Raw genomic sequence first — 113,791 nt, forward strand, 5'->3', positions numbered from 1 at the left:
CAGGCGGAGCGTCAAGAATCGGGGCCGTGCGTCCAGTCCACCGGTTCGGCCTCGGCGGCGCCGTGGCCGCCGCGCTCGTCCTCCTCATCGGCGCGGGACACAGCCCGCCGCCCGGCTCGCCCGGGGTCTCCCGCAGCGTCCGCGCGACCACCGCGGCCGCGGAGACCCGGCGGGCCGGCGCGCTCTTCCGGGACGGGAGCCACTTCTGCAGCGCGTCCGTGGTACGCAGCCCCGGCCGGGACCTGCTGGTCACCGCGGCGCACTGCCTGGCCGGCGGTGCGGCGGGGCTGAGCTTCGTCCCCGCCTACCACGACGGCGGCGACCCGTACGGGAGCTGGCAGGTCGTCAGGACCTTCACCGACGACGACTGGAACGGCTTCGAGGACGCGGACGACGACGTCGCCTTCGCGGAGGTCGCGCCGCTGGACGGGCGGCGGCTGCAGGACGTGGTCGGCGGCGAGCGGCTGGACGCCTCCGGGGTGCGCGACGGGCGGGTCACCCTGATCGGCTACCCGGCCTCGGAGGAGGCGCCGCGGGTCTGCGCCAACCGGATCGGCACGAAGGGGTCCACCCAGCTGCGGATCGACTGCACCGGGTACGCGGGCGGGACCAGCGGGGGGCCCTGGCTGTCCGCCGACGGTGCCGTGATCGGCGTGATCGGCGGCTACCAGCAGGGCGGGGACACCGACGACACCTCGTACAGCGTCGCCTTCGGCCCCGCCGTGGCGGCGCTCTACGCGACCGCGGAGCGGGAGTCGTCCGACGGGTAGCGACCCGCCGGCTCCTCCCGCTTCGCTGCGCGTGCGGCCTTGGCCGTGGTCAGTGGGACTGGCCGGACTCGGCCAGGCGCTTGATCGAGTTCTCGATCTCCTCCTCGGCCTCGGCGCGGCCGACCCAGTGGGCGCCCTCGACGGACTTGCCGGGCTCCAGGTCCTTGTAGACCTCGAAGAAGTGCTGGATCTCCAGGCGGTCGAACTCCGAGACGTGGTGGATGTCCCGGAGGTGCTCCCAGCGGGGGTCGGAGGCCGGGACGCAGAGCAGCTTGTCGTCGCCGCCGGCCTCGTCGGTCATGTGGAACATGCCGATCGCGCGGCACTTGATCACACAGCCGGGGAAGGTCGGCTCCTCCAGAATGACCAGCGCGTCCAGCGGGTCGCCGTCCTCACCGAGGGTGCCGTCCACGTAGCCGTAGTCGGCCGGGTAGCGGGTGGAGGTGAAGAGCATGCGGTCCAGCCGGATGCGGCCGGTCTCGTGATCCACCTCGTACTTGTTCCGCGACCCCTTCGGGATCTCGATCGTTACGTCGAACTCCATGACTCCTCCATCGTCCGTTGACGATCGTCGTGATTGGTGCGTTCTCCCGGGGCCGGGAAGCTGCCGCGGCTGGAAGCCCGGTGATAAGTGTCTCGTACGCAACAGGGTGGTACGGAGAGGGGCCTGTCCCAATGCAAGATCGCGACGACCGCGAGCGCGGCTCACATCAGCCCGAGCCCTCAGCAGTAACCCACGTGAACGCCCTCTTCGCCAAAACCCCCACTCCCCCCACCGCCGAGCCGGCCCCGGCAGGGGCGCGGGGAACTGCGCGCCCGGCCGAGACGCAGCAGTCTGCCGGCGACGGCGCCGAGCCCGGGCCTGCGGCGCCGGAGCGGGAGGCGAAGCCGGCCCCGGTAGGGGCGCGGGGAACTGCGCGCCCGGCCGAGACGCAGCCGTCTGCCGGCGACGGCGCTGAGCCCGGGCCTGCGGCGCCGGAACGGGAGGCGAAGCCGGCCCCGGTAGGGGCGCGGGGAACTGCGCGCCCGGCCGAGACGCAGCCGTCTGCCGGCGACGGCGCCGAGCCCGGGCCTGCGGCGCCCGAGCCGGACGCGAAGCCGGCATCCAGCGCCCCCGCCGCCCCCGCCGCGCGCTTCGCGCGCGAGATGCGGCGGGGCGCGCTGCGCGCTTCCCGACGCGCGCTACGCGCCTCGCGGATCGCCTCGCGGGTCGCCGCGCCCGCCGCGGGGGACGCCCTCCGCGCCGCGCGCCGGGACGCGCCGCGTTACGCGCGCGCCGCCGCCGACGGCTACCTCCGCGCCCGCCCCCGTACCGTCGCCGCGACCGCCGCAGGCGCCGGGCTGCTGCTGGCGCTGGTGTCGATCCTGGCCTCCGGCCCGTACACGGCCTCCGGCCAGCGCGCGTCCGAGCGGGCCCTCGCCGCCCACCCGGAGCTGATGGACCCGCACGACCACGCCCCCATCCCGGAGGAGCCCGCCTGGCACCCCGCCGGCCAGGTCCTCGCCCCGGTCTCCGACGACACCGGCGCCCCCACCCCCACCCCCGCCGGGCTGACCGCCTCGCTCGGCCCCCTGCTCGCCGCCGCCGGCACCGGCAAGATCACGGCAGCCGTGCTGGACCCGGCCTCCGGCCGCCTGCTCTACTCCTCCGGCTCCGCCACCCCCCTCACCCCCGCGTCCACCAACAAGCTGGCGACCGCCGCCGCCGCGCTCTCCGTCCTCGGCCCCGACCACCGCTTCACCACCCGGACCGGCTACGACCCGGCCGGCGGCACGGTGACCCTGGTCGGCGGCGGGGACCCGTCCCTCCGCTCGGCGGACCTGGCGAAGCTCGTGGACTCCACGGCGGCCGCGCTGAAGGCCCGGAACGCCACCCGGGTGCGGCTCGGCTACGACATCTCGCTCTTCGCTCAGCCCGCCCTCCACCCCATCGGGCACAACGACAACATCGCCCTGGTCCAGGCGCTGACCGTGGACGAGGGCCGCACCGACCCGAACGCCACCGAGGCCTCCACCCGCTACCCGGACCCGGCCGCCCAGGCCGCCGCCTCCTTCGCGGCCCTGCTCAGGGCCCGCGGCATCACCGTCGACGGCGCCCCCGCCCAGAGCGGCGAGCCCGGGGCCTCCGTCCCCCTCGCGGAGAACCGATCCGCCCCGCTCTCCGACCTGGTCGAGCACATGCTGACCGAGAGCGACAACGACTACGCCGAGCAGCTGGGCCACCAGGTCGCCGTGGCCGAGCACCTGCCCGCCACCTTCGAGGGCGCCGCCAAGGCCGTCCGGCAGGTGCTGGCCGGCCGCCTCGGCATCGACCTCGGCACCACCCGCCTCCACGACAGCAGCGGCCTGGACAGCGCGGACGCGATCCCCGCCGGCGTACTGGCCCGGATCCTCGCCGTCGCCGAGTCCACCGCCCACCCCGAACTCCGCTCCCTGATCAGCGGTTTGCCGGTGGCCGGCTTCACCGGGACGCTGGACGACCGCTCGGACACCGCAAGCGCGGGCCTGGTGCACGCCAAGACCGGCTCGCTGACCGGCGTGGACACCCTGGCCGGAACGGTCGTGGACCGGGACGGCAGGCTGCTGGTCTTCGCCTTCATGGCCAACGGGGACTCCGCCTTCGGCTCGGGCCGCTCCTCGCTGGACGCCCTCGCCGGGCGCGTCGCGGCATGCGGCTGCCGCTAGCGCGGGTCAGCACGTACGGTTGACGGTATGACAAGCTCGAGCGGCGGTGCTGACATGATCGACTGGGATCTGGCGGTCGCGACGGCGACCCGCCTGGTACGCCCCGGCCCCGAGATCAGTCGGGAGGAGGCCCGCGAGGCCGTCGCGGAGCTGCGCCGCTTCGCGTCCGAGGCCGAGCGGCACGTGCGCGAGTACACCGGCATGGGCGAGCCCAACACCGGGACCCCGGTGCTGGTCGTGGACCGGCCGGGCTGGGTGCAGGCCAACGTCGCCGGCTTCAGGACCGTGATCCAGCCCCTGGTGGCGAAGTTGAGGTCGCGCCGGGAGGGGGTGCCGGGCGCCGCGGTGCTCGGCGCGGTGGGCGAGAAGGTGACCGGCATCGAGGTCGGCATGCTCCTCGCCTTCCTGTCCTCCCGCGTGCTGGGCCAGTACGAGACCTTCGCCCCGCTCGCGGGCGGCGGCCGGGACGGTCAGGACGGTGCGGCCGGCGCTGACGCACCGTCAGCAGGCCGTCTGCTGCTGGTCGCGCCGAACATCGTGCATGTGGAGCGCGAGCTGGAGGTGGACCCGCGGGACTTCCGCCTGTGGGTCTGCCTCCACGAGGAGACCCACCGCACCCAGTTCACCGCGGTGCCCTGGCTGCGCGACCACGTCGAGTCGGAGATCCAGGCCTTCCTGGCGGAGACCGACGTCGACCCGGCCACCCTCTTCGAGCGGCTGCGCGAGGCGGTCGGCTCGATCGGCGGCTTCGGCGGCGGCTCCGCCGCCTCCGGATCCGAGGGCGCGGACGGCGGCACCGGGATGCTGATCGACGTCGTGCAGACCCCCGCCCAGCGGGAGATCCTCGGCCGGCTGACCGCGGTGATGTCCCTGCTGGAGGGGCACGCCGACGTGGTGATGGACGGCGTCGGACCGGAGGTGGTGCCCTCCGTGGCGGAGATCCGGGAGAAGTTCCAGCAGCGCCGGGCCAAGGGCGCCGGGCGGCTGGACCAGGCGCTGCGCCGACTGCTCGGTCTGGACGCCAAGTTGAGGCAGTACCAGGACGGCGCCGCGTTCACCCGCGCGGTGGTGGACGCGGTCGGGATGGACGGCTTCAACCGGGTCTGGACCTCGCCGAACACGCTGCCGACCAAGGAGGAGATCCACGATCCGGCGGCGTGGGTGTCCCGCGTCCACGGCTCGTCGGCCTCCTCGTGAGCCCCGCCGCGGCCCGGTGAGCCCCGCACGAGCGAGCCCCGGCGATTCCGCGCATCCGCCCGACGGGTGAAGCCCGGAGCTCGGATTCCGCCGGAGGAGCGTTTCGGCATTCACCCGTCCGTGGGACCGGACGGGGAACCCCAGCGCGCGGCGCCGCGCGCCGGGAGGAGTTCTGCGACCATCTCCTCCAGATCGGGCAAACCCCCCTCATCTCTCCGTCGCTCGGTCCTGGTCCTCGAGGAGTGACAGCCATGGGTCCGCATCCCGCGGTGGCAGCGATACGCCTGGCGGTACGTAAGATCCTGCGTGAGATCCAGGAGCAGCACTACCCGGATTCCCCGGGCGGCTCGGCCGCCCCGCCGTCCCCAGCACCTTCTCCGCCTCGGGCGGCTCGCTCGCCCCGGCCGCCGCAAAGGCCCCACAGGCCCCGCCGCCGCACAGGCCCCGCCACCGCCGTCCACGCCCTGCCCCGCCCCGCTCCCGTCGGCGACGTCGACCCCGAGCACGCCAAGCGGCGCACCCCCCGTCCGCGCCCGCCCGCGGACGCCCCCCTCGTTCTGGTCGCGGTGAGCGGCGGCGCCGACTCGATGGCGCTGGCCGCCGCGACCGCCTTCGAAGCCGCGCGGCTCGGCATCCGGGCCGGCGGGGTCACCGTGGACCACGGCCTCCAGGAGGGCTCCACGGCCCGCGCCCTGGAGGTGGCCAACCGGCTGCGGGCGCTCGGCCTCGACCCGGTGGACGCCCTCGGCGTCCGGGTCGGCCGGCGCGGCGGCCCGGAGTCCGCCGCCCGGGACGCGCGCTACGCGGCCCTGGACGCCGCCGCGGAGAAGTACGGCGCCCGAGCGGTCCTCCTCGGCCACACTCGGGACGATCAGGCGGAAACCGTTCTGCTCGGCCTGGCCCGGGGCTCCGGCACCCGCTCGCTCTCCGGGATGCCCGCCGCCACCGGCCGCTACCGCCGGCCCTTCCTCGACCTGGACCGCTCGGTCACCCGCCGGGCCTGCGCCGTCCTCGACCTGCCGGTCTGGGACGACCCCCACAACACCGACCCGGCGTACACCCGCTCCCGGGTGCGCAGCGAGGTCCTCCCGGTGCTGGAGAAGCACCTCGGCGGCGGGGTGGTGGACGCCCTGGCCCGTACCGCCCGGCTGTTCCGGGACGACGCGGACGCGCTGGACCAGTGGGCGGCCCGGGCCGAGTGCGAGGCCGCCGGGGAGGGCGGCCTCTCTGTCGAGACCCTGGGCGCGCTGCCCCCCGCCGTGCGCCGTCGCGTGCTACGACGCGCCGCGATAAGCGCCGGATCTCCGGCGGGCGACCTCTTCGCCCGTCACATCGAGACGATCGACGAGCTGATCACCCGCTGGCATGGCCAGGGGCCGCTGCACCTCCCCGGGGGCGTGGAGGCCCGCCGCCGGTGTGGCAGGCTGTTCTTCGGACGCTCGGCTGGCTGAAGGGTGTCTGACGGCACAGCGGCTCCGCGTGATGCGCAACAGAAGGAAGTACAGCGGGTGGACGAGAAGGACATGGGCACCGATCTCGCGAAGGTGCTGATCAGCAAGGACGAGATCGACGCCAAGCTCGCTGAGCTGGCCGAGCGCATCGACGCCGACTACCGGGGCGAGGACGTGCTGATCGTCGGCGTACTCAAGGGCGCCGTGATGGTGATGGCCGACCTGGCCCGGACCCTCCACACGCCGGTCACCATGGACTGGATGGCGGTCTCCTCCTACGGGATGGGCACCAAGTCCTCCGGTGTGGTGCGGATCCTCAAGGACCTGGACACCGACATCAGCGGCAAGCACGTGCTGATCGTCGAGGACATCATCGACTCCGGGCTGACCCTCTCCTGGCTGCTGAGCAACCTCCGCTCGCGCGGCCCGGCCTCGCTGGAGATCTGCGCGCTGCTCCGGAAGCCGGACGCGGCCAAGGTCGACATCGACGTGAAGTACGTGGGCTTCGACATCCCCAACGAGTTCGTCGTCGGCTACGGCCTCGACTTCGCGGAGAAGTACCGCAACCTGCCGTTCGTCGGGACCCTGGCCCCGCACGTCTACGGCGGCTGACCGGCCTCTCCCGCCCGACGGCTGAACCCTCGTCAGCCGTTCGAGCGGACCCGGTGGAAAGCGTGGGAACAGGGGAGGTTCCTCCTCCGTTGGATTCGGGGAGGCCCTGGTAGGTGAGGTGAGCTACCAGCGGCCTACCAGCTAGCGCGCCCTGCGGGGGACAATGGCCGCGGTGACTGCGGTACGGTCGCCTAGTCTTGGGAAAACCTGCTGTTCGTACCAATCGTGCAGCGGAGACATCAGAGGACACCCATAGGACGCACCCGGGGCCCGAGGGCCGGGGGTGCCGCACAGTGGCAGGAGGGACGGGGCGCTTCGCCGCCCCGCATGGATGGACGTGAAGCGATACTTCCGTGCGCCGGTGATGTGGATTGTGCTGGCCGTCCTCGCCGTCATCGTGCTGATGCAGGTGGTGGACTCCTCGGCCGGTTACAAGACCGTGGACACCAGCAAGGTCGTGGCCGCGATCGACGGCGGACAGGCGCAGTCCGCCCAGGTGACCACGGGCGACAGCAGTGAGATCAAGGTGCAGCTGAAGGACGGTCAGACCGTCGACGGCAGCAACAAGATCCAGGCCCCCTACGCGGGCGACGCGTTCGTCTCGCAGCTCACGCAGAACCTGCAGAGCGCCTCGGAGTCGAACAAGCTCCCCGGCGGATACACCGTCAAGCCCACCAAGCAGAACACCTTCGTCAGCCTGATCCTCTCGCTGCTGCCGTTCGTGATCATCGTTCTGGTCTTCCTGTTCTTCATGAACCAGATGCAGGGCGGCGGCTCCCGGGTGATGAACTTCGGGAAGTCCAAGGCCAAGCTGATCACCAAGGACACCCCGAAGACCACGTTCTCGGACGTGGCCGGGTGCGACGAGGCGGTCGAGGAGCTCCAGGAGATCAAGGAGTTCCTCCAGGAGCCGGCGAAGTTCCAGCAGGTCGGCGCGAAGATCCCGAAGGGCGTGCTGCTCTACGGCCGCCCCGGTACCGGTAAGACCCTGCTGGCGCGGGCGGTGGCCGGCGAGGCCGGTGTCCCGTTCTACTCGATCTCCGGTTCGGACTTCGTGGAGATGTTCGTGGGTGTCGGCGCCAGCCGGGTCCGCGACCTCTTCGAGCAGGCCAAGGCGAACGCCCCGGCGATCGTCTTCGTCGACGAGATCGACGCCGTCGGCCGGCACCGCGGCGCGGGCCTCGGCGGCGGCCACGACGAGCGCGAGCAGACGCTCAACCAGCTGCTCGTCGAGATGGACGGGTTCGACGTCAAGGGCGGGGTCATCCTGATCGCCGCCACCAACCGCCCGGACATCCTGGACCCGGCGCTGCTCCGGCCCGGACGGTTCGACCGGCAGATCGCCGTCGACCCGCCGGACCTGGACGGCCGCCTGCAGATCCTGAAGGTCCACCAGAAGGGCAAGCCGGTCGCGCCGGACGTCGACCTCCGGGCCGTCGCCCGCCGTACCCCCGGCTTCACCGGTGCCGACCTGGCCAACGTCCTCAACGAGGCCGCGCTGCTGACGGCCCGGAGCGACAAGAAGCTGATCGACAACTCGGTGCTGGACGAGGCCATCGACCGCGTGGTGGCCGGCCCGCAGAAGCGCACCCGGATCATGTCCGAGAAGGAGAAGAAGATCACCGCGTACCACGAGGGCGGACACGCCCTGGTCGCGGCGGCCTCCCCCAACTCGGACCCGGTGCACAAGGTGACGATCCTGTCCCGCGGCCGCGCCCTGGGCTACACCATGGTGCTGCCGGACGAGGACAAGTACTCGACCACCCGCAACGAGATGCTCGACCAGCTGGCCTACGCGATGGGCGGCCGGGCGGCGGAGGAGCTGGTCTTCCACGACCCGACCACCGGCGCCTCGAACGACATCGAGAAGGCCACCGCCACCGCGCGGGCCATGGTCACCCAGTACGGCATGACCGAGCGCCTGGGCGCGATCAAGTTCGGCTCCGACAACTCCGAGCCGTTCCTCGGCCGTGAGATGTCGCACCAGCGCGACTACTCGGAGGAGGTCGCCGCGCTGGTCGACGAGGAGGTCAAGAAGCTGATCGAGAACGCCCACAACGAGGCCTGGGAGATCCTGGTGGAGAACCGGGACGTCCTGGACAACCTCGTGCTGGCGCTCCTCGAGAAGGAGACCCTCAACAAGGAGGAGCTGGCGGAGATCTTCGCGCCCATCGTGAAGCGCCCGCCGCGTCCGGCCTGGACCGGCTCCTCCCGGCGGACCCCGTCCACCCGGCCGGCCGTCCTCTCGCCCAAGGAGCTGTCGCTGACCAACGGCTCCTCGCCGGTCGCCGACCGCACCCCGACCGACAGCGTCCAGCTGCCGAAGCTGCCCGAGGAGGGCGGCGAGGGCTGAACCGGCCAGAGGCCGGAATCAGGCCGCGGTCCCCGGAGTTCTACTCTGGGGACCGCGGCCTGTTACGTGAGGTGCGCCCGCTACGGGAAAGAAGAGGAATCTGCCCATGATCGACCCGGTGACCTTCGACCGCGGCACCACTGGTGGTGCCGCCGGCGAGTTCGACCAGAAGCGGGCCGAGGAAGCGGTGCGCGAGCTCCTCATCGCCGTCGGCGAGGACCCCGAGCGGGAGGGCCTGCGGGACACCCCGGCCCGGGTGGCGCGGGCGTACAAGGAGATCCTCGGCGGCCAGTGGCAGGAGCCCGAGGACGTCCTGACCACCACCTTCGACCTGGGCCACGACGAGATGGTGCTGGTCAAGGACATCGAGGTGCAGTCGCTCTGCGAGCACCACATGGTGCCGTTCCGCGGGGTCGCCCACGTCGGGTACATCCCGGCCGCGAGCGGGAAGATCACCGGTCTCTCGAAGCTGGCCCGGCTGGTCGACGTGTACGCCCGGCGGCTGCAGGTCCAGGAGCGGCTGACCACGCAGATCGCGGACGCGCTGATGCGGATCCTGGAGGCGCGCGGGGTGATCGTGGTCATCGAGTGCGAGCACATGTGCATGACGATGCGCGGCATCCGGAAGCCGGGTGCGAAGACGACGACCTCCGCGGTCCGCGGGCAGCTGCGGGACTCCGCCACCCGGTCCGAGGCGATGAGCTTGATACTGGCGCGCTGAGCGGTCAGGCGCCGCTGCGGGCGGTGGCGATTCCACCGTCGGCGTCGGCGGCGCCGTAGCGGGCGGGCCGCGCCGTTCCCCCGCCCCCTGAGGTGCCCGCCCCTTCGGGGCGCCCCTCAGGGCCCTTACGGCGCCGCGGACGCCGACGCGGGGTGGGTGGGCTTGCCGTCCGGTTTCCCGCCGCCCGCCGCGGTGACCATCACGTCCCGCCGCCTGCGGAGGAACCGCGGCAGCGCCAGCGTGATGAACGCCTCGGCCTGCAGCGCGGCCACGCCGATCCGCGCGAGGTCCCGCGCGGAGGGGTAGACCAGGAACCGCGGCTCCCAGACCGGCTGGAACTTGGCGTTGAACTTGTACAGCGACTCGATCTGGAACCAGCGGGAGAGGAAGACCAGCAGCCCCCGCCACGCCCGCAGCACCGGCCCGGCGCCCAGCCGCTCGCCCCGCTCAAGCGCCGAGCGGAACATCGCGAAGTTCAGCGAGACCCGGGTCACCCCGAGCTCCCCGGCCGCCTCCAGCGCCTTGACGATCAGCAGCTCGTTGAGCCCCGCGTCGGCCTCGCGGTCCCGCCGCATCAGGTCGAGCGAGATCCCGTCCCGGCCCCACGGCACGAAGTGGAGGACGGCGCGGACGTCCGAGTCGCGCCCCTCCACCGGCTTGTGGGCGGTGACCACCACGCAGTCCCCGTCCGCCGGGTCGCCGAAGCGGCCGAGCGCCATCGAGAACCCCCGCTCGGTCTCCGTCCCCCGCCAGGTGTCCGCGGCGTGGGCGATCTCGGCCCGCTCCCGGTCGTCGAGGTCCCGTACCCGGCGCACCTGGACGGTGTACCCGGCCCGCTCGATGCGCTTCACCATCTGCCGGACGTTCCGCATCGGCCGGCCCTGCAGGGTGAAGTCGGCCGGCTCGACGATCGCCTCGTCGCCCAGCTCCAGGGCGTCGAGGCCGGCCTCCCGGGTCCAGACCTCGCCGCCGGTCTCCGAGCAGCCCATCACCGCGGGCACCCAGGCGTGCCGGCCGGCGGTCTCCATGAACGCCTTGATCGCCCCGGGCCAGGCCTCGACGTCCCCGATCGGGTCGCCCGAGGCCAGCATCACTCCGGAGACCACCCGGTAGGCGATCGCGGCCTTGCCGCTGGGGGAGAAGAGGACGCTCTTGTCCCGGCGCAGCGCGAAGTAGCCGAGGGAGTCCCGCTCGCCGTGCCGTTCCAGCAGGGTGCGGACCTGCCCCTCCTCGTCCGCGCTGAGCCGGGCCACCGGCCGGGACGGCCGGAGCAGCAGATAGATGGTGGAGAGGGCGGTGAGGAGGCCGAGGCCGGCCAGCGAGTAGTAGACCAGGTCGCCGGTGCGCTCGCCGAGGTAGTGGATCGGCCCGCCGATGCCGAAGAGCCCCCAGACCACCTCGCGCAGCCGGTCCATCAGCGAGGGCGAGTCGGGCGAGGTGTCCTCGTGGCCGCTGACGATGATCAGCCCGAGACCGATGCTGACGATCCCCATGCCGATCAGGTTGGCCAGCGCCCGCCAGCGGGTCCGCGGGTCGGACTGGGCGTAGAACTGGCGGCGGTTGAGCACCAGGACGACCAGGAGCACCAGGCTGACCCCGGCGTTGACCAGGTGGTGCCAGCGCAGCGCCTCCAGTGCGATCCCGGCGGTCAGCAGCGCCACCACCGCCGTCCAGGCCCGGCGCTTCCGGCGGCGCAGCGCGTGCGCCAGGAGCACCAGCAGGATGCCGACGATCAGGGAGGCGGCGGTGGCCAGGGTGGTGACCGTGCCGGGCAGTACGGCCGCGAGTTGGTGGACGCGGGTGTGCCGGAAGTGCGGGAGCACCGCGCCGACGATGTCCAGCAGCCCGACCAGGAGCGCCGCGTAGGCGGTGGCGGTGGGCACCCAGGGGCGGGAGACGTCCGGGCGCGGGCGTTCCCTCCGGCCGCGGTCGTCCCGTTCGGCGGTCGGCTCAGCACTCATGGCAGCACAGAGTAGAGGGTCGGATGGGGAGTTGATTCCACGTTGCGTATGAGGGCGGGCATGAACACCGATGTGTCGGTGAGGGTCGGATCATGACTTTCCCCGGAACAGGTAAGCAATCGGTAAGTCGCGGTGGTGGGTCCCGCATGCTGGGGGTCTGAGCATGGTGCGCGGTCCGCGGGCAGAGGCTGCGAGTACCGCCGAAAGTGGATGTGGGTTATGGGACTGACCAGCAAGAAACTCGAATTCCTGGTGGCCGCCTCGGCGCTGGCCGCCTTCGTGCTTGCGGTCTGGCTGTGGCCCAGGCTCGGCCGGCGGAACTGGCGTTCGGTGCTCGGCCGGGTGGGTGTGCTGGTGGGAACCCAGATTCTCACCCTCTCCGCGATCGGCTTGTTCGCCAATACGTACTTCGGTTTCTACGGTTCCTGGGGTGATCTGTTCGGAACCGATCAAGGTGGCGCCCAGATAACTCCGGGGGTCACGGCGGCCTCCGGGACGGGGCCCGGCGGATCGGGCGGACCGGGCTGGGTTCGGGTGCGGAGCAGCCGTGCGGTTCCGCTGATGCTCGGCGGTTCCTCGCAGGGCGGCACCGGCGGAACCCTGCAGACGGTGGAGATTCACGGCGGCACCTCCGGCATCACCAGTCCTGCCTATGTCTATCTGCCCCCGCAGTACGGGCAGCGCGGTTATCTCCACAGGCGTTTCCCGGTCGCCGTCGTCCTCACCGGCTACCCCGGCACCGCGTCGAATCTGGTCACCCGGATGAAGTACCCGACCGTGGTGGCGCAGGCGATCCAGGAGCACCAGATGCAGCCGACCGTGCTGGTGCTGCTCCGGCCCACCGTCGCGCCTCCCCGGGACACCGAGTGCCAGGACGTGGTCAACGGCCCGCAGACCGAGACCTTCTTCACGGAAGACCTCCACCGGGCCCTCGCCGGTTCCTACCGGGTGGGCACGACGGGGGCGAGTTGGGGCGCGATCGGCGACTCGACCGGCGGCTACTGCGCCCTCAAGTTCGCCATGCGGCACCCGGGGGCGTACTCCGCGGCGGTCTCGCTCTCCGGCTACTACTCCTCCGCGGTGGACATGACGACCGGAGACCTGTTCGGCGGCAGCAAGCGGCTGCGCGAGGAGAACGACCTCCTGTGGCGGCTCCGCCACCTGCCGGTCCCCAAGGTCTCCCTGCTGGTCACCAGCTCGCTGCATGGGGAGTACGACTACCCGGCCACGCTGCGGTTCATCTCCGCGGTCCGGCCGCCGATGACGATCGACAAGCTGATCCTGCCCTCCGGGGGCCACAACTTCACCACCTGGAACCGTGAACTGCCGCAGGCCATGCGGTGGTTGGGCGGGCGGCTGACGGTTCCGGCCGGCCCGCCGGGCTCGGCCTGAGGTCCGCCGGGAATCCGCCCCTCACCTGAATGATGACGCGTCAGCCGGCATGACCGGAATTCCACCGAAGGAACGACAGCACGGCGGCGGAAGCGACATCCCCGCCGCCGCTGCGCATGATGTCAGGTGTGTTGGCTCTGACCAGTCGGGTGCTGGAAGCCGTGGTGATCGGCTGTGCTGTGCTGTGCGTCGCGCTCACGGTGTGGCTGTGGCCGCGCCTGGCGCACCGCGGGCTGCGCTGGGTGGCGGCCAGGCTGACCGCCGTCCTCCTCACCCAGGGACTGCTGGTGGCCGCCCTGGGGCTGGCCGCCAACGCGTACTTCGAGTTCTACGGGACCTGGGCCGACCTCCTCGGCACCAACGAGGCCGGGCAGGTGAGCATCCGTCAGGTGTCCGGCGACGACGCGGCGCTGACCGCCGCCCTGGTGCGCAGGGACGGTTCCGCGGCGATCCGCCGCTTCCACGACCTGCCGGCGGGGCCGCCCGCCGCCGCGGGCCGGCTGGAGTCCGTCCACCTGGCCGGCCGGCGTACCGGGATCGACCAGCAGGCGTATGTCTACCTGCCGCCGCAGTACTTCCAGCCGGCCTTCAGGACCCGGCGGTTCCCCGTCGTGGTGGCCTTCACCGGGTACCCCGGCAGCACCGGCTCGGTGGTGGAGCGGCTGCGGCTGCCGCAGACCGCCGACGCCCTGGAGCGGGCCGGGCGGATGCGGCCGGCCGTGCTGGTGATCGTCTCGCAGACGGTGGCGCCGCCGCGGGACACCGAGTGCGTGGACGTACCGGACGGGCCGCAGGCGGAGACCTACCTCACCGAGGACCTCCCCGAGGCGGTGCACTCGGCGTTCCGGGTCGGCTTCGGGGCGCGCTCCTGGGGGCTGCTCGGCTACTCGGCCGGCGGCAGCTGCGCGCTGGAGCTGACGATGCGTCACCCGCGGGTGTTCTCCGCGGCGGTGTCGATGGGCGGGGACTACGCGGTGGTTCCGGACCGCTCGACCGGGCGGCTCTTCGCCGGGCCGGTCCAGCGCGAGGAGCACGACCTGGTGTGGCGGCTCGGGCACCTGCCGGCGCCGCCGGTGCGGGTGCTGGTGGCCTCCAGCCGGGAGGGGGAGCGGGACTACCGCTCGACCGAGGCCTTTCTGGCCGCCGTCCACCCGCCGATGTCCGCGTCCACCGAGATCCTGCCGTCCGGCGGGCACAACTACGGCACCTGGGGCCGGGAGCTGCCGCCGGCGCTGCGCTGGCTGGTGAACGGTCTGGCCCCGGCGTGACCGAGGCGGGACCGGCGGCGGGTGACCGGCGGCGCCGGACGGCCGGATGTCCGGAGGACGCGATAATGTCCCGGTAATGAGCCAGCAGAGCGCCTCCGCACGCCGCCGTTCCGTACCCGGACTGCCCGATCTCGGCCGCAGCCGGGTGATGGGAGTGCTGAACGTCACGCCCGACTCCTTCTCGGACGGCGGCCTGTGGCTCGATCCCGGACGGGCCGTGGAGCACGCGCTGGAGCTCACCCGGGCCGGCGCCGACCTGATCGACGTCGGCGGGGAGTCCACCCGCCCCGGCTCGCAGCGGGTCACCGAGGAGGAGGAGCTCCGCCGGGTCCTTCCGGTGGTCCGCGAACTGGCCGCCCGGGGCGTGGTGATGAGCGTGGACACGATGCGGGCCGCGGTCGCCGAGCAGGCCCTGGAGGCGGGCGCGGCGATCATCAACGACGTCAGCGGCGGCCTGGCCGATCCGCGGATGGCCGCGGTGGCCGCCGCCTCGGGGGCGCCCTTCGTGGTGATGCACTGGCGCGGGCAGTCCGCCGGGATGGACCGGCAGGCGGTCTACCAGGACGTGGTCGGCGAGGTGGTCAAGGAGATCCACGACCGGGTGGCCGCGGTGCTGGACGCCGGCGTCCGGCCGGAGCAGCTGATCACCGACCCGGGCCTGGGCTTCGCCAAGACCAGGGAGCACGACTGGGCGCTGCTCGCCCGGATCGACGCCCTGGCCGAACTCGGCTTCCCGGTGCTGGTCGCGGCCTCCCGCAAGCGGTTCCTCGGCACCCTGCTGGCCGACCCGGAGACCGGCGAACCGCGCCCGCCGCGCCAGCGGGACGCGGCCACCGCCGCGGTCTCCGCGCTGGCCGCGGCGGCCGGCGCCTGGGCGGTGCGGGTGCACGACGTCCGGGCGACCGCGGACGCGGTACGGGTCGAGGCGGCGCTGCGGGCGGCCCGGGGCGCCCGGTGAGCGCGGCCGGGGGCCCGCCCGGTCCCGAGGAGCGCGGCGAGCGGCCGCAGGACGCCGACACGGCGGCCGTGCTGGCCGCGAACGCCCGCTTCTACCAGGCGATGGAGGACGGCGACCTGGACGCCATGGAGGAGGTCTGGGTCTCCGGCGCGGACGCCGACGACCGGCGGGGCGCGGTCTGCGTCCACCCCGGCTGGACGCTGCTGCGCGGGCGCGCGGCGGTGATCCGCTCCTACGCGCTGATCATGGCGAACACCGAGTACATCCAGTTCTTCCTGACCGACGTCGAGGTGGACCGGCCCTCGCCGGACGTGGCGTTGGTCACCTGCACCGAGAACATCCTCTCCGGCGGCGAGGCGGACGAGCCCGGGGAACTGGGGCCGCTGGTCGGCGGCCGGGTGGTGGCCACCAACCTGTTCCGCAGGACCGCGGAGGGCTGGCGGCTCTGCTCGCACCACGGCTCCCCGGTGCTCCTCTCCGAGGACCCCGACGAGGACGGCGGGGACGAGGACGGGGACGCGCCGGCCGAGTGACGGGCGGGTGGGCGCGGCGGGCGTCGCGGGCGCCGCGGGCGGGCGACGGCCGCCGGGTGTGAGGGACCGCACTCCGGCTCATCCCCGTCTCACCGGAAGTTCACCCGCCGGTCCGGTGTTCGCAGGCTTGACCGCTGTTCGCGATGGGTACGACGGCGCGCAGACGCGGGGACGGCGGGACGGCCCTCGAAAACCTGTCGTACCCCGCAGGTAGGTTGGGTGATCGGCAGCCGGACCAGCTGAGGCCGGCCGGAACGCCCTGCCGCGCCGACCTACCGCAAGAAGCATGGGAGTGATTCGCTTGCTGGACCGTGTCGCGCTGCGCGGCCTCCGGGCCCGGGGGAACCACGGCGTCCTCGCCCGGGAGCGGGCGGAGGGCCAGTTCTTCGTCGTCGACCTGGTGCTGTGGCTGGACACCCGCCCGGCCGCCGAGACCGACGACCTGACCCGCACGGTCCACTACGGCGAGGTGGCCGAGGAGGTCACCGCGCTGATCGCCGGCGAACCGGTCGACCTGATCGAGACGCTGGCCCAGCGGATCGCCGACCGGTGCCTCAAGCGCGAGCCGGTGCGCGAGGTGGAGGTCACGGTGCACAAGCCGGACGCCCCCATCACCGTCCCCTTCCAGGACGTCAGCGTCACCATCCGCCGCGCGGCCGCCGGCGAACCGACCCCGCACGACCCCACCGACTGGAGCCGCGGATGAGCACCCCGAACTCCCCGATGCCGTTCGACGTGGCAGACGCCCTGGACGAGGTCGAGCGCACCCTCCACGACCCCCGCACCGCCGTCGTCGCCCTCGGCAGCAACCTCGGCAACCGCCTGGAGCTGCTGCAGGGCGCGGTGGACGCGCTCGGCGAGACCCCCGGGCTGCGGATCAAGGCCGTCTCCGGGGTCTTCGAGACCGACCCGGTCGGCGGGCCGAACGGGCAGGGCTCGTACTTCAACGCGGTGGTGCTGCTGCGCACCACCCTCCCGCCCTCCTCGCTGCTGGAGCGCGGCAACGCGGTGGAGGACGCCTTCAACCGCACCCGCGAGGTCCGCTGGGGGCCGCGCACGCTGGACGTGGACATCCTCTTCTACGAGGGCGTGGTCTCCGACGACCCGCGGCTGACGCTTCCCCATCCGCGGGCCCACGAGCGGGCGTTCGTGCTGGCGCCCTGGCTGGACGTCGACCCGTCCGCCCAGGTCCCGGGGCACGGCGCGGTCGCCGAGCTGCTGGCGGGGGTGGACGCCTCCGGGGTGCACCGCCGCCCGGATCTGGAGCTGCATCTTCCGCAGTGAGCCGCGGCGGCCGCGCGGCCGCACGGGCCTCCGGAGGCGTCGGTGCGGGCGGGTAACGTGGGGATCCGCGACGAGCCGTCGCCAGGGGTCGCCGAGGGCTGAGGGAAGGTGCACGTGAAGCCGCTACGTCCGGCTGTGCTCGGCGGGATCGCCGTGATCGTGGGGGTTCTCTGCTGGGCGGGCGCGCGTCTGTGGGACTCGACGGGCTCGCTGCCCGGGGTGCCCTCGGCGGCGCCGGTGGTGCTGGCGGTGATCGCGGTGATCCTGGCCGCGACGGCTATCTCGTTCCGGTCCCGGCTGCGCGCCCAGCGGGACAGGGTGCCGGGGGCCCGCGGGGTCGATCCGCTGGTGGCGGCGCGGGCGGTGGTCTTCGCGCAGGCGAGCGTGGTGGTCGCGGCGGTGGTGGCCGGGATCTACGGCGGCCTGGCCGTCTTCCTCTTCACCGCCTCCGACCAGGCGGCCCGCCGCGGCCAGGCGGTGACCGCGGCGGCCGCGGTGGTCGCCGCGGCCGGGGTGGTCGCGGCCGGCCTCTTCCTCCAGCACGTCTGCCGGCTGCCGGAGGACGGCGACGACGACCCGCAGACCTGACGGCCCGTCAGGGAAGTCGGCCGCCCGGGGTCAGAGGGAGACCGGCGCCGCCCGCAGGGCGCTGTGGAGGTGGGCCGGCGTCAGCACGCCGGCCAGCCGGCCCGAGGAGTCCAGCACCGCGACCCAGCCGGCGTCATGGCGGAGCAGCACGCTCAGCGCCTCCTTGAGGTCCGCGTCCGCGTCGACCCTGGCGTCCACCGGCCGGCTGTACTCCCGCACGGTCACTCCCGAGCCCGCCTGGGCCAGCGTCCCGGCCTCGACCCAGCCCTCGGGCAGCCCGTCGCCGTCCACCACCACGGCCCAGTCCCAGCCGCCCTCCTGGCCGTTCGGGCCGCCGCCGTCGGCCGCTCCGGCTCCGCCGCCCACCCCGGTCCCGCCGGCCGCGCCGGCCACGCCGGCCGCGCGGATCGCGGTCAGCGCCTGCCAGGCCAGGTCCTCCGCGCCCACCACCGGCGGCTGCGCCAGATCGCCGGCCCGGATGGGGGTCACGGCCAGCCGCTTGAGGTCCCGGTCCGAGCCGACGAAGTCGGCCACGTACTCGGTCGCCGGGGAGCCCAGTACGGCCGCCGGGGTGTCGTACTGCTCGACCCGGCCGTTGCCGAAGACCGCCACTCGGTCGCCCAGCCGGACCGCCTCCTCCAGGTCGTGGGTGACGAAGAGGACGGTCTTCCGCACGGCGGCCTGGAGGCGGAGGAACTCGGTCTGCAGCCGCTCCCGGACGACCGGGTCCACCGCCCCGAACGGCTCGTCCATCAGCAGCACCGGCGGGTCCGCGGCCAGCGCCCGGGCCACCCCCACCCGCTGCCGCTGCCCGCCGGACAGCTGGTGCGGATAGCGGCGGCCGTACACCGAGGGGTCGAGGCCGACCAGCTCCAGCAGCTCGGCCGCGCGCTCCCGGGCCGCCCGGCGCGCCTTCCGGCCGCTGCCGCCGGGCAGCAGGGACGGGACGGTGGCGGTGTTCTCCAGCACGGTCCGGTGCGGGAAGAGGCCGACCTGCTGGATGACATAGCCGATGCGGCGGCGCAGTCGCACCGGATCGACCGCCGAGATGTCCTCGCCGTTCAGCAGAATGCGTCCCGAGGTGGGCTCCACCAGGCGGTTGACGAGCTTGAGGGTGGTGGTCTTCCCGCATCCCGAGGGGCCGACGAGCGTCACCAACTCGCCTTCGCCGACCGAGAGTTCCAGGTCGCGCACGGCCTCTGTGCCGTCCGGGTAGCGCTTGCTGACGTGCTCGAAGCGGATCATTCGGGGCGGGTCCTCTCACCAGGGCCGCGGTACACCGTCCTGTGCGGAGACGTTACGGCCCGGAGTGTTTCCGGTCGTGAATGTTGCTCAAACTTCCCAAACTCATGTGCGATACGCGTCATCCTTGGGCATGGTCGAGGCCGAGTGACAGATCAACGAGCACCGAGCGAGGTCCGGAAGGGGGCGGGGTGTCCGACAACTGCCTGGTCGCCAACGACTGGATCTGCGGGGAGTACCTCCGCACCCGGCAGCACGACCTCCTCTCGGCGGTGGGCCAGCACCTGGTGCTCACCGCGGAGTCCATGCTCGCCGGGCTGGTGATCGCGATCCCGCTGACCCTGATCGCCCGCCAGTGGCGGCTGAGCACGGGCCCGATCCTGGCGGTCACCACCATCCTCTACACGGTGCCCTCGCTGGCCATGTTCTCGCTGCTGCTGCCCTTCTACGGGCTCTCCCCCTCCCTCGTGGTGACCGGGCTGACCCTCTACTCGCTCACCATCCTGGTCCGCAACTTCCTGGCCGGGCTGCGCGGCGTCCCGGAGGACGTCAAGGAGGCCGCCCGCGGGATGGGCTACGGCCCGGTGCGGCTGCTGCTGGAGGTCGAGGTCCCGCTGGCGCTGCCCGCGGTCTTCGCCGGCATCCGGATCGCCACCGTCTCCACCGTCGCCCTGGTCACCGTGGGGGCGATCGTCGGCTACGGCGGGCTCGGCAACCTCATCCTCAGCGGGCTGCACAGCGTCTTCAAGGCGCAGGTGCTGACCGCCTCGGTGCTCTGCGTGCTGATCGCGGTGGTGCTGGACCTGCTGCTGCTCGGTCTCGAACGGCTCTCCACCCCCTGGACCTGGCGGCGGACGGGGCTGCTGAGGCTCCGCGCGGTCCGGCCGGGGGCCGGGTCCGGGAACGGGGCCGGCCGGGGGTCCGGGGCCGGTCCCGAGACCTCCGAGCGGGAGGCGGCGGCCCGATGAACTACCTGACCGGAGCCTGGACCTGGCTCACCACCCCGGCCAACTGGTCCGGCTCGGACGGCGTCTGGCAGCGGCTGGTCGAACACCTGGAGTTCACCGGGGTCTGCCTGGGCCTCTCCCTGCTGATCGGGCTGCCGGTGGCGGTGGTGCTCGGCCACCTCGGCCGGGGCGGGGCACTGGCGATCAACATCTCCAACGCCGGCCGGGCGGTCCCCACCCTCGCCCTGATGTCGGTGCTGATCCTCACCCCCCTCGGGGACACCTCCGACTACTGGCCGGTGGTCATCTCCCTCACCCTCTTCGGCATCCCGCCGGTGCTCACCAACGCCTACGTGGGGATCCGCGAGGTGGACCGGGACACCGTGGAGGCCGCCCGGGGCATGGGGATGACGGGTCGTCAGGTCGTCTTCCGGGTGGAGCTGCCGCTGGCCTGGCCGCTGCTGATGACCGGCGTCCGGACCGCCGCCGTGCAGCTGGTGGCCACCGCCACCCTCGCCGCCATGGCCGGGGCGGGCGGCCTGGGCCGCATCATCACCGCCGGCTTCGATCTGCAGAGCACCCCACAGGTGGTCGCCGGGGCCGTGCTGGTCGCTCTGCTCGCGCTGCTGGTCGAGGGCGCCTTCGCCCTCGCCGAGCGCGCCCTCGACCCGATGCGCCCGGCCCGGGGGCAGCCGGGGACGGAGTCCTCCCGGCGGTCCGGCCTCCTTCGACGACGCTCACTGACGATTGGTGAAGACCTGTGACCAGAACACGAGTGCACCGCCCCGGACGTCTGCTGATGACCGGCGCCGCGATAGGCCTGGGGCTGGCCCTCAGCGCCTGCGGCAGCAGCGGCAAGTCTCTGGAGTCCTCGTCCGGCTCCTCGGCCGGGGCGGGCTCGGGCGCGTCCGGCTCCTCCGGCTCCGCCGGCACCCTGACCATCGGCTCCGCGGGCTTCACCGAGAGCGACCTCCTCGCCCAGATGTACGCGCAGCTGCTGGCCAAGGCCGGGTACAGCACCCACATCACCCAGGTCGCCAACCGCGAGCTGTACGAGCCGGCGCTGGAGAAGGGGCAGATCTCGGTGGTGCCCGAATACGCCGCCACCATGGCCGAGTTCCTCAACGACAAGGTCAACGGGGCCAACGCCAAGCCGGTCGCCTCGCCCGACCTGAACACCACCATGGCCGCCCTGAACCGGCTGGCCGGCCCGCTCGGCCTCAAGGCGCTGCCGGCGGGCAAGGCGGTGGACCAGAACGCCTTCGCGGTCAGCAAGACCTTCGCCGCCCAGCACCATCTGACCACCCTCTCCGACCTGGGGAAGTCCGGGGCGGCGGTGAAGGTCGCGGCCGGCGACGAGTGCAAGACCCGGCCGTTCTGCATCCCCGGCCTGGAGAAGACCTACGGGATCAAGGTCTCCGGCCTCGACCCCAAGGGCGTGGACACCCCGCAGAGCAAGCAGGCCGTCAAGAACGGCCAGGACCAGCTGGTCCTGGTCACCACCACGGACGCCACCCTCGGCCAGTTCGGCCTGGTCGCCCTCCAGGACGACAAGCACCTGCAGAACGCGGACTACGTGCTGCCGATGGTCAACGCCCGTACGGCGGGCGGCGCCAAGGTGGCCGCCGCGCTGAACCCGCTGTCCTCCGTCCTCACCACCGCGGACCTGGCGGCGCTCGACCAGCAGGTCGACGGGCAGCGCCAGCAGCCGCAGGCGGTGGCCCAGGCGTACCTCAAGTCGAAGGGCCTGCTCTGAGCCCGCGGCCTGGTCGGTCGGGTGTCCTGAACTGTTCGGACAGATGTGCCGAAGAAGCGGACAGCCGACCTCCGTCTGTGGATGATCTGTTGGAAAACGACCATGTGCGCGACCGAGTCGAGCGGAATCCGTCCGTTGCCTGACAGGGATCCATCGCCCGCGCTAGGTTTTGCGCCATGCCCCGTGGACGTCACCGCCAGTCCTCGCCTCTGAGCAGGCTACTTCCCCCGATCGCCGGCGCGCTCGCGGCTGTCGTCGCGCTGGCGCTCGCCATGCTCGGCGGGGACCGGACGGTGCTCCGCGCGGCGACCGCGCTCGCGGCCGTCGCGGCGCTCGCCGGCGCGGCCCTGCTCTACCAGCGGGGGCGGGCCGGCGAGTTGGCCGAGATCGCGCTGGCCGAGGAGCGCGGGGAGCGGGTCCGCATCCAGTCGGAGTCCGAGGAGCAGATCGCCGAACTGGAGTACGCGGTGGAGCGGGAGCGGGAGCAGGCCGGCCGGCTCAACCAGCGCGTCCTGGCCCTCCGCGCTCAGCTCAGCTATGCGGAGCGGGAGAACGCCCGGCTGCTCAGCACCACCGCGGAACTGGCCACCGAGCGGGCGCTCTCCGCGGCGGCCGAGGCGGCCGAAGAGCCCGGGACGGTGGCGGAGGAGCCGGCCAGAGAGACGGCCGCCCCGGCCGCCGCCCCCCACGCCCCGCCGCCCGGACCCCCGCCGAGCCCCCGGCCGGCGGCCCCCACGCCCCTCATGCACCCCACGCCCCCACGCCCCCACGCCCCCCTCCCCGGCTACGCCGGCGGCCTCGGCGGCACGCCCCCGAAGCCCGCGCAGCAGGGCGGGCAGACTCCCCGGGGCGGCCAGACCCCCCAGGACCGGCGGCCCGGGCAGACCGGCCACCCCCGCCAGGAGCGCTGGGCCGACACCCCGCCGCAGGGCTCCCGTACCGACGCCGACTGGGCGCGCGCGGCCCTGCCGCCGCTCCGCCCCGCCAGCGCGGTGGTCCCGCCCCAGCGCGGCCGTCCGCGCCGGGAGACCCTCGACACCGACCCGGAGTTCAGCTTCTTCGCCCCCAAGGCCGCCGCGCCGGGCCCGGAGGAGGACCCGCTGACCGTGGAGGCCTGGGCGGCCCAGCAGGCCTACGAGTCGGTGCCGGAGCCGGTGGAGGAGGCCCCCACGGCGGAGACCGAGGAGGTCTACGACCTCACCGCCGAGGACGACACCGAGAACATGGACGTCCGCGGCCTGCGCGCGCAGAGCGGCTGACGGCCCGGCGGCCGTCCCCCGGCGGCTACTTGTCGATGTCCCCGACCACGAAGAACATCGACCCCAGGATCGCCACCATGTCCGCCACCAGCGTCCCGGGCAGCACCTCGCTCAGCGCCTGGACGTTGTTGTACGAGGCCGAGCGCAGCTTCAGCCGCCACGGCGTCTTCTCGCCCCGCGAGACCAGGTAGTAGCCGTTGATCCCGAGCGGGTTCTCGGTCCAGGAGTAGGTCTGCCCCTCGGGCGCCTTCAGCACCTTCGGCAGCCGCTGGTTGACCGGCCCCTGCGGCAGCTCGTCCAGCCGGTCCAGGCAGGCGTCGGCCAGGTCCAGCGAGTTGTGGGTCTGCTCCAGCAGGCACTCGAACCGGGCCAGGCAGTCGCCCTCCTGACGGACCGGCACCCGCAGCGCCGAGGCCAGCGCCGGGTCCCCGTACGCCAGGTACGGCTCGTCCCGGCGGAGGTCGAAGTCGACGCCGGAGGCGCGGGCGATCGGGCCGCTCACCCCGTACGCCCGGACGAGGTCGGCCGCGAGGACGCCGACGCCCCTGGTCCGCCCGCGGAAGATCTCGTTGCCCAGCACCAGCCGGTCGAAGACGTCCATCCGCCCGCGCACCGCCGCCACGGCCGAGCGGACCCGCCCGAGCCAGCCGTTGGGGAGGTCCTCCTTCAGCCCGCCGACCCGGTTGAACATGTAGTGCATCCGGCCGCCGGAGGCCTCCTCCATCACGTGCTGGAGCTGCTCGCGTTCGGCGAAGGCGTGGAAGATCGGGGTCATCCCGCCCAGTTCGAGCGGGTACGAGCCGAGGAACATCAGGTGGTTGAGCACCCGGTTGAGCTCGGCGAGGAGGGTGCGGATCCAGGTGGCCCGCTCCGGGACCTCCATCCCGAGCATCCGCTCCACGGAGAGGACCACGCCGAGCTCGTTGGCGAAGGCGGAGAGCCAGTCGTGCCGGTTGGCCAGCATGATGATCTGCCGGTAGTCCCGGGCCTCGAAGAGCTTCTCGGCGCCCCGGTGCATATAGCCGATCACCGGCTCGGCCGCCGTGATCAGCTCGCCGTCCAGGCGCAGCCGGAGCCGCAGCACCCCGTGGGTGGACGGGTGCTGCGGGCCGATGTTGAGCACCATGTCGCTGGTGCCCAGCTCGGTCTGCAGCTCGTTCGCCCCCGCGCCGATGCCGACGGTCGTCTCCCTCATGGGCACAGAGTCTGCCATTCCGGAAGGCCGGCCAGCCGCGCCGGTATCGCCATGTCCACACTCTGGATGGCCCAGCCGAAGCCGCCGAGGCCGGCCTGGTCGACCAGCTCGCCCGCCTCGCCCGCGGCGGCCAGCGCGGTGAGGTAGCCGGCGGGGTCGGTGGCGGCCATCGCCAGCGGGGGGCGCTCGGCGTGGACGCCGAGCGCGCGGAGGGCGGCGCGCTGCGTCGTCCACAGGCTGTGGACGGAGATCCCGGACTCCTTCGCCCGCTCCTCGGCCGCCGCCAGACAGGAGTCCAGCGCCACATGGCAGGTCAGATCGGACGTACCGTCAGGTACCGGGCGCACCTCCCGGCCCTCCCGATACCCGGTCAGCGTCCCGAAGGGCGGGCGCGCGCCGGCCGCGTGGGCGTAGTCCACGGCGACCGCGAGACCGCGCGGCAGCCGCGCCACCGCCGAGGCCCAGGCCCGGTCCCGGGGGCAGCCGATCTCCGCCCGAAAGCCCGGCTCGACCCCCTCGGCGCCGTCCGCCGCCGCCAGCGGCCACCAGCGGCGGAGCCACTCGGCGTCGGTCCCGGACACCGGATCGCCCAGCCGCTCCGCCCCGCTCTCCGGATCGACCAGCACATAGCGGGCCGTCCCCTCGCCGTCCACCTCGGCGATCTCCACCGGCACGTTGTCCAGCCACTCGTTGGCGAAGAGCAGCCCGGGCGCCTCCGCGGGGAACTCCGGTACCGCCTCCGCCCAGCCGATCCGCGGGTCCAGTCCGGCCGGCCGGTCCGCCAGTTCGACGCCGACCAGCCGCACCGAGTCCGGCAGCCGCCCGGCCAGCGCGGTCAGCAGCTCCCCCCGCCCGGCGCCGACGTCCACCACCGTCCCGGCGCCGATCAGCCTGGCCAGCCCGGCCACCGCGTCCGCGAACCGGGGGGAGGCGTGCACCGAGGTGCGGAAGTGCGCGGCCGGCCCCTCGGCCGAGCGGAAGAAGCCGCCCGGCCCGTACAGCGCCCGCTCCGCCGCCTCCGCCCACCCCAGCCAACGGCCGCCGCCCACCCCGGACCCCCTCGCCCTCGCCTGCACCGACCGTCGTACGCCGCCCGCCGTACGGCCCGCCGGAAGCGGGCCCGCCGTACGCTACTCCCGCCCGCGAGCCGCGAGCTTCTCCTCCGACCTGTGGAGTAGACGGATCGCCCTGGCGGGGGACCCGGGGAGCCCGTGGAGCTGCCTAACCTTGACAGCGTGCAAACCCTCTACGGCTGGTTCCGCAGGCACCCCACCCTGGTCGACTCCGGGTGGGGCCTGCTCCTGCTGGTCCTGGCCGCCCTGGCGGGGCGGGGCGTCCGGCCAGGTGGGTACCACCTCTGGTCCGTCTACCTCGCCTTCTGCCTCGCCCTCGCCGTCCTCCTCAGCCTCCGCAGGCGGTGGCCGAACGCGGTGACCGCGGCCGCCGCCGCGCTCGGCCTCTTCCAGCTGGCCGCCGGCTTCCATCCGACCTCCGCCGACGTCGCCCTGCTGGCCATCGCCTACACGGCGGCCAACGTCGGACGTCCCTGGGCCTCCCGGCTGGCGCTCTTCGCGGGACTGCTGGCCGGGCCGCTCACGGCGCTGCGGTTCGAGATCGGCATCCCGCCGCAGCCGATGCTGGAACGCGCCCTCTTCGGGCTCTTCTTCTCCACCCCACTCGCGGCCTGCTGGGTGCTGGGCCGGCTGACCCGCACCCGGCGCGCCTACTACGCCCAACTCGAGGACCGCGCGGCCCGGTTGGAGCGCGAGCGGGACGCCCAGTCCAAGATCGCGGTGGCCGCGGAGCGGGCCCGGATCGCCCGCGAGCTCCACGACGTGGTCGCGCACAACGTCTCGGTGATGATCGTCCAGGCGGACGGCGCCGCGTACGTCCTGGACTCCTCGCCGGAGCAGGCCCGCAACGCGCTGGAGACCATCGCCTCCACCGGCCGCCAGGCGCTCGCCGAGATGCGGAGGCTCCTCGGCATCCTGCGGTCCTCCGACGCGGGCGACGCGTATGTGCCGCAGCCCGGCGTCGAGCAGCTGCCCGAACTCATCGAGCAGGCCCGCACCTCCGGGCTGCCGGTGGTGCTGAGCGTCCAGGGGGAGCCGCGGGCGCTGCCGCGCGGGGTCGAGCTGACCGCGTACCGGATCGTCCAGGAGGCGCTGACCAACGTCCGCAAGCACGGCGGGCCCGGTGCCTCCGCCACCGTCCGGCTGGCCTTCGGCACCGACGGGCTCGACCTCGCGGTCGAGGACGACGGCCGCGGCAGCACCGCGGAGCTCGCCCGCGAGGGCGGCCGGGACGGCCTGGGCCACGGCCTGATCGGGATGCGCGAGCGGGTCGGCATGGTCGGCGGCAGCATCCGCGCGGAGCCGCTGCCCGGCGGCGGTTTCGGTATCCTCGCCCGGCTGCCGCTGCAACCGGACGGCAGCCACCCCAGCCCCTCCCGCGGAGCCGCCTCGTGAGTTCGATCCGGATCATGCTCGCCGACGACCAGGAGCTGCTGCGGACCGGCTTCCGCATGGTGCTGGAGGCGCAGCCGGACATCGACATCGTCGCCGAGGCGGGGGACGGCGTCCAGGCGATCGAGGAGGCCGCGCGCACCCCGGTCGACGTGATCCTGATGGACGTCCGGATGCCGCGGCTGGACGGCGTCGAGGCGACCCGGCGGATCTGCGCCGGGCCGGACGCGCCGAAGGTGCTCATCCTCACCACCTTCGACCTCGACGAGTACGCCTTCGCCGCGCTGAAGGCGGGGGCGGCGGGGTTCCTCCTCAAGGATGTGCCGCCGCTGGAGCTGGTGGCCGCGATCCGGGCCGTCCACTCCGGTGACGCGGTGGTCGCGCCGACCACCACCCGGCGGATGCTGGACAGCTTCGCGCGGGTGCTGCCGAGCGCGGCGGGCCCGGCGGAGCCGCCGGAGCTGGCCCGCCTCACCGACCGCGAGCGGGAGGTGCTGCTGCTGGTCGCCCAGGGCCTCTCCAACTCCGAGATCGCGGCCCGCCTCACCCTCTCCGAGGCCACCGTGAAGACCCATGTGGGCCGCATCCTCACCAAGCTGAACCTCCGCGACCGCGTCCAGGCGGTGGTACTCGCCTACGAGACCGGCCTGGTCCGCGCGGGCGGCTAGCACGCTCCGGGCGCTAGCCCTCCCGCGCCTGCGCCAGGAAGCTCTGGAAGGTCTCCGCGATCTCCTCGCGGGACCACTCCGCGCCCGGCGCGGCCAGCGTGACCTCCGCGAAGGCGGAGACGCCCGGCAGGCCGCCGTCCCGCCACCCCCGGACGAACCCGACCCCGGTCTTCTCGACCAGCCGCAGCGCCGCCGCCTGCAGCCGCTCCGCCGCGAACGGCAGCCACAGCCGGAACTGGTGGGTGTGCGGAACCGAGGGCCACACGCCGCCGAAGGGCAGCCCCTCGGCGGCCAGCACCTCGCCGAACACCTCCGCCGCGACCCGCGCCCGCGCGACATAGGACCCCAGCCGGGGCAGCTCCCGCTCGATGCCCGCCAGCGCCGCCAGCGCGGCCGGCCACTGCTCGAAGAGCTGGCCGCCGTACCGGTGCCGCCAGGTCTTCGCCTGCCCGATCAGCTCCTCGGACCCGGCCAGCGCCGCACCGCTGATCCCGCCGAGGGTCTTGTAGAAGGAGACGTACACGGAGTCCGCCAGCGCCGCGATCTCCGGCAGCTCGTGGCCCAGCCGGTCCACCGACTCCCACAGCCGCGCCCCGTCGAAGTGCACCACCGCGTCCCGCTCCCGCGCGGCGCCCACCACCTCGACGAGCTCGTCCCACTCCGGCAGCAGGAACCCGGCGTCCCGCAGCGGCAGCTCCAGCATCAGGGTGCCGAACGGCTCGGCGATCCCCCGGATCTCGTCCGCCGTCGGCTGCCGGGGCTCGGCGTTGGTGCGGACGCTCCGCAGCCCGCTCAGCCAGCTGTAGGCGAGCCGCTCGTGGACCTCCGGGTGGGCCAGCGGGTGCATCGCCACGATCGGGTTGCCGGTCCGCTCGGACCAGCACCGCAGGGCGACCTGCTGGGCCATCGTCCCGGTGGGGAAGAACGCCGCGGCCTCCGTCCCCAGCAGCCCCGCGACCCGCTTCTCCAGGGCGGCCACCACGCCGTTCCCGTACATGTCGGTCGGCTCGCCGAGGTCGTACGCGGCCTCGACCTCCGGTCCGGCGAGTTCGGCGATCCGGTCGCGCAGCGTGCGCGGCCTCACCCCGGAGAAGATCCGGTCGCAGCCGCGCCACGCCGTGGCCAGCCGCTCCTGCAGGTCCTGGTCGTCCATGCCCCGATCATCTCGCACCCTCCACCTGGAGGAGCCGACTCGTTACCATGTCCGGGTACGTCCGGTACCCGCGAGGACTGGAACGGAAGTAGGTAGTACGACGTGAGCGACGCGCAACCGCCCTTCGGCATGCCCGGCGACCCCTGGGACGCGGGCAGCCCGGAGGACCGCCCGGCCAGGATGGCCGTCGGCGTGATCGGCACCGGCCGGGTCGGCCCGGCGCTCGGCGCCGCCCTCCAGCAGGCCGGCCACCAGGTGGTGGCCGCCTCCGGGGTGTCCGAGGGCTCCCGCCGCCGGGCCGCGGAGCTGCTGCCCGGGGTGCGCCTGGTGACGCCGCCTCAGGTGATGGCCGCGGCCGACCTGGTGCTCCTCACGGTCCCCGACGACGTCCTCCCCGAGCTGGCCGCGGGGCTGGCCGCCACCGGCGCGGTCCGCCCCGGCCAGCTGGTGGCGCACACCTCGGGCGCGCACGGCATCGCGGTGCTCGCCCCGGTCGCCGAGGCCGGCGCGCTGCCGCTGGCCCTCCACCCGGCGATGACCTTCACCGGCACCACGGTGGACGTGGACCGCCTGGTCAGCTGCCCCTTCGGGGTGACCACGGTGCCGGAGTACCGGCCCATCGCGGAGGCCCTGGTGGTCGAGATGGGCGGCGACCCGGAGTGGATCCCGGAGTCCGCCCGCCCGCTCTACCACGCCGCTCTCGCGCACGGCTCCAACCACCTGACCACCCTGGTGGCCCAGGCCGAGGACCTGCTGCGGGAGGCCGGCGTGGCCGAGCCCGGCCGGATGCTCGGCCCGCTGCTCGGGGCCGCCCTGGACAACGCCCTGCGCTCCGGCGACCGCGCCCTGACCGGCCCGGTCTCCCGCGGCGACGCGGGGACCGTCCGCGCCCACCTCGCGGAGCTCGCCCGGACCTCCCCGCAGGCGCTGGACAGCTACCGGGCGATGGCCAGGGCCACCACGGCCCGGGCGCTGTCCAACGGCATCCTCAAGGAGGACGCGGCGGCCCGGCTGCTGGACGCCCTCGGCGACGAAGGAGACGCATCGTGACCATCGCGACGACCACCACCGCGACCACCGCCCCGGCCGGCACCGCGGCCGCCCCGGCGAGCCTCCCCGCGACCGGCGCCCCGGCGCTGGTCTCCGGCAAGGCCGAGCTCGCCGCCTGGAGCGCCGTCCACGACATCGTCGGCCGCCGGGCGGTGGTGATGACCATGGGCGCCCTCCACGACGGCCACGCCGCCCTGATCCGCTCGGCCCGCGACTGGGCCGGCCCGGACGGCACCGTGCTGGTCACCGTCTTCGTCAACCCGCTGCAGTTCGGCGCAGGCGAGGACCTGGACCGCTACCCCCGCACCCTCGACGCCGACCTGCTGGTCTGCGCCCGGGAGGGCGCCGACGTGGTCTTCGCCCCCTCCGCCGAGGAGGTCTACCCCGGCGGGCAGCCGCAGGTCCGGCTCTCCGCCGGCCCGATGGGCGAGCACTACGAGGGCGCCAGCCGGCCCGGCCACTTCGACGGGATGCTCACCGTCGTCGCCAAGCTGCTCCACCTGACCGCCCCGGACGCGGCCTTCTTCGGCGAGAAGGACGCCCAGCAGCTGGCCCTGGTCCGGCGGATGGTGCGGGACCTGAACTTCCCGGTGGAGATCGTCGGCGTGCCGACCGTGCGGGAGGCCGACGGGATGGCCCTGTCCTCGCGCAACGTCTACCTCTCCGAGGCCGAGCGGGTCTCCGCCCGCGAGCTCTCCCGGGCGCTGTTCGCCGGCCGCGAGGCCGCCCTGGCCGCCGGCCCGCTCGCCGCCGTCCGCGCCGCCCGCGCGGTGCTCGACGCCGCCGCCCGGGCCGAGCCGCCCGTCGTCCTGGACTACGTCGACCTGGTCGACCCGGCCGGGTTCACCCCGGTGACCTCGGACGCCTACACCGGCGAGGCGGTGCTCGCGGTCGCCGCCACGGTGGGCGCCACCCGGCTGATCGACAACGTCCGGTTGCGCTTCGACCCGGCCCCGGGGGCGCGGCCCGCCATCGCCGCCGACGGCGCCCCGGCGTACCGTGTCCGCAGCGAACGGGGGCCGGTCGGGTGAGCGAGCGGCGCCTCGGCGCGACCACCAGGCATCCGCGTTCGGCCGCGCATGCCGGAACCCGACGGAGCAGGCCCATGGACGCCCAGATCCAGATGGAAGGCCGCCGGCAGGACGCCGGGCAGCCGCACCGCCTCGCCGCGCCGCCGCCCGGCTGGACGGCCCGTACCGACGTGGTGGTGGTCGGCTCCGGCGTCGCCGGACTGACCGCCGCCCTCCGGGTGCGGGCCGCGGGCCTGCGGGTCCTGCTGGTCACCAAGGCGCTGCTGGACGACGGCTCGACCCGCTGGGCGCAGGGCGGGGTGGCCGCCGCGCTGGGCGAGGGCGACACCCCTGAGCAGCACCTCCAGGACACCCTGGTCGCCGGCGCCGGAGTCTGCGTCGAGGACGCCGTTCGGGTGCTGGTCACCGAGGGCCCGGGCGCGGTCCGCCGGCTGATCGCCACCGGCGCGGTCTTCGACACCGACGCCTCCGGCGGGATCGACCTGACCCGGGAGGGCGGCCACCACCGCCGCCGGATCGCGCACGCCGCGGACGCCACCGGCGCCGAGATATCCCGCGCCCTGGTCGCCGCGGTCCACCGGGACCCGGACGTCGAGCTGATCGAGCACGCCCTGGTGCTGGACCTGCTGACGGACGCCCGGGGCCGGGCCGCCGGGGTGACCCTCCACGTCATGGGGGAGGGCCTGCGGGACGGCGTGGGCGCCGTCCACGCCCGCGCGGTGGTGCTGGCCACCGGCGGAATGGGCCAGCTGTACTCCTCCACCACCAACCCGGCGGTCTCCACCGGCGACGGCGTGGCGCTGGCCCTGCGGGCCGGCGCCGAGGTCACCGACCTGGAGTTCGTCCAGTTCCACCCGACCGTCCTCTGGCTCGGCCCGGACGCCGAGGGCCAGCAGCCGCTGGTCTCCGAGGCGGTCCGCGGCGAGGGCGCGAAGCTGGTGGACGCGGACGGCGTCCGCTTCATGGTGGGGCGGCACGAGCTGGCCGAGCTGGCCCCCCGGGACATCGTCGCCAAGGGCATCATGCGGCGGATGCGGGAGACCGGCGCCGAGCACATGTACCTGGACGGCACCGGCTTCGACCGGGAGCTGTGGGAGCGGCACTTCCCCACCATCCTGGCCTCCTGCCGCTCGCACGGCATCGACCCGATGACCGAGCCGATCCCGGTCGCCCCGGCGGCCCACTACGCCTCCGGCGGCGTCCGCACCGACCTCCACGGCCGGACCAGCGTGGACGGCCTCTACGCCTGCGGGGAGGCCGCCTGCACCGGCGTCCACGGCGCCAACCGGCTGGCCTCCAACTCCCTGCTGGAGGGCCTGGTCTACGCCGAGCGGATCGCGGAGGACCTGGCCGAACGGCACCGGTCCGGCCGCCTCCCGCACCGCGAGCCGGTTGGCGACCCGGCCGCCGCCCGCACCGTCCCGCTGCTGGCGCCGGAGACCAGGGCGGAGGTCCAGCGGTTGATGACCCGGGGCGTCGGCGTGCTGCGGGAGGCCGGCGGAATGGCCGAGGCCGCCGACCGGCTGGCCGAGCTGCCCCCGGCCGACCTGGCCAAGGGCGAGCCGCCGCAGACCGAGACCTGGGAGGCCACCAACCTCCACCTGGTCGCCACCGCGCTCACCGCCGCCGCCCGGCTGCGCGAGGAGACCCGCGGCTGCCACTGGCGCGAGGACTTCCCGGACCGGGACGACCGGCGCTGGCGGCGCCATCTGGTCACCCGCCTCACCCCGGACGGGCTGTCCACCGCCTGACGGATCGCCCGCCGCCCCCGCGGCACCCCCGTCCTGCGGCACCCTCCCGCAGCACCGCCGTCCCGCAGCACCCCCGTCCCGCCCCGACAGACCCCCTCCCACCCCGTACGACCGACCGGAGTCAGGAAACGCCATGAACGAGCAGCACCCCGACCTCACCCTCATCGGCGGCGGGGCCGGTGACACCTGCGGCGCCGGCTGCGCCTGCGGCGGCTCCGGCGAGGCCGGCGAGGAGGCCCCGCCGTGCGGGCTGGACGCCGGCCTGCAGGAGCTGCTCCGGGCGGCCGGCCTCGACCCGGTCGAGGTCGAGGACATCGCGATGCTCGCGCTCACCGAGGACCTGGCCGGCGGGGAGGACGTCACCTCGGCCGCCACCGTCCCCGAGGACTCCGTCGCCACCGGCGACTTCACCGCCCGCCGGGCGGGCGTGGTGGCCGGGCTGCAGATCGCCGAGGCGGTGGTCTCCCTCCTCGCCGAGGAGGCCTTCGAGGTCGAGCGGCACGTCGCGGACGGGGACCGGGTGGAGGCCGGCCAGAAGCTCCTCTCGGTCACCACCACCACCCGCAACCTTCTCACCGCCGAGCGCACCTCCCTCAACCTCCTCTGCCACCTCTCCGGCATCGCCACCGCCACCCGCGCCTGGGCGGACGCGATCGAGGGCACCAAGGCCGCCGTCCGGGACACCCGCAAGACCACCCCGGGCCTGCGCGCCCTGGAGAAGTACGCGGTGCGGGCCGGCGGCGGGGTCAACCACCGGATGTCGCTCTCCGACGCGGCCCTGGTCAAGGACAACCACGTGGTGGCCGTCGGCGGCAGCGTCGCCAAGGCGTTCCAGGCCGTCCGCGAGCGGTTCCCGGAGCTGCCGATCGAGGTCGAGGTGGACCGGATCGACCAGATCGCCCCGGTGCTCGAGGCCGGCGCGGACCTGATCCTGCTGGACAACTTCACCGTCCCCGAGCTGCGCGAGGCGGTCGCCCTGGTGGCCGGCCGGGCCAGGCTGGAGGCCTCCGGCGGGCTGACCCTCGACGGGGCCCGCGAGGTCGCCGAGACCGGCGTCGACTATCTGGCGGTCGGGGCGCTCACCCACTCGTCCCCGGTCCTGGACATCGGTCTCGACCTGCGCGGATAATCCTCCAGCCCCGTTCACGCCCGCCACGACGAGAAGATGTAGGACCGCCAGGACATGCTGCTCACCATCGATGTCGGCAACACCCATACCGTCCTCGGCCTCTTCGACGGCGAGGAGATCGTGGAGCACTGGCGGATCTCCACCGACCCGCGGCGCACCGCCGACGAACTCGCCGTGGCCATCCAGGGCCTGATGGGGGCGCACCCCGTGCTGGAGGACGACGCGGTGGACGGCATCGCCGTCTGCTCCACCGTCCCCGCGGTCCTCCACGAGCTCCGCGAGGTCGCCCGCCGGTACTACGGAGACGTCCCGGCGGTGCTGGTCGAGCCGGGCGTGAAGACCGGCGTCCACGTCCTGATGGACAACCCCAAGGAGGTCGGCGCCGACCGGATCATCAACGCGCTGGCCGCCGCCCACCTCTACGGCGGGCCGTGCATCGTGGTCGACTTCGGCACCGCCACCACCTTCGACGCGGTGAGCGAGCGCGGCGAGTACGTGGGCGGGGCGATCGCCCCCGGCATCGAGATCTCGGTGGACGCGCTGGGCGCGCGCGGCGCCCAGCTGCGCAAGATCGAACTGGCCCGCCCGCGCAGCGTGATCGGCAAGAACACGGTGGAGGCGATGCAGGCCGGCATCCTCTACGGCTTCGCCGGCCAGGTCGACGGGGTGGTGACGCGGATGGCCGCGGAGCTCGCCGACGACCCGGACGAGGTCCACGTGATCGCCACCGGCGGGCTGGCCCCCCTGGTCCTCGGCGAGGCCACCTGCATCGACGTCCACGAGCCCTGGCTGACGCTGATCGGTCTCCGACTGGTCTTCGAGCGCAACGCGGCGGCGTGAAAACCCCGGGCGATCCGCGTGGTTCGTCCGATTTTCCGGTTTCGTTCCGTATGGTCGACCCATGCCTACGCCACACGGAGCCCGCGGCGGCATGGCCTTCAGCGCCGACGAACTGCGAGTGCTGCGACGAGCCCTCGCTGAGAACCTGCGCTCTCAGCTGCCGTCCCACGTCCTCCCCCCGACCCAGCGCACCGGGGCGCACGTACTGCCGCGCGACCCCGTCCGGGAGGCGGAGCGGCTGGAGGACGTCCAGGAGACGGCCCGTCTCGCCGAGTCGATCGAGGAGGCCGTCCGCGAGGGCGGCCGGCTGCGGGCCTTCCTGCTGGCGGAGCTGGTGCGCTACCGGGCGGCCCTCCCCGGCTCCGCCCCCGGCTATCTGGAGCGCCTGGAGGAGGCCGTCCACGACGGCTACGTCCCGGACGCCGAGGATCTGACCGCGCTCCGCCGGCTCGCCGCCCTGCCGTGCGGCCCGGAGGAGCGGGAGCGCCGCAACCGGCTCAGGTCGCTCTGCCAGTCGAACGCCGAGCCCGGCGTCCGCCGTCCCCTCCAGGGACGGGACCGGCCGGACCGGCCCGACCGGCCGGTGGTGCGGGCGGTGGTCTCCAAGTCCCGCCCCCACCGCGGTCTGGAACTGCTGATCGGGGGCGCCGCCGGTGGCGTCCCGGCAGCCGCACCCCTCGGAGGTACCCATCCGATGAACCCACGTGACGCCGCCGACCGCGCGGAGGACTCCGGCGAGTCCCCGGCCCAGGCGACCCCGCCGGCCGACGCTCCGCGCACCACTCCGCGCACCCCAGCGCGCACCGCGCCCGGCTCCGCCGCCTCCGCCGGGAGCGGCTCCGCCGGCGACCCCGCCCGGAGGCCCGCGCCGGGCTCCGCCGCGGACGGGGCGGACAAGCAGCGCCGCCGGGGCGTCCCCACCCCCGGCGACCTCTTCCCGGGCGGTGTGCGGCCCGGCGCCCATCTCCCCACCGGGACCGGCTGACCGGCCCCACGGCGCCGGTCGGGCGCCTGCTCGGCACCCCGCCGCGGCGGCCGGTATCCGGCCGCCGCGGCGCCGCGTCCACCCCCGTCCGGACCGCGGTTCGGAGGCAGCCCCCGAAGCAACGGCGGGTTGCTGGGAGAATGGCCGTGCGCGGATCGCGTCCGCGCCACCCGACCGCACAGAGAAGGACGAAAAGGACCGTGGCCCAGAGCACGAGCACGGAGGCCCAGGACTGGGTCTCCCGTTATGCGGACGATGTCATCGCCGAGTCCGAGCGTCGTGCCCCGGGGAAACCGGTCGTCGTCGCCTCGGGCCTGTCCCCGTCCGGCCCGATCCACCTCGGCAACCTCCGCGAGGTGATGACCCCGCACCTGGTCGCGGACGAGATCCGCCGCCGCGGGTACGAGGTGCGGCACCTGATCTCCTGGGACGACTTCGACCGCTACCGCAAGGTCCCGGCCGGCGTCCCCGGCACCGACGAGTCCTGGGCCGAGCACATCGGCAAGCCGCTGACCTCGGTCCCGGCCCCGGCCGGCTCGCCCTACCCGAACTGGGCGGAGCACTTCAAGGCGGCCATGACCGAGGCCCTCGCGGCCCTCGGCGTGGAGTTCGACGGCATCAGCCAGACCGCGCAGTACACCTCGGGCGTGTACCGCGAGCAGATCCTCCACGCGATGCGGCACCGCGCCGACATCGACGCGATCCTCGCCCAGTACCGCACTAGGAAGGCGCCCCCGAAGCAGGCGCAGAAGCAGCAGAAGCCGGCCGACGAGTCCGAGCTGGCGGCCGCCGAGGGCTCCGGGGCGGCCGGCGAGGACGACGGCAGCGGCGGCGCCGGCGGCTACTACCCGTACAAGCCGTTCTGCGGGGAGTGCGGCAAGGACCTCACCACCGTCACCGCGTACGACGACGAGACGACGGAGCTCACCTACACCTGCACCCTGGACGGCTTCACCGAGACCGTCCGGCTGACCGAGTTCAACCGCGGAAAGCTGGTCTGGAAGGTCGACTGGCCGATGCGCTGGGCGTACGAGGGCGTGGTCTTCGAGCCCTCCGGCGTCGACCACTCCTCGCCGGGGTCCTCGTTCCAGGTCGGCGGGCAGATCGTCGGCATCTTCGGCGGCGAGCAGCCGATCGGCCCGATGTACGCCTTCGTCGGCATCAGCGGGATGGCGAAGATGTCCTCCAGCAAGGGCGGGGTGCCCACCCCGCTGGACGCGCTGGAGATCATGGAGCCGCAGATCCTGCGCTGGCTCTACGCCCGCCGGCGGCCCAACCAGTCCTTCAAGATCGCCTTCGACCAGGAGATCCAGCGGCTCTACGACGAGTGGGACAAGCTCGCCGCCAAGGTCGCCGACGGCAGCGCGCTGGCCGCGGACGTGGCCGCGTACCGCCGGGCGGTCGGCACCGCCGCCGGTGAGCTGCCGCGCACCGAGCGGCCGCTGCCGTACCGCACGCTGGCCTCGGTCGCCGACGTCACCGCCGGGGACGAGGCGCAGACCCTGCGCATCCTCTCCGAGCTCGACCCGGAGGACCCGGTCACGGACCTGGCGGTGGTCCGGCCCCGGCTGGACAAGGCCGAGGCGTGGATCAGCACCCACGTCCCCGCCGAGTCCCGCACCGTGGTCCGCTCCGAGCCGGACACCGAGACCCTGGCCGCGCTGGACGAGCAGGGCCGGGAGTCGATCCGGCTCCTCCTGGACGGCCTCGGCGAGCACTGGTCACTCGATGGGCTGACGCACCTGGTGTACGGGGTGCCGAAGGTGCAGGCGGGCTTCCCGGCCGAGGCCGGGCCGAAGGAGCTGCCGCCGGAGATCAAGACGGCCCAGCGCTCCTTCTTCGCCCTCCTCTACCACCTGCTGGTCGGCCGGGACACCGGCCCGCGCCTGCCCACGCTGCTGCTCGCGGTGGGCGAGGAGCGGGTGCGCCGGCTGCTCGGCGGCTGAGCGCCCGCCGTCCGGCGCGAGACCGCCCCGGGCGCCCCGCTGCGGGGTGTCCGGGGCCGTCTCGGGTAGCCTCAGGCAGGGCCCGTTTCCGGCCCTCGCAGTCGATCGACGACGAATCCCGCACCCCCGAGGTGGTAACGGAATGCAGTACTTGGAGGCGCTCACGCCGCCCGTGGTGATGGCCGTGGCCTTCGGTTTCCTCATCCGCACGATCTTCCGCAACCAGGGCGGGGCCAACGCCGCCAAGGAGGACGCCGCGGCCGAGGCGATCACCGTCGCCCAGCTCGCCGCGCTCGAGCAGCGGGACGGCGGCGCGGCGTAGCGGTATTTCCTCCGCCAGATGGTATTTCGGAGAGAGCGGCCTGCTTTGGCAGGTTTGTCCGGAGTTCTGTCGAGTACGGCGGAGGAAAAAACGTCCATGGCGCGTCAACTCGGCGAACTCGAGAACGAGATCATGACCCGGGTGTGGCAGTGGAACCGCCCGGTGATGGTCCGAGAGGTTCTGGAGGACCTGCTCCGGGAGCGCGAGATCGCCTACACCACGGTGATGACGGTGATGGACAAGCTCTACCAGAAGGGCTGGCTGCGCCGGGACCGGGAAGGCCGTGCGTACCGGTACGAACCGGTGTCGACGCGGGAGGCGTACACCGCCGCGCTGATGAACGACGCCTGGGCGACCGCGGACAACCCGGCGGCGGCCCTGGTGCACTTCTTCGGGATGATGACTCCGGAACAGCAGGAGTCCCTCCGCGACGCCCTTCGTGTGCTCTCTCCCGAGACCGACTCGGATCAGACCGGCTCGGACGAGAGTGCTCCGGATAGCCCGGATACACCGGATAGTGCGGATACCGGCGTCGCCGGCGGCGCGGATAACGAGAAGCCGGAGACCGGCACTTCGCGATAGCGTCGGCCCGATCGAACCCGCTTCGGGACTACGGGTGGGACTACGGGCCGGACCCGCGAGGAGACTGATGGAGGTCACCATCCGCCGTGCGCGGACGGCCGATGTGCGGCCCATCCGCGCGCTTGTGGACGGTTACGCCCGCGAACGCATCCTGCTCGACAAGCCGACCGTCACCCTCTTCGAGTCGGTGCAGGAGTTCTGGGTGGCGGAGCGCCGCGACACCGCCCAAGTAGTGGCTTGCGGCGCTCTCCATGTGATGTGGGAGGACCTCGCCGAAGTCCGCACTCTCGCCGTCCACTCCTCCTGCCGGGGGCACGGTATCGGCCACCGCATCCTCGATCAGCTGGTGGACGCCGCCCGTGCGCTCGGCGTCAACCGTATTTTCTGCCTGACGTTCGAAGTCGACTTCTTCGGCAAACACGGCTTCAAGGAGATCGGCGGCGCCCCGGTCGAGCCCGGGGTGTACGAGGAGCTGCTCCGCTCCTACGATGAGGGCGTCGCCGAGTTCCTCGATCTCGAACGCGTGAAGCCGAACACCCTGGGCAACACCCGCATGCTCTTGCACCTCTGAGGGAACGGGACGATCCGCCCCTTCTGACCGGCGACTCGCGAGCTCGGAGCGGGTCTCCGGGACGCTGACCGCCCCGGGGTTTGAATTTTCGGCTGAAAAGCGGTTTCCTTTCCTCAGGTAATCCGCGATTTCGAGGGACCTTTAGAGGAAGGGAAGCCCGTGGCCCAGAAGGTTCAGGTACTTCTTGTCGACGATCTCGAGGGTGGCGAGGCGGACGAGACCGTGACGTTCGCTCTTGACGGGGTTGCCTACGAGATCGACCTCACCCATGAGAATGCCGGGAAGCTGCGCGAGCTCCTCCAGCCCTACACCGAGAAGGGCCGCAAGCAGAGCGGCCGTATCGGCTCCGGGCGGAGTCGCGGCCGCGGCACCCGTTCTGTGGGCACCTCCCAGGACACCGCGAAGATCCGTGCCTGGGCGAAGGAGAACGGATACGAGGTCAACGACCGGGGCCGGGTCCCCGGCAATATCCGTGAGGCCTATGAGAAGGCCCACAGCTGAGCGGCGCCTTGTAGAGCCAGAGCCGCCGTACCGCCGGCAGGGGCGGCGGGACCCCGCCGGGCGGGCTGCCGCCGGGCTTGCTGTGCCTGGGCCTGCTGGCCCCGGGGCTGCTGTGCCTGGGCCTGCTGTGCCTGGGCTTGCTGTCGCTGGGCGGGCAGCCGGTGGGCGGGCGGGCGGTGCACCGGCGTCCGTCCTACGGGCGCAGGCGCATGGAGGAGGGCGCGCGCCGTCGCCACGGCGAGTGCGTCCAGTAGCCGGTACAGGGTCTGGGTTCCCCCCAGGTCCAGACCCAGCGGAGGCCGGTCCTCGGCCGGCGGCCGCAGCCAGACCAGCGGTCCCGGAGCCGGATCGGCGGGCCCCGGCGCCAGCCGCCGGCCGCGCAGATCCAGCGGTACGCCGCCCCAGCCCAGCCAGTCCAGCAGGCCGGGCAGCTCGTCGGCGAGCCCCGGGGCCACGGCCAGCAGCAGCCGGCCCGCGGCCGGGGCGGCGGCGACCGGACCGGTCGGCCTGCCCCGGCGGACCCAGCCGGCCAGCGCCTCCAGACCGGGGCGCAACCGCACGTCGACGACGTCCGAGACGCCCTGGAGATCCGGGACGCCCCAGGCGCCCGGGATGTCCGAGGCGCCCGGCCGGACCGGCTGGACGTCTGCTGCTCTGCCCGGCGCTCCGGCCCCGGCGGGCCTGCCGGGCGGCTGCCCCGACTGCATGCCGTGTCCAACGCGCGGCGCGGGCTCCGGTTACTCCCCGTACCCCTCCCGGTCGCGGGTGGCGAACCGTCAGTTCCTTTCGCGCGTCGTCCGATTGAGGACGTTCCCGGGGGACGGAGGGAGGACGGCTCGGGGTGCGCGCGGGGTTCACGTCGGGCGAACATCCGCAGGGCTCCGGAACCGCATGGAAGACCCGCTCGGAGGGGTAGAAATGCAGGTAGGTCCGGGTGCGCTGAGCGGCGTGTCGGGTACGGCGTTCGCCACGGGCGTAGCGGCACTGGCGTCATGCGGCTGGCCTGCGGGAACATCGTCCCCCAGCAACTGGTTGGAGCAGTTGTCGGCCGTCGCGGGGGACCGCTCGGCGGCGGGTAGTCGACGGTTGAAGTGAGCTGTCCCGTCTCCCGGGACTAGCATGCGGAAGGACAGGGAGGGGAGCGTCCCCACCACTGCCCGACCGCTCTGAGGAGCGATTAACGATGTTCGAGAGGTTCACCGACCGCGCGCGGCGGGTTGTCGTCCTGGCTCAGGAAGAAGCCCGGATGCTCAACCACAACTACATCGGCACCGAGCACATCCTTCTGGGCCTGATCCATGAAGGTGAGGGTGTCGCCGCTAAGGCCCTGGAGAGCCTCGGGATTTCGCTCGAGGCGGTCCGCCAGCAGGTGGAGGAGATCATCGGGCAGGGCCAGCAGGCCCCGTCCGGGCACATCCCCTTCACCCCCCGGGCCAAGAAGGTCCTGGAGCTGTCGCTCCGCGAGGCCCTTCAGCTCGGCCACAACTACATCGGCACGGAGCACATCCTGCTCGGCCTGATCCGTGAGGGCGAGGGCGTCGCGGCCCAGGTCCTGGTGAAGCTGGGCGCGGACCTGAACCGGGTCCGCCAGCAGGTGATCCAGCTGCTCTCCGGTTACCAGGGCGGCAAGGAGGCGGCGACCGCCGGCGGCCCGGCCGAGGGCACCCCCTCGACCTCGCTGGTCCTCGACCAGTTCGGCCGCAACCTGACGCAGGCCGCTCGGGAGACCAAGCTCGACCCGGTGATCGGGCGCGAGAAGGAGATCGAGCGGGTCATGCAGGTGCTGTCCCGCCGTACCAAGAACAACCCGGTGCTGATCGGCGAGCCGGGTGTCGGTAAGACCGCCGTCGTCGAGGGCCTGGCCCAGGCCATCGTCAAGGGCGAGGTTCCCGAGACCCTCAAGGACAAGCAGCTCTACACGCTTGACCTGGGTGCGCTGGTCGCCGGCTCCCGTTACCGCGGTGACTTCGAGGAGCGCCTGAAGAAGGTGCTCAAGGAGATCAAGACCCGCGGCGACATCATCCTGTTCATCGACGAGCTGCACACCCTGGTGGGTGCCGGCGCCGCCGAGGGCGCGATCGACGCGGCGAGCATCCTCAAGCCGATGCTGGCCCGCGGCGAGCTGCAGACCATCGGCGCCACCACGCTGGACGAGTACCGCAAGCACCTGGAGAAGGACGCGGCCCTGGAGCGCCGCTTCCAGCCGATCCAGGTCGCGGAGCCGTCGCTGCCGCACACCATCGAGATCCTCAAGGGCCTGCGGGACCGGTACGAGGCGCACCACCGCGTCTCCATCACCGACTCCGCGCTGGTCGCGGCCGCCACCCTGGCCGACCGCTACATCTCCGACCGCTTCCTCCCGGACAAGGCGATCGACCTGATCGACGAGGCCGGCTCCCGGATGCGCATCCGCCGGATGACCGCTCCGCCGGACCTGCGCGAGTTCGACGAGAAGATCGCCGACGTCCGCCGGGAGAAGGAGTCCGCGATCGACGCGCAGGACTTCGAGAAGGCCGCTTCCCTCCGCGACAAGGAGAAGCAGCTCCTCCAGGCCAAGCAGCGCCGGGAGAAGGAGTGGAAGGACGGCGACATGGACGTCGTCGCCGAGGTGGACGAGGAGCTGATCGCCGAGGTCCTGGCCACCGCCACCGGCATCCCGGTCTTCAAGCTGACCGAGGAGGAGTCCTCGCGTCTGCTGCGGATGGAGGACGAGCTCCACAAGCGGGTCATCGGCCAGAAGGACGCCATCAAGGCGCTCTCCCAGGCGATCCGGCGTACCCGCGCCGGTCTGAAGGACCCGAAGCGGCCCGGCGGCTCGTTCATCTTCGCCGGCCCCTCCGGTGTCGGTAAGACCGAGCTGTCCAAGACGCTGGCCGAGTTCCTCTTCGGCGACGAGGACGCGCTCATCCAGCTGGACATGTCGGAGTTCTCCGAGAAGCACACCGTCTCGCGGCTCTTCGGCTCCCCGCCCGGATACGTCGGCTACGAGGAGGGCGGCCAGCTCACCGAGAAGGTGCGCCGGAAGCCGTTCTCGGTCGTCCTCTTCGACGAGGTCGAGAAGGCCCACCCGGACATCTTCAACTCGCTGCTGCAGATCCTGGAGGACGGCCGGCTGACCGACTCCCAGGGCCGGGTGGTGGACTTCAAGAACACCGTCATCATCATGACGACCAACCTCGGCACCCGGGACATCTCCAAGGGCTTCAACCTCGGCTTCGCGGCCCAGGGCGACGTCCAGACCGGGTACGAGCGGATGAAGGCGAAGGTCGGCGAGGAGCTCAAGCAGCACTTCCGGCCGGAGTTCCTGAACCGTGTCGACGACATCGTGGTCTTCCACCAGCTGTCCGAGGACGACATCATCCAGATCGTCGACCTGATGGCGGCGAAGGTGGACGAGCGCCTCAAGGACCGGGACATGGGCCTGGAGCTCCGTCCCGACGCCAAGAAGCTGCTCGCCAAGAAGGGCTACGACCCCGTGCTGGGCGCCCGGCCGCTGCGCCGGACCATCCAGCGCGAGATCGAGGACATGCTCTCCGAGAAGATCCTCTTCGGCGAGCTGCGCCCGGGCCACATCGTGGTCGTCGACGTCGAGGGCGAGGGCGACGACAAGAAGTTCACCTTCCACGGCGAGGAGAAGGTCCCGGTCGCGGACGCCCCGCCGGTCGCGGCGACGGGCACCGGCGCCGGCTCCGGTTCCTCCGCTTCGGCGGAGTGAGCCGAGCCCTGACGGCCTGACCACGCCTCAACGGCCGCGCCCCCGACGGTTCTCCGTCGGGGGCGCGGCCGTTTCGCGCACGTCGTACGAGGTGGACGTGGTGGTGCGCGGGGCGGTGGGTCGGGACGCCGGGGGAGGTGGTGCTGGTCGGGCTGGAGCGGTTGTACAGGGGCGGTCAGCGGGTCAGGCGTCGTTGCGGCGGGGGGTGAAGAGGCGGGTGTCGCCTGGGTGGGGGTGGTGGATGTCCAGGGGGCCGGTCGGGGTGGTGGGGGTGAGGGTGAACGTGATGCGGTGGGTGGTGGCGGTGGCGCGGCGGGCCTCTGCCTCGGCGGTGAGGACCCAGGCCTTGAGGCCGCCCTTGGCGGAGCGGTCCTGGGTGAACTCCACGGCGAACTCCATGGTGATCGGGCCGACCTCGAAGCGGAGGGGGGAGTCGCCGGCGGCCTCGGCCGCCGCGGTCAGCTGGTCGCGGACGGCGGCGACGGCTGTGGTGAGGTCGACGGCGGGGGGCTGCTCGGTCACGGGGCGGGTTCCTTCACGCGGTGGGCGAGGGCGCTGATGGCGACGCCCGGCAGGGGGTCGCCGTCCGGGACGTGTTCGGCGGGGAGGTCGAGCCGGCGGAGGCCGGGGTAGACCGCGGCCAGCGGGGCCAGGTCGGTGAGGCGGTGGGGGTTGAGCAGGGTCAGCCGCTGGACCTGGGGCAGTACGGGGGAGCGGGCGATCAGGTCGCCTCGTTCGACGAGCACTTCGAGGTGCCGGAGGCCGGGGAGCCGGGTGAGCGGGAGGCGGTCCGGGCCGGGCTCGATGGTCTCCCCGGGGAAGCGGAAGCGGCTGAGCCGGCGCTGCCGTTCGAGCCCGCGCAGCAGCGTCCGGGTGAGGGTGGCGGTGCCCAGGATCAGGTGGTCGAGGCCGGGCGGCAGGCCCTCCAGGGTGGTGGCCTCCTCGGGGAGGGCGTGGTTGAGGTTGAGGAAGCGCAGGCGGGTGAGCTTCGCCAGGACGTCGAGGCCGGTGACGCTGGTGTCCGCGGGGATCACCAGGCTGCGCAGGGCGCGGAGTTCGGCGAGCGGCCGCAGGTCGGTCCCGCCGCCGCAGGCGAGGAGGGCCAGCCGGTCCAGGCGCCGCGCCCTCCGCAGCAGGCCGAGGTCGAGCGGGTAGGGGTTGTCGGAGAGGTCCAGGGAGCGCAGGGCCGGGGTCGGCAGGTCGGCGAGGTCGGCGACCTCGATGCCGCCCTCGACGCGGACCCGTTCCCGACCGCCGAGCGAGGCGAGGAACGCCAGGTCGTCGGCGCAGTCGACGACGAAGAGCGGGACCGCCCCGGTCTCCGGGTCCGGGCCGCACCAGAGCCGGGCGATGATCTCGCGGGCGTACTGATCCTGGTCGAACTGAGCCCAGGAGGAGGCCAGTTGGGCACGGACCGCGATCGAGGGGTGCTGGGTGTAGCGGGCCAGCAGATGGATCGCCCGTTCCCGGCCGAGGGTGGTGGCGGTGGTGACGACCGCGAGGGCCTGCTCGTCGGTGAGCCCGTCGGGGCCCGGGAGGAGGTCGAGGACGACCGGGCCGCAGCGGGCGAGGTCGCGGGCCTGCTGGGCGTCCCGGGGCGGGATCAGGGTGGCGGCCGCCCGCTCGACGCGCTCCCGGGTCTCGGGGGCGAGCGCGGTGGCGTGCTCCAGGCAGGCGGCGGCCACCAGATGGAGGCGATCGCGCAGCTCGGGGGGTTCCTCGGCGGCCCGGCGGAGGAGGCGGTCGAGGAGTTCCGCGCGCTCGTACGGACGGGCGTGGTGGACGGCCATCCGCAGGACGTCCCGCCACTGGTCGTCGTGGGCGTTGCGGACCAGCAGGCCGAGGTCGGCGTTGTCGATCAGGGACTGCGAGCCCAGGTAGTCCTGGAAGGTGCGGTGGACGAAGTCCACGCTGTCCGAGGTGGGCCGGCGCAGCAGGCCCGAGCGGAGCAGGAGGTGGTCGAGGATCGCGGGCGGCTCGGTGCCGTCCGGCAGGCGGAGGCTGGGGATCAGGTCGCCGATGATCCGCAGGGCGCGCCCGCTGGACATCTCGGCCTCGCCGTTGGTGATCAGCCAGTGGGCGAGGCGCTGGAGGAGCAGCGTCTGCTGGTGGAGGGTGAGGTCGAGGCCGCTGGTGACGGGGGTGATGGCCCGCTCGCGGTCGCGGCGGACCAGCAGCATCTCCAGGGCGGCGGCGTAGAGCTCCATCCGGTCGTCGGGGAGGAAGCCTCGGCGGTCCCGGTCGAGGGCGCACATCAGCGCGCACATCAGGGGGTTGGTGGCCAGCCGGCCGAGGTCCGGCTTGGCGGCGACGGCGGAGGTGAGGGCGTCGCGCAGGGCGTCGAGTCGGCCGTCGGGGGCGGCCGCCGCGTGCCAGCGGGCGATGAAGCGGGCGACGTCGGCGCGGCTCATCGGCTGGAGTTCGAGTTCGGTGAACTCCTGGGCGGCGAGCCAGCCTTCGCGGACCGCGGAGGGGCGGGTGGTGACGACGTACCGGGCGTACGGGAAGGCGGCGAGGAGGTCGGCGAGCCAGGCGCGGGTGCGCTCGCGGTCGGCCTCCGGGACCTCGTCCACGCCGTCGATCAGCAGCAGCGCGCGGCCCTCGGTGAGGGCCCCGGTCACCCAGCCGGCCGCCTCGGGCAGCCCGGAGAGCGGTTTGGCCACGGCGCTCAGAAGCTCCTCGGGGGCGGGGAGTTCGGGCCGCCGGACCAGGGCGCGCAGCCGGAGCATCAGGGGCACGCAGTCGCCCAGGTCGGACAGCGGTTCCGGGAGCCGGCGCCGGGCGGTGGCCACGGTCAGCCACTGGAGGAGGGTGGTCTTGCCGGAACCCGCGCTGCCGCGCAGCAGCACCCGGCTCCGCCCGGAGAGCGCCTGCTCGGCGCGGAGGGTGCTGGCGACCGGGAGGGAGGGGGCCGGATCGGGCTCGGGGTCCGGGCCGACCGGCTCCGGGCTGCGGTCGAGGAGTTCCAGCGACAGGTATCCGGCGTCCAGCGGCCAGGTCTCCTCGCCGATGCCGATCACGTTCAGCCGGCCGGCCTGGCGGGCGAGGTAGTCGCGGAGGCGGGAGTCGAAGTCCGCCGGGGCGGCGGGGCGCGGGAGGGGGACGCGGGCCGGGGCGTACCCGTGGCGGCGGCAGGCCGCGGTGAACTCCTCGTCCGCCAGGAGGGGTTCGAGCGGGCCCACCACCAGGCGGCTGTGCGCCCAGCCCGCCGGGTCCTCGCGGACCACCCCGGCGAGGAGGTCGCCCACCAGGACCGGGGCGCCGGACATCCCGGCCCATGGGGAGGTGCCGGGGCCGGTGGCGAGGGGAGGATGCTGGTCGCCCTCCAGGACGAGGGTGCCCCGGAGGGCCGAGGACAGGGGCTTGAGCCGGCCGGTGAACTCCTCGGTGTCGAGCGATCCGCGGGCGTCCCGGCCGACTCGGGGGAAGCCGACGGCCCGGGCCGGCCGGTCCTGGGCGTCCTCGGACCTGGCCCAGCCCTCGAACCGGCAGGAGCAGGCGGTCAGCGGCTCCGCGGCGGCCAGCAGGGCGATGTCCGTCCGCTCGTCGTGGACCCGGTGGACCACCCGGCAGGACTGCGGGCCGTTCCCGCCGGGGACGCTCACCTCGGCGGTGTCCCGGCCGGCCAGCACATGGGCGGCGGTGAGCACCAGTCGCGGGGTGAGGAGGCAGCCGCTCCCCTGCGGCGGGCCGAGTACGGCGGCGAGGTGCAGATCCACGCGCTTCCTCTGGTACGGAGGGTGATCGGGGCACCATCATCCAGTCCCGGCAGGGGATTTGGCGAGCGCTTCGCGGACGCGGGCGGCGCAGCGGCCCGGGGTGAGGGCGTCGTTCCAGTGGAAGCGGAGGACGCGGCCGGCGGCGGGCGGAAGAGTGCGCGGCGCCCCCGGGCCGTCGACGAGGCCGAGGAGCGGCGGCCGGCCCGGGATCGCCGGCCCCCAGCGGAACGGGACGCGGGCGAGGATCCGCTCTCCGCCGGGCTGCCGCACCGGATGGTCGAGGGAGTCGGGTGGGACGCCGCCGAGGACGCAGTCCCAGCGGATCCGGCTCTCCAGCGGCCCGGCCGAGCGGCCGTCGGCGTGGGGCAGCAGCCGCAGTGCCCGGGTCGCGGGCTCGCTGCGCCGGAAGGCCAGTGCCCGGGCCACGGCACCGAGTTCGGGCGGGCCGACGAGGTGGTGGTGGAGCGCCGAGTCGAGGAGGGCGAGCGCCTCCGGGGCGTGGAGGCGCAGCAGGAGGTCGGTCAGGGTGCGGACCGGCGAGGTGAGCGGCAGCCGCCCGAGGTGGACGATCTCGCCGGGCCGGAGGTCGGCCTGATGGACCAGCAACCGGCGGCCCGGCCGGGGGCGTTGGCCGCGCGGCACCACCACGTCCACCCAGGGCAGCCCGCGGGCCGGCCCGCCGAGTCCGTGGGCGCGGGCGGCGCTGCCGAGGGCGATCGTGCTCCGCGGGCCGCAGCGCAGGTGCGCCGCCCACAGTGCGGCCAGCAGCGGCGGACCGGTGTCGGCGTATCGCTCGGCGTCGACCAGCAGGACGCCGTACTCGAGCGGTCGCCACTGCCCGCGGCCGACCAGGGCGCGGATCCGGGCGTCGCCGAGCCCGCACTCCCACGCCTGGCGGCGGAGGAGCACGCCGCCCTGGGTGGCGGCGAGGGTGCGGGTGGCGCGGAGGGCGTCGGTGCCGGGGAGGCGGGCCGGGGGCGGGGTCGTCGTCATGGCGGCAGCATGCCCGGCGGGGGGCCGAGTCCGCTGAACAGCCTGTGGATAACCGGTCCGACAACCCGACTTATCGAGAGCGGAGTTGACGCCCTATCACTCGGACGGGGGCTGCCGGCCCGGCGGCGGGCCGATGGTGGCGGCCTCCGGGCCCAGTGCCCTCACATAGCGGGGGTGGGTCTGTGCCCAGCGCTGCCCGGGCCGGAAATCCGGCTTCCGGCCGTCGAGCGCGCAGCCGAGGTAGTCCAGGCACTCGTGCCAGCCGGCCGCGTTGCGGGCGCCGGTGCCGTGCTGCTCCAGGGTGTCGAGGAGGGTGAGGACGCTGGCGTCGGCGCCGTCCGCGGCCAGTTCGAGGCGGATGGTGTCGGTGCCCCAGGAGAACTCCACCAGGGTCTCCGGCTCGAAGGCGAGGACCTCCCCGGTGAAGGCCGGGCCGCGGCCCTGCGGATCGCGGAAGGTGATCTCGGCGCCGGTCCGCCAGATGCCGGCGGGGTCGCCGTCGAGCCCTTCGATCCGCTGCGGGAACCACGCCGCGAGCTGCTCGGGGTCGGTGAGGGCGCGCCAGACGGCGTGCTGCGGGTGGCCGAGCCGGCGGGTGAAGCGGAGGCGGAAGGCGGTCCCGTCCGTCTCCAGGGTGCCGAGGTCGGCGCCGGCGGGGGTGGTCGGCGGGGGCGCCGGTGGGGGTGCCCGCGGCGGTGTCGGCGGGGGTGTCGGTCATGTCGCTCAGGTCCGTTCGTCGCCTGCTTGGCTGTCGAGATGGGCTTCGAGGCGGTCCAGGCTGCTGCCCCAGGAGGCCCGGTACGGCGCCAGCCAGTCGTCCAGTTCCCGCAGCGGGGCCGGGTCCTGGGCCAGGCGGTAGTACCGCCGCTGGCGGTCCGTGCGGACGTCGACCAGCCGGGCCTCGCGCAGCACCCGCAGATGCTTGGAGACCGAGGGTTGGCTGACCCGCAGGGCGTCGGCCAGTTCGCCCACCGAGCGTTCGCCGTCCCGGACCAGCTCGAGTATCCGGCGGCGGCGGGGCTCGGCGAGCACCTCGAAGATCGAGGACGCCGGGAAGGTGGTCGTCACGCAGACAAGCATGCCTTGACAGTTATATAACCGTCAAGGCATGCGGCAGGCGGTGAACGCGGCGGGGCCGGGCTGCTCCGCGGCGGGGTTACTCGGCAGCCGCCCCCGCCGCGATCGCCTCCGCGACCTCGGTCTTCCGGGCGTCCTCCTCGGCCGCGAAGCGCTCCGCGTCCAGCTTCTCGGCTATCTCCTCGTCCTGGGCCATCAGCAGGTCCAGGTTGGCGTCGCCCATCTCCAGGACGCCCATGTCCACATACGCGCGCTGGAGCTTCTCGCCCCACAGGCCGATGTCCTTGACGCAGGGCACGATCCGGGAGAACAGCAGCTTGCGGAACATCCCCATGTACTCGGAGGTGTTGGAGATCTCGTGCGCCTCGTCGGACGGGATGCCGAAGTCCTCCAGCACCTCGACGCCCTTGATCCGGTCCCGCATCAGATAGCAGCCCTCGATCACGAACTCCTCGCGCTCCGCGAGCTCGGCCGAGCTGAGCTGCTTGTAGTAGTCGCGCAGCGCCATCCGGCCGAAGGCCACGTGCCGGGCCTCGTCCTGCATGACGTACGCCAGCAGCTGCTTGGGCAGCGGCTTGCTGGTGGTGTCCCGCAGCAGGCCGAAGGCGGCCAGTGCCAGGCCCTCGATCAGCACCTGCATCCCCAGGTACGGCATGTCCCAGCGGGAGTCCTTGAGGGTGTCGCCGAGGAGGGAGGCCAGCTGGTCGTTGATCGGGTAGAGCATCCCGATCTTGTCCTGGAGGAACTTGGCGTACAGCTCGGCGTGCCGGGCCTCGTCCATGGTCTGGGTCGCCGAGTAGAACTTGGCGTCCAGGTCCGGGACGGACTCGACGATCCGGGCCGCGCAGATCATCGCGCCCTGCTCGCCGTGGAGGAACTGGCTGAACTGCCAGGAGGCGTAGTTGCGGCGCAGCTCGCCCTTGTCCTTCTCGGTGAGCTTGGGCCAGTACTTGGTTCCGTACAGGGCGAGGGACTCGTCCGGGATGCCCAGGGGGTCGTGCGGGTCCACCTCAAGGTCCCAGTCGATCCGCTTCTGGGCGTCCCACTGCTTGTCCTTGCCCTTCTGGTAGAGCGACAGCAGGCGGTCCCGCCCGTCGTCGTACTCCCAGGTGAAGCGGGCGTCGCCGGAGGCGGGGACGTTCCAGGTCTCGGTGCCGGCCGGGTGGATGTACATGTCGTGCGTCGTCATCTGCGGACTCCTCCGGGCAAGGCGAGCTGGCGCTACTCCGTTCGGAGCCTCACACGAGAGTTACTGACCAGTCAACGGTTGCTGCGGTACAAACACCGGGAATCTGTGTCAGGCCGGTGCCGGTCGTCCCGGGCGGTCCCCGGCCGCCGGCGGGGGGCGCCCGGGAGAAGCTGAAAGGACGTCAGGAGGCCTTGCCGGTACCGATGTTGGCGGCGATCTCCAGGGCGACGGCCAGGCCCGCGTGGTCGCGCCCGCCGCCCGCCCCGGCGTCGTCCTCCGGGCAGAACAGCCGGCCGGCGTTGAGGGCCATCAGCGCCATCGAGGCGCGGATCCGGTCCTCCAGGACGGCGTCCGGCCCGTGCAGCAGCTCCACCAGCCGGATCATCCGCTGCTTGAACTGCGGGGCGAGGTCCAACTCCCGTACCACGGAGCGGTTCTCGTGGAAGAAGCGGAGGAGGGCGCGGCCGCGCTCGGCCATCCCCGCGGAGAGCCGGCGCAGCAGTTCGGCGCGGAACTCCGGGTCACCGGTGTGCCCGGCGGACCAGGCGATGGCCTCGTCGATCGGCGCCGAGAGCGACTCCACCAGCCCGGAGACCAGCTCCTCCTTGCTGCGGAAGTGGTAGTACAGCGCGGCCTTGGTGACGCCCAGGCGGTCGGCGATCTCGCGCAGCGAGGTCTGCTCGTAGCCGTGCTGGACGAAGAGTTCGAGTGCGACCTCCAGCGCGCGGGCGCGGGTGTCGGTGCGCGGGGTGCGCGGCGGCGCCGAGCGCGGGGACGCCGAGCGCGGGGGCGGAGGGACCGGGACGGTGCCGGCGGCGGTGGCGGCGGGGCTCTCGACCTGACGAGCCGGGGTGGCGGTCATCCCGCTCACCCTACCGGCGGTCCCTGGGGCAGCCGGTAGACCCCGGGACGCACCGGTTCCACCAGTCCGTCCGCGACCAGACCGTCCAGCGCCCGGGCGCGCTGCACCGGATCGTGCCAGACCGCGTCCAGATCGGCCTGCGGCACCTCGCCGTCCCCGGCCACCTCGCGGAGGACGGCCAGCAGCCGGCCGCGCACCTGCCGGTCGGTGCCGGCGTACGTCTGGCCGCGGCGCGGCGGGCCCTGGTGCGCCGGGCGGCCCGCCTGCCGCCAGGCGCAGCGGTCGGCGATCGGGCAGCGCTCGCAGGCGGGGTTGCGGGCGGTGCACACCAGTGCGCCCAACTCCATGACGGCGACCGCCCAGCGGGCCGCCGTCGGGGCATCCGCCGGGAGGAGCTCGCGGGCGGTGCGGCGCTCGGCGGCGGTGGTCGCGTTGGCCGGGTACTCGACGCCGTCCTCGATCCGGGCGAAGACCCGGCGGACGTTGGTGTCCAGCACGGCGTGCCGCTGGCGGAAGGCGAAGGAGGCCACCGCGGCCGCGGTGTACTCGCCGATCCCGGGGAGGGCCAGCAGTTCGGCGTGGTCCTCGGGGACCCGGCCGCCGTGCCGCTCGGTCATCGCGGTGGCGGCGGCGTGCAGCCGCAGGGCGCGCCTCGGGTAGCCGAGCCGGCCCCAGGCGCGGACGGCCTCACCGGGGGGTTCGGCGGCGAGCGCGGCCGGGGTCGGCCAGCGCTCCACCCAGGCGAGGTACATCGGCAGCACCCGGTTGACCGGGGTCTGCTGCAGCATGAACTCGCTGACCATGATCTCCCAGGGGCTCGCCTCCGGCCGCCGCCAGGGCAGGTCGCGGGCGTTGTGCCGGTACCAGTCGAGGACGGTCCGGTGGAGGGCGGCGCGCTCGGGGGCGTTCCGCGCGGGGGCGGCCGCGGGGGCGGCGGAGGGGGCGGGGGCGTCGGGGGCCGGGGAGACGTTCATGGCCCGGCCATTCTCGCACCCCGCAGACGGGCGAAAGGAGTTGGGCCGAGCGGCGGCAAAAGGTGATCATGTGAAAGAAGAGGTCTCCGGTACGGCGGTGTTGCCCAGAGAGGCTGGTGATCTCTCGTAAGGTTTGCGCGTGCCTTCTCTGCGTCATCCCGTCGGACCCCTGCCGTCCGCCATCTACTGGCGGCGGCGCCTCGTCGTGGCTGTGGTCGCCCTCGCGGTGATCGCGCTGGTGGTATGGCTGTTGGTGAGCCCAGGCGGTGGTGGCGGCGGAGGCCACAGCGGTGCGGCGCCGACCGCCCCGGCGAGCTCGATCGGCCCCTCGGGTGGCGGCGGGTCCAACGACGGGGCCTCCGGGACGCCCGGCGGGGGCGCCTCCGGCACGCCGGGCCCGGGGAGTTCGGCCTCGGGGAGTGCCGGAGCCGGGGGGACTTCGGGGGGATCCGGTGGCGGTGCCTCCGGGGGCGGCGGGCAGGTCAGCGTCAGCGGCGGGTCCTCGGGCGGCGGCGCCGGCGGCAAGGGCGGCGTGCCGGTCAACACCGGTTCCGTGATGGCGCTTCCGGCCTGTGCGGCGTCCGATCTGGGGCTGGTGCTGGACGGGGACCGGAGCACCTACGCGGCCGGGCAGAACCCGGTCTTCCGGCTGACGGTCAAGAACACCGGCGCCGCGGACTGCCGGATCGACGTGGGGCGGACGGCCGCGGTCGTCACCATCAGCAGCGCCTCCCAGCACCATGTGTGGTCGTCGGGGGACTGCGCGTCGGACAAGACGGCCCAGTGGGTCGAGGCGGTCGCCGGGGGATCGGTGACGGTCAGCTACGACTGGGGGCGGGTGCACTCCTCGCCGGGGTGCCCGAGCGAGACCAACGGGTTCATCGCGGGGGGCGGGACGTTCGTCGCGCAGGCGTCGCTGAGCGGCGTCTCGAACCAGCCGCAGTGGCAGTTCCGGCTGGTGGCGGCGGGGTCGTAGCCGTCCGGGGGCGCCCCGGGCGAGCCCCGGTGCGCCCGGTGAGCCCGCAGGGCTTCATCAAGGCGCGCCGCGGGCGGGGCCCGACTCAGACGTAGCGTTCCAGAATGCTGGATTCCGCCAGGCGGGAGAGGCCCTCGCGGACGGAGCGGGCTCTCGCCTCGCCCACGCCGTCGACCGTCTGGAGGTCGTCGACGCTGGCCGCCAGCAGCTTCTGCAGGCCGCCGAAGTGGTCGACCAGGCGGTCGATCACGGTGTTCGGCAGCCGGGGGACCTTCGCCAGCAGGCGGAAGCCGCGCGGGCTGACCGCCGCGTCCAGCGCCTCCGGCGTGCCGGGATGGCCCAGGGCCCGCGCGACCGTCTGGAGTTCCAGCAGCTCGGTGTGGGTGAGCTGGTTGAGGAGCGACAGCACGTCCTGCACCGTCCGGCCGCGCTTCGCGGCCCGCTCCGGGAAGTAGTCGCGGGCGACCAGTTCGCGCTCCGGCTCCACCCCCGCGATCAGCTCGTCGAGCTGGAGGGAGAGCAGCCGGCCGTCCGTGCCCAGCTCCACCACGTACTCGGCGATCTCGCCGGCGATCCGGCGGACCATCTCCAGCCGCTGCGCCACCGCCGCGACGTCGCGCACCGTGACCAGGTCCTCGATCTCCAGAGCGGAGAGGGTGCCGGTGACCTCGTCGAGCCGCAGCTTGTACCGCTCAAGGGTGGCCAGGGCCTGGTTGGCCCGGGAGAGGATGGCGGCGCTGTCCTCCAGGACCCGGCGGCTGCCGTTGACGTACAGCGCGATCAGCCGCATCGACTGGCTGACCGAGATGACCGGGTAGCCGGTCTGCTTGTTGACCCGCTCCGCGGTGCGGTGCCTGGTGCCGGTCTCCTCGGTGGGGATGTCCGCGTCCGGGACCAGCTGCACCCCGGCTCGGACGATCTTGGTGATGTCCTGGTCCAGCACCACGGCGCCGTCCAGCTTGCAGAGCTCGCGCAGGCGGGTCGCAGAGAACTCGACGTCCAGGACGAAGCCGCCGGTGCACAGTTCCTCGACGAGGGGGTCGAAGCCGAGCACCACCAGCCCGCCGGTGTTCCCCCGGAGTACTCGTTCGAGCCCGTCCCGGAGTGGGGTGCCGGGAGCGACGGCGCTGAGGGAGGCCCGGAGCAGGGACTCCTCCTCGCGGGAGGACTTCTCCGCCCGTTCGTTGGCTGCCACGGGGATCCTCCGGTCGGTTTCGCGTACCGGCCAAATCTTACCTTCGGGGGGTCTTCGGATGCTCTCCGCGGGGTTGCGGGTTTTGCTCCTTCCCGCAAGGGCCCCGTCGCCACCCGGATAGCCTCACTCCGGATCCAGCGGTTCCCAGCCTTCCATCAACTCGTCCGCGGTGTCGGGGATATGGGGAAACGGCGGCACGTCCTCGCGGCGGGCGCCGCCATTCGGCCGATCACCGCGACCACGCGGCGGTTCGTCCGGCGTGTTCGCCTCGGCCGCGGATCTGCGGCGCGGCCGGCCGGAGCGGCCGCGGCCCGGGATCGCGTTCAGCGCCTCGGCGATGTTGGACACCTCGACCACCCGCATCCCCTTGGGCGCCTTTCCGGAGTCCGGCGGCACCAGGGCGTGGGTGAAGCCGAGCCGGGCCGCCTCGGCCAGCCGCCGCTGCACCCCCGAGACCCGGCGCACCTCTCCGGCCAGGCCGACCTCGCCGACCGCGACCAGCTCGGGCGGCAGCGGGGCGTTCGCCGCCGAGCTGGCCACCGCCAGGGCCACCGCGAGGTCGGCGGCCGGCTCGGTGAGCTTCACCCCGCCGACCGTCGCCGCGTAGATGTCCTGCTTGCCCAGCCGGATCCCGCCGTGCCGCTCGACCACGGCCAGGATCATCGCGATCCGCGGCGAGTCCAGCCCGGAGGTGGTGCGCCGGGGGGAGGGGATCGCGGACTCCACCATCAGCGCCTGCACCTCCGTCACCAGGGGACGGCGGCCCTCCAGGGTGACGGTGAGGCAGGTGCCGGGGACCGGGGTCGAACGGCGGGTGAGGAAGAGCCCGGAGGGGTCGGCGAGGCCGGTGATCCCCTGGTCGTGGAGCTCGAAGCAGCCGACCTCGTCGGTCGCCCCGTAGCGGTTCTTGACGCCGCGGACCAGCCGCAGCCGGTTGTGCCGGTCCCCCTCGAACTGCAGCACCACGTCCACCAGGTGCTCCAGCAGCCGCGGCCCGGCGATGTTGCCGTCCTTGGTGACATGGCCGACCAGCAGGGTGGCCATGCCGCGGGTCTTGGACTCGCGGATCAGCGCCGCCGCCACCTCGCGGATCTGCGAGGGGCCGCCCGGGGCGCTGTCCAGCTGGGCCGAGGCGATGGTCTGCACCGAGTCGAGGACCAGCAGCGCCGGGTTCACCTGCTCGATATGGCCGAGGCAGGTGGCCAGATCGGTCTCGGCGGCCAGGTAGAGGTGCGGGGAGAGGGCGCCGATCCGGTCCGCGCGCAGCCGCACCTGGGCCGCCGACTCCTCGCCGGTGAGGTAGAGGGTCGGCCGCCCCTCCCCGGCCGCCCGGGCCGCCACGTCCAGCAGCAGCGTCGACTTGCCCACCCCTGGCTCGCCCGCGAGGAGCACCACCGCGCCCGGCACCAGGCCGCCGCCGAGCACCCGGTCCAGCTCGCCGACGGTGGTCGGCCGGGCGGCCGCGACCCGCGCGTCCACCTGCTGGATCGGGCGGGCCGGCGCGGTCACCGGCTGGGCGGCGGTACGCACCGCGGTGGGCGCGCCGACCTCCTCGACCGTGCCCCAGGACTGGCACTCCGGGCAGCGGCCGACCCACTTGGGCGGGGTGGTTCCGCACTCCGTGCAGCGGAAGCCCGCGCGCGGCGCTTTGGACGACGATCGACTTGCCATGCGCCAGACGCTACCCCGGGCCTCTGACAACCGGCCCGGGGCCGGCCCCCGCCCACCGGGCCCTCGGCCCCCCGCCCGCCCGGTCACCCGATCGGGGGAGCGGGGGGCGAAAGCCCGGTGGGTGCGGGGCGCACCCTCATAACGTGTGCGCCCATGCGGTTGGTGACGCGCGCCGCGCACGGCGGAGACCCCGGCTCAGGCGCGGGCGACAGGCTCGACAGGGGTCTCCTGACGCACGCCGACGGGCTCTACACCTATTGCCTCTCGGTGCTCTGCGACGCCGACGAGGCGCTCGCCGCGCTCCGGACGGTCCGTCAGCTGGCCCACCGGCACCGGCGGAAGCTCCGCCGCGCCGACCTCCTCCGGGCCTGGCTCTACGCGCTGGCCCGGCAGGTCTGCCTGACCTGGCTGGAGCAGCGCCCGATGGGCGTGCGGGACGCCGGCCCGCGGGCGCAGGAGGCCCGGCAGCGGGCCCAACTCGCCCTGCTGGTCTGGCCGGAGGCCGCGGGCACCAGCTCCGAGCAGCGCGAGGCGCTGGAGCTGGCGCTCCGGCACGGCCTGCCGCCGGAGGAGCTCGCCGCCGTCCTCGGCCTCTCCGAGCAGTCCGCCCGGCGGCTGGTCACCCAGGCGGTCTGCGAGGTCGAGCGGACCAGGGCGGCGCTGACCGTACTGGCCTCCGGCGCCTGCCCGGTGCTGGCCAGGCTCGGCGGCGGGGCGGCCGCCGCGCACGGTCTCGCGCCCCGGCCCTCGGCGCTCGGCCCGACGCTCCGCGGCGAGCTGGTGCGGCACGTCGACGAGTGCCCGACCTGCCGGGGCAGCGCCGAGCAGGCCACGGCGGACGGCCCCTGGCCGGGCACGGCCCGGCCGCCGGGGACGCTGCCGCTGGTCGCGGCGCCGGTCGAGGCCCTGTTCGGGGGGCCGGCCGAGTCCGGTCCCGATACGGCGGGGGCGGCCGCGGCCGCCGGCGCCTTCCCCGGCGGCGAATCGTCCGGCAGCGCCTCCCCCGGCAGCGCCTCCCCCGGCGGCCTGCCGTCCGAGGGCGCGCCCGTCGGCGGCGTCGAGCCGCGGTTCGACCGCGAGGGCTTCCCGGTGCAGCGGGCGCGGAACCCGGAGCGCGGCGCGGTGCTGCGGCACCGGGCGGTGATGACCACGGCGGTGGCCGCGGTGGTCGCGGCCCCGGCGCTGGCCCTCTGGGCCGCGCAGCGCGAGGAGCCGCAGCGGGTGGCGACCACCGGCCAGGACGTGCCGGTCGGCCCGAGCGCCTCCGCCTCCGGGCTCGACCCCGCTTCGGAGACTGCGCGGGCGACGCTGCCCCCGTCCGTCGGCTCGACGCCCGAGCCGGACGGCTCCGCGGACGGGGCCTCCGCCACCCCGCGGGCCTCCGGCTCGAACGGCGCGCGTCCCCCGGCGAAGGCCGGCCGGCTCTCCGTCGGCTACCAGGAGGCCTTCGGCCGCACCATGCTGACGATCGCCAACACGGGCTCGGGCAAGGCGAGTTGGTGGGCCGTCGCGGACGCCCCCTGGCTGCGGCTGAGCCGCTCCTCCGGGGTGCTGGCGCCCGGAGAACGGGTGCTGGTGCTGATCACCGCCGACGAGAGCCGGGAGCCGCAGCACGCGTGGACGGCGCGGGTCTCGGTGCAGCCGTCGACCGCGATCGTCCCGGTCTCCGGGCCGGGCCGGGAGCGCGGGCCCGGGCAGGACGCCGGCCCTGGTCCCGGCCCGGCCCGGCCGCAGACCCGCGACTGGGGCGGGGCGGACGACCGGGACCGCTACGACGCCGACGGAGGCGGCGGCTCCACCCGCGCGATCCCCGCGGACTACCGCGGAGGCGGCGGCCGCCACCGGGCCCACCGGAGGGACGGCGACGGCGACGGCGGAGGCTGGGGCCGGCGCGGGGGCTACGGAGGTGGCCGCGGCGGAGACGGCGACCGCCGGGACTAGGAGGCCGTCCCCACCCCGGCCTGCCGGCCTTCCGCCTGCCGCCGGCCGGTCAGGACGGGTCCGCCGGATGCGGGGCGATGCCGCTCCCCGCCTCGGCGCAGAGCCGCGCCAGCTCCTGGTACGCGGGCTCGCCCATCATCTCGATCAGCTCGGGCCGGTAGCTGACGTACACCGGGTCCGGGGCGCCGTGGGCGTCCGGGGAGCTGGTGCACCACCACTGCAGGTCGTGGCCGCCGGGGCCCCAGCCGCGGCGGTCGTACTCGCCGATGGTGACCTGGAGGTACTTGGTCTCGTCCGGCCGCTCGATCCACTCGTACGAGCGACGCACCGGCAGCTGCCAGCAGACGTCCGGCTTGGTCTCCAGCGGCTCCTGTCCCTCGTTCAGGGCCAGGGTGTGGAGGGCGCAGCCCTCGCCGCCGGGGAAGCCGGGACGGTTGAGGAAGAGGCAGGCGCCGTCGACCCGGCGGGTCTGCCGCTCGCCGTCCGGGCCGAGCTCGCTGATCCGCTCCGGGTCCAGGTCGTCGCCGTCCGGGGTGACCGCACGCTGCCGGAACTGCCACGCGTCGTCGGTGAGCCGGCGGGCGTGCTCCAGCACCCGCGCCTCGTCGTCCTCGTCGGACCAGTGGGCGCCGAGGGTGCAGCAGCCGTCGGAGCCGCGGCCGGGCTCGATGCCGTGGCAGCCCCGGCCGAAGACGCAGGTCCAGTGCGAGTTCAGCCAGGTGAGGTCGCAGCGGAAGACCTGCTCCTCGTCCGCCGGGTCCTGGAACTCCACCCAGGCCCGGGGGAAGTCCAGGCCCACCTCGCGCTTGCGCGCTGCGGCGGCCGCCTTCCGCGCGGCCCGGCCACTCATGATCGTCACGTCTACGGGTGCCACGGCGCCAGCGTAAGGCGTTCGCCCGTGAACGGGTGCTCTTGCCATGGGTGTCAGCGGTATGCGTTACTTTTTCCGACAGGTTGCCGACACTGTGTCGGGAACTGCCCAGAGTGGAGGACCACCCATGACGGCTGTCGCCCCCGAGGGCTTCGCCGCGCGCCTGCGCGCCGGCACCCGCGCCGAGCACGAGGCCGCCGAGTCCTCCCCGTTCATGGCCAACCTCCTGGACGGCCGCCTCGGCCGCACCGCGTACGCCGAGCTCAGCGCTCAGCTCTGGTTCGTCTACCGCGCGCTGGAGGAGTCCGGCGAGCGCCTCGCGGACCATCCGGTGGTCGGCCCGCTGATCGACCCGGCGCTCTTCCGCACCCCCGCGCTGGAGTCCGACCTCGCCCATCTCCTCGGTCCCGGCTGGCGCTCCGGGCTCGTGCCGCTCCCCGCCGCGCGGGCCTACGCGGACCGGATCCGCGAGGTCGCGGTCGACTGGCCGGCCGGCTACGCGGCCCACCACTACACCCGCTACCTCGGCGACCTGGCCGGCGGCCAGGTGATCCGCAGCGTGGCCGAGCGCACCTGGGGCTTCCGGCACAAGGGCGACGGGGTGCGGTTCTACGTCTTCGACCGGGTGCCGAATCCGGCCGAGTTCCGCCGCGCCTACCGCGCCCGGCTGGACGCGCTGCCGCTGGACGAGGTCGCCCAGCGCCGGGTGGCCGAGGAGGCCGCCCACGCCTTCCGGCTCAACCGCGCGCTCTTCCGCGAGCTCGACGGCCGGTTTCCGCTGTCGGCGTAGCCGGGCGGGGCCCGGAACCGCCCTCCGGCCCAGGTCGTCGCCGTGGGGCGGGTAGCGTGGGATGACATGCGACTCGGAGTGCTCGACGTGGGGTCCAACACGGTTCACTTCCTCGTGGTGGACGCCCATCTCGGGGCCGCCCCCCTGCCCGCCTACTCCCACAAGGACGAGCTCAGGCTGGCGGAGCACCTCGACGACCGGGGCCGGATCGCCGACTCCGGGGTCGAGCGGCTGGTGGCCACCGTGCGTACCGCCCTCCGCGTGGCCGAGGACACCGGCGTCGAGGACATCCTCCCCTTCGCCACCTCGGCGGTGCGGGAGGCCGAGAACGGGGACGACGTCCTGAAGCGGGTGCTCCGGGAGACCGGGGTGGAGCTGCGGGTGCTCTCCGGGGAGGACGAGGCCCGGCTGACCTTCCTGGCCGCCCGCCGCTGGTTCGGCTGGTCCTCCCGGAAGCTGCTCCTCTTCGACATAGGCGGCGGCTCGCTGGAGGCCGCCTGCGGTCTGGACGAGGAGCCGGACGCGGTGGCCTCGCTGCCGCTCGGCGCCGGCCGGCTGACCGCCGAACGGCTGCCCGGCGACCCGCCGGACGCGGAGGCGATACGCGCCCTGCGCCGGCACGTCCGGGCCAGGATCGCCACCATCGTCCCCGAGTTCGCCCGGCTCGGCCCGCCCGACCACGCGGTGGGCAGTTCCAAGACCTTCAAGCAGCTGGCCCGGCTGACCGGCGCCGCCCGGGAGGCCGAGGGCCCGTACGTCCGGCGCCGGCTGACCAGGGACGACCTGGCCGAATGGCTGCCCCGGCTGGCCGGGATGACGGTCCGCCGGCGGGCCGAGCTGCCGGGCGTCTCGCCCGGCCGGGCCGGCCAGCTGCTGGCCGGCGCCCTGGTCGCGGACGGGGTGATGGACCTGTTCGGGGTGGCCGAGCTGGACACCTGCCCCTGGGCGCTGCGGGAGGGCGTGATCCTGCGCCGGCTGGACCGGATGCGGGACGGGACCGGCGAGCCGGCCCGGGTGCCGCCGCCGCAGTGACCGGCGCGCATCGACCGGTTCACGTCACCCCTGCGACGTGGGGGTGTCCCGAACCGCAGGCACCGCGCCTACGCTGTGTCCCGTGGCGGAGCAAGTGAGACCAGCCGACCAGACCCCCGGATCGACCGGCGCCCGGCAGCGGGCGCGCGAGGCGCGCGAGGCGCACGAGGCGCGCGAGGCGCACGACGCGCGCCAGGAGCGCGAGGGGCGCGTCGCCCGCGTGCCGGACGCCAGAGTGGCGCTGTCCACCGCCTCGGTCTACCCGGAGAACACCGAGGCGGCCTTCGAGATCGCCGGCCGCCTCGGCTACGACGGTGTCGAGGTCATGGTGTGGACCGATCCGATCAGCCAGGACATCGACCGGCTGCGCGAGCTCTCCGACTTCCACCAGGTGCCGATCCTCGCCGTCCACGCGCCCTGCCTGCTGATCACCCAGCGGGTCTGGGGCACCGACCCGTGGGCCAAGCTGGTCAAGGCGCGGTCCGCCGCCGAGCGGCTGGGCGCCTCCACCGTCGTCGTCCACCCGCCGTTCCGCTGGCAGCGCCAGTACGCCCGGGACTTCGTGCTGGGGATCCAGCGGATGGGCGGGGAGACCGACGTCCGCTTCGCGGTGGAGAACATGTACCCGTGGCGGTACCGCGACCGCGAGGTCGCCGCGTACGCCCCGGCCTGGGACCCGACCGGCGAGGACTATCCGCACTTCACCGTCGACCTCTCGCATGTCGCCACCTCCCGCACGGACGCGCTGGCGATGGTCGACCGGATGGGCGACCGGCTGGCCCACGTCCACCTCGCCGACGGGTCGGGCTCCGCCAAGGACGAGCACCTGATCCCCGGCCGCGGCACCCAGCCCTGCGCCGAGCTGCTGGAGCGACTGGCCGCCAACGGCTTCGACGGCCACGTCGTCCTGGAGGTCAACACCCGCCGCGCCCCGGGCCCTGTGGAGCGCGAGGCCGACCTCGCCGAGGCCCTCGCCTTCACCCGCCTCAACCTCGCTGCGGCGGCCTCGGAACTCTCCGGAACCCAGTGAGCACCCTCGGTGAGACTCTCCCGGCTCGGTGCCGAAGTCCACTGAAATTCCTCGTGGATCTGCTCAAATCCGTTGGACGGAAGGGTAGTTGGTGAGTACTCAGTAGCTCAGCGCTCGAAGGTCCGCGCCTGCCGGGGGAGGGAGAGGCCGGATGGAGACGTACTACTACTTCCTCAGCTACACCCGCCGACATCAGGACGGGTATGTGGCGAGGTTCCACGCCGACCTGTCGGATCGGCTCGCCGACCGGCTGCGGTTACCGGACCCGCACCGGGTCGGCTTCCGCGACGTCCACGAGATCCACGCCGGGATGAGGTGGCGGGAGGAACTGGAACAGGCGCTCCGCTCCTGCCGCTGCTTCGTCCCGCTCTACTCCGCCGAGTACTTCGACAGCGCCTACTGCGGGCGGGAGTGGGCGGTCTTCCTGCGGCGGCTGCGCACCTACGAGGCACTGGAGAACATCCGGCCCAACCTGGTGGTCCCGGTGCTGTGGCGGCCGGTGCCGGAGATCCCCCGCGCGGTCGAGGGGATCCAGTACGTCGACGACGGCTTCCCGGTGCTCTACCGCGAGCGCGGAATGGAGTACCTGGTCCGCCGCGCCCGGGCGACGGACGTCTACGAGGCGGCGCTCGAGCGCATCGCCGACCGGATCGTGGCCGAGTGCGGCCGCCATCTGCTGCCGCCCTGCGAGCCCTTCTCCATCGAGCAGGTCACCGGCACCTTCGGCGAGCTGGTGCTGCGGAACGGTTCCGCGGCGGCCGGATCCGGGGCGTCCGGCGGAACGGGCGGAGCCGTGGCCGAGACCGGGCGGCGCGGCCATGTGACCTTCCTGCTGGCCGCGGCGACCCGCGGCAACCCGCCCCCGGGCCACCCCGACCCGGACCCCGAGCACGCCGGACCTGCGTCCTGCTACGGATCCGATCCGCTGGACTGGAACCCGTACAGCCACGGGCGGGCGCGGCCGGACGAGCCGGCTCCGGAGGCGCCCGCGGAACACGGCAGGGCGCACGGGCAGCCGCACGAGCCCCCCCTCTCCACCCACGCCCAGCAGGTGGTCTCCGGCAACCGCTTCTCCAGCGCCGTCGACGTGGTCGACGAGTGGCTGGTCGACCGGGTGGCCAAGGCCCGCCGCAACCACCAGGTGGTGGTCGTCCTGGTGGACCCCTGGTCGGCGCGGATGGCCGAGTACGGCGACGCCCTGCGCGGTCTCGACGCCAGGCTGGAGCCGGCCAGCGGCGTGCTGCTGCCCGCCCACGGCGACCCGGAGGAGGCCCCCCACGAGGCCGAGAAGCTCTCCGTGGACATCGGCGAGACCTTCCCCAACAACCTGGCCCTGCCGGTCAACCCGCGCTTCCAGTACGCGGTTCCGCGCGAGCACTTCGGGCGGCGGCTGATGGAGATGGTGGCCGCCGCGCAGAGCGCGCTGGCCCGGCTCGCCAACCCCCGCGCCGACCTGCGCGGTTCCGTGCCCCCGCCGTTCCGGCCGGAGCGGCCGCCCGGCGCCCTCCCCGCCACCCCGGGGGCCGGCCCCGGCTGCGCCGCCGACCGCCCGCACCGCCGCGGTGGCCGCAGGACCCGCGGAGCCGGGGCCGAACCGCCCGCCCTCCCAGGGGAGTTCCTATGACCGCCCGCCCGGGGACCGTCGTCACCTTCTACTCGTTCAAGGGCGGCACCGGCCGCACCATGGCGGTGGCCAACATCGGCTGGCTGCTGGCCGCCCGCGGGTACCGGGTGGCGGTGGTCGACTGGGACCTGGAGGCGCCCGGGCTGCACCGCTACTTCCACCCGCTGCTCGACGACCCCGAACTGGTCTCCACCTGGGGCGTATTGGACCTGCTGCGGGACTACGTCGCGGCGGCCCTCGCCCTGGACAGCCCCGTCCAGCGGGCCGCCGGGCGCGGGCCGGGCGGGCTGGGCGGCCGGGACCGGGTGGCGGCCTGGGTGCGGGACTACCTGGACGACCGCTTCGGCGACTACGGCGCCGCGGTGCGCTTCGACTTCGGCTCCGGCACCGGCTCCGGGCACGGCACCGGCCCTGGCTCGGGCAGCCTCGACCTGCTGCCGGCCGGGCTGCAGGACGACACCTATCCGACCGCGGTCAACACCTTCGACTGGTTCAGCTTCCAGGACGCCCTGGCCGGCGGCCTGCTGCTGGACGCCCTGCGCGAACGGCTGCGCGCCGACTACGACTTCACCCTGATCGACAGCCGCACCGGCTGGAACGACTCCTCCGGGGCCTGCCTGGTGGTGCTGCCGGACACGGTCGTCGACTGCTTCAGCCTGAACACCCAGTCCATAGCCGGCGCCGAGCAGGCCGCCCGGGCGGTGCGGGAGCGGTCGGTGGGCCGCCGCATCCAGGTGCTGCCGGCCGCGCTCCGGGTCGAGGACGCCGAGCAGCGCAAGGTGGAGGCCGGACGCGACCTCGCCCGGGCGCTCTTCGCCCCCCACCTCGCGTCGATGTCCGCCGAGGAGACCGACCGGTACTGGGCCGACATGGAGGTCCCGTACAAGCCCTTCTACGCCTACGAGGAGATCCCCGCCGTCGTCGGCGACCGGCCGCTGCTGGAGAACAGCCTGCTCGCCGCGTACGCCAGGATGGCCGACCGGATCGCCGGGTCCAGGGCGCCGGGCGGGCCGCCGCAGCTGCCCGAGCGGCAGCGCCGCGAACTCCTGGCCCGCTACGAGCGGTTGCCGGTCTCCCAGCCCTCGGCCGCCCTGATCAGCTACGCGGCCCCGGACCGGCTGTGGGCGGAGTGGATCCGCCGGCAGTTGCACCTCCTCGGCTTCCGGCCCCGACTCGCCCCGGCAGGACGGGCGTTGCCGCCGCCGGAGGCCGCGGTCGAGGGCGGCCCGGCACCGGCCGCGCCGCTGGTGCTCACCCTCCTCAGCGCCGCCCACCCGGGCCCGGACGGCCCGGACGGCGCGGACGGCCCGGATCGGCCGGACCGCCGGGACAGGCCGCGCGCGGCCGTGCCGGAACGGCGGGCGGTGGTGCGGATCGGCGACGTCCCGGTGCCGCGGGCGCTGGAGGGCGCGCCGCTGGTCGACATGGTGGGCCTGGCCGGCCCGGAGGAGGCCAGGGACGCCCTGGTCGCCGGGGTCGGCCGGCCGGTACGCCCGGAGCGGGGCCAGCGCTCCGAGGAGCCCGCCGGCTGGTCCAGGACCGCCCGCTACCCCGGCTCCGTGCCGGCGGTGTGGCGGGTGCCCACCCGGAACCCCGGGTTCACCGGCCGGGAGGAGCTGCTGGACCGGATCCGCACGGCCCTGGCCGGCGGCTCCGAGCCGGGCGGCGCGGCCCCGTGCGTGCTGTGCGGCCTCGGCGGGGTCGGCAAGACCCAGGCCGCCCTGGAGTACGCCCACCGGTTCCGCGCCGACTACGACGCGGTGTGGTGGGTGTCGGCCGAGGACACCGGGCTGCTCGCGCACCATCTCGCCGGGCTCGGCGGCGACCTGGGGCTGCCCGCGGACGGCGACGTGGGCGCGCTCGCCGGTGCGGTCCGCGAGGCGCTCCGCCGCGGCGAGCCGTACCGCCGCTGGCTGCTCATCCTGGACAACGCCGAGCAGCCGGGACTGATCGCCCCCTATCTGCCGGCCGGCGGCGGCCACGTCCTGATCACCTCGCGGGACCGGGCGGACTGGGACGCCGCCGCCCGGATCGACGTCGACGTCTTCTCCCGCGAGGAGAGCACCGGCATGCTCCGCCGGGAGAACCCGGAGCTCTCCGAGTACGACGCCGCCCGGATCGCCAAGGAGCTCGGCGACCTGCCGCTGGCCGTCCGGCACGCGGCCGCCTGGCTGCGCAACACCGGCGAGTCCGCCGACACCTACCTGGACAAGCTCGACGTCCAGGTGGGCGGGATGGCGGTCAGCGACCCGGAGGGCAGCGAGGACCGGTCGATGGCCGCGGCCTGGCTGCTCACCTGGAACCGGATCGGCGAGGAGATGCCGGCGGCCGGCGAACTCCTGCTGCTGCTGGCCTTCCTGGGGCCGGACCCGGTGCCCGCCTGGCTGGCCCGCTCGGACCGGATGCGGCAGCGGCTGCTCCGCTACGACCCGCAGCTCGGCGAGCCCGACATGGTCGGCAAGGTCTTCCGCGAGATCAGCAAGTACGAGGGCGTCCGGATGGACGGGCTGGGCGGCGGCATCACCATGCACCGGCTGGTGCAGGCGGTGCTGCGCCGGCAGGTCGAGCCGGAGCGCTGGCCGGAGTTCCGGGCGGCGGTGCACGGGGTGCTCGCCGCCGCCAATCCGCGCAACCCCGACCAGCCCGGCACCTGGGTCCGCTACTCGGCGCTGCTGCCCCACCTGTGGCCGACCCGCGCCGAGCGCAGCGCCGACCCGGAGGTGCGGCAGTGGATCGCGGACACCGTCCGCTACCTGTGGCGGCGCGGGGACCACCGGGCGGTGCGGGACGCCGCCGAGCGGATCCTCGCCGAGTGGCAGCCGCGCTTCGGCCCCGACGACCGGCTGGTGCTGATGATCCGCAACCAGCTGGCCAACGCCCTGCGGGCGGGCGGCGAACTGGAGGAGGCCCACCGGATCGACGCCGACGTCCTCCGCCGCTGCCGGGACACCCTCGGCGAGCACCACCTGGACACCCTCACCGCGGCCGGCAGCCTGGCCGCCTCGCTCCGCGCGGCCGGCCGCTACGGCGAGGCCCGGCACTTCGACCGGAGCGCCTTCGACACCAGCCGGGAGGTCTTCGGCGAGGACCACCCCCGCACCCTGATGCTGGCCAGCAATCTCGCGCTGTCCCGCTTCCTCCTCGGCGAGTACTACAGCGCCCGGGACCTCGACCGGGAGACCAGGGACCGGATGGTCGCGGTCTTCGGCGCCGACCACCCCTCCACCCTCCTGTCCGCCCGCAACTACGCCCGCGACCTCCACGAGACGGGGGAGGCGGAGGCCGCCGTCCGGCTCCTCCAGACCACCCTGCGGGCCTTCCGGTCCGGCCTGGGCGAGTCCCACGACGACACCCTGCGGACGGCGAAGGTGCTGGCCACGGCGCTGCGCAAGACCGGGCGGTACGAGAGCTCGGAGGCGCTCAGCCGGGAGACCCTGGCCCAGTACCGGGCGGTCCGCGGCGAGCACCATCCGGAGACCCTGGCCTGCGCCTGCAACCTGGCCTGCGACCTGGCCGCGCTCGGCCACCCGCGGGAGGCCCGCGCGCTGGCCCGGGAGACCGCGGCGGCCTGCGCCGGCACCACCGGCCGGGACCATCCGCTGACCCGCGGCTGCATCACCAACCTCGCCGTCTACCAGCGGCTGTGCGGGGAGCCGGAGGCGGCGGCCCGGCTGACCGCGGAGCTCCTCCCCGGCTACCGCGCCGAGCTCGGCGGCAACCATCCGATCACGCTGGCCTGCGCGGTGGACCATGCCGCGAACCTCGCCGAGTCCGGGGCCGGCGAGGAGGCGGTGGCGCTCGGCCGGGAGGCGCTGGACGGCTATCTGGCGACCCTCGGCGAGGGGCATCCGGCGGCGGTGGTCTGCGCCTGGAACCTGGCCCTCGACCTGGAGGCGGCGGGCCGCACCGACGAGGCCCGGGAGCTCCGGCACGCGACGGAGGGGTCGGCGCTGCGCGCCTTCGGCGTCGGGCACCCGCTGGTCTCGGAGGTGATGAGCAGCGGACGCCGGCTGCACGCGGACATCGAGCCGCCGCTGATCTGAGGCGCGGGGGCGGCCCGGGGACGGCGCTTGCCGGGGCATCGCGGAGGGCCGGCGTCCGTACCGGAATGCGGACAGGGTGTCCAAGTTGTGGGCGGGGCGGCGTAGGGTCGGGAGACCGCACCGCACGAAGGAGTTGAGCACCGTGCCAGAGCTGAGGTCCCGCACCGTCACCCACGGACGCAACATGGCGGGCGCCCGCGCCCTCATGAGGGCCTCGGGCGTAGCCGGCGCCGACATCGGCCGGAAGCCGATCATCGCCGTGGCCAACTCCTTCACCGAGTTCGTCCCCGGCCACACCCACCTCTCCCCGGTGGGCCGGATCGTCTCCGAGGCCGTCTCCGAGGCCGGCGGGATCCCGCGGGAGTTCAACACCATCGCGGTGGACGACGGCATCGCCATGGGCCACGGCGGGATGCTCTACTCGCTGCCCTCCCGCGACCTGATCGCGGACTCGGTCGAGTACATGGTGAATGCCCACTGCGCGGACGCGCTGGTCTGCATCTCCAACTGCGACAAGATCACGCCGGGGATGCTGATGGCCGCGATGCGGCTGAACATCCCGACCATCTTCGTCTCCGGCGGCCCGATGGAGTCCGGGCAGGCGACCCTGGTCGACGGCACCGTCCGCAAGCTGGACCTGATCACCGCGATCGCGGAGTCCGCCAACGACGCGGTCTCCGACGAGGACATCAGCCGGATCGAGGAGAACGCCTGCCCGACCTGCGGCTCCTGCTCCGGGATGTTCACCGCCAACTCGATGAACTGCCTGACCGAGGCGATCGGGCTGGCCCTGCCGGGCAACGGCACCACCCTCGCCACCCACACCGCCCGCAAGGCGCTGTACCAGGAGGCCGGGCGGCAGATCCTCAAGCTGGTGGACCGCTACTACGGCCAGGACGACTCCACCGTCCTGCCGCGCAGCATCGGCTCCCGGGCCGCGTTCGAGAACGCGATGGCCCTGGACATCGCCATGGGCGGCTCCACCAACACCATCCTCCACCTGCTGGCGGCGGCCCAGGAGGCCGAACTCGACTTCACCATGGGGGACATCGACGCCCTCTCGCGCCGGCTGCCCTGCCTGTGCAAGGTCGCGCCGAACGGCTCCTACTACGTCGAGGACGTCCACCGGGCGGGCGGCATCCCCGGCATCCTCGGCGAGCTGTACCGGGCCGGGCTGCTGAACGAGGACGTCACGACCGTCCACTCGGACTCGCTCGCCGACTGGCTGAAGCGGTGGGACGTCCGCGGCGGCTCCCCGTCGCCTGAGGCCGTCGAGCTGTTCCACGCGGCCCCCGGCTGCAAGCGGTCCGCGGAGGCCTTCAGCCAGTCCGAGCGCTGGGACTCGCTGGACCTGGACGCCGAGCGGGGCTGCATCCGCGACATCGGGCACGCCTACTCCACCGAGGGCGGCCTGGCCGTCCTCCACGGCAACCTGGCCGAGAACGGCTGCGTGGTGAAGACGGCCGGCGTGGACGAGTCCATCTGGGAGTTCACCGGGCCGGCCGTGGTCTGCGAGTCCCAGGACGAGGCCGTCGAGCGGATCCTCAACAAGGAGGTCGGCGAGGGCGACGTCGTCGTCATCCGGTACGAGGGTCCCAAGGGCGGCCCGGGGATGCAGGAGATGCTCTACCCCACCTCGTTCCTCAAGGGCCGGGGCCTCGGCAAGGCCTGCGCGCTGATCACCGACGGCCGGTTCTCCGGCGGCACCTCGGGCCTCTCGATCGGCCACATGTCGCCGGAGGCGGCGGCGGGCGGGACGATCGCGCTGGTCCGGGACGGCGACCGGATCACGATCTCGATCCCGGAGCGGAGGATCTGCCTGGAGGTCCCGGAGGCCGAGCTGGCCGAGCGGCGGGCCGCGCTGGAGGCGGGCACCGGGTACCGGCCGGCCAACCGGCAGCGGCAGGTCTCGGCGGCGCTGCGGGCCTACGCGGCGATGGCCACCTCGGCGGACAAGGGCGCGGTGCGGGACGTCTCCCAGCTGGAGCGCTGAGCGCGGCGGCGGGGGTGGGCACCGGGCGCGCGCATAATCGAGGTGTGTCCGAGAAGCCCATCCCCGCGCAGAGTCCCGTACCGGCCGACGGTTCGCCGCAGCCCGAACCGCTGAGGTGGTTCGGTGTGAGCTGGGCCGCGCGGGGCGGGGAGTACTGGGCGCGGCGGGTCGCGGTGGCGGTCGGCGCCCTGGTCGCGCTGGTGGCCGGCGGGCTGCTGATGCGGCTGGGCGTGCAGGGGGTGTTCCTGGCCGGGTCCGGGACGATCGTCGATGTGCTGCTGGTGCTCGCGGTGGCGATCTGCTCGCTGGCCGCGGCGGCGCGGACCTGGCGGCTGCTGAGCGTCGGCAAGGACGCGTTGACCGGGTGGATGGCCGACGAGGGGCAGCTAAGGGTGATGCTGGTCATCGGGTTCGTGGGGTCGCTGGCCGCGTATTTCGTCCGCTCGCTGTTCGAGGCGCCGGGGGAGGGCGCGGCGCGGGCGCGCTGGGACGCGGCGAAGACCCGGGCCACGCTGGCGCGGACCCGCCCGAAGGGCGGTGGCGCGAAGCGCAGGAAGGCCCGGCGCTGAGGCTCTTCCCGAGGCTTTTCCCGCAGGGCGGGTTCAGGGGCGTGGGGAACCGCGGTTCCCCGCGCCCCTTCGCCTGCGCCCTCGGCGCTGCGCTCGGGGCGTCACGCCTTCCGGCGGGCGCCGGCGACCGAGCCGACCACGCCGACGACCGCGGCGAGGATCGCGGCCTGCCAGATGCCGGTCCAGAGCGCGCCGGCCAGGCTGGCGGAGCTGAGGAAGAAGTGGGTGAGGGCGTCGGTGACGAAGAACGCCCCCGCCGGGGCCAGCGCGACCTGCCACGGGTGCTCGCCGGCCCAGCGGCGCAGCCGCCGGTCCCCGCCGCCCCGGCCGGCCACCGAGCCGACCCCGCCGACCAGGAAGAACAGGAAGAGGGCGATGCCGACCGGCCCGGCCAGCAGGCTGGTCGACCAGTGCATGGTGACCACGTCCACCCCGAGTGCCGCCGCACCGCCGATCACACCGGTCACCCCCGCCGTCTTCCACGGCCCCAGAGTGGCCGAGGCGACGGCGAGCTGCCCGGATTCGCGACGCGATACGTCCTTGCTTGTCATACCTTCACGGTGCGCCCACCGCACATTCCGGTGCCATAGGGGGCGACCCTGATTTTTCCCGAACATGCTCCTCCTGACGGAGGATCAGCCCGCCGCCGCCCGCCTAGGCTGGACGGCGTGATTCGCGCCCTGCCCGCCCCGCTCGCGCGCCGCTACCTGCCCGGCGAGGACCGGGCCGCCGCGCTGCGCGCCGCCGATCCGCTGATCGCGCGCGGGCTGCACGTCAGCTTCGACCTGCTGGCCGGACCGGTCCGGGACCGGGCCCGCGCGGCCGGCGTACGGGACGACTATCTGGCGCTGCTGGCCGAGCTCTCCGCCGGGGGCCTCGGCCCGCGTGCGGAGGTGTCGTTCACGCTGGGCGCGCTGGGCCGGTTCAGCGGCCCGGACGGCGACCGGATCGCCCTGGAGAACGCCCGTGCGCTGTGCGCCGCGGCGCAGGCGGCCGGCGCGCTGGCCACCGTGGACGCCCAGGACCACCGCAGCACCGACGCCGTCCTGGACGCGGTCGCCGAGCTGCGCGCCGACTACCCGTGGGCGGGCGTCGCCGTCCAGGCCAACCTCCGCCGTACCGAGGCCGACTGCCGCGAGCTGCTCCACGCCGGGTCGCGGGTGCGGCTGGTGAAGGGCGCCTACCGGGAGCCGCCCGGGGTGGCCTTCGTCCGCCGGAGCGAGGTGGACCGGTCGTATGTGCGCTGCCTGCGGCTGCTGATGGAGGGCCGGGGGCACCCCATGGTCGCCACCCACGACCCCCGGCTGATCGCGATCGCCGGGGCGCTCGCCGTCCGCTCGGACCGGCCGCAGGGGAGCTACGAGTTCCAGCTGCTCTACGGGGTCGCCGGGGGCGAGGAGGACCGGCTGGCGCGGGCCGGCGAGTCGGTCCGGGTGTGGATCCCTTACGGGCCGGGCGGGGCCGGCTATCTGCGGCAACGGCTGCGGGGCGGGCTGCGGCGCCTGTTGTGACGCCCGGCGGCCGAAGCGCCGGGCGGGGTGCGGATCGTGGACGGGGTCTGGTGCGGCGGCCTGCGGCGGTGTACGAACGTTTCATGCCGAACGATTCCTCCCCCTCGACCGGCCTCGCCGAGCGGCTCGCCGTCGGACTCCAGGCTCTCCTCCCCGACCTGTACGACGCCTACCGCGACTTCCACGCCCACCCCGAACTCTCCATGGCCGAGCACCGTACGGCCCGCATCGTCGCCGAACGGCTGCGCGCCCAGGGCGGCTGGGAGGTCACCGAGGGCGTGGGCGGCACCGGTGTGGTCGGCGTCCTCCGCAACGGCGAGGGCCCGACCGTACTGCTCCGCGCCGACATGGACGCGCTGCCGATCCGGGAGGCCACCGGGCTGCCGCACGCCTCCACCGACACCGCGGTGAACCCCGACGGCGAGACCGTGCCGACCATGCACGCCTGCGGCCACGACATCCACGTCACCTGCCTCCTCGGCGCGGCCCAGCTGCTGGCCGCCCACCGGGAGGACTGGTCGGGCACCGTGCTGGCGGTCTTCCAGCCGGGCGAGGAGACCGCGGCCGGCGCCCGGGCGATGCTGGACGACGGCTTCCTGGACCGCTTCCCGCGGCCGGACGTCTCGCTCGGCCAGCATGTCGGACCGCAGCCGACCGGCGTGGTCGCGGTCCGGCCCGGGCCGGTGATGGCGGCCGCGGACAGCTTCCGGATCCGGCTCTTCGGCCGCGGCGGGCACGGGTCGAGCCCGCAGCAGACGGTGGACCCGGTGGTGATGGCGGCCAGCACCGTGCTCCGGCTGCAGGGGGTGGTCTCGCGGGAGATCGCGGCCACCGACTCGGCGGTGGTGACGGTCGGTTCGCTGCGGGCCGGCTTCAAGGAGAACATCATCCCGGACGACGCCGAACTCAAGGTCAACGTACGGTCGTTCGACCCGGAGGTGCGGGAGCGGGTGCTGGCCGCGATCAAGCGGATCGTGAACGGCGAGGCGCAGGCCTCGGGGGCGCCCAAGGACCCCGAGTTCAGCCCGCTCAACGCCTTCCCGCTGACGGTCAACTCGGACCGGGCGACCGCGCGGGTGATGGCGGCGCTGGGCGCGCAGCAGGACATCCACGTCCACGAGATGCGCCACCCGCTGCCCGGCAGTGAGGACTTCGGGGCGTTCGGCACCGCGGCCGGCTGCCCGTCCGTCTTCTGGTTCTTCGGCGGCTCGGACCCCGGGCTGTGGTCGGACCCCCGGCAGGGCGAGAAGGACAACCTTCCGGCGGGCGTGGCCGGCAACCACTCCCCGCACTTCGCCCCGCTCGCCGATCCGGCGGTCCCGCAGGGCGTGCGGCATCTGCTGCACGCCGCCGCGGAGTGGCTGGCCGAGGGGTGACGGCCGGGGGCTGAGGAGCCGGGGGCTGAGCGGCAGCGGGACCGGCCGACCGGGACTGACGGGCCGTCAGTTCGCGGCGCTGCCGGCGATCTTGGACTCGAAGGCGGCCAGCGCCGCGGCGCCGACCGCCTTGTCCTGCTCGCCGTTCCCGCCGCTCACCCCCACCCCGCCGACCACCTGGCCCTGGTGGACGATCGGGAAGCCGCCGACGAAGACCGCGAACCGGCCCGGGTGGGTCTGCTGGATGCCGAAGGCCTCGTTGCCGGGCAGCGCGGGGCCGTTCGGCGGCTCGTTGAAGAGATGGGTGGCCCGCTGGTGGCCGGCGGCCGTGAAGGCCTTGGCGATGGCGATCTCCACGCCGGTCAGCCGGGCTCCGGTCATCCTGTGCAGGGCGATCGGGTGCGCCCCCTCGTCGGAGATGCAGAGGGTCTCCCGGACGCCGATCCGCTCGGCCTCCGCCTCGGCGGCCTCCAGCATGATCAGGGCATCGGCGAGGGTCAACCGGTAGACGGTGTGCATCAGTTCTCCCTCGGGGTGAGGTAGTCGCAGTAGACGGTCTTGGTGTCGGTGACGAAGTCCAGGGCGCCGCGTCCTCCCTCGGGGAAGGCGCCCGAACTGGACGCCCCCCAGCCGCCGAAGGGCGGGGCGACGCCGTTCCCGGTGGTGCGCTCGTTGACCTTGACGATCCCGCAGCGGGCCGCGCGGAGGAAGCGGCCGCCGGTGCCCAGGTCGCGGGTGTGGACGGCGGTGACCAGCCGGTGGTCGTCGCCGTTGATCTCGGTCAGGGCCGCCTCGACCCCGTCCACCGGGAGGACGGAGAGCAGCGGCCCGAAGACCTCCCCGGTGTTCACCGGGTGCTTGGCCGGGACGCCGGTGAGGACGGTCGGCCGCACCCAGTGCCCGGACGGGTCGGCGGCGGCGGACAGGGTGCCCTGGCCGGCCACCGAGGCGCCGGCGTCCAGCGCCGAGTCCAGCAGCGCGGTGAGCCGCTCCCGCTGGGCCGCGGTCGCCGCCGGGCCGACCGAGGAGCCGGCCTCCAGGCCGGGCCCCGCCACCAGGGCGGCGGCCCGCTCGCCGAGGAGGGCGGTGAACTCGGCCAGTACCGGGCGCTCCACCAGCACCCGGTCGGTGCCGGTGCAGACCTGGCCGGTGAGGCCGAAGGCGCCGGCCGCCACCTCCTCGGCGGCGTGCGCCAGGTCGGCGTCGGCGCAGACCAGCACCGTGTTGTGGCCGCCGAGTTCGAACTGCAGCCGGGCCCACGGGTGGGCGGTGCGGCGCAGCACGGCGCCGACCGCGTCCGAGCCGGTGAAGCTCACCGCCCGGGTCTCCGGGGCGCCGACCAGCGCCGCCATCGCGTCCGCCGAGTCGCCCTGCACCACCTGGAGGACGTCCTCCGGGACGCCCGCCCGATGGCAGGCCCCGGCCAGGAAGGCGCCGCAGGCCGCGGCGACCGGGGACGGCTTGAGGATCACGGCGTTGCCCGCCGCCAGGGCCGGGGCGATCTTCCTCGCGGCGAGCGAGACCGGGAAGTTCCACGGGGTGACGGCGACCACCACGCCGAGCGGCACCCGCAGCGTCCAGGCCGCGGAGCGGGACTCGGCCGGGTAGGTGGTGCCCTCCACCAGGAAGGCGAGCTGGGCCGCCAGCCTGAACTGCTCGGCGGTCTTGGCGACCTCGCCGCGGGCGGCGCCGATCACCTTGCCCTCCTCCCGGCAGATCAGCCGGGCCAGTTCCTCCGCCTCGGCGGTCAGCACTCCGGCCGCCGCGTCCAGCGCCCGGGCCCGGGCGCCGGCCGGCAGCCGCGCCCAGTCCGCCGAGGCGGCGTGGGCCGTGCGGACGGCGGCCGCGGCCTCCTCCGGGGTGGCCGCCGGGAACTCGGCCACCACCTCGGCCGGCGCGGAGGGATCGGTGGAGACGACGGGTGAGGTCTGGTGCGCAAGGGGGTTGCTGGACAAGGATGCCTCCCGGGTGTTCATCCGTCGGCTGGACCGCGTGCGTTGCCTGCACAGCAGTCTTGGCCCCGGGACACCGGTCGGCCTCGTGCACATTGCACCTTCGCTGCAGGAGGATATGGGCAGATGGCACACGAAGAACGGTGTCCGAAAGCTTTCGGCGGGCCTGCGGCGGGCGAGGAGTCCGGGCCCGGGACCGACTCAGACGCCGGCTCCGGCGGCGGTCCCGGCTCCGGTTCCGGTTCCGGCTCCGGTTATCCGGAGTCCGAGCTGACGGTCGGCGCGCTGCTGGCCGAGCCGATGCTGCGCGGGCGGCTGCTGGGCGGCGAGAAGGGCCTGGGGCGGACGGTCGCCTGGTGCCTGCCGCTCTCCGAGGTGGCCGCCGTGCGGCCGGCCGGCGACGGCGACCTGACCGGGACCGCGGTCTACCTCCCGGCCGTCGAGCTGGCCGGCCACGACCGGGCCCGCGCCCTCCTCCAGGACCTGGCCCGGCGCGGCTCACCGGTGGTCTTCGCCCGCCCCCGGGCCGGCGGCACGGTCAGCCTGGGCCCGGCCGCCCTCGCCGCGGACGACATAGGGCTGCCGCTGGTCGGGCTGCCCCCCGAGGTGGACTACGGCGGGGTCGGCCGGCTGGTGGCGGTGAAGGCCCTGGCCGCGACCGCCCATGTGCTGGAGTACGGGGTGCGGGTGCACCGCATCCTCGGCGAGGTCTTCGCCACCGGCTCCGGGCTGCCGGCGCTGGCAGCGGCGATGTCCACGCTGGCCGCGACCGCGGTGCTGATCACCGACGACGGCGGCGAGGTGCTGGCCACCGCGGGCTCCGGCGGCACCCCCCGGCTGGACCCCGAGGTGGCCCGCGAACTGGCCGCCCAGGTGCACGCCCGGCTGGGCGGCCCCCCGCCGGAGGACGAGCGGCAGCGCCCGGCGCGCCATCCGGCCGCCTGCGACCTGCTGCTCACCACCGCCCCCTGGGGCGACGCGGCGGGCGGCGACGCCGTCCAGGCGGTGGCGGCCCCGGTCCGGGTGGCCGGCGAGCTCTACGGGGCGGTCGTCCTGGTGGAGCCCCGGCTGCCGGCGGACACCCACGACCTCGCCCAGCACCGGGTGATCGTCGAGCAGGCGGCGCCGCTGGTCGCCTCGGAACTGCTGCGCCAGCGCTCGGTGACCGAGGCGGAGGAGCGCGCCCGGGACGACTTCCTGGACAGCCTGGTGCACGGCAGGTTCGCCGACGTCCACGCGCTGGAGGCGCGTTCGCGGCACTACCGGTTCGACGCGGCGGCCCGGCACGTGGTCTTCGTGGTCGCCGCGCCCGGCATCGACCCCGGACGGTCGCAGCAGCTGCTGCGGACCGTGGTCCGCGGCCGGGCGGAGACCGCGGACGGCTTCACCATGGCCGGGTTCGTCGGCCGGCTGCTGGTGGTGGTGCGCGAACTGCCCGCCTCCGACGCGCGTTCGCGGTACGACGTCCAGGTGGAGAGCGCCGAGATCCAGCGCTTCGGCCGGCAGGTCCAGCGCGCGGTGCGGGAACGGGTCGACGGGGAGATCCAGATCACCCACGGGCGGGGCGCGCCGGGGGCGGCCGGGGTGGCCGCGGGCTACCGGGAGGCGCGGATCGTCCTGGAGCTGTCCCAGCGGGTGGACGTCCCGGAGGTGTGCGGCTACGAGCGGCTGCGGGTGTTCGCGGCGATAGAGGAGGCCGCGGCCAGCAAGCCCGGCCGGGAGTTCGCCCGCGAGGTGCTCGAACCGCTGCGCAAGCTGGACGGCCAGACCGGCGACCTGGAGCGGGTGGTGCTGGCGTACATCGCCGAGTCGGGGAACCTGAACGCGGCCGCGCGGCGGCTCCAGCTGCACCGCAACACCATGCTCTACAAGCTGGAGCGGGCCTCGCGGGCGCTGGGGATGGACGTCCGCTCGGCCGAGACCCAGTTCACCGTCTGGCTGGCGTACCGCATCCACACCCTGAACGACTCCCTGCGCGCGCTGGACGCGGAGCTGGCGCCGCCGGCGTAGGGGGCGGGGGGCTCAGTCGACGCCGGCGGTGAGTTCCACCTCCACCGGCGCGCCGGAGGGCAGCGCGCGGACGCCGATCGCGCTGCGGACGGGGAGCCGGCCGAACTCCGCCCGCAGGACCTCGGAGGCGCCGTCGGCGACCGCCGAGAGCTCCTCGAAGCCCTCCACGCAGGCCACATAGACGGTCAGCCGCAGGCACCGGCGGAGCCGGCCGCCCTCGCCGACCGCGTTCAGCGCCGCCGCCACCGCGTTCCGCGCGGCGATGCCCGCGGCCCGGCGGGCGGTCGGCAGGTCGACGTCGCCGCCGACGAGCCCGCGTACCGCGAGCCGGCCGTCGATCCGCGGCGTCATCCCCGCGGTCAGCACCAGACCGCCGTCCACCACCGCGGCCTGGTACGCCCCCTGCGGCTGCGGGGCGGCCGGTCGTCCGCCGGGCTCAGCCACCGAGGGCCACCCCCTCCTGGCGGGAGTCGGCGCCGCCGGACAGGCAGCCCCGCTCGTGGTCGGCGGAGACGACCAGCGCGCTGCCGCCGCCCTCCCAGGGGCCGGTGACCCGGACCCGGTGGCCGCGGGCCCGCAGCCCGTCCAGCGCCTCCGCGCCGAGCCGCGACTCGCAGCGCAGCTCCTCGGGCTGCCCGAGGACGTCGGCGTCGCTGCCGGGGTGGACGGTGAAACGCGGGGCGTCCACCGCGGACTGCGGGTCGGCGCCGTGGTCCAGGAGGTGGGAGAGCAGTTGGGTGTTCCACTGCACCTGGCCGTCGCCGCCCGGCGTGTTGCCGACGTGGGCGAGCCGGCCGGCCGGGTCGGTGGCGATCCAGGCGTTCAGGGTGTGCAGCGGCCGGCGCCGCGGCCGGACCTCGTTGGGGTGCCCGGGGATCAGGTAACTCCCGCGTCCCAGACGGTTGTTGAGGATCACCCCGGTGCCCGGCACGGTGGTCGCGGAGCCGAAGGTGAAGGCCAGCGAGTGGATCAGGCTGACCGCCCGGCCCTCCGCGTCCACCGCCACCGCCGAGGTGGTGTCGCCGTCCGCGGGGCCGGCCAGCCCGGCCGGTACGGCGTCGGCGGCGATCCGCTCCCGGGCGCGGGCCACCGCGGCCGGGGTCAGCGTCTCCCTCCAGGCCTCGGTGTCGCTTCCGCAGCGCTCCACCCGGTCGGCGAAGGCCAGCCGGGCCGCCGAGGCCAGCAGGTGGACGGCCTCGGCGCCCAGCCGGGGGAGCCCGTCCAGCAAACCGTCGCAGACCGCGGCCTGCTGGAGGACCATCCAGCCGGGGGTGGGCGGCGGGGTCTGGTGGACGGTGTGGCCCCGGTAGCGGCCGCGCAGCGCGGGCCGCGCCGCGATCCGTCCGCTGAGCTCCCACTCCGCGCCGTCGAACGGGGCGCCGGCCTCGCGCAGCGCGGCCACCGCCCGCTCGGCGAACCAGCCGGTGTGGAAGGCCGCCGGGTCCTCGGCCAGCCTCCTGATGGTCGCGGCCAGTTCGGGCTGCGGCAGGCGCTCGCCGACGGCCGGCGCCCGGCCGCCGGGCAGCAGGGCGCGGGCCGCGCCCTCGTCCCGGCGCAGCGCCGCCTGGTGGCCGAGGACGTCGGCCCGGGTCTTGGCGGTGGAGGGCAGTCCGGTCTCGGCGGCGCGGGCCGCGGGCGCCCACAGCGCGGGCAGTTCCCGCGAACCGCCGGCGGCGTGCAGCGCAGCCAGGGCGCCCACGGCGCCGGGCACCGCGACCGACAGCGGTCCGGTCAGCGGGACGGCGGACAGTCCGCGTCCACGGTAGAAGCCGGGGTCGCCGCCGTCCGGTCCGTAGCCGGAACCGGACACCGTCCACACCCGGCCGCCGGGTTCGCGGACCACGGCGAAGGCGTCGCCGCCCACCCCGCACTGGCCGGGCAGGGCGATCCAGGACACGGCCGCCATCGCCAGCGCGGCGTCCACCGCGTTGCCGCCCTCGGCCAGTACCCGCGCCCCGGCGAAGGACACCGCCGGGTGGCTCGCCACCGCCATGCCGCCGGCGCTGAGCACCGGCGGCCGGTCCGGCGCCGCCTGGAGGCCGGTGCCTCCGTACGCATCGCTCTTCGGTGAGTTCACCCGGCCGAGTCTGGTGGCCGGCCCGGACGCCCGGCCATGTGCAGGGTCTCCTGAGAACGGCCGCTCCTCTGGGCGGTCGGCACATCGGCGGCCCGGCACCGCACCCGTCGTCGCCGGAGTGAAACAGCCCGGAAACGCCGGGGAAGATCGAAGAACATTGTGCACAACTAGGCTTGCCAGCCCTGTGCACCCTGAGGCTTTGACTCGGCCACGCGGCTGGAGAGCATGCCGCTCATTCATCGAACATGGGAGTGCGGACATGCATCTGACTGCTGCGCACTGGATATACCTCGCCGGGGTCGTGGTGATCATCGGCGTGATGATCGCCCGCAAGAACGTCGTGGTCCCGGCGGTGGTCGCGACCTTCCTGACCGCCTGGGTCTACACCGGGAGCCTGGTACGGGGACTCTCGTCCATCTTCAACGCGGGGATGACGGCGGCCTCCGAGCTCTTCGACATCTTCCTCATCATCGCGCTGATCACCGCCCTCCTCGGCGCGCTCCGCGCGATGGGCGCCGAGCGGCGGATGGTCCGGCCGTTCCAGGGGCTGATGCGCAACGGCCGGACGGCCTTCTTCGTCCTGGCCGCCGTCACGTATCTGATCAGCCTCTTCTTCTGGCCCACCCCGGCGGTTCCGCTGATCGGCGCGATCCTGCTGCCGGCCGCCATCCGGGCCGGGCTGCCGGCCGTCGGGGCCGCCGCGGCCATCGCGATCGCCGGTCAGGGGATGGCCCTGTCCAGCGACTACATCATCCAGGTGGCGCCGGGGCTGTCCGCCAAGGCGGCCGGGGTGTCCACCGGTTCGGTGGCGGACAAGGCGATGGTGCTCTCCCTGGTGACCGGAGCGGTCGCGCTGGCCTTCGTCTACTGGCGCACCCGGCGCTCCATCCGGCCGCTGGACGCGGACAACCTGCTGCGCTGGGAGAGCGCCGCGGAGGAGAGCGAGACGGTCGTGGCCGGGGCCGCCGGCTCCCGCGCCGCGGGCTCGCGCACCCTCGCGGCGGTGGCCGCCACCACCGACACGACCACCACCACCGGGGGCGCGGGGACCGGAACCGATGCCGACGCCCCGGAGCCGACCGCCGCGCCCCCCGGCGCCGAAGCGGGCACCCTCGGCGGCGGCGCCGTCGCGTCCGTCGCTGCCGCCGGCGGCGGTCCGGAGGACGGTCGACACGCGGGCCGGGCCAAGATCTTCGCCGTGCTGGTGCCGCTCTGCTTCGCCGCCCTCGTGGTCTACATGCTGCTCGGCAAGTTCACCACCCTGGTGCCGGCCACCCAGGGCTCCGACGCCGCCGCCCTGGTCGGCGGCGTGGCCACCCTGCTGCTCTTCGCGGCCTCGCTCAGCCGGGACGGCGCGCAGGGGCTCAGCACCTCCGCCTCGCACCTGGTGGACGGCCTGGTCTTCGCCTTCAAGGCGATGGGCGTGGTGATCCCGATCGCCGGCTTCTTCTTCCTCGGCAACTCGGACTACGCCGCCACCATCCTCGGGCTGGACCCGCACGCCAAGCCGCCCGCGCTGCTCTTCGACCTGGTGGCGGCCGGGCAGCAGTACATCCCGCACAACGCCCTGATCCTGTCCGTCTCGATCCTGCTGATCGGCATGGTCACCGGGCTGGAGGGCTCCGGCTTCTCCGGCCTGCCGATGACCGGCTCGCTGGCAGGCGCGCTCGGCCCGGCCGCCCATGTGAGCCCGTCGGCGCTGGCCGCCCTCGGCCAGATGGGCTCGGTGTGGACCGGCGGCGGCGTCCTGATCGCCTGGTCCTCGCTGCTCGCCGTGGCCGGGGTGGCGCGGGTCCAGGTGGAGACCCTGGTCAGGTACTGCTTCGTACCGGTGCTGGTCGGCCTGGCGGCGGCGGTGCTGGTCTCGGTGCTGGCCTTCTGACCCGCCGGGCGGGACCCCCGGGGCTTCGGCATTCCGCACATACATCGGGATCTGGGCTGTGCACTCCGTCCGTGCTGAACACCCCTGGGGCGCGCCTACGTTGTGGATGCGCCCGGGAAACCGCGCGCCCCGGCAACCACGGAAGGAGGACGACGGTGACCGAGCTGTTGTCCAAGGACGCGTTCCGCAGCGCCCTGGAGGAGGCGATCAAGGGCCGCGAGGCGAAGAACGCCTCGTTCAGCCAGGCGTGGGCGGAGGGCCGGCTCAAGCGCGAGCACTTCGCCCGCTGGGCGGAGAACCACTACCACTACGTCGGCCCCTTCGCCGACTACCTCGGCTACATCTACGGCAACACCCCCGACGAGTGCACCGGCGCCAAGGACTTCACCCTGCAGAACATGTACGAGGAGGAGCTGGCCGACATCCGGCACACCGAGCTCCTCATCCGCTTCGCGGAGGCCTGCGGCACCACCCGGGAGCGGGTGCAGGACCCCTCCAACATGAACGCGGTCACCCGCGGCCTGCAGTCCTGGTGCTACGCGGTCGCCATGCGCGAGCACTTCGTGGTGGCCACCGCGGCGCTGGTGGTCGGCCTGGAGTCGCAGGTGCCGAGCATCTACCGGAAGCAGATCGTCCCGCTGCGCGAGTCCTACGGCTTCTCCGAGGACGAGATCGAGTTCTTCGACCTCCACATCACCTCGGACGTGGTGCACGGCGAGCGCGGCTACCAGATCGTCCTCGACCACGCCGACACCCCGGCCCTCCAGCAGCGCTGCCTCCAGTTCGTGCGCTGGGGAGCCGAGATGCGGTTCTCCTACACCCAGGCCCTCTACGACCAGTACGTCCGACCTGACGAACTGCAGACCGCCGCCGCCTGAGCGCGCGGTGCCGCAACCCGCCCGCCGCGGGCCGCGCAGGCCCGCGGCGGGCACCCAACCGCCTACGGAGGGGGAGAAGATGACGGATCCGCAGTGGGCGCGGGTCGCCGAGCTGGCCGAGTTCGGCCGCCGCGGGAAGAAGCTGGTCACCGTCGGGTCGGAGCGGATCGCGCTCTTCGCCCACGGCGGCGAGGTGTTCGCGTTCCAGGACGCCTGCGTCCACAAGGACCGGCCGCTCTCCCGGGGGACCCTCCTCAACGGGCGGGTCGTCTGCCCCGGCCACCAGTGGGCCTTCGACCTGCGCACCGGACAGGCCGAGGACCGGGCGGAGTGCCAGCCGACCTATCCGGTCCGGGTGGAGGACGGCCAGGTCTGGGTGCTGGTACGGCAGCCCGCCGCCTCCGCCTCCGCCTCGTCCGCCTCCGCCGCCCCGTCCGCCCTCCCCGCCGCCGATCTCGTCCAGGAGTGAGCCCAGTGCAGACCCACCCCGGCCCCAGCGGCGGGCCCCGAACCTTCGTCGCCGTGGGCGCCGGACAGGCGGCCGCCTCGGCCGCCCGCACCCTGCGCCGCCAGGGCTACGACGGCCGGATCGTCCTCGTCGGCGACGAGCCCCACGCCCCTTACCAGCGGCCCCCGTTGAGCAAGGAGTACCTGGCGGACGGCCCGGCCGGGACGGAACTCGCGCTGCTCTCCGGGCGGTGGTGCGAGGAGAACGCGGTCGAACTCCGGCTGGGCACCCCGGCCGTGCGGATCGACCGGGCCGCCGGGGCGGTCGAACTGGCCGACGGCGAACGGATCGCGGGCGACCGCTTCCTCCTCGCCACCGGCGCCCGGCCCCGCCGGCTGCCGGGCGTCGAGGGCGAGCGGATCATCCATCTCCGCCGGATCGAGGACGCCGAGCGGCTGCGCGGCTTCCTCCGGCCCGGCGCCCGGATCGCCGTCATCGGCGCCGGGTTCATCGGCTCCGAGCTCGCCTCCGCGGTACTGGACGCGGGCGGGCAGCCGGTGGTGGTCGAGCGCGCGGAAGCGCCCCTGGAGCGGCAGCTCGGACGGCGGTTCGGCGGCGTCTGCGCGGAGATCCAGCGGGCGGCCGGGGTGGAGCTGCACACCGGGGAGGCCCTGAGCTCGGTCCGGGAGACCGGCCGCGGTGTCCTGGTGACCACCGACAGCGGGCTGTGCGTCGAGGCGGACGCCCTGGTGGTGGCGGTCGGCGCGGTCCCCGACACCGCCCTCGCCGAGGCCTCGGGACTGGACGTCGGCGACGGCGTCCTGGTCGACGAGCGGCTGCGGACGAGCGATCCGCGGATCTGGGCGGCGGGGGACGCGGCCGCGCAGTGGCACCCCCTGTACGGCCGCCGGATCCGCACCGAGCACGTCGACAACGCCGACCGGCAGGGCGCCACCGTGGCGCGGAACGTCCTCGGCGGCGCGGTGGTCCACGACGACCCGCTGTGGTCCTGGTCCGACCAGTTCGGGCTCAACCTCCAGCACTGCGGGCACGCGGAGCGCTGGGACCGGATCGTGGTCCGCGGCTCGGTCGAGGAGCGCGACTTCGTCGCCTTCTACCTGGACGAGGGGCGGCTGCGGGCCGCCTTCGGGATGGAGCGCGGCGGCGAGGTGCTGGCCGCCAAGGAGCTGATCGCCCTCGGCGCCCGCCCGGATCCGGCGGCGCTCGCCGACGAGGACGTCGAACTCGACGAACTGGCCGGCCCGGAGGTGCCGGTGGTCTTCCCGGTGCCGCCCGGCGGCCGGGAGGCGGGCCCGCCGGCGGGCGGCCCGGCGGACGGGCCCGCGGGCGGCCCGGCGGACGAGCCCGCGGGCGGCCCGGCGGACGGTCCGGCGGAGGGCCCGGCGGACGCCCCCGAGCGGGAGTACGTCCGGGTGGCCCGCTCCGGCCAGGTGCCGGAGGGCGTCGTACGCCGGTTCCACGTGGGCGAGTTGGAGCTCGCGGTGACCCGGTACGGCGGACGGGCGTACGCCAGCTCCAACTACTGCACCCACCTCGACTGCCTCCTCTCCTCGGGCCGACCGACCCGGGAGGGCCTCCTCTGCTCCTGCCACGGCAGCGTCTTCGACTACGCCACCGGCGAGCCGCTCAGCCCGCCCGCGCGGCTGCCCATCCGGGTCTTCCCGGTCCGCGAGGTGGACGGCGAGATCCTCGTCGGGCTGATCCCCGGCGAGCCGCTGCCGGGACCGCGCAGCCGGCGCGGGGCGGCCGCCCCGCGCTAGCCGCCGGCCCCGTCCGGGCGGATGCGAGGATGGCGGGGTCAACGCGATCCCAGCCGAGAGGTGAGCCACCCCATGACGCGACGAGTCGCCGTACTCGGAACCGGGAAGATCGGCGAGGCCCTGCTCTCCGGGATGCTGCGGGCCGGCAAGGACCCCGCGGATCTCCTGGTCACCGCCCGACGCCCGGAGCGCGCCGCCGAGTTGAGGAGGAGGCACGGGGTGGAGGCGGTCTCCAACCGGGAGGCCGCCAAGGCCGCCGACACCCTCATCCTCACCGTCAAGCCGCAGGACATGGGCGCCCTGCTGGAGGAGCTGGCCCCGCACGTCCCGGCCGAGACGCTGGTGATCTCGGGTGCGGCGGGGGTGCCCACCGAGTGGTTCGAGGAGCGGCTCGCCCCCGGCACCCCGGTGGTGCGGGTGATGACCAACACCCCGGTCCTGGTCGACCAGGCGATGAGCGCGATCTCGGCGGGCGCCCACGCCGGGCCGGAGCACATCGCACGCACCGAGGAGATCTTCTCCCCGGTGGGCAAGACCATCGTGGTCCCGGAGTCGCAGCAGGACGCGGTGACCGCGCTGTCCGGCTCCGGGCCGGCGTACTTCTACTTCCTGGTGGAGGCGATGACCGACGCCGGGATCCTGCTGGGGCTGCCCCGGTCCACCGCCCACGACCTGATCGTGCAGGCGGCCGTCGGGGCCTCGGTGATGCTGCGGGACTCCGGGGAGCACCCGGTCAAGCTGCGGGAGGCGGTGACCTCGCCGGCCGGGACGACCATCTCCGCGATCCGCGAGCTGGAGAACCACGGCGTGCGGGCCGCCCTGCTGGCCGCCCTGGAGGCGGCCCGGGACCGCTCGCGGGAGCTGGCCTCCGGCGGCAGATAGCCTCGGGCCCCGGCCGTAGAGTTGATCGTGTGCGCTACGAACTGGTGATCTTCGACAACGACGGTGTGCTCGTCGACAGCGAGCCGATCGCGAACCGGACGCTGGCCGGCTACCTCACCGAGCTCGGCTACCCGACCACCTACGAGGACTCGATCCGCGACTTCATGGGGACGGCGGCGCACACCGTCCACGACGTGATCGGCGCGCGGTTCGACGGCGCGCTGCTGCCGGACGGCTTCGACGAGCTGTTCCACGCCCGGGTCTTCGACGTCTTCCAGACCCAGCTGACGGCGGTGCCGGGGGCGGAGGAGGTGCTCAAGGCCGTGCGGGCGGCGGGGGTTCCGTACTGCGTCGCCTCCTCGGCCACGCATGAGTGGATCAGGACCGCGCATCGGCTGACGGGGCTCTCGGATTTCTTCGACGACCGGCGGATCTTCAGCGCGGAGGACGTGGGGCGGGGGAAGCCGGCGCCGGACCTCTTCCTGCGGGCGGCGGCGGAGATGGGCGCTACGCCGGAGCGCTGCGCGGTCGTCGAGGACTCCCCCGCGGGGGTGGCCGCGGCGCGGGCGGCGGGGATGGACGTCTTCGGCTACACCGCGCTGACGCCGGCGGCGAAGCTGGCCGCGGCGACGTCCCGCTTCCCCACGATGGCGGAGCTGCCACCACTGCTGGGCCTGGCCCACTGACCGCCCCGCGATTCGCGCAGCGAATCAAGGGGCGCGGGGAACCGCGCGCCCGGCCAGTGACCTGCCGCACTCGGCAGCGGAGTCCGGGTTGCGAGCCGGTGGCGGTGGCCGGGTGCGGCGCCGTAGTCGGCTGGGCGCGCAGTTCCCCGCGCCCCTGGATTCGCCCTTCGGGCTTCCACCCGGGGCTGCTCGGCGGGGTCGGGGCGGCAGCCCCGGGAAACAGGAAGGGGCGGGGTAGGGGAAGACCCCTTCCGCCTGCGGGCGTCAGCGCCTAGTCTCCCGGGAACGCGGGTACCAACCGGTAGCCGCATCGTCGTGGGGGGAGCGCTCACGCACGTGGAGAGTCGTCTGCGGGCCGCTCGCGCCGCCCTCGCCGTGAGTTTCCTCGGGCAGGGCGCGATCTTCGCGCTCCTCGTGACGAGGATCCCCGCCATCCAGCGGCAGTACGGGATCAGCGACGGCCAACTGCCGATATTCCTCGCGGCCGTTCCGATCCTGGCCGGGGTCGGATCGGTCTGCTCCGAGCAGGTGGTGAAGCGGACCACCCCGCGCGCGGTCCTCCGCGTGGTCCAGCCGGTGGTCTGCCTGACCCTGCTGGGCGTCGGCGCCGGCGGCAGCAGCCTCTGGGCCCTGGCGATCTCCCTCGCCGCCTTCGGTCTCTTCACCGGCGGCCTGGACGCCTCGATGAACATGCTCGGGGTCGGGCTGCAGCGCCGTTACGGGCGCCCGATCATGACCGGCTTCCATGCCGCGTTCAGCCTCGGCGGGATCGTCGGCGCCTCGCTGGCCTGGGTGGACGCCCACTACCACCTCTCGCTCTCCGCGGTCTTCACCCCCGCCGCACTGGTGGTCGCCGCCGCCGTGCTGATCGCCGGCCGCTGGTACGCCGGCCCGGCCGAGCTCGGCTCGGCGGTCGCGGAGGCCGCCGCGCAGGCCGCCCGCACGGTGCCGTGGAAGCCGCTGCTGCCGCTCTGCCTGGCGATGTGCTTCGCGTACATCGGGGACGCCACCGTCTCCAACTGGAGCGCCAAGTACCTCTCCGACGGGCTGCACTCCTCCGACCAGCTCTCCACCCTCCCGTACAACGCGTACATGGTGGTGATGCTGGTGGCCCGGGCGCTGGGCGACGGGCGGGTGCGGCGCTGGGGGCCCGTGCGGGTGGTCCTCGCCGGGACCGTGGTCTGCACCCTCGGCTTCGTGCTGGTGGTCTGCGCGCCGGGGGCCTGGTTCGCGATCCTCGGCTTCGCCGTGGTCGGGCTCGGCATCAGCGTGGTGGTGCCGCAGGTCTTCGCGGCCGGCGGCCGGCGGGTGCCGTGGGCATCGGACGCCGCGGTGGCCCGGCTCAACATCTTCAACTACGCGGGTTTCCTGGTCGGTTCGCCGCTGGTCGGCGCGCTGGCCGACGCCATGGGCTACCGGCTGGCGATGCTGGTGCCGACCGCGATGCTGCTCTCCCTGGTGCTGGTGGTGCGGTCGTTCGGCGCGGGGCCGGCCGCCCGGCCGGCCGCGGAGAGCGGCGCCGTGCAACCGGTCCCGTCCGAGACCTGAGCCGCGCCCCCGGCGGGCGTTACGGTTGCCCCATGGCGAACGAGCGGGGCGAGCAGGGCTGCGGTCTGCGGTTGCAGTGGGACGAGGCGGTCACCGAGTACGACTTCGGCCCCGAGCACCCCATGCACCCGGCGAGGCTGCACCTCACCATGCGGCTGATCCGGGAGTTCGGCCTGGACCGCGCCCCGGGGGTGCGGGTCGAGGCGGCCCCGCCGGCCGGCGACTCCACCCTGCGCCTGGTGCACCACGCCGACTATCTGGACGCGGTCCGCTCCGGGCTCTCCGACCCCCGCCGCGGACTGGGCACCGAGGACAATCCGCTCTTCCCGAACATGCACCGGGCCGCCGCCCTGATCGCCGGCCAGTCGGTGGCCGCCGCCGAGGCCGTCTACCCGCCGCCCGGCACCCCCGCGGACCGCCGACTCGCCCGGCACGCCGTCAACTTCACCGGCGGTCTCCACCACGCCATGCCCAGCCGGGCGGCCGGCTTCTGCATCTACAACGACGCCGCCGTGGCCATCGCGCGGCTGCTGGAGCTCGGCGCCGAGCGGGTCGCGTACGTCGACACCGACGTCCACCACGGCGACGGCGTCCAGCACGTGTTCTGGCACGACCCCCGGGTGCTCACCATCTCCCTCCACGAGGACCCGCGCTTCCTCTTCCCGCACACCGGCCGCCCGGAGGAGTCCGGCGGCCCCGGCGCCGAGGGGATGGCGGTCAACGTCGCCCTGCCGCCCGGCACCAGGGACGCCGGCTGGCTGCGCGCCTTCCACGCCGTGGTGCCCCAGCTCCTCGCCGCCTTCCAGCCGCAGGTCCTGGTCACCCAGCACGGCGCGGACGCCCACGTCGAGGACCCGCTGGCGGACCTGGCGATCAGCGTGGACGCGCAGGCCACCGCCGCGGCCGAGCTCCACGAGTACGCCCACACCTACGCCGGCGGCCGCTGGGTCGCCCTCGGCGGCGGCGGATACGCGGTGGCCGAGGTGGTGCCCCGGGTCTGGACGCATCTGGTGGGGATCGCGGCGGGCCGCCCGGTCGCCCCCGAGGAGGAGACCCCCGAGCCCTGGCGGGCCGAGGTCCGCCGGCTCACCGGCCGGGAGGCCCCCAAGCGGATGACCGACGGGGTGCGCCCGACCTGGCGGGAGTTCGAGGACTACGGCTACGACCCGGCCGACCGCCTGGACCGGGCGATCATCGCCACCCGGCGGGAGATCTTCCCGCTGCACGGCCTGCTGCCCGAGCCCTTTTGACCCGTCCCGTCCCGGGCGGGCGGTCCGGCGCCGCCGCCGGCCGACCGGCCGCCGCCCCACCACCGAGGAGAACGGCCCTCCATGACGCGGGATCAACTGCTGGACCACCTGGTGGAGTCCGGGATCGCGGGGGAGGTGGCCACCCCGCGCGAGGGCAACCTCCGGCACTACGCCCGGTTCGCCCGCCGGGACCCGGCGATGACCCTCGGCCTCGACCCGGACGACTCCTGGGACGAGGCCGCCGTCCTCGCCCTCCTCGCCGACCGGGCCGGCGTCTCCCCGGACCCCGCGCACACCGCCGGACAGGACCGGATCGATCCCGAACGGACCCTGGACGCCCTGGACCGCTTCGCCGAGGAGATCGCCCGGGCGGCCGCGGAGCGCGGCAGCGTCCTCATCGGCACCGGGCACCCCGTACCGCTGCTGGGGTTCCACGCGGCACTCGGGGAGGCCCTCGCCTCGGTGGGCTGTGCGGTGCGCACGCCCGCGCGCGGGTACCGCTTCCTGTTGCACAACGGGGGCGGGGAGCGGCACTGCGCGCTGGACTACGCACGGAGCGTCGGAGTCGTGCAGGTGTATGAAGAGGTGTCCTCGACCGGAGCCGGGAACTCCGGTGAACCGGGCGTCCGGCCGCTCCCCTCGTACGCCCACACGCATTCTCCGCAACCGGTGCGGATCGCCCTCTCGGCCCTCGCCGAGTCCGGGGAGAACCCGCCTGACCTGGTCATCGGCGACCACGGCTGGTCGGTCGGGGCCGGCCGGCTGGGGGTCAGGACGCTCGCTCTGGCCGATTCCAACGACCCCGCGCCGTTCGTCGCGGAGGCGATCGGGGAAGTCGAGGTGGCGGTGCCCCTCGACGACGGTGTGCGGTCGGAGTACTACACACCGCTGACGGACTACGTACTGCAACGGGCGGGTCTGTCACGGTAATTCCGGTCCGTGGCACCCCCTTCCCACTGGTACCACCCGCAACTACTCTGGGGATACGCGTGTGCTGGCTGGAGTCACCGGAGGGGAAGCCGGTGCCCGTCACACGGAGAAGGTTCGGTGTTGTTCATGGCGTCTGGCGAGAGGCCTCTGAACGAGGTCAATTTCCTCACCGTCGCGGAAGTCGCCACGGTGATGCGAGTGTCGAAGATGACCGTGTACCGCCTGGTGCACAGTGGTGAGCTGCCTGCCATCCGAGTGGGCCGCTCGTTCCGAGTTCCCGAGCAGGCAGTCCACGACTACCTCCGAGAGTCCTACGTCGGGCGGGAGACCGCATAGCGGCCCCCGCGCCACCGGCGTAGGCGTACCACGCACCGCCGGCCCCCTGGAGTCCGCTCCAGGGGGCCGGATTAACGCCACGGGCCGGAGGTTGGGTAGGCTGGGGCCTCACCTGTAAATCTGCGTTGGACTCTGACGCCCCGCTCCGCGGGGGTTGTCCAGTGAAGCGAGGGTTGTCAGTGGGCTCCGTAATCAAGAAGCGCCGCAAGCGTATGGCCAAGAAGAAGCACCGCAAGCTGCTGAAGCGCACCCGCGTTCAGCGTCGCAACAAGAAGTAGGCGGCGCCTTCGAGGCCTCGATGCCCGCCCCGGTCGTAGCGGCCGGGGCGGGCATCGGCATGCCCGCGCGCTTCCCGGACGCTTCCCGCGCGCGGCACCGGGCAGGCGCTCCCCGGAACGCGGGGGAAGTATCGGCTGTGGCGGACACCCCGCGGCAACATCCACGCGGTAGCGTGCTGACGTGCACCCGGAGCTCGCGGGGAGGGCGTCCAATTGGGGAAGGTGCTGCTCGTCACCGGTGTGGCCCGCCAGTTCGGCGGGCGGTTCGTGCGGCGGGTCCGCCGCGAGCCCGGGGTGGACCTGGTGGTCGGCGTCGACCTCCATCCGCCGGCGCCCGAACTCGTGGGCCCCGAGGGCGGGGCCGTGGACCGGGCCGCCTACGCCTTCGCGCGCGCCGACATCCGCCGGCCGGTGATCGGCCGGCTGCTCGCCGAGTACGGCGTGGACACCGTGGTGCACCTCGGGGTGAGCGCCACCCTGCTGGGCTCCGCCGGCCGGTCGCAGGTCAAGGAGACCAACGTGATCGGCTCCATGCAGCTGCTCGGCGCGGTGCAGAAGGCCCCCTCGGTGCGGCGACTGGTCGTCAAGTCCACCACCAGCGTCTACGGTTCCGCCCCCCGCGACCCGGCGGTCTTCGACGAGCAGATGCAGCCGAAGACGCTGCCGAGCGGCGGCTTCGCCAAGGACGCGGTCGAGGTCGAGGGGTACGTCCGCGGCTTCGCCCGGCGCCGCCCCGACGTGGCCGTGACCGTGCTGCGGTTCGCCAACATCATCGGCCCGCGGGCGGACACCCCGCTGGCCGAGTACCTGTCCTTCCCGGTGCTGCCGACCGTCCTCGGCTACGACCCGCGGCTTCAGCTGGTCCACGAGCAGGACGCGGTGGAGGCCGTGCGGCTGGCCGCCTTCGAGGCCGCCGGCGGCAGCATCAACACCGGCACCTTCAACATCGCCGGGGAGGGCGTGCTGCTCCTCTCCCAGGCGGCCCGGCGGCTGGGCCGGCCGACGGTGCCGGTGCTGCCGCCGGCCGTCAGCCTCCTCGCCCGGATGCTGCGCGGCAGCGGGCTGGCCGACTTCTCCCCCGAGCAGATGCGGCTCCTCACCCATGGCAGGGTGGTGGACACCACCCAGATGCGGGACACCTTCGGCTTCACCCCGGAGTTCAGCACGGGGGAGGCGCTGGACGACTTCGCCCGGGTGCGCGGTCGCGGGCTGCTCCCGCCGGAGCGGGTGGAGGGGCTGGTCGACCGGATCGGCGGCGGCCTCCTCCGGCTGCCCCCCACCAGCGCGACTAGGAGGACCCCGTGAGCGAGGCCAAGGTCATCCCCTTCGCCGACCGGCGGGCCGGGACCGGCGACGGCCGGGCGAATCGGCCGAAGGCCGTGCCGCCGCCGGAGCCGGTGCCTGACGAGACGTCAGCGGCCAGGGCCCCCGAGGCGGCCCGGCGGCCCCCCGTGCCGCCTCTGGTGGACGCCCTGGGCGGGCTGGCGGACCGGGTGTTCGGCAAGGGCTGGGAGGCCAGGGCGGCCAACGGGCTGGCCTTCCTGCGCCGCAGGCTCACCGGCGAGTACGAGGTGGACGAGTTCGGCTTCGACCGCGAGCTGACCGAGCAGGTGCTGATCACCGCGCTGCGGCCGCTGGCGGACAAGTACTTCCGGATCTCCGTCCGCGGGGTGGAGAACCTCCCGGACACCGGCGGGGTGCTGATCGTCGCCAACCACTCCGGGGTGCTGCCGCTGGACGCGCTGATGACGCAGATCGCGATCCACGACCACCACCCCGCCCACCGGCACCTGCGAATGCTGGCCGCCGACCTGGTCTTCGTACTGCCCGGGATCAACGAGCTGGCCCGGAAGGCCGGCCACACCCTCGCCTGCAACGAGGACGCCCAGCGGCTGCTGGCCAAGGGCGAGGTGGTCGGGGTCTGGCCGGAGGGCTTCAAGGGGATCGGCAAGCCGTTCGCCGACCGGTACAAGCTGCAGCGGTTCGGGCGGGGCGGGTTCGTCTCCTCCGCGCTGCGGGCGGGCGTGCCGATCGTGCCGTGCTCGATCGTCGGGGCCGAGGAGATCTACCCGATGCTGGGCAACGCGAAGACGCTGGCGCGGCTGCTGGGGTTGCCGTACTTCCCGATGACGCCGACGTTCCCGTGGCTGGGGCCGCTGGGGGCGGTGCCGCTGCCGACCAAGTGGACGATCCAGTTCGGCGAGCCGATCCCGACCGACGGCTACGGGCCGGAGGCGGCGGACGACCCGATGCTTCTCTTCAACCTGACGGACCAGGTCCGCGAGACCATCCAGCACACGCTGTACAAGCTGCTGGTGCAGCGCCGTTCGGTCTTCTTCTGACGCCGGGCCGACGTCCGCGGGTCTGCGGGTGGCTGGGCGCGCAGTTCCCCGCGCCCCTTGATCTGCTCCGCAGACCCCGGGGCGCGGGTGGCCGCCGGCCGCCGAGCGGCCGCTAACCGCTCAGGCCGAGTCCCGGCAGCAGGCCGGGGACCAGCGGTGGCAGGTTGAGTCCGCTGCTGCTCGGGCTCGCCGCGGGCGAGGAGCCGGTGCCGGAGGTCGTCGGGCCCGAGGGGGAGGACGAACTCCGGGACGAGGAGCCGCCGTTGCCCAGGACACCGCCGGTGAGGCCGCCGACGATGCCGCCCACGCCCCCCGACTGGGACGCCGTGGGCGTCGCCGAGCCGTGGCTCGAACCCCCGCCCGTGCCGGTCGTGGTGGCACCGCCCAGCAGCCCGCCGCCCGGCGCCGCGCTGGGCGCCCGCGAACCCGCCGGGGCGCTGTGCCGCATCGCCGGCGAGCTCCCGCTGCCGCCGACCGTGGGGCCGGTCAGGTGCAGCGGGGCCACCTCACGGTCTATCCCGGAGAGCAGCCGGCGCACCGGCTCCGTCACCGGGGCCAGCCCGTGCGGGAGTTGGCTGGAGACGGTGTCCAGCCGGGGCTGCTCCTGGGCGGCGAAGCCGGCCAGCCGGCGCATCGGCGCGACCGTGTGCTCGCGGAGGTAGATCCCGCGCAGCAGATCGCGGCCGCGGGTGCCGTCCGCGTTCATCTCGTCGAACTCGCTGCGGATCCGCGCGGCCAGCTCGGGGCTGAGTTCGCCGCCGCGGCGGGCGCCCATCAGCTGCTGCACCTCGCCCATCCGGGCGGAGGCCTGGTCCAGCAGCAGGCGGCCGCGCTCGGCGTCCGAGCCGGCCAGCCCGAGGCGCCAGTCCTCGAGGCTGCGCTTCATGCCGTAGAGGGCGTCCCCGGGAAGGGCGTTGGAGCTCGCCGCGGCGACGCCGCCGAGGGCCCCGACCGCCATCCCGGCGGCCAGGCCGCCGAACGCCAGACGGCGCCGCCAGCGGCTGGCCGGCAGCAGTCGGCCGCCGCCGAAGAGCCCCAGCGCGCCGGGGGCGCGGTGCGTCCCGTGCCGCGACTGCTGGGCCGGTACGGCGGCGGCCGAACTCGGCTGCTCGGCCAGCATGTTCTCGAACGCCGCCACCAGATGGGCGCGTTGCACCATGCGGACGTCGCCGGCGAGCTCTGGCACCGGCAGCGCGCGCAGCGCGCCCACCGCCTCCAGCAAGCCGCCGAGTTCGGCCCCGGCCGAGTTCTCCGCACCGTGTGGCGCGGGCTGGTCGGCTGTCGGCTCGACAGCCTCCAGGGCCTCGGCGAAGGCCTTCGCCCTCCGGTGCTCGAGAACTTCGAGAACGCGGCCTGTCACGGGCCGCACCTCCTCTCGTCCTGGGGCCTGCCCGGTCCTTCGGCGGGCCTCCGCGCCTTCACCCGCTGCACGGCTGCCCGGGGTTATGCGCCCTGCGCAACGAGCGTGGGGGCCGCGGGTTACGCGTAAGCCGGAAGACGATTGCGCAGGTCGACGCAGTGTGACGCGATGTTCACCAGGCGTGACGGATCAACGGGCGTCGCTGGGCAGCAGTCGGGCGAGTGTGCGGACCGCGCGGTACTGGAGGGTCTTGATCGCGCCCTCGTTCTTGCCCATGATCCGCGCCGTCTCGGCCACCGACAGGCCCTGCAGGAAGCGCAGTGTCACGCACTCCTGCTGCTGCGGGTTGAGCCGGCGCACGGCCTCCAGCAGTGCGGCGTTGGAGAGCGACTCCAGCACGGACTCCTCGGGGCTGCGCTCCACCTCGTTGGCGTCCAGCATCTCGCCGGTGGTGACCTCCAGGCGGAAGCGGCTGGACTTGAAGTGGTCCGCCACCAGGTTCCGGGCGATGGTCACCAGCCAGGCGCCGAAGTCCCGGCCCTGCCAGGTGAAGGTGCCGATCCTGCGCAGCGCGCGGAGGAAGGTCTCGCTGGTCAGGTCCTCGGCGGTGGCCCTGCTGCCGACCCGGTAGTAGATGTACCGGTACACGGTGTCGGAGTAGTGGTCGTACAGCCGTCCGAAGGCCTCACTGTCCCCCTGCTGGGCGCGGCCGACCAGTTCCACCACCGGGTTGACGGGGGCGCCGGCGGTCGCTGTCGCCCCCGGGCCGGGTGCCGCCGAGGGCGCTGAGGGCGCTGAGGTCGCCGTAGGCGCCGTGGTCGCTGAGCCCCGGCTTGCGGAGCGATGGCGCGCGCCCCCGGTGGAGGCGCTGGGGATCTCGCCGGAGCGCGCGGCGGGGGTGCGTGCGGGGCTGTCGGAACGCGGAGCGGAGCCGCCCGTCGCGCCGCCCGGCCCGGCGGGCGCGGCGCCGCGCAGCGGCGAGGCCGGCAGGGGGACCGCCGGGGCCGGCGCGGCGAAGGCCGGAGCCGTCAGGACCGGCGCGACCAGGACCGTCGCAGGGCGCGGCCACTGGCGCCCCGAGAGGTCGCGGGGCGTCAGCAGACCGCCGGGGGTGGGGCGGGCAGGGCTTCCGGGAGCGGTCGCGTCGTTCCGGTCGTGTGCGTACACGGGACTCCCATGGGCAGGACTGTCGGTCGTACGGCGTTACGCGCGCCATGCCCATGGCGGGACGCATGGGGCGGCGAGCGTCAGACGAGAATAACGCTTTGTGCAACAACGACTACACGGTGTTGCCGAATTCGCCGCTTGCGTCTCTTCCGTTACGGTCTGGAGCCGGTTTGTGACCGGGTGAAGTACGAGGGGAACCCAGGATTCCGACTGAAGTTGATCGTTTTCTGACCGGACGAGGCGGGGTTCCCCGCCGTCGCGTGCCCCAATCCATGGATTGAGCTGCTCGTCACAGCCCCGGAGCGGTCAGAAGCGAACAGTCAGTGGCGCTTGCGGTACATCGCGACCGCGGCCGCCGTGCCGCCCGCCGCGGCGCCGAGCCCGGCGGCCGCCGGGATGCCCACCCTGGCCGCCTTCCGGCCGGTCCTGAAGTCCCTTATCCGCCAGCCCTGTTCCCGGGCGTGGCGCCGGAGGTCGGCGTCCGGGTTGATCACGTACGGATGGCCGACCAGCGAGAGCATCGGAATATCGTTCGAGGAGTCGCTGTACGCCGCGCAGCGCGACAGGTCGAGCCCCTCCTTCGCGGCGAGCGCCCGCACCGCCTCGGCCTTCGCCGGGCCGTGGAGGGTGTCGCCGACCAGGCGGCCGGTGTAGACGCCGTTCACCGCCTCGGCGACGGTGCCCAGGGCGCCGGTCATCCCGAGCCGGCCGGCGATCACCTTGGCCGCCTCCTGCGGGGCCGCGGTCACCAGCCAGGTGCGCTGGCCCGCCTCCAGGTGCATCTGCACCAGGGCGCGGGTGCCCGGCCAGATCTTGTCGGCCATGTACTCGTCGAAGACCTCTTCGCAGATCTCCTCGAGATCGGTCACCCGGTGGCCCTGGACGATCGAGAGCGCGCTCGCCTTGGCGTCCGCCATGTGCCCGGCGTGCTCCGCGCCGTTCACCCGGAACCAGGCCTGCTGCCAGGCGAAGCGGGCGAGTTCGCGGGAGCTGAAGAACTTGCGCTTGTAGAGTCCGCGGCCGAGATAGAAGATCGCCGCGCCCTGCATGATCGTGTTGTCGCAGTCGAAGAAGGCCCCCGCCTGCGGGTCCACCGGGATGTCCGCGTCGTGCGCGGGAGCGGCCGCGGCCTGCGCGGCTGCGGCGTCGCCCGCGAGCGCGGCACGCGCCGGGGTGAGCCTCGGGATCCTGCTCATACCGGGAGCATAGCCACGAGGACGCGTACGGTTCGTATCCGCAGTGTGCAGTCAGTGTTAACCGGCCGCGACGAGGCGGGATGCCCGCCCGCGGCCGACCAGTCAGCGAGGGACGGGCGATGATCACGCTCATCGGCAAGCCGGGGTGCCATCTCTGCGACGAGGCGCGGGAGGTGGTCTCGCGGGTCGCGGGGGAACTGGGGGTTCCGTGGGAGGAGCGGGACATCCTCCAGGACGAGGAGCTGTACCGGAAGTACTGGGAGCAGATCCCGGTCACCCTGATCGACGGGCGCCAGCACGACTTCTGGCGGGTGGACGAGAAGCGGCTCCGGGCCGCGCTGGAGAAGTGATCCGGCGCACTCCGGGTAGCCACGGGGAAGTCCCGTGCGGCAGAGGTGTTTTTGAACACATCTGTCGGCTCCGCGCGAGTTTGCGCCGGGGTCCTTTGTTGGCCTTACCATCTATAACCGGCCCAGCGGCCAGTCGGAGGTAGCGGGGGCGTGAACAGTCAGGAGGCGCACAGGTGCTCGCCGACGCTCCCGTCACTCCTGGCGGTCCCCGCCCCTTGGGCAGCCCGGTGAACTCCGGGGACGAATCCGACTCTTCACCAAATCCGGACACTGCCGGGGCGGTTGCGTGATGCGTGTCACTTCGGCCGGGCAAAACGGACACCATCTTTGTGCACACGTTCACAAACGCATAGCCTGGCGTGCAAAGCCCAGCTTCACCTACAGGAGCATCGTGGCAACTGACCGATCTTCCCAGGCCCCCAGCGGCAGCCGGGGGCGCCCGTCCGGCCGGGGCCGCGGCATTCCCGAGGCGACGGTCGCGCGGTTGCCGCTCTACCTGAGGGCGCTCACGGCGCTCTCCGAGCGCTCGGTCCCCACGGTCTCCTCCGAGGAGCTGGCCGCCGCGGCCGGGGTCAACTCGGCCAAGCTCCGCAAGGACTTCTCCTACCTGGGGTCCTACGGCACCCGCGGGGTCGGGTACGACGTGGAGTACCTCGTCTACCAGATCTCGCGTGAGCTGGGCCTCACCCAGGACTGGCCGGTGGTGATCGTCGGTATCGGAAACCTCGGCCACGCCCTCGCCAACTACGGCGGGTTCGCCTCCCGCGGGTTCCGGGTCGCCGCCCTGCTGGACGCCGATCCGGAGCTGGCCGGGAAGACCGCGGCCGGTCTGCCGGTTCGTCCCATGGACGACCTGGAGCGGGTGATCGCCGAGGAGCACGTCTCGATCGGCGTGATCACCACTCCGCCGGTCGCCGCCCAGCAGGTCTGCGACCGGCTGGTGGCGGCCGGGGTGACCAGCATCCTGAACTTCGCCCCGACCGTGCTGAGCGTTCCGGACGGGGTGGACGTCCGCAAGGTCGACCTCTCCATAGAGCTGCAGATCCTCGCCTTCCACGAGCAGCGGAAGTCCGGCGAGGACCTGGACCCGGCGGGGATGGACGGCCCGGGCGGCCCCGGCCGGTCCGACGCGCCGGTCGAGCCGGGCGGCCGCGCCCGCGCGGTGGCCGCGGCGGCGGCGAAGGCGCTGCCCCGCGCGGTGGCCAGGACCAGGAGCGGCGGGGCTGCCGGCAAGGCTGCCGGCAAGGCCGAGCGCGGCAAGGGAGACGAAGGGGACCTGCCGGCCGTGATGCCGGCGTGAGCCCAGCGGTACCAGTGAGAACCAGCATGCGAACGGACAAGGGAAACGAGGCGGGCGAATGAGTCTGCTCGTCCTGGGGCTGAGCCATCGGACAGCCCCGGTGGGGCTGTTGGAGCGGGCCTCGCTGACCGGCGAGGAGCCCGTCCGGCTGCTGCGGGCCGCCGCCGGCTCGGCGCCGGTCGGCGAGGCCACCCTGGTGGCCACCTGCAACCGGATAGAGCTCTACGCCGACGTGGCCAAGTTCCACGCCGGGGTCGACGACCTCTCGGCGCTGCTCGCCGGGCACACCGGGGTGGAGCTGGAGGAGCTCACCCCGCACCTCTACGTCCACTACGAGGACCGCGCCGTCCACCACCTCTTCTCGGTGGCCTGCGGTCTCGACTCGATGGTGGTCGGCGAGGGCCAGATCCTCGGCCAGCTCCGCGACGCGCTCTCCCTCGCCCAGGACGAGGGGACCGCCGGACGTGGCCTCAACGAGCTGTTCCAGCAGGCCCTCCGGGTCGGCAAGCGGGCGCACAGCGAGACCGGCATCGACCGGGCCGGGCAGTCGCTGGTGACCTTCGGTCTGGAGCAGGTCGCCGAGGCCACGGGCCCGGTGGAGCGGAAGCGGGCGCTGGTCGTCGGCGCCGGCTCGATGAGCTCGCTGGCCGCGACCACGCTGGCCCGGCTCGGCGTACCGGACCTGGTGATCGCCAACCGGACGCCGGAGCGGGCCGAGCGGCTGGCCGCCGCGCTGGACGCGCGGACCGTGCCGTTCGGCCAGGTCGGCGCCGCGATGGCGGAGGCCGACCTGGTGATCTCCTGCACCGGAGCCGCGGGCATCGTCCTCGGCGCGGAGGAGATCGCGGTCGCGGTCGGCCGGCGCGCCGAGCGCTCGGCCGGAGCTGCGCCGCTGGCCGTACTCGACCTGGCCATGCCCCGGGACACCGATCCCGGGGTGCAGGACCTGGACGGGGTCGTGCTGGTCGACCTGGAGACGCTGGCCGACGCGGCCTCCGAGCGCCCCGGCGGCGCCGCGGACGTCGACCTGGTCCGGCGGCTCGTCGACGAGGAGCTCGAACAGTACGCCGCGGCCCAGCGGGCGTCCCGGATCACCCCGACCGTGGTCGCCCTGCGCACCATGGCCGCCGAGGTGGTCGGCGCCGAGCTGGAGCGCCTGGACGGGCGGCTGCCCGAGCTGGACGCCAAGGCCCGCGCCGAGCTGAAGCAGACCGTCCACCGGGTCGTGGACAAGCTGCTCCACGCCCCCACGGTCCGGGTGAAGCAGCTGGCCAGCGAGCCCGGCGGGGCCTCCTACGCCGAGGCGCTGCGGGAGCTCTTCGACCTCGACCCGGCGGCCGTCCGCGCCGTGGCCGGCGCTCCGGACCCGGTACGGGTCCCGGAGGCGGCCCGCGAAACCACTCTGCCCGCTCCCAGCACGATCAGGACGATCATGCCATGACTGGTGAACTGACCTCTACCCCAGGGGAGTTGGGCGCCGACCCGGCTCAGGGCCCGCTCCGGCTCGGCACCCGCCGGAGTGCCCTCGCCCTGACCCAGTCCGGAATGGTCGCCGACGCGGTCACCCGAGCCACCGGCCGACCCGTCGAGCTGGTGGAGATCACCACCTACGGCGACGTCTCCCGGGAGCACCTCTCGCAGATCGGCGGCCAGGGCGTCTTCGTCTCCGCCCTGCGGGACGCGGTGCTGGCCGGCCGGGTCGACTTCGCCGTCCACTCGCTGAAGGACCTGCCGACCGCGCAGCCCGCCGAACTCGCCCTGGCCGCCGTGCCGGAGCGGGAGGACCCGCGGGACGTCCTGGTCGCCAGGGACGGCCTGGACCTCGTCCAGCTGATCGAGAAGTGCGCCCACGAGGCCGGTGGCCGCACGGCCCGGATCGGCACCGGGGCGGCGCGCCGGACGGCGCAGCTGAACGCGTACGCGGCCCGGCACGGACTCCCGCTGGAGACCGTGCCGATCCGCGGCAACGTGGACACCCGGATCGGCTTCGTCCGCTCCGGGGAGCTCGACGCGGTGGTCCTCGCCGCGGCCGGACTGAGCCGGCTGGGCAGGCTCGCCGAGGCCACCCAGCTGATCGAGCCCGAGCTCATGCTGCCGTCGCCCGGGCAGGGCGCGCTGGCAGTGGAGTGCCGCGCGGACGACGAGGACCTCGTCGCCGCGCTGGCCCAGCTCGACCACGCCCCCACCCGGGCGGCGGTCTTCGCCGAGCGCGCGCTGCTGGGCGCGCTGGACGCCGGGTGCTCCGCCCCGGTGGGGGCGTTGGCCACGCTTGCGGAGAACGGTGCGGACCCCGTGGTCGAGCATCCGGTGACGGATCGTCACCAGGCCGGCGAGCTGCGCCTGCGCGGCCTCGTCGGCACCCTTGACGGCTCGTCCGTCGTGCAGTTGTCCACCACCGGCACCATCGCCCCCGACGCCTCCGTGGAGGCGGCGGCCGCGGCCATCGGCCGCGAGCTCGCCGCCCGCATGCTCGCCGAGGGTGCCGCCGGTCTCATGGGGGAGCGAGCCCAGTGAGCCCCACCGCCAGCAAGTCCGCCGGCAAGCCCGCCGTAGAGGACAGCACCGCCGGCGCCGCCGTCGGCGTCGCCACCGAGACCGCCGCCGGGGTCCCCGGCCGCCGCCAGGCCGGCCGGGTCACCTTCCTGGGGGCGGGACCGGGCGACCCCGGGCTGCTGACCCTCAACGCGGTGGAGGCGCTGTCCACCGCCGATCTGCTGATCGCCGACCCGGAGATCGCCGAGTCGGTGCGTCCGCACTGCCCGGCCGGGATCGAGACGCAGTCCCCGCACCCCGACACCGAGGCCTTCGTCCTGGACGAGGAGCCGGCCGCCGAGGTGATCGCCCGGCTGCTGCCCGCGGTCCGGTCCGGCAAGCACGTGGTGCGCGCCGTCGAGGGCGACCCCGGCCTGGACGGCCGGGCCACCGAGGAGATGCTGGCCTGCGCCCAGGCGCAGGTGGCCTTCCAGGTGGTGCCGGGCGTGCCGCAGGCGGTCGGTGTGCCGGCGTACGCGGGCGTGCCGCTGCGCGGCGGCGCCGGGGCGGAGGGCGCGGAGCCCGGCGGCTCGGCCGACGTCCGCTACGTGGACGTCAGCGGGCACGTCGCCGACGCGACCTGGACCGAGCTGGGCGAGGCCGACGCGTCCACCGCGCTGGTGCTGCGCACCGTGCTGGGCCAGGTGCCCGCGATGGCCCAGGCGCTGGTCGCCCACGGCCGGAAGCCGGACACCCCGCTCTCCATCACCCTCCGCGGCACCACCACCAGGCAGCGCACCTACACCGCGACCCTGGGCAGCATCGCCGCCGAGCTGAAGTCCGCGAAGGTGCTGCCCTCGCCGGTCTCGGCGCCGGTCGACCCGGCGTCCTCGGTGATAGCCGTGCTGGGCGAGCGGGTGGCGCACCGCCAGGAGCTCTCCTGGTTCGAGACCAAGCCGATGTTCGGCTGGAACGTGCTGGTCCCGCGCACCAAGGACCAGGCCGGCGCGCTCTGCGAGCAGTTGCGCTCGTACGGGGCCGTGCCGCACGAGGTGCCGACCATCGCGGTCGAGCCGCCGCGCACCCCGCAGCAGATGGAGCGGGCGATCAAGGGCCTGGTGACGGGCCGCTACGAGTGGATCGCCTTCACCTCGGTCAACGCGGTCAAGGCGGTCCGGGAGAAGTTCGAGGAGTACGGGCTCGACGCCCGCGCCTTCGCCGGGATCAAGGTCGCGGCGGTGGGCGCCACCACGGCGCAGGCGCTGGTCGACTTCGGCGTGAAGCCGGACCTCGTCCCGAGCGGCGAGCAGTCGGCGGCCGGGCTGCTGGAGGACTGGCCGCCGTACGACCCGGTCTTCGACCCGATCGACCGGGTGCTGCTGCCGCGCGCGGACATCGCCACCGAGACGCTGGTCGCCGGGCTGATCGAGCTGGGCTGGGAGGTGGACGACGTCACGGCCTACCGGACCGTGCGGGCCTCGCCGCCGCCGGCGCCGACCCGGGAGGCGATCAAGGGCGGCGGGTTCGACGCGGTGCTCTTCACCTCGTCCTCCACGGTGCGGAACCTGGTCGGGATCGCCGGAAAGCCGCACAACGTGACCGTCATCGCGTGTATCGGGCCGGCGACGGCCAAGACCGCGGAGGAGCACGGGCTGCGGGTCGACGTGCTGTCGCCGGCGCCGAGCGTCGCCGCGCTGGCGGAGGCGCTGGCCGCGTTCGGCGCGCAGCGCCGGGACGCGGCGCTGGCGGCGGGCGAGCCGGTGTACCGGCCTTCCGAGCGGCGGCCGGGGTCGCGTCGCAAGGCGCGTTAGTCGCCCACCGGGCGGCGAGTGGCTGTGCGTCGGCGTCTGCGGCGCCGTAGTTCCGCTTCGCGCAGTTCCCCGCGCCCCTGAAATCAGCGCCGAAGGCGCGATTCAGGGGCGCGGGGAACTGCGCGGCCAACCGGCCATCGACCCGCAGACGCCGACTCGCCATCCGTTGCCGCCCAGTCGGCGGCCCGCCGTAGGATCCAGTAAGCGCAACGCAGTCGAGGAGGCACCGAGACATGGCCGGCGAGAACAAGTGGGCGATCCGCCCGGAGGAGACCCCGGTCATCCGGCCCCGCAGGCTCCGCAGCACAGCGGCGATGCGGCGGCTCGTCGCGGAGACCCGCCTCCACCCGGCGGAGCTGATCCTGCCGGTCTTCGTCCGGGAGGGGATCAGCGAGCCGGTCCCGCTGGCGGCGATGCCGGGGGTCGTCCAGCACACCCGGGACACCCTCAAGGCGGCGGCCGTCGAGGCCGTCGAGGCCGGCGTCGGCGGGTTGATGATCTACGGCGTCCCCGAGGTGCAGGACGCGGCCGGCTCCGAGGGCACCAACCCGGACGGCATCCTCCAGCAGGCCATCCGCGACGTGATCGCCGAGGTCGGCGACGAGATCGTGGTGATGTCCGACCTCTGCCTGGACGAGTACACCGACCACGGCCACTGCGGGGTCCTCGCCGAGGACGGCTCGGTGGACAACGACGCGACCCTCGCCCGCTACGCCGAGATGGCCGTGGTGCAGGCCGACGCCGGCGTCCACGTGGTCGCCCCGTCCGGGATGATGGACGGCCAGGTGCGGGTGGCCCGCCGGGCGCTGGACGAGCACGGGCACACCGACGTGGCGATCCTGGCGTACACCGCGAAGTACGCCTCGGCCTTCTACGGCCCCTTCCGGGAGGCCGTCGGGTCCTCGCTCAAGGGCGACCGCAAGGCCTACCAGCAGGACCCGGGGAACGCCCGGGAGGCGCTGCGCGAGCTGGAGCTGGACGTCGCCGAGGGCGCGGACCTGGTGATGGTCAAGCCCGGCATGGTCTACCTGGACATCCTCAGCGCGGTCGCCGAGGCCTCGCCTGTCCCGGTCTCCGCGTACCAGGTCTCCGGTGAGTACGCGATGATCGAGGCCGCCGCGGCCAACGGCTGGATCGACCGGGACCGGGCGATCATGGAGGCGCTGACCGCGCTGCGCCGGGCCGGCGCCGAGCAGATCCTCACCTACTGGGCGGTCGAGGCGGCCCGCAACCTCCGCCAGGGCTGACGCGACACGACGAAGGGGCCGGGAGAGCGATGCTCTCCCGGCCCCTTCGGCTGTTCACTGTCGGGTCACCGGAGGGTCAGGTGCTGCGAACGTGACGGGTGTCACGTGGGTTCCGCGTGGGCGGAACGTCAGCCGATCAGGTGGCCCAGGCCGCCGTCGCCGTTGCCCTGGGTGGTGTGGCCGACGTTGCAGATCTGGTGCGGCTGGGTGCTGAGGACCGGCACCTCGACCGGAACGGCCACACCGATCACCGCGACGGCGATGTTGTGGACCTCCGGCAGGCAGACGTTCGGGTTGTCCAGAGTGTGGAAGTTCGGGCTCATGGCGCCGTGGGTTCCGGTCTGGTTGGTGCCGCCGTTGCCCTGCAGAGCGGCGGTGGAGCCGTCCGAGTCGCCGATGGCGGAAGCGGGGGCAGCGGCCATGGCGACGCCGGCGGCAGCGACACCGAGGGTGGCGAGAGCCTTCTTGTACATGGGGGTTGATCCTCTCGTGGTAGCCCACCGCGGCAGAGCGGGGGCGGCTGGGGGGTGGGGATGGGACTCGGCGGGAACCGCCGTGGTGGAGCGGACCGGCGTCAGCCGATCAGGTGGGAGACACCGCCGTCGCCGTTGCCCTGCGTGGTGTTGCCCACAGAGCAGTACTGCTTCGGCTGGGTGCTTGCCACCGGGACCTCGACCGGGACGGCCACGCCGGCCACCGCGACGGCGATGTTGTGGATCTCGGGCAGGCAGATGTTCGGGTTGTCCAGGAAGTGGAAGTTGGGGCTGTTGTTGCCCCAGGTCCCGGTCATGTTGGTGCCGCCCGCACCCTGGAGGGAGTTGGTCGACCCGTCGTGGTCGCCGATGGCGGAGGCCGGGGCGGCGGCCATGGCGACGGCGGTGGCTGCCACGCCGGCAGCGGCCAGAACCTTCTTGACCATTGCAGTTCCTTTGTTGGATTTCTGAGGTGGTGTCAATTGCCTTCTGCTGTCCCGGAGGCAATCGGCTCAACGAGGGGCCGTCGAACCTGGTTGCGCACCCGATCGGGCGATTACGCCTGTTGAACCCGTTCGCACTGGGTCCAGCCCCTGCGCCGTGTTCCCGATCCACCCGTGACAACGCGCCAACTGCCCACTTGGAATTGGGTGTTGATCCGGAAGGTCGATTTCCTTCGCCCGGGAGAGGGAAAACCGCGGTGGCCGATGGACCATCAGGGTGACGCGATCGGTGTCCGCTCCCCGCCGCACGCTTCAATCTGACGGACTGCGTCCAGGCCTCGGAAGACAGGAACATCCGCGATGAAGAACTCCCTGCGAAGGACGGCGGCCGCGATGGCGGCCTGCGCGTCCGCCGGCACCGGCGCCCTCGCCGCCGCCGGAACGGCGTCGGCGACCGAGCTCGCACCGGTCTCCCAGCACCAGGCCGATCAGGTGAACGCTGTGGAGCACACCGTCTCCGGCATGGATGTGCCGTTCACCGTGCCGCTCGGCGAGGCGACCCGCCCGCTGCTCGGCAGGACCACCCACGCCCAGGTGTCCGGCAGCCTGCCGGCCTCGCCGGTGGTGCCGCCCTCGGTGAAGCCGTCGGACCCCGGCGAGATCCTCCCCGACCCGCTGGTGCCGGCGCTCAACGGGCCCGCCCACACCCCCTCGCTGGGCGCGGACGCCCCGCTGGTGGACGGGAGCGGGCGGGTCACCGACCACGCGCTGGGCCTGGGGCTGCCGAAGTCCCCGATGGACGCGGCCGGGGCCGCGCTGTCCCTCGGGCACCCGCTGGGGCTGGGGGGCGCGCAGGCCGCGCACACCCGCAGCGCGCAGGCCGGATCCGACCTCCAGGGCGTGCGACTCGGCGACCTGGAGCCGGCGTTGACCCCGCCGCACCTGTCCACCCGCCCGAACGGCGGGCTGACGCTGGAGCAGCGGACCACCGGCCAGTCCGTCACCAAGCCGGTGGACGGTGTGGCCGGCAGCCTCAACGACTCCCTCCACAACATCGGGGTCTGAGGCCGCCTCCCGCCCGGGCGCGGTGCCGTACGACGGCCCGCACCCGGGCGGTTCGGCGCGCTGTCGCCGCGCGCTGTTCCCGTGCGCTGTCTCAGTGCGCCATGGCGTCCGTCAGCGAGCCGACGGCCGGCAGTGAGGAGAGCCCCCCGCCGCCGCTCAGCGGCGAGGTCAGCGGGGTGGTGGAGACGGGGCCCGCGCCCGGGGAGTCCGGGACCAGCGAGACGCCGTTGTTCAGGGGGTCCGCCGAGGACTGCGCCCACGGGTCCAGGCGGAGGTCCTTGAGCGGCCCGATCACGTGCTTGGTGGCGCCGCTGAGTCCGGCCAGCCCGGTCGCCGGGTCGAGCCGCTGGAGGCCGACGCCGGGGAGCGGGTGGGTCTGCGGCGCCTCCGCGGCGAGCGCCGTGCCGCTGGAGGCCGCGGCCCCGGCCGCGGTGAGGCCGACGAGGAGGGCGGCGGCGCGTACGTAAGCCATCGTGGGGTTCCTTCTTGGACGGGAGAGCTGGGGTCTGACGGTGCTCATGGCAACTGCCCCCCGGCCGGAATGCCGGGGGGCAGTGGCGATGGCGGTGCGGTGACCGCCGTGCCGAGCGCCTGGTGTGGCGTCAGCCGGCGTTGGCGCAGCTGTTGCCGAACGCCGGGTTGAGCAGGCCGATCACGTCGACGGTGTTGCCGCAGACGTTCACCGGGACGTGCACCGGGACCTGCAGCTGGTTGCCGGACAGGACGCCGGGCGAGTTGGCGGCGGTGCCGGCCGCGGCGCTGCTGGCCGAGGCGGCGCCGGCGCCGGCGAGGGCGAGCCCGGACGCGGCGACACCGATGACGAGAGCCTTCTTCGCGATGCGCATGGCAATTCCTTCGTGAGTCCGTCCAACCCCGAGTGGGAGGGACGATTGGCGAAACGACCGCTGTGCGGACGCGGACACGCGCCGCCACCGACAACCACCCGGCCAGCGGACACGGAGTCGTCGGGGCCGAACGTTCTGGCGGCGGAGCACAGGGGGGACAGCCGGCCTGGCGTGGTGGACGCCACGGCCGAGCGCCGGGTCAGCGGTTGGCGCAGCTGTTGCCGAAGGCCGGGTTCAGGGCGCCGATGACGTTGATGCTGTTGCCGCAGAGGTTCACCGGGACGTGAACCGGGATCTGCAGCTGGTTGCCGGAGATGAAGCCCGGCGAGTTGGCGGCGGTGCCCGCGGCGGCCGCGTTCGCGCTGGCGACACCGGCACCGGCGGCGACCAGGCCGGCCGCGGCGACGGCCACGCACAGGCCGCGCTTGGTCTTCTGCATGGGGATCCCTCTCTCGTGGGTGCCGGCCCGTTGTGCTGATGCGGGGAGGTCCGCGGCGGCCGACACAGTGTCATCAGGCCCAACGAACACCGGAGTTCGGAGGAGACTGCCCGCGCACGACGATCACCCGGATGGCAGGCATGCGGGCGTTCGGTCACGCATCCGGGTGAAGATCGCGGGGTCTGGTCCTGGAGGCCGTTTCCTCCCCCTCCGCGCGGGCGTTATGACCGGTGTTAAGGCACGGAGTACCCCGGTGCTCGGCCACAGCAGAAACCGATGGAGTAATCACATGAAGAACGCTGTCAAGGGCGCTCTCATCACCGCCGCCGCGGCCGGCGTCGTCGCCGGTGGCGCTGGTGCCGCCTTCGCGAGCTCTGCCGCCCAGGGTGCCGCGTCCTGCTCGCCCGGTGTCGCCTCGGGCAACCAGGCGCAGGTCCCGGTGCACGTCCCGGTGAACGTCTCGGGGAACAGCGTCAACGTGATCGGCCTGCTGAACCCGGCGTTCGGCAACAGCGCCGCCAACGCCGGCTGACGCAGCGCCGGTACCCTCTCGCGTCCCCGACGCGGTGACGCGGTGACGCGGTGATGCAGTGCGACAGCGGGGCCCCGGCCGAATCCGGCCGGGGCCCCGCTGCCGTCGGCGGGAGGGCCGCCGGTCAGGGCCAGACCAGGCAGTACAGCTGGTGGCCCGCCTCGTGCAGCCGGTTCGCGAAGTCCTGCCACTCGTGGAGCATGCGGTAGATGACGAAGGCGTCCCGCGGCCCCCGCCGGTCGGGGACGGTGGACCAGATGAACGCGGCCGCACCCAGCTTCGGCTCGTCCGCGTTGCGCAGCGGGTCCACCACCGACTCGGGGAGCTGCACGACCGCGTAGTCGGGGTGCAGCACGACCAGTTCGAGCGGCGGCACCTTCGCCAGCGGGATGCCCTGGATTCCGGTGAGGACCATCGCGCTCATGGTCTCCGGCTTGATCTTGGTGTGCAGGCCGCTGCTGACGGACGACTCCTCGTCGACTCCGCCGGCTTCTCCGCCCACCTCTCCGGTCTGGCCGAAAAGCTCGCCCAGGCGGCCGAGTTGGCCCAGTTCTCCGGCGTCCAGACCGAGCCCGTCGCGTCCCAGAGCGGTCGGGACGCGCGCGGCCGTGGCACGGTCGGGCGCGCCGAAGTACTTGTAGGTCACGCCCAAGCGACCAGCACCTCCATCGCCCCCTCCTCTTGCGGACCGCCGGCGGCCACCGGCTCGTCCGATCCCCTCAGCCTCGGCATCGAAGCTCCACCGGTGCTCCGGCTCGCGTGCCTCGGACACTCCGCCCCATCCTCACCGACGTCCGACCTGCCGACAACAGGCGGCCGCACACCTCGGACAACCTCCGACGTACGGCCAGGTGCGCCGTACCCGGCCATCCTTGCCGACCTCGCGGACGGAGTCGACCATACGGTGTACCTGCGGCCCGATCATCGTCCCAGATGATCGGGCGGGACATGCCGAGCGCCAGGACACGATTTGAGACCATGTGCCTCATGTGCTCCTCAAACTCCCCGGCCCCGGTGAACTACCCGTACGAGGCCCCGGCAAGCCAACTGCTGTTCGAGCGTGCCGAAGTCGTGACCCCGGGCGGGGTGAACTCGCCCGTGCGCGCCTTCGGCGCGGTCGGCGGCACGCCCAGGTTCATGGCCTCCGCCAAGGGCGCCTACCTGACCGACGAGGACGGCCGCGAGTACGTCGACCTGGTCGGATCCTGGGGGCCGATGCTCCTCGGCCACGCCCACCCCGCCGTGATCGCCGCGGTTCAGGACGCCGTCGGCCGCGGCACCTCCTTCGGCACCCCGAGCGCGGGGGAGGTGGGGCTCGCCGAGGAGATCGTCCGGCGGGTGGCCCCCGTGGAGCAGGTCCGGCTGGTCTCCTCGGGGACCGAGGCGACCATGTCGGCGATCCGGCTCGCCCGCGGGTTCACCGGGCGGGCCAAGGTCGTGAAGTTCGCGGGCTGCTACCACGGTCATGTGGACGCGCTCCTGGCGTCCGCCGGTTCGGGCGTGGCGACTTTCGCCCTGCCGGACTCCCCCGGCGTGACCGGCGCCCAGGCCGAGGACACCATCGTCCTGCCGTACAACGACCTGGACGCGGTCCGGGCCGCGTTCGAGGCCAACCCCGGGCAGATCGCCTGCGTGATCACCGAGGCCTCGCCCGGCAACATGGGCGTCGTCCCGCCGCTGCCCGGCTTCAACCGCGCGCTCAGCGAGCTCTGCCGGGCCGACGGCGCGCTCTTCGTCTCCGACGAGGTGATGACCGGGTTCCGGGTCTCCAAGGCCGGCTGGTACGGACTGGAGGCGGAGCCGGAGGGCTGGGCCCCCGACCTGATCACCTTCGGCAAGGTGATGGGCGGCGGCTTCCCGGCCGCGGCCTTCGGCGGGCGGGCCGACGTCATGGCGTACCTGGCCCCGGCCGGGCCGGTCTACCAGGCGGGCACCCTCTCCGGTAACCCGGTCGCGACCGCGGCCGGCCTCGCCACCCTCCGGGCCGCCGACGACGCGGTGTACGCGGCCGTGGACCGGGTCGCCGCCGAGGTCTCCGGGCTGGCCCACGAGGCGCTGGACAAGGCCGGGGTGGCGCACCGGGTGCAGCACGCCGGGAGCATGTTCTCGGTCTTCTTCACCGGCGAGCCGGTGCGGAACTACGACGAGGCGCGCGGCCAGGACGTCTTCCGGTACACGGCGTTCTTCCACAGCATGCTCTCCCAGGGCGTCTACCTGCCGCCGTCCGCCTTCGAGGTGTGGTTCCTCTCGGCGGCGCACGACGAGCGGGCGGTCGAGCGGATCGCCGCCGCGCTGCCGACTGCCGCCGAGGCGGCGGCGCGGGCCACCGCCTGACGGTCGGGCTGCGCCTTCGCGGCCGCGCGTCTCGGGGATACTGGGGCGCGCGGCAAGCGTTTCGAATGTGAGGGAGCTCTCCGGTGAGCAGCAGCAGCAACGTCGACGAGGCCGACGTCACCGTCGTGCATCTGATGCGGCACGGCGAGGTGCACAACCCGGAGGGCGTCCTCTACGGGCGGCTGCCCGACTACCACCTCTCCGACCTCGGCAAGCAGATGGCGGAGCGGGTCGCCGACCATCTCGCGGACCGGGACGTCACGCATGTGGTGGCCTCGCCGCTGGAGCGGGCGCAGGAGACGGCGGCGCCGATCGCGGCCGCCCACGGGCTCCCGGTCGCCACGGACGGGCGGCTGATCGAGGCGGAGAACGTCTTCCAGGGGAAGACCTTCGGGGTCGGGGACGGTTCGCTGCGGAACCCCTCGCACTGGAAGCACCTGGTCAACCCGTTCCGGCCGTCCTGGGGCGAGCCGTACATCGAGCAGGTCGTGCGGATGATGGGGGCGCTGGGGGCGGCCCGGGACGCGGCGCGCGGCCACGAGGCGGTGTGCGTCAGCCACCAGCTGCCGATCTGGGTCACGCGGTGCTTCGCCGAGCATCGGCGGCTGTGGCACGACCCGCGGAAGCGGCAGTGCTCGCTGGCCAGCCTGACGAGCTTCACCTTCGAGGGCGACAAGATCGTCTCGATCGGCTACAGCGAGCCGGCGCGGGATCTGCTCCCCGCGAAGCTCGCCGGCAAGGGCTTCGGCGCGTAGCACGGGGTCGCGGGGTCCCGGGGTCGCGAGGTCGCGGGGTCCCGGAGCGAGTCGAGGGACGCGGGGGCCGGACGCACCTGCGGCCACCGCGCCGCTGCGTCCCAGGCGCTTATGCATGGCTTACCCCCGCAGGTCAAGCGGGTGGCGCGCCGAAGTCTCGGGGGCGATGAAAACGGGTCAAAGGCGCATGCGAAACTCTTCGCATGCGCGCATCCAGCCACGCCCGTCGGACGACGATCGGCGCCGCCGCTCTCGTCGGCGCCGCAGCCCTGGTCCTCACCGGTTGCGCCGGGAGCAGCAACTCGGCGTCCAGCTCCGGTGACAACACCCAGTTCGTCCAGGGCAACGGCGCCATCACCACGGTGGCCGCGGACAAGCGCAAGCCCGCCCCGGCGCTGGCCGGCAAGGACATCGACGGGCGGCAGCTGAGCCTGGCCCGGTACAAGGGCGAGGTCGTGGTGCTCAACGTGTGGGGCTCCTGGTGCGCCCCCTGCCGCGCCGAGGCCGACGGCCTGGAGGCGACCGCGAAGGAGTTCCAGGGCAAGGGCGTCCAGTTCGTCGGGATCAACACCCGGGACACCTCCGCGGGCAACGCCCAGGCCTTCGCCCGCACCCACCACATGAGCTACCCCAGCTTCTACGACCCCTCCGGCGACCTGGTCGGCGAGTTCCCGGCCGGCAGCCTCAACCCGCAGGCCATCCCGTCCACCCTGGTGCTGGACCGTCAGGGCCGGATCGCCGTCCGGGCGTTGAGCGCGCTGACCCAGTCGCAGCTGGAGAGCATGATCAAGCCGATCGTCGCGGAGAAGTAGGCCGCTGTGACGATGCTCGCCCTCGGCGACAACGGGACCGTCGCGCACGGTGCGCTGCTGCTCGCCGTCCCGGTCGCGCTCTTCGGCGGGCTGGTCTCGTTCTTCTCGCCCTGCGTGCTGCCGCTGGTCCCCGGCTACCTCTCCTATGTCACCGGCTTCTCCGCCGCCGACCTGGGGGACGCCCAAGGGGCCCGCCGCGGGCGGATGTTCGCCGGGGCGATGCTCTTCGTCCTCGGCTTCACCGCCGTGTTCGTCTCCGGCGGCGCGCTCTTCGGCTACTTCGGCAACACCCTCTTCCAGCAGCGGCACGTCATCTCGTATGTGCTGGGCGGGCTGACCATCCTGCTGGGCCTGGCCTTCATGGGGGTGCTCCCCGGGTTCAGCCAGCGGGAGGTGCGCAGCCACCGGCGGCCCGCCGTGGGCCTGGTGGGGGCGCCCCTGCTGGGCATCGTCTTCGGCGTCGGCTGGACGCCGTGCATCGGCCCGACCCTGGCCTCCGTCGAGGCCCTCTCCATGAACGAGGCGAGCGCCGGCCGGGGGGCGCTGCTGATGGCGGTGTACTGCCTCGGGCTGGGGGTGCCGTTCGTCGTCGCCGCGCTGGCCTTCCGCAAGGCGCTGGGCGCGTTCGGCTGGATCAAGCGGCACTATCAGTGGGTCATGCGGATCGGCGGCGGGATGCTCGTCGCGGTCGGCGTGCTGCTGGTCACTGGCGTCTGGGACCAGCTGGTGTCCTCTCTGCAGGAGTGGACCTCCGGCTTCACGATCGGGATTTGAGAGTGACCGAGAACACCGAGACCGAGACAGGGCGCAACGCGGAGGCCGACGCCGCCGCGGAGGAGCGCGAGCTCGTCGCCGCCGGGCGGATGACCACGACCGCCGCCGAGGACCACGCCGACGCCGACGGATTCACCGGCTCGGCGGCCGGGCAGCCGCCCGCGCCTGGCACGGTGGGGATCGGCCTGGTCGGCTGGCTCCGCTGGTTCTGGCGGCAGCTCACCTCGATGCGGGTCGCGCTGATCCTCCTCTTCCTGCTGTCGCTGGCGGCCGTGCCCGGCTCGCTGGTGCCCCAGCAGTCCGAGAACGCGCTCAAGGTCTCCGAGTTCCGCACGGCCCACACCGAGCTCTCGCCGCTCTACGACAAGCTGGGCCTCTTCCACGTCTACAGCTCGCCGTGGTTCTCCGCGATCTACATCCTCCTCTTCGTCTCGCTGGCCGGCTGCATCATCCCGCGCTGCTGGCAGTTCGCGAAGGTGCTGCGGGCCAAGCCGCCGGCGGCCCCGCGGCACCTGGTCCGGATGCCGGTGTACGCGCGCTGGCGGACCTCGGCGCGGCCCGAGGAGGTGCTGGACGGCGCCGAGAAGGTGCTGCGCAAGCGCCGCTTCCGGGTGGGCCGGGCACCCTCGGCGTTCTCGCTCGGCTCGGAGAAGGGCTACCTCCGCGAGGTCGGCAACCTCCTCTTCCACGTCTCGCTCTTCGGCCTGCTGATCGCCTTCGCCGTCGGCAAGCTGTACGGCGGCCAGGGCAGCGCGCTGGTCATCCAGGGCCACGGCTTCACCAACACCCTGACCCAGTACGACGACTTCTCGCCGAGCACCTTCTACGGCGCCGACAACCTGGACGACTTCGGGTTCACCCTGAACAGCTTCAAGGCGACCTACCAGACCAGCGGCGACCAGCTGGGCACCGCCCGCACCTTCGACGCCTACGTGGACTACTGGAACGGCGACCCGGGCAAGACCAAGCGGGCCACCATCCAGGTCAACCACCCGCTGAAGATCGGCGGGAGCAACGTCTACCTGGTGAACCACGGCTACGCGCCGGTGGTGACGGTCCGCGACGCCAAGGGCAACGTCGCCTACACCGGCCCGAGCCCCTGCCTCCAGCAGGACCAGAACTGGACCTCCACCTGCGCCATCAAGGTCGCCGACTACACGTCCAAGGACGGTAGGTCGACCCAGCTGGGCTTCGGCGGGATCTTCGCCCCGACGATGGTCGTCGACTCGGTGCGCGGACCGCACTCGGTCTTCCCGGCGCTGGACAACCCGGCCCTCTACCTCACCGGGTACGTCGGCGACCTGGGCATCGACTCCGGGCTGCCGCAGAACGTGTACCAGCTCGACACCACCCACATGAAGCAGATGACGGCCTCCCAGGGCGCGCCGGCGAAGGCCGCGCTGACCCCGGGGCAGACCTGGACGCTGCCGAACGGCGCGGGCACGCTGACCTTCAACGGCGTGCAGCAGTGGGCGCAGTTCAACGTCGCCCACAACCCGGGCTCCAGCTCGGCGCTGATCAGCGCGGTGCTGGCGATCATCGGCCTGATCGGGTCGCTCTTCGTGCAGCGCCGCCGGATCTGGGTGCGCGCGGTGGAGGGCCCGGACGGCACCACCCTGGTGGAGGTGGCGGGGCTCGGCCGCAGCGAATCGGCGCGGATCGCGGAGGAGCTCGCCGACGTGGCGGTCGACCTCCAGCAGAGCGCGCCGGCCGACGTCGCCGAGGCCTCCGAGGACTCCGAGGACGCCGGGGACCCCGAGCCTTCCGAGGACTCCGCGGACGACGTCCCCGGCCCCCGCGCCGAGACCACCTCCCCGGCAGCAGCAGCCGCCACCTCCGACCTTCCCCCGAAGGAGTGACCGTGTATTTGGCCATGGCGGTCAATGAGAATCTGGCCCAGATCTCCAACTACCTGATCTATTCGGCGATGGCGGTCTATCTGATCGCCTTCTTCGCGTACATCGTGGAGTGGACGTTCGGCAGCCGAAGCCGGGTCGCCAGGCAGTCCGCGGCCCTCACCCTGGGCCAGGCCGTCGCCAGGACCGAGGCCGAGGCCCGCCCGGCCGCCCGCGCCCAGGTGACCGTCACCATGCAGCGCTCCGGCGGCGGCACCGCCGTCCTCACCCGCACCGCCGTCGGCAAGGCCGGCGACGTGGACGTGGTGAGCCGGGGCGACGCCGAGCCGCCGCAGGACGGCGTCGGCGCGGCCGGCGGCAGCGAGCGGGCCGACATGCTCGGCCGGATGGGCGTCTCGCTGACGATCCTGGCCGCGCTGCTCCAGCTGGGCGGAGTGGTCACCCGCGGGGTCTCCGCCGGGCGCCCGCCGTGGGGCAACCTCTACGAGTTCACCTGCGCGCTGACGCTGATCGCCGCGCTGGTGTACATCGGCGCGCTGGCCGCCAAGAAGAACGTGCGGTGGCTCGGCCTGCCGCTGACCACCGGCATCCTGCTGGGCCTCGGCCTGGCCGTCTCGGTGCTGTACACCGACTCCGAGCAGCTGGTGCCGGCGCTCCACTCGTACTGGCTGTGGATCCACGTCTCGGCGGCGATGGTCTCCGGCGGCGCGCTCTACGCCGGGGCGATCACCACCATCCTCTACCTGTGCAAGGACCACTACGAGGTGGCGCGGCAGCTCGGCCGGGCGAAGGGCGGGCGCTGGTCCTCGATCTGCGAGCGGCTGCCGGCCGGGGCGTCGCTGGACAAGTTCGCGTACCGGATCAACGCGGTGATCTTCCCGCTCTGGACCTTCGCGATCATCGCGGGCGCCATCTGGGCGGAGTACGCCTGGGGCCACTACTGGGAGTGGGACCCGACCGAGA

The 113,791-nt window shown here is 73.9% G+C and carries 103 protein-coding genes (1 of these 103 running past the window's edge); 71 read left to right on the forward strand and 32 right to left on the reverse strand.

What is annotated here, in order from left to right:
- Positions 1–26 precede the first annotated feature (26 nt).
- Positions 27–770 carry a trypsin-like serine peptidase gene (locus BS73_RS21015; protein ID WP_051940187.1) on the forward strand — a complete coding sequence of 248 codons (744 nt, stop codon included), beginning with the start codon at positions 27–29 and terminating at the stop codon, positions 768–770.
- 49 nt (positions 771–819) lie between these two features.
- Here the strand turns inward: BS73_RS21015 and BS73_RS21020 are convergent, their stop codons facing one another.
- A complete protein-coding gene (locus BS73_RS21020) occupies positions 820–1,314 on the reverse strand; it encodes an inorganic diphosphatase (protein ID WP_037574752.1) in 495 nt (164 codons plus the stop codon).
- Between the two features lie 602 nt (positions 1,315–1,916).
- Here BS73_RS21020 and dacB point away from each other — a divergent pair.
- The 6 genes from dacB to folE all read left to right on the forward strand — a co-directional run bounded on the left by dacB (position 1,917) and on the right by folE (position 9,789).
- The gene (gene dacB / locus BS73_RS21025) at positions 1,917–3,455 is read left to right on the forward strand and encodes a D-alanyl-D-alanine carboxypeptidase/D-alanyl-D-alanine endopeptidase (protein ID WP_037574755.1); all 1,539 of its coding nucleotides are present in this window, start codon (positions 1,917–1,919) and stop codon (positions 3,453–3,455) included.
- Between the two features lie 27 nt (positions 3,456–3,482).
- Positions 3,483–4,652 carry a zinc-dependent metalloprotease gene (locus tag BS73_RS21030; protein ID WP_084704240.1) on the forward strand — a complete coding sequence of 390 codons (1,170 nt, stop codon included), beginning with the start codon at positions 3,483–3,485 and terminating at the stop codon, positions 4,650–4,652.
- 251 nt (positions 4,653–4,903) lie between these two features.
- Complete coding sequence (tilS, locus tag BS73_RS21035; RefSeq protein ID WP_037574760.1) at positions 4,904–6,103, forward strand: tRNA lysidine(34) synthetase TilS; 1,200 nt, start codon at positions 4,904–4,906, stop codon at positions 6,101–6,103.
- Positions 6,104–6,160: 57 nt separating this feature from the next.
- On the forward strand, positions 6,161–6,715 hold the full coding sequence (gene hpt, locus BS73_RS21040) for a hypoxanthine phosphoribosyltransferase (protein WP_037574763.1): 555 nt from the start codon (positions 6,161–6,163) through the stop codon (positions 6,713–6,715).
- A gap of 331 nt (positions 6,716–7,046) precedes the next feature.
- A complete protein-coding gene (gene ftsH / locus BS73_RS21045; protein ID WP_037574766.1) occupies positions 7,047–9,068 on the forward strand; it encodes an ATP-dependent zinc metalloprotease FtsH in 2,022 nt (673 codons plus the stop codon).
- A gap of 106 nt (positions 9,069–9,174) precedes the next feature.
- On the forward strand, positions 9,175–9,789 hold the full coding sequence (folE, locus tag BS73_RS21050) for a GTP cyclohydrolase I FolE (protein ID WP_037574769.1): 615 nt from the start codon (positions 9,175–9,177) through the stop codon (positions 9,787–9,789).
- Between the two features lie 125 nt (positions 9,790–9,914).
- Here folE and BS73_RS21055 read toward each other — a convergent pair whose 3' ends face one another.
- Positions 9,915–11,750, reverse strand: a complete 1,836-nt coding sequence (locus BS73_RS21055) for a phosphatidylglycerol lysyltransferase domain-containing protein (protein WP_084704241.1) — start codon at positions 11,748–11,750, stop codon at positions 9,915–9,917.
- Between the two features lie 219 nt (positions 11,751–11,969).
- Between BS73_RS21055 and BS73_RS21060 the strand changes: the two genes are divergently transcribed.
- From BS73_RS21060 to BS73_RS21090, 7 genes are all read left to right on the forward strand, one after another.
- Positions 11,970–13,142 (forward strand): alpha/beta hydrolase, encoded by a 1,173-nt coding sequence (locus BS73_RS21060; RefSeq protein WP_037574772.1) that lies wholly within the window; start codon positions 11,970–11,972, stop codon positions 13,140–13,142.
- 131 nt (positions 13,143–13,273) lie between these two features.
- A complete protein-coding gene (locus tag BS73_RS21065; RefSeq protein WP_037574775.1) occupies positions 13,274–14,410 on the forward strand; it encodes an alpha/beta hydrolase in 1,137 nt (378 codons plus the stop codon).
- 76 nt (positions 14,411–14,486) lie between these two features.
- Complete coding sequence (gene folP / locus BS73_RS21070) at positions 14,487–15,368, forward strand: dihydropteroate synthase (protein WP_235215479.1); 882 nt, start codon at positions 14,487–14,489, stop codon at positions 15,366–15,368.
- A 101-nt stretch (positions 15,369–15,469) separates the two neighbouring features.
- Positions 15,470–15,901, forward strand: coding sequence for a nuclear transport factor 2 family protein (locus tag BS73_RS21075; protein WP_051941499.1), 432 nt, complete (start codon positions 15,470–15,472; stop codon positions 15,899–15,901).
- A 304-nt stretch (positions 15,902–16,205) separates the two neighbouring features.
- Positions 16,206–16,607 (forward strand): dihydroneopterin aldolase, encoded by a 402-nt coding sequence (folB, locus tag BS73_RS21080; RefSeq protein WP_051941500.1) that lies wholly within the window; start codon positions 16,206–16,208, stop codon positions 16,605–16,607.
- Positions 16,604–17,185 carry a 2-amino-4-hydroxy-6-hydroxymethyldihydropteridine diphosphokinase gene (gene folK, locus BS73_RS21085; protein ID WP_037574778.1) on the forward strand — a complete coding sequence of 194 codons (582 nt, stop codon included), beginning with the start codon at positions 16,604–16,606 and terminating at the stop codon, positions 17,183–17,185. Before folB ends, folK begins: the two co-directional genes overlap by 4 nt.
- Positions 17,186–17,299: 114 nt before the next feature.
- The gene (locus BS73_RS21090) at positions 17,300–17,773 is read left to right on the forward strand and encodes a DUF3180 domain-containing protein (protein ID WP_037574780.1); all 474 of its coding nucleotides are present in this window, start codon (positions 17,300–17,302) and stop codon (positions 17,771–17,773) included.
- 30 nt (positions 17,774–17,803) lie between these two features.
- Here BS73_RS21090 and BS73_RS21095 read toward each other — a convergent pair whose 3' ends face one another.
- Positions 17,804–19,018, reverse strand: coding sequence for an ABC transporter ATP-binding protein (locus tag BS73_RS21095; protein WP_051940188.1), 1,215 nt, complete (start codon positions 19,016–19,018; stop codon positions 17,804–17,806).
- A 188-nt stretch (positions 19,019–19,206) separates the two neighbouring features.
- Here BS73_RS21095 and BS73_RS21100 point away from each other — a divergent pair, with 188 nt between their 5' ends.
- The 4 genes from BS73_RS21100 (at position 19,207) to BS73_RS21115 (ending at position 22,977) form a co-directional block, all read left to right on the forward strand.
- Entirely contained in the window at positions 19,207–19,983 is a 777-nt protein-coding gene (locus BS73_RS21100; protein WP_051940189.1) for an ABC transporter permease, read from the forward strand.
- Positions 19,980–20,726: an ABC transporter permease gene (locus BS73_RS21105; RefSeq protein WP_084704243.1), complete on the forward strand. Its 747-nt coding sequence runs from the start codon at positions 19,980–19,982 to the stop codon at positions 20,724–20,726. Before BS73_RS21100 ends, BS73_RS21105 begins: the two co-directional genes overlap by 4 nt.
- A 35-nt stretch (positions 20,727–20,761) precedes the next feature.
- The gene (locus BS73_RS21110) at positions 20,762–21,718 is read left to right on the forward strand and encodes an ABC transporter substrate-binding protein (RefSeq protein WP_152617881.1); all 957 of its coding nucleotides are present in this window, start codon (positions 20,762–20,764) and stop codon (positions 21,716–21,718) included.
- A 176-nt stretch (positions 21,719–21,894) separates the two neighbouring features.
- Entirely contained in the window at positions 21,895–22,977 is a 1,083-nt protein-coding gene (locus BS73_RS21115) for a hypothetical protein (protein ID WP_152617676.1), read from the forward strand.
- A 25-nt stretch (positions 22,978–23,002) separates the two neighbouring features.
- Here BS73_RS21115 and BS73_RS21120 read toward each other — a convergent pair whose 3' ends face one another.
- Both BS73_RS21120 and BS73_RS21125 read right to left on the reverse strand, forming a co-directional pair.
- On the reverse strand, positions 23,003–24,172 hold the full coding sequence (locus BS73_RS21120) for an NADH-quinone oxidoreductase subunit D (RefSeq protein ID WP_037574786.1): 1,170 nt from the start codon (positions 24,170–24,172) through the stop codon (positions 23,003–23,005).
- Positions 24,169–25,221 carry an SAM-dependent methyltransferase gene (locus tag BS73_RS21125; protein ID WP_051940190.1) on the reverse strand — a complete coding sequence of 351 codons (1,053 nt, stop codon included), beginning with the start codon at positions 25,219–25,221 and terminating at the stop codon, positions 24,169–24,171. Before BS73_RS21125 ends, BS73_RS21120 begins: the two co-directional genes overlap by 4 nt.
- 186 nt (positions 25,222–25,407) lie before the next feature.
- Between BS73_RS21125 and BS73_RS21130 the strand changes: the two genes are divergently transcribed.
- Complete coding sequence (locus BS73_RS21130; protein ID WP_037574788.1) at positions 25,408–26,640, forward strand: sensor histidine kinase; 1,233 nt, start codon at positions 25,408–25,410, stop codon at positions 26,638–26,640.
- Positions 26,641–26,654: 14 nt separating this feature from the next.
- A complete protein-coding gene (locus tag BS73_RS21135) occupies positions 26,655–27,305 on the forward strand; it encodes a response regulator transcription factor (protein ID WP_037580489.1) in 651 nt (216 codons plus the stop codon).
- Positions 27,306–27,318: 13 nt separating this feature from the next.
- Here BS73_RS21135 and BS73_RS21140 read toward each other — a convergent pair whose 3' ends face one another.
- On the reverse strand, positions 27,319–28,458 hold the full coding sequence (locus tag BS73_RS21140; protein ID WP_051940191.1) for a threonine aldolase family protein: 1,140 nt from the start codon (positions 28,456–28,458) through the stop codon (positions 27,319–27,321).
- 129 nt (positions 28,459–28,587) lie between these two features.
- On the opposite strand from BS73_RS21140, the gene BS73_RS21145 reads away from it, so the two are divergent.
- The 11 genes from BS73_RS21145 (at position 28,588) to BS73_RS21195 (ending at position 39,166) form a co-directional block, all read left to right on the forward strand.
- Positions 28,588–29,508 (forward strand): Rossmann-like and DUF2520 domain-containing protein, encoded by a 921-nt coding sequence (locus BS73_RS21145; protein WP_037580492.1) that lies wholly within the window; start codon positions 28,588–28,590, stop codon positions 29,506–29,508.
- An 86-nt stretch (positions 29,509–29,594) separates the two neighbouring features.
- The gene (gene panC, locus BS73_RS21150; RefSeq protein WP_084704809.1) at positions 29,595–30,539 is read left to right on the forward strand and encodes a pantoate--beta-alanine ligase; all 945 of its coding nucleotides are present in this window, start codon (positions 29,595–29,597) and stop codon (positions 30,537–30,539) included.
- A gap of 74 nt (positions 30,540–30,613) precedes the next feature.
- Positions 30,614–32,290: an L-aspartate oxidase gene (locus BS73_RS21155; protein WP_235215480.1), complete on the forward strand. Its 1,677-nt coding sequence runs from the start codon at positions 30,614–30,616 to the stop codon at positions 32,288–32,290.
- 133 nt (positions 32,291–32,423) lie between these two features.
- Positions 32,424–33,419 (forward strand): carboxylating nicotinate-nucleotide diphosphorylase, encoded by a 996-nt coding sequence (gene nadC / locus BS73_RS21160; RefSeq protein WP_051940192.1) that lies wholly within the window; start codon positions 32,424–32,426, stop codon positions 33,417–33,419.
- Positions 33,420–33,473: 54 nt separating this feature from the next.
- Positions 33,474–34,259 carry a type III pantothenate kinase gene (locus BS73_RS21165; protein WP_037574790.1) on the forward strand — a complete coding sequence of 262 codons (786 nt, stop codon included), beginning with the start codon at positions 33,474–33,476 and terminating at the stop codon, positions 34,257–34,259.
- Between the two features lie 61 nt (positions 34,260–34,320).
- Positions 34,321–35,244, forward strand: coding sequence for a hypothetical protein (locus BS73_RS34905; protein WP_152617677.1), 924 nt, complete (start codon positions 34,321–34,323; stop codon positions 35,242–35,244).
- A 140-nt stretch (positions 35,245–35,384) separates the two neighbouring features.
- Positions 35,385–37,190, forward strand: coding sequence for a lysine--tRNA ligase (gene lysS, locus BS73_RS21175; RefSeq protein WP_051940194.1), 1,806 nt, complete (start codon positions 35,385–35,387; stop codon positions 37,188–37,190).
- Positions 37,191–37,332: 142 nt separating this feature from the next.
- On the forward strand, positions 37,333–37,512 hold the full coding sequence (locus BS73_RS21180; RefSeq protein ID WP_037574794.1) for a hypothetical protein: 180 nt from the start codon (positions 37,333–37,335) through the stop codon (positions 37,510–37,512).
- 96 nt (positions 37,513–37,608) lie between these two features.
- Positions 37,609–38,094 (forward strand): BlaI/MecI/CopY family transcriptional regulator, encoded by a 486-nt coding sequence (locus BS73_RS21185; RefSeq protein ID WP_037574796.1) that lies wholly within the window; start codon positions 37,609–37,611, stop codon positions 38,092–38,094.
- Positions 38,095–38,161: 67 nt separating this feature from the next.
- Positions 38,162–38,665 carry an amino-acid N-acetyltransferase gene (locus tag BS73_RS21190; RefSeq protein WP_037574798.1) on the forward strand — a complete coding sequence of 168 codons (504 nt, stop codon included), beginning with the start codon at positions 38,162–38,164 and terminating at the stop codon, positions 38,663–38,665.
- Between the two features lie 159 nt (positions 38,666–38,824).
- Complete coding sequence (locus tag BS73_RS21195; protein ID WP_037574800.1) at positions 38,825–39,166, forward strand: histone-like nucleoid-structuring protein Lsr2; 342 nt, start codon at positions 38,825–38,827, stop codon at positions 39,164–39,166.
- Here the strand turns inward: BS73_RS21195 and BS73_RS34910 are convergent.
- Positions 39,145–39,873 carry a hypothetical protein gene (locus tag BS73_RS34910; protein WP_051940196.1) on the reverse strand — a complete coding sequence of 243 codons (729 nt, stop codon included), beginning with the start codon at positions 39,871–39,873 and terminating at the stop codon, positions 39,145–39,147. The genes BS73_RS21195 and BS73_RS34910 overlap by 22 nt on opposite strands.
- Positions 39,874–40,349: 476 nt before the next feature.
- Here BS73_RS34910 and BS73_RS21205 point away from each other — a divergent pair, with 476 nt between their 5' ends.
- Positions 40,350–42,881: an ATP-dependent Clp protease ATP-binding subunit gene (locus BS73_RS21205; RefSeq protein ID WP_037574802.1), complete on the forward strand. Its 2,532-nt coding sequence runs from the start codon at positions 40,350–40,352 to the stop codon at positions 42,879–42,881.
- Between the two features lie 183 nt (positions 42,882–43,064).
- On the opposite strand, the gene BS73_RS21210 is transcribed toward BS73_RS21205, so the two are convergent.
- From BS73_RS21210 to BS73_RS21245, 8 genes are all read right to left on the reverse strand, one after another.
- Positions 43,065–43,403 carry a trypco2 family protein gene (locus tag BS73_RS21210; RefSeq protein WP_051940199.1) on the reverse strand — a complete coding sequence of 113 codons (339 nt, stop codon included), beginning with the start codon at positions 43,401–43,403 and terminating at the stop codon, positions 43,065–43,067.
- Positions 43,400–46,600: an NACHT domain-containing protein gene (locus BS73_RS21215; RefSeq protein WP_051940201.1), complete on the reverse strand. Its 3,201-nt coding sequence runs from the start codon at positions 46,598–46,600 to the stop codon at positions 43,400–43,402. The genes BS73_RS21210 and BS73_RS21215 overlap by 4 nt, the downstream gene beginning before the upstream one ends.
- A 36-nt stretch (positions 46,601–46,636) precedes the next feature.
- Positions 46,637–47,593 carry a hypothetical protein gene (locus tag BS73_RS21220; protein WP_037574804.1) on the reverse strand — a complete coding sequence of 319 codons (957 nt, stop codon included), beginning with the start codon at positions 47,591–47,593 and terminating at the stop codon, positions 46,637–46,639.
- Positions 47,594–47,689: 96 nt separating this feature from the next.
- The gene (locus tag BS73_RS36440) at positions 47,690–48,226 is read right to left on the reverse strand and encodes an SRPBCC domain-containing protein (protein WP_084704244.1); all 537 of its coding nucleotides are present in this window, start codon (positions 48,224–48,226) and stop codon (positions 47,690–47,692) included.
- 90 nt (positions 48,227–48,316) lie between these two features.
- Positions 48,317–48,661 (reverse strand): ArsR/SmtB family transcription factor, encoded by a 345-nt coding sequence (locus tag BS73_RS21230; protein ID WP_235215481.1) that lies wholly within the window; start codon positions 48,659–48,661, stop codon positions 48,317–48,319.
- 88 nt (positions 48,662–48,749) lie between these two features.
- The gene (locus BS73_RS21235; protein WP_037574810.1) at positions 48,750–49,859 is read right to left on the reverse strand and encodes a ferritin-like domain-containing protein; all 1,110 of its coding nucleotides are present in this window, start codon (positions 49,857–49,859) and stop codon (positions 48,750–48,752) included.
- 181 nt (positions 49,860–50,040) lie between these two features.
- Positions 50,041–50,721 (reverse strand): TetR/AcrR family transcriptional regulator, encoded by a 681-nt coding sequence (locus BS73_RS21240; RefSeq protein WP_152617678.1) that lies wholly within the window; start codon positions 50,719–50,721, stop codon positions 50,041–50,043.
- Between the two features lie 5 nt (positions 50,722–50,726).
- Positions 50,727–51,695 carry an HhH-GPD family protein gene (locus tag BS73_RS21245; protein ID WP_037574813.1) on the reverse strand — a complete coding sequence of 323 codons (969 nt, stop codon included), beginning with the start codon at positions 51,693–51,695 and terminating at the stop codon, positions 50,727–50,729.
- A gap of 139 nt (positions 51,696–51,834) precedes the next feature.
- Between BS73_RS21245 and BS73_RS40420 the strand changes: the two genes are divergently transcribed.
- Positions 51,835–52,671 carry a hypothetical protein gene (locus BS73_RS40420; protein WP_161789690.1) on the forward strand — a complete coding sequence of 279 codons (837 nt, stop codon included), beginning with the start codon at positions 51,835–51,837 and terminating at the stop codon, positions 52,669–52,671.
- Between the two features lie 85 nt (positions 52,672–52,756).
- On the opposite strand, the gene disA is transcribed toward BS73_RS40420, so the two are convergent.
- Positions 52,757–53,866: a DNA integrity scanning diadenylate cyclase DisA gene (gene disA / locus BS73_RS21255; RefSeq protein WP_037574815.1), complete on the reverse strand. Its 1,110-nt coding sequence runs from the start codon at positions 53,864–53,866 to the stop codon at positions 52,757–52,759.
- 123 nt (positions 53,867–53,989) lie between these two features.
- The gene (radA, locus tag BS73_RS21260; protein WP_037574817.1) at positions 53,990–55,537 is read right to left on the reverse strand and encodes a DNA repair protein RadA; all 1,548 of its coding nucleotides are present in this window, start codon (positions 55,535–55,537) and stop codon (positions 53,990–53,992) included.
- Positions 55,538–55,690: 153 nt separating this feature from the next.
- Here radA and BS73_RS21265 point away from each other — a divergent pair, with 153 nt between their 5' ends.
- On the forward strand, positions 55,691–57,478 hold the full coding sequence (locus tag BS73_RS21265; RefSeq protein WP_051940206.1) for a sigma-70 family RNA polymerase sigma factor: 1,788 nt from the start codon (positions 55,691–55,693) through the stop codon (positions 57,476–57,478).
- Between the two features lie 49 nt (positions 57,479–57,527).
- On the opposite strand, the gene BS73_RS21270 is transcribed toward BS73_RS21265, so the two are convergent.
- Entirely contained in the window at positions 57,528–58,328 is an 801-nt protein-coding gene (locus BS73_RS21270) for a hypothetical protein (RefSeq protein ID WP_037574819.1), read from the reverse strand.
- A 148-nt stretch (positions 58,329–58,476) separates the two neighbouring features.
- Here BS73_RS21270 and BS73_RS21275 point away from each other — a divergent pair, with 148 nt between their 5' ends.
- The 7 genes from BS73_RS21275 (at position 58,477) to BS73_RS21305 (ending at position 69,430) form a co-directional block, all read left to right on the forward strand.
- A complete protein-coding gene (locus BS73_RS21275; RefSeq protein WP_037574822.1) occupies positions 58,477–59,139 on the forward strand; it encodes a biliverdin-producing heme oxygenase in 663 nt (220 codons plus the stop codon).
- A gap of 66 nt (positions 59,140–59,205) precedes the next feature.
- Positions 59,206–60,171: a Ppx/GppA phosphatase family protein gene (locus BS73_RS21280; protein ID WP_037574824.1), complete on the forward strand. Its 966-nt coding sequence runs from the start codon at positions 59,206–59,208 to the stop codon at positions 60,169–60,171.
- 220 nt (positions 60,172–60,391) lie between these two features.
- Positions 60,392–61,201 (forward strand): sugar phosphate isomerase/epimerase family protein, encoded by an 810-nt coding sequence (locus BS73_RS21285; RefSeq protein WP_037580513.1) that lies wholly within the window; start codon positions 60,392–60,394, stop codon positions 61,199–61,201.
- 151 nt (positions 61,202–61,352) lie between these two features.
- Positions 61,353–62,825: a TIR-like protein FxsC gene (locus tag BS73_RS21290; RefSeq protein WP_037574827.1), complete on the forward strand. Its 1,473-nt coding sequence runs from the start codon at positions 61,353–61,355 to the stop codon at positions 62,823–62,825.
- Positions 62,822–66,868 (forward strand): FxSxx-COOH system tetratricopeptide repeat protein, encoded by a 4,047-nt coding sequence (fxsT, locus tag BS73_RS21295; protein ID WP_037574829.1) that lies wholly within the window; start codon positions 62,822–62,824, stop codon positions 66,866–66,868. The genes BS73_RS21290 and fxsT overlap by 4 nt, the downstream gene beginning before the upstream one ends.
- A 142-nt stretch (positions 66,869–67,010) precedes the next feature.
- The gene (gene ilvD / locus BS73_RS21300) at positions 67,011–68,861 is read left to right on the forward strand and encodes a dihydroxy-acid dehydratase (RefSeq protein ID WP_037574832.1); all 1,851 of its coding nucleotides are present in this window, start codon (positions 67,011–67,013) and stop codon (positions 68,859–68,861) included.
- A gap of 44 nt (positions 68,862–68,905) precedes the next feature.
- The gene (locus tag BS73_RS21305) at positions 68,906–69,430 is read left to right on the forward strand and encodes a hypothetical protein (protein WP_037574835.1); all 525 of its coding nucleotides are present in this window, start codon (positions 68,906–68,908) and stop codon (positions 69,428–69,430) included.
- Between the two features lie 101 nt (positions 69,431–69,531).
- Here the strand turns inward: BS73_RS21305 and BS73_RS38315 are convergent, their stop codons facing one another.
- Positions 69,532–69,981: a hypothetical protein gene (locus BS73_RS38315; RefSeq protein ID WP_063837039.1), complete on the reverse strand. Its 450-nt coding sequence runs from the start codon at positions 69,979–69,981 to the stop codon at positions 69,532–69,534.
- A gap of 117 nt (positions 69,982–70,098) precedes the next feature.
- On the opposite strand from BS73_RS38315, the gene BS73_RS21315 reads away from it, so the two are divergent.
- The gene (locus tag BS73_RS21315) at positions 70,099–70,941 is read left to right on the forward strand and encodes a proline dehydrogenase family protein (protein ID WP_161789691.1); all 843 of its coding nucleotides are present in this window, start codon (positions 70,099–70,101) and stop codon (positions 70,939–70,941) included.
- Between the two features lie 83 nt (positions 70,942–71,024).
- On the forward strand, positions 71,025–72,317 hold the full coding sequence (locus BS73_RS21320) for an amidohydrolase (RefSeq protein WP_037580516.1): 1,293 nt from the start codon (positions 71,025–71,027) through the stop codon (positions 72,315–72,317).
- A gap of 66 nt (positions 72,318–72,383) precedes the next feature.
- Here BS73_RS21320 and BS73_RS21325 read toward each other — a convergent pair whose 3' ends face one another.
- Together BS73_RS21325 and BS73_RS21330 are read right to left on the reverse strand one after the other, a co-directional pair.
- The gene (locus BS73_RS21325; protein ID WP_037574841.1) at positions 72,384–72,836 is read right to left on the reverse strand and encodes a GlcG/HbpS family heme-binding protein; all 453 of its coding nucleotides are present in this window, start codon (positions 72,834–72,836) and stop codon (positions 72,384–72,386) included.
- Entirely contained in the window at positions 72,836–74,272 is a 1,437-nt protein-coding gene (locus tag BS73_RS21330) for an aldehyde dehydrogenase family protein (protein ID WP_235215483.1), read from the reverse strand. The genes BS73_RS21325 and BS73_RS21330 overlap by 1 nt, the downstream gene beginning before the upstream one ends.
- Before the next feature lie 123 nt (positions 74,273–74,395).
- Here BS73_RS21330 and BS73_RS21335 point away from each other — a divergent pair, with 123 nt between their 5' ends.
- The gene (locus tag BS73_RS21335; protein WP_152617682.1) at positions 74,396–76,279 is read left to right on the forward strand and encodes a helix-turn-helix domain-containing protein; all 1,884 of its coding nucleotides are present in this window, start codon (positions 74,396–74,398) and stop codon (positions 76,277–76,279) included.
- Positions 76,280–76,291: 12 nt separating this feature from the next.
- Here the strand turns inward: BS73_RS21335 and BS73_RS21340 are convergent, their stop codons facing one another.
- Both BS73_RS21340 and BS73_RS21345 read right to left on the reverse strand, forming a co-directional pair.
- Positions 76,292–76,723: a RidA family protein gene (locus BS73_RS21340; RefSeq protein ID WP_037574847.1), complete on the reverse strand. Its 432-nt coding sequence runs from the start codon at positions 76,721–76,723 to the stop codon at positions 76,292–76,294.
- A complete protein-coding gene (locus tag BS73_RS21345) occupies positions 76,716–78,356 on the reverse strand; it encodes a gamma-glutamyltransferase family protein (RefSeq protein ID WP_235215484.1) in 1,641 nt (546 codons plus the stop codon). Before BS73_RS21345 ends, BS73_RS21340 begins: the two co-directional genes overlap by 8 nt.
- A 259-nt stretch (positions 78,357–78,615) precedes the next feature.
- On the opposite strand from BS73_RS21345, the gene BS73_RS38320 reads away from it, so the two are divergent.
- The 13 genes from BS73_RS38320 (at position 78,616) to BS73_RS21405 (ending at position 91,597) form a co-directional block, all read left to right on the forward strand.
- Entirely contained in the window at positions 78,616–80,238 is a 1,623-nt protein-coding gene (locus BS73_RS38320; RefSeq protein ID WP_037574849.1) for a hypothetical protein, read from the forward strand.
- A 155-nt stretch (positions 80,239–80,393) separates the two neighbouring features.
- Positions 80,394–81,116, forward strand: coding sequence for a TenA family transcriptional regulator (locus BS73_RS21355; RefSeq protein ID WP_037574852.1), 723 nt, complete (start codon positions 80,394–80,396; stop codon positions 81,114–81,116).
- Positions 81,117–81,195: 79 nt separating this feature from the next.
- On the forward strand, positions 81,196–81,585 hold the full coding sequence (locus BS73_RS40425; RefSeq protein WP_051940210.1) for a Rieske (2Fe-2S) protein: 390 nt from the start codon (positions 81,196–81,198) through the stop codon (positions 81,583–81,585).
- Complete coding sequence (locus BS73_RS21365; RefSeq protein WP_265736869.1) at positions 81,582–83,345, forward strand: FAD-dependent oxidoreductase; 1,764 nt, start codon at positions 81,582–81,584, stop codon at positions 83,343–83,345. The genes BS73_RS40425 and BS73_RS21365 overlap by 4 nt, the downstream gene beginning before the upstream one ends.
- Before the next feature lie 72 nt (positions 83,346–83,417).
- The gene (proC, locus tag BS73_RS21370) at positions 83,418–84,227 is read left to right on the forward strand and encodes a pyrroline-5-carboxylate reductase (RefSeq protein WP_037574855.1); all 810 of its coding nucleotides are present in this window, start codon (positions 83,418–83,420) and stop codon (positions 84,225–84,227) included.
- 29 nt (positions 84,228–84,256) lie between these two features.
- On the forward strand, positions 84,257–84,913 hold the full coding sequence (locus tag BS73_RS21375; RefSeq protein WP_037574858.1) for an HAD family hydrolase: 657 nt from the start codon (positions 84,257–84,259) through the stop codon (positions 84,911–84,913).
- A gap of 336 nt (positions 84,914–85,249) precedes the next feature.
- Positions 85,250–86,461: an MFS transporter gene (locus BS73_RS21380; RefSeq protein WP_235215486.1), complete on the forward strand. Its 1,212-nt coding sequence runs from the start codon at positions 85,250–85,252 to the stop codon at positions 86,459–86,461.
- Positions 86,462–86,493: 32 nt separating this feature from the next.
- A complete protein-coding gene (locus BS73_RS21385; protein WP_051940213.1) occupies positions 86,494–87,711 on the forward strand; it encodes an acetoin utilization protein AcuC in 1,218 nt (405 codons plus the stop codon).
- A gap of 81 nt (positions 87,712–87,792) precedes the next feature.
- Entirely contained in the window at positions 87,793–88,641 is an 849-nt protein-coding gene (locus tag BS73_RS21390) for a phosphatase (RefSeq protein ID WP_037574861.1), read from the forward strand.
- A gap of 126 nt (positions 88,642–88,767) precedes the next feature.
- A complete protein-coding gene (locus tag BS73_RS21395) occupies positions 88,768–88,977 on the forward strand; it encodes a helix-turn-helix domain-containing protein (RefSeq protein ID WP_037580531.1) in 210 nt (69 codons plus the stop codon).
- Positions 88,978–89,156: 179 nt separating this feature from the next.
- Positions 89,157–89,255 carry a 30S ribosomal protein bS22 gene (locus BS73_RS36450; protein WP_003948845.1) on the forward strand — a complete coding sequence of 33 codons (99 nt, stop codon included), beginning with the start codon at positions 89,157–89,159 and terminating at the stop codon, positions 89,253–89,255.
- A gap of 213 nt (positions 89,256–89,468) precedes the next feature.
- Positions 89,469–90,560 (forward strand): NAD-dependent epimerase/dehydratase family protein, encoded by a 1,092-nt coding sequence (locus tag BS73_RS21400; RefSeq protein WP_037574863.1) that lies wholly within the window; start codon positions 89,469–89,471, stop codon positions 90,558–90,560.
- Complete coding sequence (locus BS73_RS21405) at positions 90,557–91,597, forward strand: lysophospholipid acyltransferase family protein (RefSeq protein WP_037574866.1); 1,041 nt, start codon at positions 90,557–90,559, stop codon at positions 91,595–91,597. Before BS73_RS21400 ends, BS73_RS21405 begins: the two co-directional genes overlap by 4 nt.
- 112 nt (positions 91,598–91,709) lie before the next feature.
- Here BS73_RS21405 and BS73_RS21410 read toward each other — a convergent pair whose 3' ends face one another.
- The 3 genes from BS73_RS21410 to BS73_RS21420 all read right to left on the reverse strand — a co-directional run bounded on the left by BS73_RS21410 (position 91,710) and on the right by BS73_RS21420 (position 95,320).
- Positions 91,710–92,957, reverse strand: coding sequence for a DUF5667 domain-containing protein (locus BS73_RS21410; RefSeq protein WP_037574868.1), 1,248 nt, complete (start codon positions 92,955–92,957; stop codon positions 91,710–91,712).
- Between the two features lie 189 nt (positions 92,958–93,146).
- Positions 93,147–94,004 (reverse strand): ECF subfamily RNA polymerase sigma factor, BldN family, encoded by an 858-nt coding sequence (locus tag BS73_RS39790; RefSeq protein WP_084704810.1) that lies wholly within the window; start codon positions 94,002–94,004, stop codon positions 93,147–93,149.
- A gap of 440 nt (positions 94,005–94,444) precedes the next feature.
- The gene (locus BS73_RS21420) at positions 94,445–95,320 is read right to left on the reverse strand and encodes an HAD family hydrolase (RefSeq protein ID WP_037574871.1); all 876 of its coding nucleotides are present in this window, start codon (positions 95,318–95,320) and stop codon (positions 94,445–94,447) included.
- Between the two features lie 119 nt (positions 95,321–95,439).
- On the opposite strand from BS73_RS21420, the gene BS73_RS21425 reads away from it, so the two are divergent.
- From BS73_RS21425 to hemB, 6 genes are all read left to right on the forward strand, one after another.
- On the forward strand, positions 95,440–95,670 hold the full coding sequence (locus BS73_RS21425) for a glutaredoxin family protein (protein WP_235215487.1): 231 nt from the start codon (positions 95,440–95,442) through the stop codon (positions 95,668–95,670).
- Positions 95,671–96,061: 391 nt separating this feature from the next.
- The gene (locus BS73_RS21430) at positions 96,062–96,970 is read left to right on the forward strand and encodes a redox-sensing transcriptional repressor Rex (protein ID WP_037574877.1); all 909 of its coding nucleotides are present in this window, start codon (positions 96,062–96,064) and stop codon (positions 96,968–96,970) included.
- A 58-nt stretch (positions 96,971–97,028) separates the two neighbouring features.
- Positions 97,029–98,411: a glutamyl-tRNA reductase gene (locus tag BS73_RS21435; RefSeq protein WP_051940215.1), complete on the forward strand. Its 1,383-nt coding sequence runs from the start codon at positions 97,029–97,031 to the stop codon at positions 98,409–98,411.
- Positions 98,408–99,484 carry a hydroxymethylbilane synthase gene (gene hemC / locus BS73_RS21440; RefSeq protein WP_037574879.1) on the forward strand — a complete coding sequence of 359 codons (1,077 nt, stop codon included), beginning with the start codon at positions 98,408–98,410 and terminating at the stop codon, positions 99,482–99,484. The genes BS73_RS21435 and hemC overlap by 4 nt, the downstream gene beginning before the upstream one ends.
- Before the next feature lie 128 nt (positions 99,485–99,612).
- Positions 99,613–101,253, forward strand: a complete 1,641-nt coding sequence (locus BS73_RS21445; RefSeq protein WP_051941507.1) for a bifunctional uroporphyrinogen-III C-methyltransferase/uroporphyrinogen-III synthase — start codon at positions 99,613–99,615, stop codon at positions 101,251–101,253.
- A gap of 233 nt (positions 101,254–101,486) precedes the next feature.
- The gene (gene hemB / locus BS73_RS21450; RefSeq protein ID WP_051940217.1) at positions 101,487–102,500 is read left to right on the forward strand and encodes a porphobilinogen synthase; all 1,014 of its coding nucleotides are present in this window, start codon (positions 101,487–101,489) and stop codon (positions 102,498–102,500) included.
- Between the two features lie 128 nt (positions 102,501–102,628).
- Here the strand turns inward: hemB and BS73_RS21455 are convergent, their stop codons facing one another.
- Entirely contained in the window at positions 102,629–102,973 is a 345-nt protein-coding gene (locus tag BS73_RS21455) for a hypothetical protein (RefSeq protein ID WP_051940219.1), read from the reverse strand.
- A 101-nt stretch (positions 102,974–103,074) separates the two neighbouring features.
- Positions 103,075–103,419 carry a hypothetical protein gene (locus BS73_RS21460; RefSeq protein WP_051940220.1) on the reverse strand — a complete coding sequence of 115 codons (345 nt, stop codon included), beginning with the start codon at positions 103,417–103,419 and terminating at the stop codon, positions 103,075–103,077.
- Positions 103,420–103,776: 357 nt separating this feature from the next.
- On the opposite strand from BS73_RS21460, the gene BS73_RS21465 reads away from it, so the two are divergent.
- Positions 103,777–104,481: a hypothetical protein gene (locus tag BS73_RS21465; protein ID WP_037574883.1), complete on the forward strand. Its 705-nt coding sequence runs from the start codon at positions 103,777–103,779 to the stop codon at positions 104,479–104,481.
- Positions 104,482–104,572: 91 nt separating this feature from the next.
- On the opposite strand, the gene BS73_RS21470 is transcribed toward BS73_RS21465, so the two are convergent.
- The 3 genes from BS73_RS21470 to BS73_RS21480 form a co-directional block, all read right to left on the reverse strand.
- Positions 104,573–104,953: a hypothetical protein gene (locus tag BS73_RS21470; RefSeq protein WP_037574885.1), complete on the reverse strand. Its 381-nt coding sequence runs from the start codon at positions 104,951–104,953 to the stop codon at positions 104,573–104,575.
- Between the two features lie 130 nt (positions 104,954–105,083).
- Positions 105,084–105,326 carry a chaplin gene (locus BS73_RS21475; protein ID WP_051940222.1) on the reverse strand — a complete coding sequence of 81 codons (243 nt, stop codon included), beginning with the start codon at positions 105,324–105,326 and terminating at the stop codon, positions 105,084–105,086.
- Positions 105,327–105,525: 199 nt separating this feature from the next.
- The gene (locus BS73_RS21480) at positions 105,526–105,765 is read right to left on the reverse strand and encodes a chaplin (RefSeq protein WP_037574886.1); all 240 of its coding nucleotides are present in this window, start codon (positions 105,763–105,765) and stop codon (positions 105,526–105,528) included.
- Between the two features lie 289 nt (positions 105,766–106,054).
- Between BS73_RS21480 and BS73_RS21485 the strand changes: the two genes are divergently transcribed.
- The gene (locus BS73_RS21485) at positions 106,055–106,297 is read left to right on the forward strand and encodes a chaplin (RefSeq protein ID WP_037574889.1); all 243 of its coding nucleotides are present in this window, start codon (positions 106,055–106,057) and stop codon (positions 106,295–106,297) included.
- Between the two features lie 124 nt (positions 106,298–106,421).
- Here the strand turns inward: BS73_RS21485 and BS73_RS21490 are convergent, their stop codons facing one another.
- A complete protein-coding gene (locus BS73_RS21490) occupies positions 106,422–106,949 on the reverse strand; it encodes a hypothetical protein (protein WP_037574892.1) in 528 nt (175 codons plus the stop codon).
- 335 nt (positions 106,950–107,284) lie between these two features.
- Between BS73_RS21490 and hemL the strand changes: the two genes are divergently transcribed.
- From hemL to ccsB, 6 genes are all read left to right on the forward strand, one after another.
- Positions 107,285–108,631, forward strand: a complete 1,347-nt coding sequence (gene hemL, locus BS73_RS21495; protein WP_037574894.1) for a glutamate-1-semialdehyde 2,1-aminomutase — start codon at positions 107,285–107,287, stop codon at positions 108,629–108,631.
- Positions 108,632–108,765: 134 nt separating this feature from the next.
- Entirely contained in the window at positions 108,766–109,386 is a 621-nt protein-coding gene (locus BS73_RS21500) for a histidine phosphatase family protein (RefSeq protein WP_051941508.1), read from the forward strand.
- 203 nt (positions 109,387–109,589) lie between these two features.
- On the forward strand, positions 109,590–110,198 hold the full coding sequence (locus BS73_RS21505; RefSeq protein ID WP_037574899.1) for a TlpA family protein disulfide reductase: 609 nt from the start codon (positions 109,590–109,592) through the stop codon (positions 110,196–110,198).
- Between the two features lie 12 nt (positions 110,199–110,210).
- Entirely contained in the window at positions 110,211–110,972 is a 762-nt protein-coding gene (locus tag BS73_RS21510; protein ID WP_037580548.1) for a cytochrome c biogenesis CcdA family protein, read from the forward strand.
- 2 nt (positions 110,973–110,974) lie between these two features.
- The gene (resB, locus tag BS73_RS21515; RefSeq protein ID WP_322987288.1) at positions 110,975–112,831 is read left to right on the forward strand and encodes a cytochrome c biogenesis protein ResB; all 1,857 of its coding nucleotides are present in this window, start codon (positions 110,975–110,977) and stop codon (positions 112,829–112,831) included.
- Positions 112,832–112,833: 2 nt separating this feature from the next.
- A protein-coding gene (ccsB, locus tag BS73_RS21520; protein WP_037574901.1) for a c-type cytochrome biogenesis protein CcsB crosses the window boundary here: on the forward strand, positions 112,834–113,791 show its 5' portion. 176 nt of this gene lie beyond the right edge of the window; only the first 958 of its 1,134 coding nucleotides appear in the window; its start codon is at positions 112,834–112,836; its stop codon lies off the right edge, out of view.

The sequence above is a fragment of the Phaeacidiphilus oryzae TH49 genome, from assembly GCF_000744815.1.
Lineage (GTDB): Bacteria > Actinomycetota > Actinomycetes > Streptomycetales > Streptomycetaceae > Phaeacidiphilus > Phaeacidiphilus oryzae.

Coding starts and splice junctions, on each gene's coding strand:
- BS73_RS21110 (WP_152617881.1), top strand. CDS start 20,762: ATGACCGGCGCCGCGATAGGCCTGGGGCTGGCCCTCAGCGCCTGCGGC.
- BS73_RS21395 (WP_037580531.1), top strand. CDS start 88,768: ATGGCGTCTGGCGAGAGGCCTCTGAACGAGGTCAATTTCCTCACCGTC.
- BS73_RS21235 (WP_037574810.1), bottom strand. CDS start 49,859: ATGACGACGCACGACATGTACATCCACCCGGCCGGCACCGAGACCTGG.
- folK (WP_037574778.1), top strand. CDS start 16,604: ATGAGCACCCCGAACTCCCCGATGCCGTTCGACGTGGCAGACGCCCTG.
- BS73_RS21020 (WP_037574752.1), bottom strand. CDS start 1,314: ATGGAGTTCGACGTAACGATCGAGATCCCGAAGGGGTCGCGGAACAAG.
- BS73_RS21425 (WP_235215487.1), top strand. CDS start 95,440: ATGATCACGCTCATCGGCAAGCCGGGGTGCCATCTCTGCGACGAGGCG.
- BS73_RS21105 (WP_084704243.1), top strand. CDS start 19,980: ATGAACTACCTGACCGGAGCCTGGACCTGGCTCACCACCCCGGCCAAC.
- BS73_RS38320 (WP_037574849.1), top strand. CDS start 78,616: ATGCATCTGACTGCTGCGCACTGGATATACCTCGCCGGGGTCGTGGTG.
- BS73_RS21435 (WP_051940215.1), top strand. CDS start 97,029: ATGAGTCTGCTCGTCCTGGGGCTGAGCCATCGGACAGCCCCGGTGGGG.
- BS73_RS21485 (WP_037574889.1), top strand. CDS start 106,055: ATGAAGAACGCTGTCAAGGGCGCTCTCATCACCGCCGCCGCGGCCGGC.
- BS73_RS21185 (WP_037574796.1), top strand. CDS start 37,609: ATGGCGCGTCAACTCGGCGAACTCGAGAACGAGATCATGACCCGGGTG.
- BS73_RS21500 (WP_051941508.1), top strand. CDS start 108,766: ATGCGGCACGGCGAGGTGCACAACCCGGAGGGCGTCCTCTACGGGCGG.
- BS73_RS21275 (WP_037574822.1), top strand. CDS start 58,477: ATGACGGCTGTCGCCCCCGAGGGCTTCGCCGCGCGCCTGCGCGCCGGC.
- BS73_RS34910 (WP_051940196.1), bottom strand. CDS start 39,873: ATGCAGTCGGGGCAGCCGCCCGGCAGGCCCGCCGGGGCCGGAGCGCCG.
- BS73_RS21270 (WP_037574819.1), bottom strand. CDS start 58,328: ATGAGTGGCCGGGCCGCGCGGAAGGCGGCCGCCGCAGCGCGCAAGCGC.
- fxsT (WP_037574829.1), top strand. CDS start 62,822: ATGACCGCCCGCCCGGGGACCGTCGTCACCTTCTACTCGTTCAAGGGC.
- BS73_RS21475 (WP_051940222.1), bottom strand. CDS start 105,326: ATGCGCATCGCGAAGAAGGCTCTCGTCATCGGTGTCGCCGCGTCCGGG.
- BS73_RS21390 (WP_037574861.1), top strand. CDS start 87,793: ATGACGCGGGATCAACTGCTGGACCACCTGGTGGAGTCCGGGATCGCG.
- BS73_RS38315 (WP_063837039.1), bottom strand. CDS start 69,981: ATGACAAGCAAGGACGTATCGCGTCGCGAATCCGGGCAGCTCGCCGTC.
- folE (WP_037574769.1), top strand. CDS start 9,175: ATGATCGACCCGGTGACCTTCGACCGCGGCACCACTGGTGGTGCCGCC.
- BS73_RS21180 (WP_037574794.1), top strand. CDS start 37,333: ATGCAGTACTTGGAGGCGCTCACGCCGCCCGTGGTGATGGCCGTGGCC.
- BS73_RS21220 (WP_037574804.1), bottom strand. CDS start 47,593: ATGACGACGACCCCGCCCCCGGCCCGCCTCCCCGGCACCGACGCCCTC.
- BS73_RS21385 (WP_051940213.1), top strand. CDS start 86,494: ATGGCGAACGAGCGGGGCGAGCAGGGCTGCGGTCTGCGGTTGCAGTGG.
- BS73_RS21075 (WP_051941499.1), top strand. CDS start 15,470: ATGGAGGACGGCGACCTGGACGCCATGGAGGAGGTCTGGGTCTCCGGC.
- BS73_RS21510 (WP_037580548.1), top strand. CDS start 110,211: ATGCTCGCCCTCGGCGACAACGGGACCGTCGCGCACGGTGCGCTGCTG.
- BS73_RS21245 (WP_037574813.1), bottom strand. CDS start 51,695: ATGAACGTCTCCCCGGCCCCCGACGCCCCCGCCCCCTCCGCCGCCCCC.
- BS73_RS21055 (WP_084704241.1), bottom strand. CDS start 11,750: ATGAGTGCTGAGCCGACCGCCGAACGGGACGACCGCGGCCGGAGGGAA.
- BS73_RS21060 (WP_037574772.1), top strand. CDS start 11,970: ATGGGACTGACCAGCAAGAAACTCGAATTCCTGGTGGCCGCCTCGGCG.
- BS73_RS40425 (WP_051940210.1), top strand. CDS start 81,196: ATGACGGATCCGCAGTGGGCGCGGGTCGCCGAGCTGGCCGAGTTCGGC.
- BS73_RS21335 (WP_152617682.1), top strand. CDS start 74,396: ATGGCACACGAAGAACGGTGTCCGAAAGCTTTCGGCGGGCCTGCGGCG.
- proC (WP_037574855.1), top strand. CDS start 83,418: ATGACGCGACGAGTCGCCGTACTCGGAACCGGGAAGATCGGCGAGGCC.
- BS73_RS21190 (WP_037574798.1), top strand. CDS start 38,162: ATGGAGGTCACCATCCGCCGTGCGCGGACGGCCGATGTGCGGCCCATC.
- BS73_RS21205 (WP_037574802.1), top strand. CDS start 40,350: ATGTTCGAGAGGTTCACCGACCGCGCGCGGCGGGTTGTCGTCCTGGCT.
- folP (WP_235215479.1), top strand. CDS start 14,487: ATGAGCCAGCAGAGCGCCTCCGCACGCCGCCGTTCCGTACCCGGACTG.
- BS73_RS21470 (WP_037574885.1), bottom strand. CDS start 104,953: ATGGCTTACGTACGCGCCGCCGCCCTCCTCGTCGGCCTCACCGCGGCC.
- BS73_RS21460 (WP_051940220.1), bottom strand. CDS start 103,419: ATGGTCAAGAAGGTTCTGGCCGCTGCCGGCGTGGCAGCCACCGCCGTC.
- BS73_RS21465 (WP_037574883.1), top strand. CDS start 103,777: ATGAAGAACTCCCTGCGAAGGACGGCGGCCGCGATGGCGGCCTGCGCG.
- BS73_RS21140 (WP_051940191.1), bottom strand. CDS start 28,458: ATGGACGACCAGGACCTGCAGGAGCGGCTGGCCACGGCGTGGCGCGGC.
- BS73_RS21290 (WP_037574827.1), top strand. CDS start 61,353: ATGGAGACGTACTACTACTTCCTCAGCTACACCCGCCGACATCAGGAC.
- BS73_RS21280 (WP_037574824.1), top strand. CDS start 59,206: ATGCGACTCGGAGTGCTCGACGTGGGGTCCAACACGGTTCACTTCCTC.
- hemC (WP_037574879.1), top strand. CDS start 98,408: ATGACTGGTGAACTGACCTCTACCCCAGGGGAGTTGGGCGCCGACCCG.
- BS73_RS21030 (WP_084704240.1), top strand. CDS start 3,483: ATGACAAGCTCGAGCGGCGGTGCTGACATGATCGACTGGGATCTGGCG.
- BS73_RS21240 (WP_152617678.1), bottom strand. CDS start 50,721: ATGACCGCCACCCCGGCTCGTCAGGTCGAGAGCCCCGCCGCCACCGCC.
- tilS (WP_037574760.1), top strand. CDS start 4,904: ATGGGTCCGCATCCCGCGGTGGCAGCGATACGCCTGGCGGTACGTAAG.
- BS73_RS21135 (WP_037580489.1), top strand. CDS start 26,655: ATGCTCGCCGACGACCAGGAGCTGCTGCGGACCGGCTTCCGCATGGTG.
- BS73_RS21095 (WP_051940188.1), bottom strand. CDS start 19,018: ATGATCCGCTTCGAGCACGTCAGCAAGCGCTACCCGGACGGCACAGAG.
- BS73_RS21420 (WP_037574871.1), bottom strand. CDS start 95,320: ATGAGCAGGATCCCGAGGCTCACCCCGGCGCGTGCCGCGCTCGCGGGC.
- nadC (WP_051940192.1), top strand. CDS start 32,424: ATGAACGAGCAGCACCCCGACCTCACCCTCATCGGCGGCGGGGCCGGT.
- hemB (WP_051940217.1), top strand. CDS start 101,487: ATGGCCGGCGAGAACAAGTGGGCGATCCGCCCGGAGGAGACCCCGGTC.
- BS73_RS21265 (WP_051940206.1), top strand. CDS start 55,691: ATGCGGTTGGTGACGCGCGCCGCGCACGGCGGAGACCCCGGCTCAGGC.
- ftsH (WP_037574766.1), top strand. CDS start 7,047: ATGGACGTGAAGCGATACTTCCGTGCGCCGGTGATGTGGATTGTGCTG.
- lysS (WP_051940194.1), top strand. CDS start 35,385: ATGGCCGTGCGCGGATCGCGTCCGCGCCACCCGACCGCACAGAGAAGG.
- BS73_RS21505 (WP_037574899.1), top strand. CDS start 109,590: ATGCGCGCATCCAGCCACGCCCGTCGGACGACGATCGGCGCCGCCGCT.
- BS73_RS34905 (WP_152617677.1), top strand. CDS start 34,321: ATGCCTACGCCACACGGAGCCCGCGGCGGCATGGCCTTCAGCGCCGAC.
- dacB (WP_037574755.1), top strand. CDS start 1,917: ATGCGGCGGGGCGCGCTGCGCGCTTCCCGACGCGCGCTACGCGCCTCG.
- BS73_RS21320 (WP_037580516.1), top strand. CDS start 71,025: ATGCCGAACGATTCCTCCCCCTCGACCGGCCTCGCCGAGCGGCTCGCC.
- BS73_RS21165 (WP_037574790.1), top strand. CDS start 33,474: ATGCTGCTCACCATCGATGTCGGCAACACCCATACCGTCCTCGGCCTC.
- hemL (WP_037574894.1), top strand. CDS start 107,285: ATGTGCTCCTCAAACTCCCCGGCCCCGGTGAACTACCCGTACGAGGCC.
- BS73_RS21480 (WP_037574886.1), bottom strand. CDS start 105,765: ATGCAGAAGACCAAGCGCGGCCTGTGCGTGGCCGTCGCCGCGGCCGGC.
- BS73_RS21325 (WP_037574841.1), bottom strand. CDS start 72,836: ATGCACACCGTCTACCGGTTGACCCTCGCCGATGCCCTGATCATGCTG.
- BS73_RS21455 (WP_051940219.1), bottom strand. CDS start 102,973: ATGTACAAGAAGGCTCTCGCCACCCTCGGTGTCGCTGCCGCCGGCGTC.
- radA (WP_037574817.1), bottom strand. CDS start 55,537: ATGGCAAGTCGATCGTCGTCCAAAGCGCCGCGCGCGGGCTTCCGCTGC.
- BS73_RS21120 (WP_037574786.1), bottom strand. CDS start 24,172: ATGAGGGAGACGACCGTCGGCATCGGCGCGGGGGCGAACGAGCTGCAG.
- BS73_RS21145 (WP_037580492.1), top strand. CDS start 28,588: ATGCCCGGCGACCCCTGGGACGCGGGCAGCCCGGAGGACCGCCCGGCC.
- BS73_RS21155 (WP_235215480.1), top strand. CDS start 30,614: ATGGACGCCCAGATCCAGATGGAAGGCCGCCGGCAGGACGCCGGGCAG.
- BS73_RS21115 (WP_152617676.1), top strand. CDS start 21,895: ATGCCCCGTGGACGTCACCGCCAGTCCTCGCCTCTGAGCAGGCTACTT.